Origin of the sequence: Fundidesulfovibrio terrae (genome assembly GCF_022808915.1) — a bacterium.
Classification (GTDB): Bacteria; Desulfobacterota; Desulfovibrionia; order Desulfovibrionales; family Desulfovibrionaceae; genus Fundidesulfovibrio; species Fundidesulfovibrio terrae.
Genome location: NZ_JAKZFS010000002.1, coordinates 397,170 through 512,512, shown reverse-complemented (window position 1 = coordinate 512,512; position 115,343 = coordinate 397,170). Strand labels below are relative to the sequence as shown.

94 protein-coding genes and 1 tRNA gene (2 of these 95 cut by a window edge) are annotated in these 115,343 nt (G+C 64.8%); 68 read left to right on the top strand and 27 right to left on the bottom strand.

The genetic code is table 11. From position 1 onward, the window contains the following. The 21 genes from nuoH to ML540_RS09335 all read left to right on the top strand — a co-directional run. Positions 1 to 626, top strand: partial view of an NADH-quinone oxidoreductase subunit NuoH gene (gene nuoH, locus ML540_RS09435; RefSeq protein WP_243360254.1) — the 3' portion only. The gene continues 367 nt to the left of window position 1, outside the view; only the last 626 of its 993 coding nucleotides appear in the window; the start codon falls outside the window, past its left edge; its stop codon occupies positions 624 to 626. Between the two features lie 2 nt (positions 627 to 628). Then, positions 629 to 1,072 carry a NuoI/complex I 23 kDa subunit family protein gene (locus ML540_RS09430; RefSeq protein ID WP_243360252.1) on the top strand — a complete coding sequence of 148 codons (444 nt, stop codon included), beginning with the start codon at positions 629 to 631 and terminating at the stop codon, positions 1,070 to 1,072. Then, positions 1,069 to 1,593 carry an NADH-quinone oxidoreductase subunit J family protein gene (locus tag ML540_RS09425; protein WP_243360249.1) on the top strand — a complete coding sequence of 175 codons (525 nt, stop codon included), beginning with the start codon at positions 1,069 to 1,071 and terminating at the stop codon, positions 1,591 to 1,593. Before ML540_RS09430 ends, ML540_RS09425 begins: the two co-directional genes overlap by 4 nt. Next, positions 1,590 to 1,916 carry an NADH-quinone oxidoreductase subunit NuoK gene (nuoK, locus tag ML540_RS09420; RefSeq protein ID WP_243360247.1) on the top strand — a complete coding sequence of 109 codons (327 nt, stop codon included), beginning with the start codon at positions 1,590 to 1,592 and terminating at the stop codon, positions 1,914 to 1,916. The genes ML540_RS09425 and nuoK overlap by 4 nt, the downstream gene beginning before the upstream one ends. Positions 1,917 to 1,934: 18 nt before the next feature. Further along, positions 1,935 to 3,431, top strand: coding sequence for a monovalent cation/H+ antiporter subunit D family protein (locus tag ML540_RS09415; protein ID WP_243360245.1), 1,497 nt, complete (start codon positions 1,935 to 1,937; stop codon positions 3,429 to 3,431). Further along, the gene (locus ML540_RS09410) at positions 3,428 to 3,679 is read left to right on the top strand and encodes a hypothetical protein (protein WP_243360242.1); all 252 of its coding nucleotides are present in this window, start codon (positions 3,428 to 3,430) and stop codon (positions 3,677 to 3,679) included. The genes ML540_RS09415 and ML540_RS09410 overlap by 4 nt, the downstream gene beginning before the upstream one ends. After that, positions 3,669 to 5,465 carry a Na(+)/H(+) antiporter subunit D gene (locus tag ML540_RS09405; RefSeq protein WP_243360239.1) on the top strand — a complete coding sequence of 599 codons (1,797 nt, stop codon included), beginning with the start codon at positions 3,669 to 3,671 and terminating at the stop codon, positions 5,463 to 5,465. Before ML540_RS09410 ends, ML540_RS09405 begins: the two co-directional genes overlap by 11 nt. A 23-nt stretch (positions 5,466 to 5,488) precedes the next feature. Then, positions 5,489 to 7,012 carry an NADH-quinone oxidoreductase subunit M gene (locus ML540_RS09400; RefSeq protein ID WP_243360237.1) on the top strand — a complete coding sequence of 508 codons (1,524 nt, stop codon included), beginning with the start codon at positions 5,489 to 5,491 and terminating at the stop codon, positions 7,010 to 7,012. A 36-nt stretch (positions 7,013 to 7,048) separates the two neighbouring features. Further along, positions 7,049 to 8,470 (top strand): NADH-quinone oxidoreductase subunit N, encoded by a 1,422-nt coding sequence (locus tag ML540_RS09395; protein WP_243360235.1) that lies wholly within the window; start codon positions 7,049 to 7,051, stop codon positions 8,468 to 8,470. Between the two features lie 287 nt (positions 8,471 to 8,757). Then, the gene (locus tag ML540_RS09390) at positions 8,758 to 10,464 is read left to right on the top strand and encodes a sigma-54 interaction domain-containing protein (protein ID WP_243360233.1); all 1,707 of its coding nucleotides are present in this window, start codon (positions 8,758 to 8,760) and stop codon (positions 10,462 to 10,464) included. Between the two features lie 418 nt (positions 10,465 to 10,882). Beyond that, on the top strand, positions 10,883 to 12,202 hold the full coding sequence (gene gabT / locus ML540_RS09385; protein WP_243360230.1) for a 4-aminobutyrate--2-oxoglutarate transaminase: 1,320 nt from the start codon (positions 10,883 to 10,885) through the stop codon (positions 12,200 to 12,202). A gap of 69 nt (positions 12,203 to 12,271) precedes the next feature. After that, positions 12,272 to 13,516, top strand: coding sequence for an ABC transporter substrate-binding protein (locus tag ML540_RS09380; RefSeq protein WP_243360228.1), 1,245 nt, complete (start codon positions 12,272 to 12,274; stop codon positions 13,514 to 13,516). Positions 13,517 to 13,582: 66 nt separating this feature from the next. Further along, a complete protein-coding gene (locus tag ML540_RS09375; protein WP_243360226.1) occupies positions 13,583 to 14,467 on the top strand; it encodes a branched-chain amino acid ABC transporter permease in 885 nt (294 codons plus the stop codon). Between the two features lie 11 nt (positions 14,468 to 14,478). Next, positions 14,479 to 15,483 (top strand): branched-chain amino acid ABC transporter permease, encoded by a 1,005-nt coding sequence (locus ML540_RS09370; RefSeq protein WP_243360222.1) that lies wholly within the window; start codon positions 14,479 to 14,481, stop codon positions 15,481 to 15,483. Further along, complete coding sequence (locus ML540_RS09365; protein ID WP_243360220.1) at positions 15,480 to 16,205, top strand: ABC transporter ATP-binding protein; 726 nt, start codon at positions 15,480 to 15,482, stop codon at positions 16,203 to 16,205. Before ML540_RS09370 ends, ML540_RS09365 begins: the two co-directional genes overlap by 4 nt. After that, entirely contained in the window at positions 16,192 to 16,902 is a 711-nt protein-coding gene (locus tag ML540_RS09360; RefSeq protein WP_243360219.1) for an ABC transporter ATP-binding protein, read from the top strand. Before ML540_RS09365 ends, ML540_RS09360 begins: the two co-directional genes overlap by 14 nt. Before the next feature lie 8 nt (positions 16,903 to 16,910). Next, entirely contained in the window at positions 16,911 to 18,677 is a 1,767-nt protein-coding gene (locus tag ML540_RS09355; RefSeq protein WP_243360217.1) for an aldehyde ferredoxin oxidoreductase family protein, read from the top strand. A 98-nt stretch (positions 18,678 to 18,775) separates the two neighbouring features. After that, positions 18,776 to 20,125 (top strand): NADP-specific glutamate dehydrogenase, encoded by a 1,350-nt coding sequence (gene gdhA, locus ML540_RS09350; RefSeq protein ID WP_243360216.1) that lies wholly within the window; start codon positions 18,776 to 18,778, stop codon positions 20,123 to 20,125. 137 nt (positions 20,126 to 20,262) lie between these two features. Next, positions 20,263 to 23,283 (top strand): PEP/pyruvate-binding domain-containing protein, encoded by a 3,021-nt coding sequence (locus tag ML540_RS09345; protein WP_243360215.1) that lies wholly within the window; start codon positions 20,263 to 20,265, stop codon positions 23,281 to 23,283. A gap of 67 nt (positions 23,284 to 23,350) precedes the next feature. Next, complete coding sequence (locus tag ML540_RS09340; RefSeq protein WP_243360214.1) at positions 23,351 to 24,007, top strand: CBS and ACT domain-containing protein; 657 nt, start codon at positions 23,351 to 23,353, stop codon at positions 24,005 to 24,007. Between the two features lie 56 nt (positions 24,008 to 24,063). Continuing rightward, complete coding sequence (locus ML540_RS09335) at positions 24,064 to 25,521, top strand: NAD-dependent succinate-semialdehyde dehydrogenase (RefSeq protein ID WP_243360213.1); 1,458 nt, start codon at positions 24,064 to 24,066, stop codon at positions 25,519 to 25,521. Positions 25,522 to 25,696: 175 nt separating this feature from the next. Here the strand turns inward: ML540_RS09335 and ML540_RS09330 are convergent, their stop codons facing one another. After that, positions 25,697 to 25,918, bottom strand: a complete 222-nt coding sequence (locus ML540_RS09330; protein WP_243360212.1) for an alkylphosphonate utilization protein — start codon at positions 25,916 to 25,918, stop codon at positions 25,697 to 25,699. Between the two features lie 202 nt (positions 25,919 to 26,120). Here ML540_RS09330 and ML540_RS09325 point away from each other — a divergent pair, with 202 nt between their 5' ends. Then, the gene (locus tag ML540_RS09325; RefSeq protein WP_243360211.1) at positions 26,121 to 27,278 is read left to right on the top strand and encodes a DVU_1551 family NTP transferase; all 1,158 of its coding nucleotides are present in this window, start codon (positions 26,121 to 26,123) and stop codon (positions 27,276 to 27,278) included. Further along, the gene (locus tag ML540_RS09320; protein ID WP_243360210.1) at positions 27,275 to 27,985 is read left to right on the top strand and encodes a metallophosphoesterase; all 711 of its coding nucleotides are present in this window, start codon (positions 27,275 to 27,277) and stop codon (positions 27,983 to 27,985) included. The genes ML540_RS09325 and ML540_RS09320 overlap by 4 nt, the downstream gene beginning before the upstream one ends. Positions 27,986 to 28,099: 114 nt before the next feature. On the opposite strand, the gene ML540_RS17815 is transcribed toward ML540_RS09320, so the two are convergent. The 7 genes from ML540_RS17815 to ML540_RS09280 all read right to left on the bottom strand — a co-directional run bounded on the left by ML540_RS17815 (position 28,100) and on the right by ML540_RS09280 (position 38,425). Beyond that, positions 28,100 to 30,697, bottom strand: a complete 2,598-nt coding sequence (locus ML540_RS17815; RefSeq protein WP_279343337.1) for a PEP/pyruvate-binding domain-containing protein — start codon at positions 30,695 to 30,697, stop codon at positions 28,100 to 28,102. Next, positions 30,697 to 33,156 carry a PEP-utilizing enzyme gene (locus ML540_RS09305; RefSeq protein ID WP_243360209.1) on the bottom strand — a complete coding sequence of 820 codons (2,460 nt, stop codon included), beginning with the start codon at positions 33,154 to 33,156 and terminating at the stop codon, positions 30,697 to 30,699. The genes ML540_RS17815 and ML540_RS09305 overlap by 1 nt, the downstream gene beginning before the upstream one ends. A 128-nt stretch (positions 33,157 to 33,284) precedes the next feature. Next, a complete protein-coding gene (locus ML540_RS09300; RefSeq protein WP_243360208.1) occupies positions 33,285 to 33,713 on the bottom strand; it encodes a response regulator in 429 nt (142 codons plus the stop codon). Continuing rightward, positions 33,710 to 36,274, bottom strand: a complete 2,565-nt coding sequence (locus ML540_RS09295; protein ID WP_243360207.1) for a PEP/pyruvate-binding domain-containing protein — start codon at positions 36,272 to 36,274, stop codon at positions 33,710 to 33,712. Before ML540_RS09295 ends, ML540_RS09300 begins: the two co-directional genes overlap by 4 nt. A 6-nt stretch (positions 36,275 to 36,280) precedes the next feature. Further along, positions 36,281 to 37,036 (bottom strand): TIGR02186 family protein, encoded by a 756-nt coding sequence (locus tag ML540_RS09290; RefSeq protein WP_243360206.1) that lies wholly within the window; start codon positions 37,034 to 37,036, stop codon positions 36,281 to 36,283. A 1-nt stretch (position 37,037) separates the two neighbouring features. Next, the gene (locus ML540_RS09285) at positions 37,038 to 37,979 is read right to left on the bottom strand and encodes a sulfite exporter TauE/SafE family protein (RefSeq protein WP_243360205.1); all 942 of its coding nucleotides are present in this window, start codon (positions 37,977 to 37,979) and stop codon (positions 37,038 to 37,040) included. Beyond that, positions 37,976 to 38,425: a universal stress protein gene (locus tag ML540_RS09280; RefSeq protein ID WP_243360204.1), complete on the bottom strand. Its 450-nt coding sequence runs from the start codon at positions 38,423 to 38,425 to the stop codon at positions 37,976 to 37,978. Before ML540_RS09280 ends, ML540_RS09285 begins: the two co-directional genes overlap by 4 nt. Before the next feature lie 207 nt (positions 38,426 to 38,632). Here ML540_RS09280 and ML540_RS09275 point away from each other — a divergent pair, with 207 nt between their 5' ends. From ML540_RS09275 to ML540_RS09220, 12 genes are all read left to right on the top strand, one after another. Then, a complete protein-coding gene (locus tag ML540_RS09275; protein ID WP_243360203.1) occupies positions 38,633 to 40,114 on the top strand; it encodes a sensor histidine kinase in 1,482 nt (493 codons plus the stop codon). Beyond that, on the top strand, positions 40,104 to 41,447 hold the full coding sequence (locus ML540_RS09270) for a sigma-54-dependent transcriptional regulator (protein WP_243360202.1): 1,344 nt from the start codon (positions 40,104 to 40,106) through the stop codon (positions 41,445 to 41,447). Before ML540_RS09275 ends, ML540_RS09270 begins: the two co-directional genes overlap by 11 nt. A 176-nt stretch (positions 41,448 to 41,623) precedes the next feature. Then, positions 41,624 to 42,469: a sigma 54-interacting transcriptional regulator gene (locus ML540_RS09265; protein WP_243360201.1), complete on the top strand. Its 846-nt coding sequence runs from the start codon at positions 41,624 to 41,626 to the stop codon at positions 42,467 to 42,469. 854 nt (positions 42,470 to 43,323) lie between these two features. After that, positions 43,324 to 44,346, top strand: coding sequence for a molybdopterin-binding protein (locus ML540_RS09260; protein ID WP_243360858.1), 1,023 nt, complete (start codon positions 43,324 to 43,326; stop codon positions 44,344 to 44,346). 71 nt (positions 44,347 to 44,417) lie between these two features. Then, positions 44,418 to 47,141, top strand: coding sequence for a molybdopterin-dependent aldehyde oxidoreductase (locus ML540_RS09255; RefSeq protein WP_243360200.1), 2,724 nt, complete (start codon positions 44,418 to 44,420; stop codon positions 47,139 to 47,141). Between the two features lie 93 nt (positions 47,142 to 47,234). Beyond that, positions 47,235 to 49,826 carry a pyridine nucleotide-disulfide oxidoreductase/dicluster-binding protein gene (locus tag ML540_RS09250; protein ID WP_243360199.1) on the top strand — a complete coding sequence of 864 codons (2,592 nt, stop codon included), beginning with the start codon at positions 47,235 to 47,237 and terminating at the stop codon, positions 49,824 to 49,826. Position 49,827: 1 nt separating this feature from the next. Next, a complete protein-coding gene (gene trsM / locus ML540_RS09245) occupies positions 49,828 to 50,511 on the top strand; it encodes a DVU_1556 family methyltransferase (RefSeq protein WP_243360198.1) in 684 nt (227 codons plus the stop codon). After that, the gene (locus tag ML540_RS09240) at positions 50,508 to 50,957 is read left to right on the top strand and encodes a DVU_1555 family C-GCAxxG-C-C protein (RefSeq protein ID WP_243360197.1); all 450 of its coding nucleotides are present in this window, start codon (positions 50,508 to 50,510) and stop codon (positions 50,955 to 50,957) included. The genes trsM and ML540_RS09240 overlap by 4 nt, the downstream gene beginning before the upstream one ends. Positions 50,958 to 50,960: 3 nt before the next feature. After that, positions 50,961 to 52,328 carry a radical SAM (seleno)protein TrsS gene (gene trsS / locus ML540_RS09235; RefSeq protein WP_243360196.1) on the top strand — a complete coding sequence of 456 codons (1,368 nt, stop codon included), beginning with the start codon at positions 50,961 to 50,963 and terminating at the stop codon, positions 52,326 to 52,328. Next, on the top strand, positions 52,328 to 53,386 hold the full coding sequence (locus tag ML540_RS09230) for a DVU_1553 family AMP-dependent CoA ligase (RefSeq protein ID WP_243360195.1): 1,059 nt from the start codon (positions 52,328 to 52,330) through the stop codon (positions 53,384 to 53,386). The genes trsS and ML540_RS09230 overlap by 1 nt, the downstream gene beginning before the upstream one ends. Continuing rightward, on the top strand, positions 53,383 to 54,405 hold the full coding sequence (locus ML540_RS09225; protein WP_243360194.1) for an XdhC family aldehyde oxidoreductase maturation factor: 1,023 nt from the start codon (positions 53,383 to 53,385) through the stop codon (positions 54,403 to 54,405). Before ML540_RS09230 ends, ML540_RS09225 begins: the two co-directional genes overlap by 4 nt. Positions 54,406 to 54,496: 91 nt before the next feature. Continuing rightward, the gene (locus tag ML540_RS09220) at positions 54,497 to 55,126 is read left to right on the top strand and encodes a histidine phosphatase family protein (RefSeq protein ID WP_243360193.1); all 630 of its coding nucleotides are present in this window, start codon (positions 54,497 to 54,499) and stop codon (positions 55,124 to 55,126) included. 79 nt (positions 55,127 to 55,205) lie between these two features. Here ML540_RS09220 and ML540_RS09215 read toward each other — a convergent pair whose 3' ends face one another. The 14 genes from ML540_RS09215 to ML540_RS09150 form a co-directional block, all read right to left on the bottom strand. Then, complete coding sequence (locus ML540_RS09215; RefSeq protein WP_243360192.1) at positions 55,206 to 56,537, bottom strand: sigma-54-dependent transcriptional regulator; 1,332 nt, start codon at positions 56,535 to 56,537, stop codon at positions 55,206 to 55,208. Continuing rightward, complete coding sequence (locus ML540_RS09210) at positions 56,530 to 57,750, bottom strand: two-component system sensor histidine kinase NtrB (protein ID WP_243360191.1); 1,221 nt, start codon at positions 57,748 to 57,750, stop codon at positions 56,530 to 56,532. Before ML540_RS09210 ends, ML540_RS09215 begins: the two co-directional genes overlap by 8 nt. Further along, positions 57,747 to 58,889 (bottom strand): iron-containing alcohol dehydrogenase, encoded by a 1,143-nt coding sequence (locus ML540_RS09205; RefSeq protein ID WP_243360189.1) that lies wholly within the window; start codon positions 58,887 to 58,889, stop codon positions 57,747 to 57,749. Before ML540_RS09205 ends, ML540_RS09210 begins: the two co-directional genes overlap by 4 nt. Before the next feature lie 10 nt (positions 58,890 to 58,899). Further along, complete coding sequence (locus tag ML540_RS09200) at positions 58,900 to 59,736, bottom strand: hypothetical protein (protein ID WP_243360188.1); 837 nt, start codon at positions 59,734 to 59,736, stop codon at positions 58,900 to 58,902. A gap of 47 nt (positions 59,737 to 59,783) precedes the next feature. Further along, on the bottom strand, positions 59,784 to 60,260 hold the full coding sequence (locus ML540_RS09195) for a ferritin-like domain-containing protein (RefSeq protein ID WP_243360187.1): 477 nt from the start codon (positions 60,258 to 60,260) through the stop codon (positions 59,784 to 59,786). Between the two features lie 16 nt (positions 60,261 to 60,276). After that, positions 60,277 to 61,110 carry an FAD/NAD(P)-binding protein gene (locus tag ML540_RS09190; RefSeq protein WP_243360186.1) on the bottom strand — a complete coding sequence of 278 codons (834 nt, stop codon included), beginning with the start codon at positions 61,108 to 61,110 and terminating at the stop codon, positions 60,277 to 60,279. Between the two features lie 4 nt (positions 61,111 to 61,114). Beyond that, entirely contained in the window at positions 61,115 to 62,176 is a 1,062-nt protein-coding gene (locus ML540_RS09185; protein WP_243360185.1) for a 4Fe-4S dicluster domain-containing protein, read from the bottom strand. Beyond that, the gene (locus ML540_RS09180; RefSeq protein WP_243360184.1) at positions 62,176 to 63,135 is read right to left on the bottom strand and encodes a 4Fe-4S dicluster domain-containing protein; all 960 of its coding nucleotides are present in this window, start codon (positions 63,133 to 63,135) and stop codon (positions 62,176 to 62,178) included. The genes ML540_RS09185 and ML540_RS09180 overlap by 1 nt, the downstream gene beginning before the upstream one ends. Further along, entirely contained in the window at positions 63,122 to 63,598 is a 477-nt protein-coding gene (locus ML540_RS09175) for a hydrogenase iron-sulfur subunit (protein ID WP_243360183.1), read from the bottom strand. Before ML540_RS09175 ends, ML540_RS09180 begins: the two co-directional genes overlap by 14 nt. Next, a complete protein-coding gene (locus ML540_RS09170; protein ID WP_243360182.1) occupies positions 63,586 to 65,544 on the bottom strand; it encodes a CoB--CoM heterodisulfide reductase iron-sulfur subunit A family protein in 1,959 nt (652 codons plus the stop codon). Before ML540_RS09170 ends, ML540_RS09175 begins: the two co-directional genes overlap by 13 nt. After that, positions 65,541 to 66,464: a CoB--CoM heterodisulfide reductase iron-sulfur subunit B family protein gene (locus ML540_RS09165; RefSeq protein ID WP_243360180.1), complete on the bottom strand. Its 924-nt coding sequence runs from the start codon at positions 66,462 to 66,464 to the stop codon at positions 65,541 to 65,543. Before ML540_RS09165 ends, ML540_RS09170 begins: the two co-directional genes overlap by 4 nt. Further along, positions 66,461 to 67,024: a 4Fe-4S dicluster domain-containing protein gene (locus ML540_RS09160; RefSeq protein WP_243360178.1), complete on the bottom strand. Its 564-nt coding sequence runs from the start codon at positions 67,022 to 67,024 to the stop codon at positions 66,461 to 66,463. Before ML540_RS09160 ends, ML540_RS09165 begins: the two co-directional genes overlap by 4 nt. A 91-nt stretch (positions 67,025 to 67,115) precedes the next feature. Beyond that, positions 67,116 to 68,297 carry an iron-containing alcohol dehydrogenase gene (locus tag ML540_RS09155; RefSeq protein WP_243360175.1) on the bottom strand — a complete coding sequence of 394 codons (1,182 nt, stop codon included), beginning with the start codon at positions 68,295 to 68,297 and terminating at the stop codon, positions 67,116 to 67,118. Between the two features lie 451 nt (positions 68,298 to 68,748). Then, positions 68,749 to 69,033: an RNA recognition motif domain-containing protein gene (locus ML540_RS09150; protein WP_243360173.1), complete on the bottom strand. Its 285-nt coding sequence runs from the start codon at positions 69,031 to 69,033 to the stop codon at positions 68,749 to 68,751. A 470-nt stretch (positions 69,034 to 69,503) separates the two neighbouring features. Here ML540_RS09150 and ML540_RS09145 point away from each other — a divergent pair, with 470 nt between their 5' ends. The 3 genes from ML540_RS09145 to ML540_RS09135 are packed head-to-tail and all read left to right on the top strand — an operon-like array spanning position 69,504 to position 73,106. Then, positions 69,504 to 70,811, top strand: coding sequence for a hypothetical protein (locus ML540_RS09145; RefSeq protein ID WP_243360171.1), 1,308 nt, complete (start codon positions 69,504 to 69,506; stop codon positions 70,809 to 70,811). Then, a complete protein-coding gene (locus tag ML540_RS09140; RefSeq protein ID WP_243360169.1) occupies positions 70,795 to 71,904 on the top strand; it encodes a pyridoxal phosphate-dependent aminotransferase in 1,110 nt (369 codons plus the stop codon). Before ML540_RS09145 ends, ML540_RS09140 begins: the two co-directional genes overlap by 17 nt. Beyond that, on the top strand, positions 71,901 to 73,106 hold the full coding sequence (locus tag ML540_RS09135) for an MFS transporter (protein ID WP_243360167.1): 1,206 nt from the start codon (positions 71,901 to 71,903) through the stop codon (positions 73,104 to 73,106). Before ML540_RS09140 ends, ML540_RS09135 begins: the two co-directional genes overlap by 4 nt. 109 nt (positions 73,107 to 73,215) lie before the next feature. Here the strand turns inward: ML540_RS09135 and ML540_RS09130 are convergent, their stop codons facing one another. From ML540_RS09130 to ML540_RS09115, 4 genes are read right to left on the bottom strand one after another with little or no spacing between them, the layout of a single operon-like run. Continuing rightward, positions 73,216 to 74,040 carry an FAD binding domain-containing protein gene (locus ML540_RS09130; protein ID WP_243360165.1) on the bottom strand — a complete coding sequence of 275 codons (825 nt, stop codon included), beginning with the start codon at positions 74,038 to 74,040 and terminating at the stop codon, positions 73,216 to 73,218. Then, positions 74,037 to 74,522, bottom strand: a complete 486-nt coding sequence (locus ML540_RS09125) for a (2Fe-2S)-binding protein (protein ID WP_243360163.1) — start codon at positions 74,520 to 74,522, stop codon at positions 74,037 to 74,039. Before ML540_RS09125 ends, ML540_RS09130 begins: the two co-directional genes overlap by 4 nt. Then, the gene (locus ML540_RS09120) at positions 74,519 to 76,801 is read right to left on the bottom strand and encodes a xanthine dehydrogenase family protein molybdopterin-binding subunit (RefSeq protein WP_243360162.1); all 2,283 of its coding nucleotides are present in this window, start codon (positions 76,799 to 76,801) and stop codon (positions 74,519 to 74,521) included. The genes ML540_RS09125 and ML540_RS09120 overlap by 4 nt, the downstream gene beginning before the upstream one ends. A 7-nt stretch (positions 76,802 to 76,808) precedes the next feature. Further along, complete coding sequence (locus ML540_RS09115) at positions 76,809 to 77,939, bottom strand: acyl carrier protein (RefSeq protein WP_243360161.1); 1,131 nt, start codon at positions 77,937 to 77,939, stop codon at positions 76,809 to 76,811. A gap of 430 nt (positions 77,940 to 78,369) precedes the next feature. On the opposite strand from ML540_RS09115, the gene ML540_RS09110 reads away from it, so the two are divergent. The 18 genes from ML540_RS09110 to ML540_RS09025 all read left to right on the top strand — a co-directional run bounded on the left by ML540_RS09110 (position 78,370) and on the right by ML540_RS09025 (position 100,464). Next, positions 78,370 to 79,257, top strand: coding sequence for a prenyltransferase/squalene oxidase repeat-containing protein (locus ML540_RS09110; protein ID WP_243360160.1), 888 nt, complete (start codon positions 78,370 to 78,372; stop codon positions 79,255 to 79,257). After that, a complete protein-coding gene (locus ML540_RS09105; RefSeq protein ID WP_243360159.1) occupies positions 79,244 to 80,224 on the top strand; it encodes a DUF362 domain-containing protein in 981 nt (326 codons plus the stop codon). The genes ML540_RS09110 and ML540_RS09105 overlap by 14 nt, the downstream gene beginning before the upstream one ends. A gap of 478 nt (positions 80,225 to 80,702) precedes the next feature. Next, positions 80,703 to 80,888, top strand: a complete 186-nt coding sequence (locus tag ML540_RS09100; RefSeq protein ID WP_243360158.1) for a Flp family type IVb pilin — start codon at positions 80,703 to 80,705, stop codon at positions 80,886 to 80,888. Between the two features lie 165 nt (positions 80,889 to 81,053). After that, a complete protein-coding gene (locus tag ML540_RS09095) occupies positions 81,054 to 81,557 on the top strand; it encodes an A24 family peptidase (RefSeq protein ID WP_243360157.1) in 504 nt (167 codons plus the stop codon). Positions 81,558 to 81,634: 77 nt separating this feature from the next. Further along, positions 81,635 to 82,504: a Flp pilus assembly protein CpaB gene (cpaB, locus tag ML540_RS09090; protein ID WP_243360156.1), complete on the top strand. Its 870-nt coding sequence runs from the start codon at positions 81,635 to 81,637 to the stop codon at positions 82,502 to 82,504. A gap of 5 nt (positions 82,505 to 82,509) precedes the next feature. After that, a complete protein-coding gene (locus tag ML540_RS09085) occupies positions 82,510 to 84,045 on the top strand; it encodes a type II and III secretion system protein family protein (RefSeq protein WP_243360155.1) in 1,536 nt (511 codons plus the stop codon). Between the two features lie 4 nt (positions 84,046 to 84,049). Beyond that, on the top strand, positions 84,050 to 84,343 hold the full coding sequence (locus ML540_RS09080; protein WP_243360153.1) for a hypothetical protein: 294 nt from the start codon (positions 84,050 to 84,052) through the stop codon (positions 84,341 to 84,343). A gap of 15 nt (positions 84,344 to 84,358) precedes the next feature. Beyond that, on the top strand, positions 84,359 to 84,760 hold the full coding sequence (locus tag ML540_RS09075) for a TadE/TadG family type IV pilus assembly protein (RefSeq protein ID WP_243360151.1): 402 nt from the start codon (positions 84,359 to 84,361) through the stop codon (positions 84,758 to 84,760). Then, positions 84,757 to 85,161: a TadE/TadG family type IV pilus assembly protein gene (locus ML540_RS09070; RefSeq protein ID WP_243360148.1), complete on the top strand. Its 405-nt coding sequence runs from the start codon at positions 84,757 to 84,759 to the stop codon at positions 85,159 to 85,161. The genes ML540_RS09075 and ML540_RS09070 overlap by 4 nt, the downstream gene beginning before the upstream one ends. A gap of 16 nt (positions 85,162 to 85,177) precedes the next feature. Then, the gene (locus tag ML540_RS09065) at positions 85,178 to 86,317 is read left to right on the top strand and encodes a pilus assembly protein TadG-related protein (protein ID WP_243360146.1); all 1,140 of its coding nucleotides are present in this window, start codon (positions 85,178 to 85,180) and stop codon (positions 86,315 to 86,317) included. A 65-nt stretch (positions 86,318 to 86,382) separates the two neighbouring features. Beyond that, positions 86,383 to 87,714: a TadA family conjugal transfer-associated ATPase gene (locus tag ML540_RS09060; RefSeq protein WP_423747888.1), complete on the top strand. Its 1,332-nt coding sequence runs from the start codon at positions 86,383 to 86,385 to the stop codon at positions 87,712 to 87,714. 10 nt (positions 87,715 to 87,724) lie between these two features. Then, the gene (locus tag ML540_RS09055; RefSeq protein WP_243360144.1) at positions 87,725 to 88,690 is read left to right on the top strand and encodes a type II secretion system F family protein; all 966 of its coding nucleotides are present in this window, start codon (positions 87,725 to 87,727) and stop codon (positions 88,688 to 88,690) included. Beyond that, positions 88,683 to 89,639 (top strand): type II secretion system F family protein, encoded by a 957-nt coding sequence (locus ML540_RS17955; RefSeq protein ID WP_243360142.1) that lies wholly within the window; start codon positions 88,683 to 88,685, stop codon positions 89,637 to 89,639. The genes ML540_RS09055 and ML540_RS17955 overlap by 8 nt, the downstream gene beginning before the upstream one ends. Positions 89,640 to 89,652: 13 nt before the next feature. Continuing rightward, positions 89,653 to 90,729: a tetratricopeptide repeat protein gene (locus ML540_RS09045; RefSeq protein WP_243360140.1), complete on the top strand. Its 1,077-nt coding sequence runs from the start codon at positions 89,653 to 89,655 to the stop codon at positions 90,727 to 90,729. Positions 90,730 to 90,855: 126 nt separating this feature from the next. Next, positions 90,856 to 92,472, top strand: coding sequence for an ATP-binding protein (locus ML540_RS09040; protein ID WP_243360138.1), 1,617 nt, complete (start codon positions 90,856 to 90,858; stop codon positions 92,470 to 92,472). A 36-nt stretch (positions 92,473 to 92,508) separates the two neighbouring features. Continuing rightward, complete coding sequence (locus ML540_RS09035) at positions 92,509 to 93,678, top strand: CpaE/TadZ family protein (protein ID WP_243360136.1); 1,170 nt, start codon at positions 92,509 to 92,511, stop codon at positions 93,676 to 93,678. A 1,004-nt stretch (positions 93,679 to 94,682) separates the two neighbouring features. Beyond that, positions 94,683 to 96,725, top strand: coding sequence for a CHASE2 domain-containing protein (locus tag ML540_RS09030; protein WP_341482639.1), 2,043 nt, complete (start codon positions 94,683 to 94,685; stop codon positions 96,723 to 96,725). A 139-nt stretch (positions 96,726 to 96,864) separates the two neighbouring features. Then, positions 96,865 to 100,464, top strand: a complete 3,600-nt coding sequence (locus ML540_RS09025; protein WP_243360134.1) for a tetratricopeptide repeat protein — start codon at positions 96,865 to 96,867, stop codon at positions 100,462 to 100,464. Between the two features lie 176 nt (positions 100,465 to 100,640). Here the strand turns inward: ML540_RS09025 and ML540_RS09020 are convergent. Further along, positions 100,641 to 100,729: transfer RNA gene (locus tag ML540_RS09020), tRNA-Leu, on the bottom strand. Between the two features lie 193 nt (positions 100,730 to 100,922). Between ML540_RS09020 and ML540_RS09015 the strand changes: the two genes are divergently transcribed. From ML540_RS09015 to pheA, 12 genes are all read left to right on the top strand, one after another. Further along, complete coding sequence (locus ML540_RS09015; protein WP_243360133.1) at positions 100,923 to 102,230, top strand: alkaline phosphatase family protein; 1,308 nt, start codon at positions 100,923 to 100,925, stop codon at positions 102,228 to 102,230. Positions 102,231 to 102,309: 79 nt separating this feature from the next. Beyond that, entirely contained in the window at positions 102,310 to 104,511 is a 2,202-nt protein-coding gene (locus tag ML540_RS09010) for an ATP-dependent helicase (protein WP_243360132.1), read from the top strand. Beyond that, entirely contained in the window at positions 104,508 to 106,538 is a 2,031-nt protein-coding gene (locus tag ML540_RS17950) for a SpoIIE family protein phosphatase (protein WP_243360131.1), read from the top strand. The genes ML540_RS09010 and ML540_RS17950 overlap by 4 nt, the downstream gene beginning before the upstream one ends. Beyond that, positions 106,538 to 106,783, top strand: a complete 246-nt coding sequence (locus ML540_RS09000; protein WP_243360130.1) for a hypothetical protein — start codon at positions 106,538 to 106,540, stop codon at positions 106,781 to 106,783. The genes ML540_RS17950 and ML540_RS09000 overlap by 1 nt, the downstream gene beginning before the upstream one ends. Before the next feature lie 75 nt (positions 106,784 to 106,858). Continuing rightward, positions 106,859 to 107,257, top strand: coding sequence for a response regulator (locus tag ML540_RS08995; RefSeq protein WP_243360129.1), 399 nt, complete (start codon positions 106,859 to 106,861; stop codon positions 107,255 to 107,257). A 142-nt stretch (positions 107,258 to 107,399) separates the two neighbouring features. Continuing rightward, the gene (locus tag ML540_RS08990; protein WP_243360128.1) at positions 107,400 to 108,167 is read left to right on the top strand and encodes a M15 family metallopeptidase; all 768 of its coding nucleotides are present in this window, start codon (positions 107,400 to 107,402) and stop codon (positions 108,165 to 108,167) included. Positions 108,168 to 108,375: 208 nt separating this feature from the next. Then, positions 108,376 to 109,077: a CerR family C-terminal domain-containing protein gene (locus ML540_RS08985; RefSeq protein ID WP_243360126.1), complete on the top strand. Its 702-nt coding sequence runs from the start codon at positions 108,376 to 108,378 to the stop codon at positions 109,075 to 109,077. Positions 109,078 to 109,092: 15 nt separating this feature from the next. Further along, the gene (locus tag ML540_RS08980) at positions 109,093 to 110,286 is read left to right on the top strand and encodes an MFS transporter (protein WP_243360123.1); all 1,194 of its coding nucleotides are present in this window, start codon (positions 109,093 to 109,095) and stop codon (positions 110,284 to 110,286) included. Between the two features lie 204 nt (positions 110,287 to 110,490). Then, positions 110,491 to 113,154: an ATP-binding protein gene (locus tag ML540_RS08975; RefSeq protein ID WP_243360121.1), complete on the top strand. Its 2,664-nt coding sequence runs from the start codon at positions 110,491 to 110,493 to the stop codon at positions 113,152 to 113,154. A gap of 347 nt (positions 113,155 to 113,501) precedes the next feature. Next, positions 113,502 to 114,299, top strand: coding sequence for a 2-amino-3,7-dideoxy-D-threo-hept-6-ulosonate synthase (locus ML540_RS08970; RefSeq protein WP_243360119.1), 798 nt, complete (start codon positions 113,502 to 113,504; stop codon positions 114,297 to 114,299). A 9-nt stretch (positions 114,300 to 114,308) separates the two neighbouring features. Beyond that, on the top strand, positions 114,309 to 115,280 hold the full coding sequence (locus ML540_RS08965) for a 3-dehydroquinate synthase II family protein (RefSeq protein ID WP_243360117.1): 972 nt from the start codon (positions 114,309 to 114,311) through the stop codon (positions 115,278 to 115,280). A 3-nt stretch (positions 115,281 to 115,283) separates the two neighbouring features. Continuing rightward, positions 115,284 to 115,343: the 5' end (the start) of a prephenate dehydratase gene (pheA, locus tag ML540_RS08960; RefSeq protein WP_243360116.1), read on the top strand. Its footprint extends 1,077 nt past the window's final position; only the first 60 of its 1,137 coding nucleotides appear in the window; it begins with the start codon at positions 115,284 to 115,286; the stop codon falls past the right edge of the window.

The window sequence follows — 115,343 nt, the reverse complement described above, 5'->3', positions numbered from 1 at the left end:
TGCTGGGCCTCTTGCTCGGCGCGTGGGGCTCGCGCAACAAGTACGCCGTCATCTCGGCGGCGCGCGTGGTGTCGCAGAACGTGGCCTACGAGGTGCCCATGCTGGTGGTCATCGTGACCATGGTCATGGTCACGGGCACCCTGAACATGCACGACATCGTCACCCAGCAGATGGGCGGATTCTGGCAGTGGAACATCTTCCGGCTCGGGGTCAGCCCGCTCATGCCCGTGGCCTTCCTGATCTTCTTCGTGTGCATGCTGGCCGAGACCAACCGCGCCCCCTTCGACATGGCCGAGGCCGAAAGCGAACTCATCGCCGGAGTCTTCACCGAATACTCCGGCATGGGCTTCGGCGTGTTCTTCATGGGCGAGTACGCCAACATCGTGGTGGGCACGAGCATCGCCACGGTGCTCTTCCTGGGCGGCTGGAGCTGCCCCTTCGGCCTCTTCCCCGGGGTCCACTGGTTCCTGATCAAGATGTACCTGCTCATCTTCACGGTCATCTGGATACGCTGGACCTTCCCGAGGACCACCTTCTACGGCCTGCTCAACCTGTCCTGGAAAATACTGGTGCCCGTGTCCTTCTTCAACCTGATCCTCACCAGCGCCCTGCTCAAGGTGTTCTAGCCATGACCCGCTACCTGAAAGAGATCATAAGCGGCACGTGGAGCCTGTTCGTCGGGATGGGCATCACCATCAAGTACTTCTTCCAGCCGGTGGTCACGCTGCAGTACCCCCACGAAGCCGTGCCCATGACGCCCCGCTACCGGGGGCACACCCAGCTCGTGTGGGACGAACGCAAGGGCGGCGACAAGTGCATCGTCTGCAACGCCTGCATGAAGACCTGCCCGTCGGGGTGCATCTCCCTGGCCGGGGAGAAGCTCGAAGGGGCCAAGCAGAAATCGCTGACCAAGTACGAACTCAACTTCACCACCTGCAGCCTGTGCGGCCTGTGCGTGGAGGTCTGCCCCACCGAGGCGCTGGAGTTCTCCAAGGACTACAACATCGCCGGGCGCAGCGAGGACGAGTTCAAGTATGACCTCCTGAAGAGACTGAAGGAGACCCATTCATGACCCCTTCCATCCTGTCGGCCGAAGGGCTCTCGGGCATTGTCTTCCTCTGCTTCCTGGCCGCCACCGTGGCCGGGGCGTTCATCGCCGTGGGCGCGCAGAGGCTCATCCGGAGCGTCGCCGGGCTTGCGCTGAGCTTTTTGGGCGTGGCCGGGCTCTACTACTACCTGGGCAGCCCCTTCGTGGCCCTCATGCAGCTGCTCATCTACGTGGGCGCGGTCTGCGTGACCATCGTCTTCGCCATCATGCTGGCCGAGAACGACGACGGCCCGAACCCCAAGCGCAAGGCCATCCTGAAGATAGCGGGCCTTCCGGCCAGCGTGGTGCTCATCTGGGCGCTGTCCGCCCTGGCCTGCCGCACGGATTGGGTGAAGCTGCCCCAGACCGGCGACGGCTCGCTGGAGGGTGTCGGCCGGGCGCTGCTCACCACGTTCGGGATGAACTTCGAACTCATCTCCCTGGTCCTGTTGGTGGCCATCGTCGGGTCGCTCGTGCTGGCGCGGTCCGGAAGGAGCAAGTCATGAGCATCCTCGCCTTGAGCGGAAGCCTGGAGACCTACCTGGTCGTGGGCGCTTTCCTCTTCGGCATCGGCGTCTACGGCATGGTGCAGCGCCCATCCTTCATCGGCATGCTCATCTGCGCCGAACTGGTGCTAGGCGGGGCCTCGGTCAACTTCATGGCCTTCAACCATTTCCTGGCTCCGGACCAGGCCGTGGGGCAGATATTCACCCTGTTCATCATGGCCATCGCCGCCGCAGAGACGGCCATCGCGCTCTCCATCATCATCGCCGTGTACCGCAACTACAAGTCCATCGAGGCCGAAGACGCCGTGGATCTGAACGGTTAGAGAGAGGAAAAGACAGGCATGGACATCATCGCATCCTCGAAGCCGCTCCTGGCCGTGCTGGCGGCGCTCACGGGATCCATCCTGGTGGCGCTTTCGGGCAAGAAGCCCAACGTGCGCGAGAGCTGGTCCGCCATTGCCGCCGTGACCATGTTCGGGATCATCGCATCCATGATCCCGGATGTGGCCCCCGCGCCGCTGGGACAGGGCAAGACACTCGTGTGCCAGATTTTCAAGGTGCTGCCCGGCCTGTCCGTCACCTTCCGGGCGGACGCCTTCTCCATGATCTTCGCCGTGGCCGCGTCGTTCCTCTGGATCATCGCCGTGTTCTACTCGGCCGGGTACATGAGGGGCCTGCACGAACACGCCCAGACCCGCTTCAACACCTGCTTCGCCCTGGCCCTCTTCGGCGCGGCGGGCGTGGCCTTCGCCGACAACCTCTTCACCATGTACCTCTTCTACGAGATCGTCAGCGTCTGCACCTACCCCCTGGTCGCACACCACCAGGACGAGGAAGGCTACGAGGGCGGCAAGAAGTACATCCTCTACCTGACCACCACCGCCAAGGGCCTGGTGCTCCCGGCCATGATCCTCATCTACGTCATGACCGGTACCCTGGACTTCGCCCACGACATCCACCAGGGCGTCTTCGGCGCGGGCGCCAACGGCACCCTGGTCACGATCCTCTACGTCTGCTGCCTGCTGGGCTTCGCCAAAAACGGCGTCATGCCCTTCCACAACTGGTTGCCCAGCGCCATGGTGGCCCCCACCCCGGTCTCTGCCCTCTTGCACGCGGTGGCAGTGGTCAAGGTGGGCGTGTTCTGCACCACAAGGGTCATGCTCTACGTGTTCGGCGTGGACACCATGCAGGCCCTGAACCTGGGCGTGCCCACCGCCTACTTCGTGTCCTTCACCATACTCACGGCGTCCGTCATCGCCCTTTCCAAGGACAACCTGAAGGCCCGGCTGGCCTACTCCACGGTGAGCCAGCTCTCCTACATCATCCTGGGCGTGTCGCTGCTCACCATCGACGGCATCCAGGGCGGCTTGGTGCACATCGCCAACCACGCCTTCTCCAAGATCACGCTCTTCTTCTGCGCCGGCGCCATCTACGTGGCCACGCACAAGAAATCCATCTCCGAGATGAGCGGGCTCGGGCGAACCATGCCGTTCACCTTCGCGGCCTTCGCCATAGCCTCGCTCAGCATGATCGGAGCGCCTCCGGTGGCGGGCTTCGTCACCAAGTGGAAGCTCCTGGTCGGGGCCATGGAGATGCCCGCGCACTCCATGGGCATCCTGCTCATCCTTCTGGCCAGCACGCTTCTCAACGTGGCCTACTTCGCGCCCGTCACCTACAGGGCCTTCTTCGGCAGGCGTCCGGCTGGCGAGGCGTATGAGGGCATCAAGGAAGCTCCGCTCTCCATGGTCATTCCTATCATGATCGCGGCGGTCATCTCCGTGGTCATCGGCATCTACCCGGATTTCTTCATGACCTTCGTCAAGGCGGTGACAGGATGATAGTCAGGATCATTGAACTGCTGCGCGACAACCTGAAGCGCGTCGTGCATCTCTGCTACGTGGCTTTGGCGCTGCTCGTGGCCTGGGACGTCCTGTTCGTGGACAAGGAACACGCCCACACCTGGTTCGAAAAGCTGCCCGGATTCTGGGCCGTGTTCGGATTCGTGGCCTGCGTGGTGATCATCCTCTTCTCGAAATGGTTCGGCCACCTGGGAATCATGACCCGCGAGGACTACTATGATCGGTAACTTCTGGCTGCATCCGACCGTGATCTACCTGGTCGGGGCCTTCCTCTTGCCGCTGATCCCCCGGGAGCTGAAAAAGCCGTACCTGGTGGTCGTTCCGGTGCTGGCCTTCATGGACGTGCTCTTCATGCAGGGGGCCACCGGCACCCACGGCGTGGTCCACTACATGAACTGGACCCTGACCTTCGGTCGGGTTGACGGCTTGAGCTTGGTGTTCGGCCACATCATGACCCTCATGTGCATCATCGGCACCATCTACGGCCTGCACGTGGAGCAGGACTCCCAGCACATCGCGGCCTGGCTCTACGTGGGCGGATCGCTCGGGGTCATCTTCTGCGGCGACTACCTGGTGCTGTTCCTGTTCTGGGAGATGATGGCCTTCTCGTCGGTGTTCCTGATCTGGTTCAGGGGACGCAAACAGTCGCTGGGGGCGGGCTACCGCTACCTTCTGGTGCACACGGCGGGCGGCCTGTTCCTGCTGGCCGGACTGGTGCTGCGCTACCAGGCCACCGGGGGAGACCTGACCTTCGGGCCCATCGGCGTGGAGCACGCCACCCTGCCCACCTACCTCATCCTGATCGGCTTCATCCTGAACGCCGCCGTGCCCCCCTTCCACGCCTGGCTGCCCGACGCCTACGCGGAAGCCACGGTGAACGGCGCGGTGTTCATGTGCGCCTTCACCACCAAGACCGCCATCTACGCCCTGGCCCGGGCCTTCGCGGGCATGGAGATCTTGGTGCCGCTCGGCGTGTGCATGGCCCTCTACGGCGTCGTCTACGCGGTGCTGGAGAACAACACCCGCAAACTGCTGGCCTACCACATCATCAGCCAGGTGGGATACATGGTGGCGGGCGTGGGCATCGGCACCCAGATGGCCATCAATGGAGCGTGCGCGCACGCCTTCGCCCACATCCTCTACAAGGGACTTCTCTTCATGGGCTGCGGCTCGGTGCTGCACATGACCGGCAAGAGCGACTTCAGCGAGCTGGGCGCGCTCTTCAACAGGATGCCCCGGACCTTCGTGTTCACGCTGATCGGCGGTCTCTCCATATCCGCGTTCCCCCTGTTCAGCGGCTTCGTCAGCAAATCCATGATCGTTGTGGCCGGGTTCGAGGCGCACAGCAACCTGCCCGCGTTCCTGCTGCTGGTGGCCTCGGCCGGTACCTTCCTGCACACCGGCCTCAAGGTTCCCTACTACATCTGGTTCGGCAAGAACAACTGCAGCACGGAAACATGCAAGAAGGCCAAAGACCCGCCCATGAACATGCAATGGGCCATGGCCATCGCCTCTTTCCTGTGCATCTTCATCGGATGCTACACGCCCTACCTCTACGACATGCTGCCGTATCCCGAGGTGGCCCGTGAATACCATCCGTACACGGCCTACCACGTTTCGGAATCCTTGCAGATCCTGCTGTTCACCGCCCTGGGCTTCTTCCTGCTCTTAAAAAAGCTCACGCCCGAGGCCAAGATCAGCCTGGACATGGACTGGTTCTACCGCATGGGCGGCCGGGCCTTCTTGTGGATCGCCAGCAAGCCCATCCAGTGGGCCGACAACTGCGTCAACGAGGCCTACCGAGTCATCGGCCTGATTCCGCTCATGGCTACGGCCAGCTTCTGGTCCTGGTTCGACTGGAACGCCATCGACGGCGTGGTCGACGGCATCGCCAGGACCGTGCGCGGCGTGGGCGGCAAGCTCCGCACCGTGCAGAGCGGCCAGCTGCAGTACAGCATCTTCTACGCCGTGTCCCTCGTGGCCATCGTGCTCGTCATCTACGTGTTTGCCTGATCCAAACGGGAGGGCTTAAGGGAATGGACTTTCTGATACTCAACGACCTGGGGTTCCCCATCCTGAGCGTGCTGATATTCCTGCCGCTCGCCGGGGGGCTCCTCATGCTGTGCATCCCCGGCGACACGGCGGCGAAATACTGGGCCCTTGCGGTGACCCTGGCCACGGCCGCGATCTCCCTGCCGCTGTACTCGCACTTCGACGCCAGCACCGCGCGCTACCAGTTCGGCGAGCACCTGCCCTGGATCAAGGCCCTGGACATCAACTACACCCTGGGCATCGACGGCATCTCGCTCCTCCTGGTGCTCATGACGACGCTGCTCATGCCTTTGTGCGTGCTTGGCTCGTGGAAGTACATCGACAAGCGCGTCAAGGAGTTCATGTTCTGCCTGCTCGTCATGGAGACATCCATGCTGGGCGTGTTCATGGCCCTGGACTTCGTGCTCTTCTACGTGCTCTGGGAGGCCATGCTCATCCCCATGTACCTGCTCATCGCCATCTGGGGCGGGCCGCGCAAGGTATATGCCTCCATCAAGTTCTTCCTGTACACCCTGGCCGGATCGGTGCTCCTTCTGGTCGCCATCATCGGCCTCTACGTCAGCAAGGGCACCTTCTCCATCCCGGCGCTCATGGGCCAGGACTACTCCACCACCTTCCAGATGCTCGTGTTCCTGGCTTTCTTCCTGGCCTTCGCCATCAAGGTGCCCATGTTCCCCTTCCACACCTGGCTGCCCGCAGCCCACGTGGAGGCGCCCACCGCGGGCAGCGTCATCCTGGCCTCGGTGCTCCTGAAAATGGGCACCTATGGCTTCCTGCGCTTCTGCCTGCCCATTACGCCAGAAGCCACCCGGTACTTCCTGCCGTACGTGCTCTGGCTCTCCATCGCGGGCATCCTCTACGGCGGCTTCACAGCCCTGGCCCAGAAGGACATGAAGAAGCTCATCGCCTACTCGAGCGTCGGCCACATGGGCTTCGTGACCCTGGGCATCTTCCTCCTGAACCAGCGGGGCATCGAGGGCGCCATCCTGCAGATGATCAACCACGGCATCACCACGGGCGCGCTGTTCTTCTGCGTGGGCATGATCTACGAGCGCACCCACAGCCGCGAACTGGCCGTGGCCGCCGGAGTCGGCAAATACATGCCCTTCTACGTCACCTACCTGGCCTTCTTCTCGCTCTCGTCGCTGGCCTTCCCGGGCACCAACAGCTTCGTGGGAGAGTTTTTGATCCTGGCGGGCAGCTTCGCCCAGAACAAGATCCTCTCGGCCTGCGCCATCCCCGGGGCCGTGCTGGCCGCGGCCTACATGCTGCGCATGCTCCAGCGGGTCATCTGGGGCGGCACGGACAACCCCGACCAGTCCGCGCTCACCGACCTCAACCTGCGCGAGATCGTGACCCTGGCCCCGCTTCTGATGTTCGTGTTCTGGATCGGGCTCTCGCCCGAGCCCTTCATGGACGTGATGCACGCAAGCGTCACCAACCTGATCAAGCAGACCGGACTGGCGTCGAACGGGGCCGTGACCCTTTCGAGCCTGATGCTTCCGTAGAAATCAACGCACGAGAACCAACGCAAAGGCTACATCATGAAGCTCACGTTGTTCGCCCCGGAACTGTTCCTCCTTGTGGGAAGTCTGGTGCTCTTCCTGGCAGGCTCCTTCGGAGCCTCGGGCCGCAAGGCCCGGGCGATCACCCTGGCCGTGGCCCTCGGCGGCCTGGTGGTCTGCATCTCCAGCCTGCACGCCCAGGGGATGCTGTTTTATGACACGTACAAGGTGGACCTCTTCTCCCAGATGCTCAAGCTGGCCATGACCGCCGGCTTCGCCGCGGTGCTCCTCTTCGGCACGGAACTCAAGGGCGTGGCCGACGACGTGCGGCCGGAATACTACCTGTTCCTGACGCTTTCGACGCTCGGGCTCCTGATGCTGGTGAGCAGCGTGGACCTCCTGACCGTGTTCATCTCGCTCGAACTGTCGTCGTATTCGCTCTACCTGCTGGTTCCCATGCGCGACGACCACTCGGGGCTGCGCATCCAGATGGAATCGGCCATCAAGTACATCCTCTTCGGGGTGGTGGCCACGGGCGTGATGCTCTTCGGCATGAGCTACGTCTTCGGCCTCACCGGCACCACCTTCCTGGCCGCCGCCGTCCCGGCCCTGCACGCCATGCAGTTCTCCCCCGCCGCGGTGATTGCCGTGGCCCTGACCATGGGCGGGTTCTTCTTCAAGCTGGCGGTGTTCCCCTTCCACTTCTGGGCCCCGGACGTGTACCAGGGCGCCTCCAACGAGACCACGGCCTTCATCGCCTCGGTCCCCAAGGTGGCCGCCGTGGCGCTGCTCATCCGCATCGCCATGATGACCCCGTCCGACTCCCACGCCGTGGTCTCTCTTCTGGCCCTGCTCTCGGTGTGCTCCATGTTCTACGGCAACCTGGTGGCCCTGGTGCAGACCGACTTCAAGCGCATGCTGGGCTTCTCCGGCATCGCCCATGCCGGATACGTTCTCCTGGGCATCGTCACCCTGCGCGAGTCCGGCTACGCCATGGCCGTCTATTACATCATCGGTTACCTGGCCATGACCGTGGCCGGGTTCATGGTGGCCTGCAAGGTGTCCAAAAACGGCGAGAACGTCTCCATCGCGGACCTCGGCGGCCTCTACAAGCGCTCGCCGCTCCTGGCCTTCACCCTGGCCGTGAGCATGTTCGGCATGGCGGGCATTCCGCCCTTCGTCGGCTTCATGAGCAAGTTCCTGCTCCTGACCGAGGCGTACAACGCCGGGCTCCTCTGGCTGGTCGTGCTGGCCGCCATCAACACCGCCATCTCCATCTACTACTATCTGTCCGTGGTGCGCGTGACCTACACCAGCGAGGCCGAGGACCCCTCCCTCCTGCACGTGGACGGGGCCACCAAGGCGGTGAGCGTCATCCTGGTGGCCATCATCATCGCCCTGGGCCTGCTCCCGGACACCGTGGTGAAAGTTGCCTCCGAGGCGGTGAAGACGCTGCTGTAGAGCGCAGGGAGGTTAAACGGCCGGAGGAGGAAGATGCCTCCGGCGGCCAAAGGGTTGACTCGTGTCGTCCTGGCCTTCGCCCTGCGGGCTCTGCAAGCAGCGCCCAATTACGCAGGATAGCGGAATTGGCAGTCCCTTTTGGAATTCCGTCTTCTTGGCGCGGTTGATCCCGAGCAGACTTGGCCCTGTGGCGGCAGGCCCGGAATGGCACGCATTTGTGGGTTGCATCTCCTCACTTTTCCAGTCTATTTACATCCATGGCAATCAAGCGCGGACTTGGCCCGACAGTGTCACGGAAACCGGCCTTTCTGGCTGACGACGTGCTGCGCTCCCTTGGCAGGGGCGTCCTGGCCGTGGACTCCGAGGGCCGCGTCGAGTCCGTGAATCCCAGGGCGGAACTGCTGCTCAGGCTCCACGCCGCCCCGGGCGAGGCATTGCCCGAACACCTGCGCGAAATCTCCGAACGCATCCGCGCCTGCCTCGAAGGCCAGGGCCTGCCCCCGGCCATCCTGAACGTGGCGGGGCGGCTCCTCCTGGTGGAAACCGCCCCGGTCAGGCTGCGAGGCAGGACCGCCGGGGTCGCCGTGCTGGTTGACGAACCGCCCCCATCCGCCCTGCCCGCACCCGAAATACCCCTTCGCGCCGTCCTGGACTCCATATCCGAGGGCATCTGGATCTGCGACGGCGAGGGCACCATCCTGGACATCAACCGCGAATCCCAGCGCCTGAACTCCGTGGCGGCCACGGACTACATCGGCCGCAGCATCCGCTGCATCATCGACGAGGGTCTGGTCGACCATTCCGTGACCCTGGACGTGCTGCGCTACAAGCGCCAGTCCAGCATCATCCAGCGCATCACCAAGACCGGCAAGCAGCTCCTGGTGACCGGCTCCCCTGTCTTCGACGAGAGCGGCGCGATCTCCCTGGTGGTCACCAACGAACGCGACGTCACCGAACTGAACGCCCTGCGCGAGGGCCTGCAGAACGCCCGCAAGGTGGAGGAGAAGTACCGCAACGAACTGGCCGAACTCTCCATGCTGGAACTCCGCCAGAAGGATATCGTGGCCGACAGCCCAGCCATGCGCCACTGCCTGCACGCGCTCTTGAAGCTGGCCAACATGGACGCCTCGCGCATCCTGATCCTGGGCGAATCGGGCACGGGCAAGGGGCTCCTGGCCAAGTTCGTGCACCAGAACAGCCCGCGCGCCAAGAAGCCCTTCATCCCCATCAACTGCCCGGCCGTGCCGGAAAACCTCTTCGAGGCCGAACTCTTCGGCTACGAGAAGGGGGCCTTCACCGGCGCGCTCAAGCAGGGCAAGGCCGGGCTCATCGAGCTGGCCAAGGGCGGCACTCTCTTCCTGGATGAGGTTGGCGACATCCCGCTGTCCGTACAGGCCAAGCTGCTCAAGTACCTGGACGACCACGAGCTGCGCCGCCTGGGCGGCTCCGAATCCAAGACGGTGGAGTGCGGCGTGGTGGCCGCCACTAACTGCGACCTGGAGCGCCTGGTGGAGCAGAAACGCTTCCGCAAGGACCTGTTCTTCCGCCTGAACACCTTCATCGTGCGCATCGCCCCCCTGCGCGAGCGCCGTGAGGACATCTTCGGGCTGGCCGAGTTCTACCTGGCGGGCTGCAACAGCCGCTACTCGAAAACCAAGCGCCTCTCGCCCCGGGCCATGCGGCTTCTGGAAGCCTACGACTATCCGGGCAACGTGCGCGAACTGGTGGGCATCATCCAGAAGGCCTTCGTCATGAGCGAGGGCGACGACCTGACCTCGGCCGTGGAGGAAGCCCTGGGCGTTGGCTCGGCCGCCGGGTTGCAGCAGGCGGCGCAGCTGCGCAACCTCACAGAGACCACAGATCTGGCCAGCATTCGGGTGCTCAGGCAGGCCGCCTCGCGCTGCCGCACCACGCGGGAGATGGCCACGTTCCTGGGCGTGAGCCAGTCCACGGTGGTGCGCAAGATGGCCAAGTACGGCATCAAGGCCGACTGATTCAAATCTGAATCAAGCCGTGTTTTCAATAACGAAAGAGTGCGCCATTTTCCGCCACGCCTACCGATCCAACACTGACAGTCCCTCGCGGGCAGGTGGTTTCCACCCGCACCGGTTATTTTCTCCGTCCGAGCTACTTTTCATCATCCGAAGAATTTTTCCTAAATTGTCAATCAAAGTGCGATTCAAAATTGAATCAAACTCAACTATCTATAATAATGATGTTTCCGCTGCCATTTGATTCAGAATAAGATCACGAAACAAATTCACAATAGGACTCAGAACACGCAACACCTCACAATAACATACTTTCTGACGGAACACCTCTCTGGCTTGCTTCTTGCTCAATTCATTGACCTTTTCGTGAAAAGGCAATGCTGAGGCCCAGCCCGAAACCTTCCCGCCAAGAGGAAAAACCGTGGGACAAAAAACTGATTCCGCCGAACTCCAGGCTCTGCGCGACCGCTACGTGCCCAAAGGCCCCTTCAACGCCTCCCGCTACATCGCGGCCAAGGCCGAAGGCGCACTCATCACCGACATCGACGGCCGCGAACTCATCGACTTCGCGGGCGGCATCGGCGTGGTCAACGTGGGCCACTGCCACCCCAAGGTCGTGGCCGCCCTCAAGGACCAGGCCGAAAAGTTCATCCACACCTGCTTCCACATCGTCATGTACGAGCCATACATCAAGCTGGCCGAAAAGCTCTGCCAGCTGGCTCCCGGCGGGTTCGACAAGATGGCCCTCTTCGCCAACTCCGGGGCCGAGGCCGTGGAGAACGCGGTCAAGATCGCGCGTAGCGCCACGGGCCGCCAGGGCGTCATCGTCTTCGACGGCGGCTTCCACGGCCGCACGCTCCTGACCATGACCATGACCAGCAAGGTCAAGCCCTACAAGTTCGGCTTCGGCCCCTTCGCCCCCGAAGTCTACCGCATGCCCTACGCCTACTGCTACCGCTGCCCCATGGGCCGCGACCGGGCCACCTGCGACGCCGCCTGCGCCGACCTGCTGAAGGACTTCTTCATCGGCTACACCGCAGCCGAGAACGTGGCCGCCCTGGTGGTGGAGCCCGTGCTGGGCGAGGGCGGATTCGTGTCCCCGCCCGCCCGCTACTTCGAGAAGTTGCGCGCCATCTGCGCCGACAACGGCATCGTGTTCGTGGCCGACGAAGTGCAGACCGGCTTCGGACGCACCGGTAAATACTTCGCCATGGAGCACCACGGCATCGAAGCTGACCTCACCTGCGTGGCCAAGAGCCTGGGCGGCGGCATGCCCATCTCGGGCGTGGTGGGCCGGCGCGAGATCATGGACGCCCCCCAGGTGGGCGGCACCGGCGGCACCTACGGCGGCAACCCGCTGTCCTGCCGCGCGGCCCTGGCCGTGCTGGAGGCCTTCGAGGAGGACCAGCTCCTGGAAAAGGGCCGCATCCTTGGCGAGACACTGGAGAAGCGCTTCACCGAGTGGATGGGCAAATACGAGATCATCGGCGAGCAGCGCGGTCTCGGGCCCATGCGCGCCCTGGAACTGGTCACCGACCGGGAGAAGAAGACCCCCGCCACCACCCAGGCCAAGGCCCTGGTCAAGTTCTGCGTGGACCGGGGGCTCCTGCTGCTCTCCTGCGGAACACACGGCAACGTCATCAGGACGCTCATGCCCCTGGTGATCACCGGCGATCAGCTCGAACGCGGCCTGGCCATCATGGAGGAGGGCTTCCGTGAGCTCTCCCTGGGCCGCCTGTAGAGAGGTTCGCACAACCGGAATCGAGGTCGAGAAACGTACGCGCACAACCGTCAACGAAGGGAGCGACGCATGAACAAGGTGTCTTTCGGCAAGAAGCTGACCGGACTTATCGCGGCGGCCGTCCTGACCGCAGGCCTCTCGGGCCAGGCCCTGGCCCAGAAGACCATCAAGATCGGCAACGTGGAGCCGATGTCCGGCCCGTCGGCCTCGGTAGGGGTGCAGGGCAAGCAGGCCCGCGAAATGGCCATCGAAGAGATCAACGCCGCGGGCGGCATCAAGTCCCTGGGCGGGGCCAAGCTCGAGCTGGTCTACGCCGACTCCAAGTCCGACCCCACCGTGGGCGTCTCCGAAACCGAGCGCCTGATCAACACGGAAAAGGTCAACATCATGACCGGCTGCTGGAACTCCGCCGTCACCTACCCGGCCACCCAGACCGCCGAACGCTACGGCGTGCCCTTCGTGGTGCCCGTTTCCGTGCGCGACACCATCACCGAGCGCGGCTTCAAGTACGTGTTCCGCGTCGCCGCCAAGGACTCCTGGTGGGTGCGCGACCAGTTCCGCTTCCTGAAGGACATGCAGGAAGAGACCGGCGTGAAGATGAAGACCATCGCCTTCGTCTTCGAAAACGGCGACTGGGGCACCGGCTTCGCCGAGAAGTGGCGCGACCTGGCCAAGAAGGACGGCTACGAGATCGTGCTGGACGAGCCCTATCCCAGCACCGCCACCGACCTGACCCCCGTGGTCACCAAGATCAAGTCCGCCAACCCCGACGTGCTCATGCTGGTGTCCAACGCCGCCGACGCCATCCTCATGACCAACACCCTGGCCGAAATGAAGGTGAAGCCCAAGGTCACCATCGCCAGCGGCGGCGGCCACGCCGACCCCAAGTTCCTTGAGAACACCAACAAGAACGCCCTCAACATGTTCGACGAGGTGGAGTGGAACACCGACGTCAACAAGCCCGGCGCCAAGGAAACCAACGCCAAGTTCAAGGCCAAGTACGGCTACGACCTGGCCGGAGAATCCGTGGACGCCTACGCCGCCATGTACGTCATCGCCGACGCCTTCGAGCGCGCCGCCTCCACCGATCCCAAGAAGGTCCGCGACGCCCTGGCCGCCACCAACCTGACCAAGGGACCGGCCATGATCGTCTCCTACGACGGCGTGGAGTTCGACGAGAGCGGCCAGAACAAGAACGCCGGCATCGTCATCGTTCAGGTGGCCGAGATCGACGGCAAGCTGGACCGCGTCACCGTGTGGCCCAAGGCCGCCCGCCACGCCGGTTACAAGCCTGTGTTCCCCGCCAACAAATAAAGCCCTCTGAACGCCACCCCCCGGGCCGTACAGGCGGCCCGGGGGACAACACACCGGAGACGACGCATGACCGCGGTGATACAGGCGGTGATCAACGGCACCATGATGGGGGCCATGTACGGACTGACGGCGCTGGGCCTCACCCTGATCTTCGGGGTGATGAAAGTGGTGAACTTCGCCCACGGCTCGCTCCTGATGGTGGGCATGTTCACGGCCTACTGGCTGATCAAGCTTACCGGCATCCATCCCTATCTGGCTCTTCTGTTCGTTCCGCCGCTGCTCTTTTTCTTCGGCTACTCCATGCAGAACCTGCTCATCAAACCGGTCTTCAAGGCCGAACAGCAGGTGCGCGAACCCTTGACGGTCATCATCGTCACCACGGGCGTGTGGTACGTCCTGGACAACCTGGCCCTCATGCTCTTCGGCGCGGAATACCGCACCGTGCGCACGGCCATCACCGGAACGTCCTTCTCCCTTGGGGAAATAATCGTCTCCATCCCGAAATTTTCCGGATTCCTGGTGTCGCTGGCCACGGCGGCTGGCCTTTTGCTCTTCATGAAGAAGACCCGCACCGGCAAGGCCCTGCAGGCCACCAGCCTGGACCGCGAGGCCGCCAATCTGATGGGCATCGACCAGTACCGCATCTACAACATGGCCTTCGGCATAGGCACCGCCATCGCGGGCATCGCCGGCTGCGTCATCATCCCCTTCTACTACGTCTACCCCTCCGTGGGCGTGGTCTTCGACATCAGGGCCTTCATCATCGTGGTGCTGGGCGGCCTGGGCTCCATCCAGGGGGCCATGCTCGGCGGGGTGATCATCGGGCTCATCGAGTCGGTGTTCTCCCAATTCATGCCCTCCACCTGGACCGAGGCCATCATCTACGCCATCTTCCTGGTTATCCTCTTCGTCAAACCTTCCGGCTTATTCGGCCATAAACAGGACTGGTAGGAGGCGCGCACGTGAGCCGGAAACAACTCGACACGATACTCCTCTCTCTGGCCGCAGTGGTGAGCTTCACGCTCCCCCTGGTCATCGAGAGCCCGACGTACATGCAGATTCTCATCCTGCTCTTCTTCTACGCCTACCTGACCACGGCCTGGAACCTGGTGGGCGGCTTCGCGGGCGTTTTGCCCATGGGGCACTCGGTGTTCGTGGGCCTTGGGGCGTACACCTCCACAATCATGACCCTGCAATACGGCATCTCCCCCTGGATCGGCATGCTGGTGGGCGGGGTCATCGCCGCCCTCGTGGGCGTGCTCATAGGAAAACCCACCTTCCGCATGCGTGGAGCCTACTTCGCCCTGTGCACCATCGCCTTCGCCGAAGGCATCCGGGTGATGATCGAGAACATCGACTCCCTGGGGCCTTTCAAGCTGAACGGCCCCCGGGGCCTGCTCATCCCCCTCAAGGGCGACTCCTTCTGGAACTACCAGTTCATGCACAAAGAGCCCTACTACTACATCATCCTGACCATGCTGGTGCTGGTGCTGGCGCTCACCTGGTTCATCTCCAGGTCGCGCATGGGCTACTATCTGGCGGCGGGCGGCGAGGAGCCCGAGGCGGCCCAGGCGCTGGGCGTCAACGTGGCCCGCTACAAGCTCATCGCCATGGCCATGAGCTGCTTTCTGACCGCCCTGGCGGGCACCTTCTACGCTCAGCTCATGCTCTACTTCTATCCCAAGGGGCTTCTCGGCCTGGACCTCTCCTTCGAGATCGCCTTCATCGCCCTGATCGGCGGCCGGGGAACCATCGCCGGACCGCTGGTGGGCGCCCTGGCGCTTCGCCCCTTGAACGAGTTCACCCGCATTTACCTGAGCGACCAGCTGCCGGGTCTGCACCTGGTCATCTTCGGCCTGATCCTCATCCTGGTGATGCTCTACCAGCCCAAGGGCCTGACCGCGCCCCTGTCCAGGATCTACGACCGACTGGCCTGCAGGATCATCGGCAAGGGAGTCGCAAAATGAACATCCTCGAAATATCCGGACTCACCAAGCACTTCGGCGGCCTGACCGCCATCCACGACCTGGACCTGCACATCGCCAAGGGCGAAATCCTGGGCCTCATCGGCCCCAACGGCGCGGGCAAGTCCACCATGTTCAACTGCGTGGCCGGGGTGTTCCCGCCCTCTACAGGCGATATCCGCTTCAAGGGCGAGTCCATCGCCGGAAAGAAGCCCTGGGACCTCTGCGCCATGGGCCTGGCGCGCACCTTCCAGATCGTGAAGCCCTTCGGCTCCAAGACCGTGCTCTACAACGTGATGGTGGGGGCCTTCCTGCGCACCGGCTCCACGGCCAAGGCCCGCGAGATCGCCATGGACGTGCTCACCGAGCTGCAGCTCGACCACCGGGCCGACCAGCTCTCCGGCAACCTGACCATCGCCGACCGCAAGCGCCTGGAGATCGCCAAGGCCCTGGCCACCGGGCCGGAACTCCTGCTGTTGGACGAGGTCATGGCCGGGCTTCGACCGACCGAGGTGGACGACATGATCGACATCATCAAGGGCCTGCGCGACCGGGGCGTGACCGTATTCGTCATCGAGCACATCATGCGCGCGGTCATGGCCCTGTCCGACCGCGTGGTGGTCATCCAGTTCGGGGAGAAGATCGCCGAGGGCAAGCCCGAGGACGTCACCCGCGACGAGAACGTCATCAAGGCCTATCTCGGGAGGGAATATGGCGCTGCTTAGCGTGGAGAACATCGACGTCTTCTACGGGGACGTGCAGGTCATAAACGGGCTCTCCCTTGTGGTGAACGAGGGCGAGGTGGTCTCCATCATCGGCGGCAACGGCGCGGGCAAGTCCACTCTCCTGAAGACCATCTCGGGGCTCATGCAGGCGCGCTCGGGCGTCATCACCTTCCGGGGCGAGCACATCGAGGCGCTGCCCCCGGAGAAGATCGTGGAGAAAGGCATCGTCCACGTGCCCGAGGGCCGCAGGCTCTTCTCGCTCATGAGCGTGGCCGACAACCTGGAGATCGGGGCCTACACGAAAAAGGCCTATAAGCTGCGCGGAGAGACCCTGCGCCAAGTGTACGAGCTTCTGCCCAGGCTCATGGAGCGGCGCGAGCAGGTGGCCATGACCCTGTCCGGCGGCGAGCAGCAGATGGTGGCCATCGGACGCGGCCTTATGGCCATGCCCGGGCTTCTCATGCTCGACGAGCCCTCGCTCGGCTTGGCGCCCATCCTGGTGAAGTCCATCTTCGATACGCTGCGCAAAATCGCGGACACCGGCACCACGGTGCTGCTGGTGGAGCAGGACGTGCACCACTCCCTGAGCCTTTCCGACCGGGGCTACGTGCTGGAGCACGGCCGAGTGGCGCTCACGGGCAAGGCCTCCGAACTCATCGACAACCCGCACATCAAATCCGCCTACCTGGGCATGTGAGGCAGAGAATGCACGGCTTCTACGACAGGGTGCTCACCATCGACGTTTCGCGTCGCACCTTTTCCATCGATCTCGTGGTGGACGAAGTGCTGGAAGCCTGCCTGGGCGGCAAGGGCCTGGCCACGCACCTGCTGCTTGAGCGAAATCCCGCCGGGGTGGACCCGCTCTCCCCGGAGAACCGGCTCATCTTCGCCACCGGCCCCCTGTGCGGCGGGTCGGCCTGGGGAGCCAGCCGCTACGGCGTGTACACCAAGTCGCCCCTGACCGGGTTCTACGCAGAGTCATACTCGGGCGGACGCGTGCCAGAGGCCATCGACGCCACGGGATTCGACGCCGTGGTCATTGAAGGGGCTTCGGATACGCCGGTGGCCATCACCGTGCACCCGGAGGGCTGCGAGTTTCACGACGCCACCCCCCTGTGGGGCATGGACGTGTACAAATCCGAAGACGAGGCCCTGGCCCGCTTCGCCCGGCCGGAAGCCCCGGGAAAGCCCGGGGCCGTGGTCATCGGGCCTGCGGGCGAGAACCTGGTGCGCTTCGCCATGATCGCCAACGACAAGTGGCGTTGCGCCGGGCGCGCGGGCACGGGCGCGGTGATGGGGTCGAAGCGGATCAAGGCCATCGTGTTCCAGGGGGACCGCAAGCGCGTGCCTGCCGATCCCAAGGGACTTCGCGAATACGCCACGGCCTTCGCCAAGGCGGGCGTTACGAACAAGGGCGTGCAGGCCTACCGCGCCCAGGGCACCACCATGATGGTGGCCCTCATGAACACGGCCGGGGCCTTCCCGGCCAAGTACTGGACCCAGGGCAGCTGCGAGCACTGGCCCAACCTCTCGGGCGAGCGTTTCCACAAGGAGCACGAGGTCACGCCCCACGCCTGCCTGAAGTGCTTCATGGCCTGCGGGCGCATGGCCACCCTGAAGACCGGGCGTCACACGGGGCTCACCCTGGAAGGCCCCGAGTACGAGACCATCTACGCCTTCGGCGGGCTGTGCATGATCGAGGACATGGGCGAGGTGGTCTATTTGAACGACATCTGCGACCGCCTGGGCATGGACACCATCACCGCCGGCAACCTCTGCGCCTTCGCCATCGAAGCGGCGGCCCGGGGCGCGGTGGACATCGACATCACCTACAACGACGCCGACGCGGCCGCCCGGCTCATCGAGGACATCGCCGCCCAGCGTGGCGTGGGGGCGATTCTGGCCCAGGGCATCATCCCGGCGGCCAGGGCCTGGGGCCTGGAAGAGCTGGCCGTGCACGTGAAGGGAATGGAGCCCGCGGGCTACGACCCGCGCGTGCTCAAGGGCATGGGCCTGGCCTACGCCACCTCGGACCGGGGGGCCTGCCACCTGCGCACCACCTTCTACAAGCCGGAGCTGGCCGGATTCATCCCCGCCGACACCACCCAGGGCAAGGCCGAGATGCTCATCGACTACGAGGACCGGCTGACCATCTTCGACACCCTCATCCTCTGCCGCTTCTTCCGCGACCTCTACACCTGGGAGGAGCTGGAAAAGGTGATCACCCTGGTCACGGGCCTGGACGCCTCGAAAGAGGCCCTCAGGCGGCGCGCCGCCCACGTTGCGGACATGACCCGCACATTCAACCTGCGCGAGGGCCTGACCCCGGCCGACGACCGGCTGCCGGGGCGCCTGCACCGCGAGGCCCTGCCCGACGGCCGGGAACTGAAGGAAGAGGAGCTGTCGTTCATGCTCGGCGAATACTACCGCCTGCGGGGCTGGTCCCCCGAAGGCAGGCCTGCCGGGGCCTGACAACCCCCTCCCGGCGAGACTCCGAAACGGTTTTGCATCATCTTTGCGTTGCATTGGTCCGCATGTAGGCATTCTGAAACATACTACAGGAGGATGAGATGGAAGCGCTGATGGCCCTCGTGAAAGACCAGGACCCGCATGAGAAGGAATTCCATCAGGCGGTCAGTGAAGTTTTCGAGTCCATCAAGCCGCTTCTGGATTCGCGACCAGAATACCGCAAGGCGAAGATACTGGAGCGCCTCGTGGAGCCCGAACGGGTGCTCATGTTCCGCGTGACGTGGGAGGACGACGCAGGGGAAGTCCACGTGAACCGGGGCTACCGCATCCAGATGAACAGCGCCATCGGCCCGTACAAGGGTGGCCTGCGGTTCCACCCTTCCGTGAACCTCGGCATCCTGAAGTTCCTGGCCTTCGAGCAGGTCTTCAAGAACGCCCTGACCACGCTCCCCATGGGCGGCGGCAAGGGCGGGTCCGATTTCGATCCCAAGGGCAAGTCCGATTCCGAGGTCATGCGCTTCTGCCAGGCCTTCATGGCCGAACTCTGGCGGCATGTGGGCCAGTTCACGGACGTGCCCGCCGGCGACATCGGCGTCGGAGCTCGCGAGATCGGCTACCTGTACGGAATGTACAAGAAGCTGGCCAACGAGTTCTCCGGGGTGCTCACGGGCAAGAGCCTGAACTGGGGGGGCAGCCTGATACGCCCGGAAGCCACCGGCTACGGCTGCGTCTATTTCAGCGCCGAGATGCTCGCCGCCAGGAACCAGACCCTGGAGAACAAGGTCTGCCTGGTGTCCGGCTCCGGCAACGTCGCCCAGTACACCGTGGAGAAGCTCCTGGAGCTTGGCGCCAAGCCCGTGACCCTGTCCGACTCGTCCGGCTACATCTACGACGAGGAGGGCATCGACCAGGGCAAGCTCGATTTCGTCAAGCAGCTCAAGAACATCAGGCGCGGGCGCATCGAGGAGTACGCCCTGAAGTATCCTGGGGCGGTCTACACGGCCTGCGAGCAGGGCCGATCCTGCGACCCGCTGTGGAACCACAAGGCAGACTGCGCCTTCCCCTCGGCCACTCAGAACGAGATCAACGGCGCGGACGCCCAGAATCTGATCAACAACGGCGTGAAGGTGGTGGCGGAAGGGGCGAACATGCCCACCACCCCCGCCGGAGTGAACCTCTTTATCCAGGAGAGGATCCTCTACGGTCCGGGCAAGGCGGCCAACGCCGGCGGAGTGTCCGTGTCGGGGCTTGAAATGTCGCAGAACAGCATGCGCTTCTCCTGGCCCCGGGAAGAGGTGGACGACAGGCTGCGCATGATCATGCGCAGCATCCACCGCACCTGCGCCGACGCGGCCCAGGCCGCAGGAGCGCCCGGGAACTACGTCATGGGAGCCAACATCGCCGGATTCAAGAAGGTCGTGGAGGCCATGCTGGACCAGGGACTGCTTTGAGACGGCGCCCGCCCGCGCACGGGCGGGTCCGGCCCGCCTGTGCGCCGGGGTGTGGGACACGTTTTCGCGCCCTGATTGTCTTCGCGGCAGGGTATGGGCTATCCTAACTGCAAACGCCGGCGGGCCACGGACGGGCCATGCCCGGAGCGACCGAGACGGGCGGGATTGGCATGAAACTCATGGAGCGTGAGCTGTCGCGCGTGGCGGTGCTCGACTTCAGGGCCTTCCTGGAGTTGATGGCCAACAAGATACGGGAGATCCTGCTCGTCTCAAGCAGCTACGACGCCTTCATCATCGAGGAAGACGTGACGCTGGCGTCGCGCATCGTCTCGGAGTACAGCGGGCTCAACCTGTCCCAGCCCCCCCGGGTCACCCGAACTTCCTCCGCCCTGCGGGCGCTTGAGCTCTTAGGCGAGAGGAAGTTCGACCTGGTCATCACCATGCCCCACCTGGAGGACATGGACGCTGCGAGCTTCGGGGAGCGCGTCAAGCGCTTGAGCCCCTCCCTGCCCGTCTACCTGCTGGCTCACAGCCTGCGCTCCGTCCAAGCGGCGGACGAGAGCGCCGCCCTGGGGGGCATCGACAAGGTCTTCATCTGGTCCGGCAACGCCGACCTGCTGCTGTCCATCGTCAAGAGCACGGAGGACGTCCTCAACGTTGAGCACGACACCCGGCGCGCCGACGTCTGCGTGCTCATCCTGGTGGAGGATTCCCCGCTCTACTATTCGAGGCTTTTGCCCATCTTCTACAAGCAGATCGTCCGGCAGATACAGAACGTGCTCGAGTGCGGGGTCAACGAGGAGGAACGCCTGCTCATCATGCGCACCCGCCCCAAGATTCTGCTGGCGCGCAATTTCGAGGAGGCCTCCGCGCTCTACGACACGTACAAGTCCAACCTGCTCGGGGTCATATCGGACACGCGCTTCCCCAAGCAGGGCCGGCTGCACGCCAAGGCCGGGGTCGAACTGCTGTCCAGGGTCCGGGCGGAAATGCCCTTCCTGCCGCTTCTGCTCATGAGCTCCGAGACCTCCAACGGCCATGACGCCGAGGCCATCCAGTCGGAATTCCTGGACAAGAATTCTCCGAGACTCGTGAATGACGTGCAGGACTTTTTCCTTGCGCACCTGGGGTTCGGCGAATTCGTGTTCAGGACCCCGGACGGCCACGAGGCTGGCAGGGCCGACAGGCTGCGCACCCTGGAGGAGCGCCTGGCCCAGATGCCGGAGGAGTCCCTTCGCCACCATATCGAAAAGAAGGACTTGGCCAACTGGGTCATGATGCGCTCCGAAATCCCCCTGGCCACCGCCATCCGGGCAATCCGCAGCGACATGTTCGAAAGCGTCCGGGAAATGCGCGAGTATCTCATCTCGCTCATCCACCACGTGCGCAAATGGCGTCAGAAGGGCGTGGTTGCCAGGTTCAACCGCAAGGACTTCAAGCAGGACCTCTTAAGCGTCGCCAAGATCGGAAGCGGGTCGCTCGGCGGCAAGGCGCGGGGACTGGCCTTCATGTCCTCGGTGTTGAGCGAGGACATGAGCCTGGCCGAAAGGTTTCCGGAATGTCCCATCCAGGTGCCGCAGACCCTGGTGCTCGCAACCGACGTCTTCGAGGAGTTCGTGGAAAGAAACGGGCTGCGACGCTTCGCCGGGGAGGGATATGCCGACGCCGAGGTGGCCCGGGCGTTTTTGCGGGCGGAGATGCCCCCAGTCATCGTTTACGACATGGAGAAATACCTGGAGGAGATTCGCTATCCCCTGGCCGTGCGCTCCTCAAGCCTTTTGGAGGACGCCCAGTTCCAGCCCTACGCCGGCCTGTACGACACGCTCATGATCCCCAACGACCATTCCGACCCAGGCGAGCGGCTCAGGCAGCTCCTGGGCGCCATCAAGCTCGTCTACGCGTCGACCTGGTACGCAAGCCCGAAGGCTTTCGCTAAAAGCACCGCCAGCCAGGCCCAGGACGAGGCCATGGCCGTGGCCATCCAGCAGGTCGCGGGCGAGCGCCACGGCGATTTCTACTATCCGGCCATGGCGGGCGTGGCCCTGTCCCACAATTACTATCCCGTCTCGCGCATGCGGCCCGAGGACGGCATCGTGCACATGGTGGTCGGATTCGGCAAGGCGGTTGTCGAGGGAGGGATCTCCTTGCGGTTCTCGCCCAAGCATCCGCAAATATTGCCCCAGCTCGCCTCAGTGGAGGACATGCTCGCCAATACGCAGCGGGATTTCTTCTCCCTGCGTCTCGGCGGGCATGAAGCGCATGCGCCGTCGGAAGCCGGCGCCCACCTCGTGAAAAGGAACATCCACGACGCCCTGGGCGACTACCCCATCATGGCCTGCACCAGTACCTACGATCCGGCCGACAACCGCGTCCGGGATTCGGACGACACGGGCGGAGCGAAGGTCGTGCTTTTCTCCAGGATCATCCAGCACAAGCTCCTGCCACTGCCGGAGATGCTCTCCGGACTGCTTGCGCTCTTCCGCAAGAAGATCGGCTGTGACGTGGAGCTGGAATTCGCGGTGAACCTGGCCCGGGAGAACCCGCGCGCGTGCGGCTTCTATCTCCTCCAGGTGCGGCCCATGGCCACCGAAACCGGCCGTTTCGAGGCCGAAATCACCGAGGAGGAGCGCCAGGGCGCGTTCCTCACCTCCCGGCTGGCCCTGGGCGGCGGCAGGAGGAGCGACATAGCCGACATCGTGTTCGTCAGGCCGGAGGCCTTCGATCCCGCGCAGACGCAGGAGATCGCCGAGGAAATAGGCCAGGTGAATGCCGCGCTCGCACGCGAGGGACGGCCGTACCTGCTCATCGGGCCCGGGCGCTGGGGCTCCTCGGACCGCTGGCTGGGAATACCCGTGCAGTGGCGCCACATCTCCGCGGTGGGGGCCATGGTGGAATGCCGGGGAGCCATGATCAAGGCCGATCCCTCGCAGGGATCGCATTTTTTCCAGAACATCACCTCGCTTGGGATACCCTACGTGACCGTGACCGAAGGCGAGGGCGACGTCCTCGACTGGCGCCGGATCGAGTCCCTGCCGGTTGTGGCCGAGACCGCCCGGCTCAAGCACGTGCGGGCCCCTCGGGGATTGGTCATAAAGATCGACAGCAGGCGTTCGTGTTGCGTGATGACCTTCGGGACGTCTGTGGGGACGCCTGAATGAGCGGAGCAAGCCCAGGAAGAAACGCCGGATGTCCCGGCCCCGAGCACGCCATCAAAAGGAGCGATATATGCTTGTAGGCGACTGGATGCTGAAAAACGTCACCACCGTGACCGAGGACGTCTCCATGGTCAAAGCCGGGCGCATCATGCAGCAGCGCGGCGTCCCCCGCCTGCCCGTGGTGAATCCCGAGGGCCACCTCACCGGCATCGTCAGCGAGCGCGACATCAAGGCCGCCTCGCCCTCCAAGGCCACGTCGCTGGACATCTACGAGATGACGAACCTGCTCTCCGAGATCAAGGTGCGCGACATCATGACCAAGGATCCCTTGCGCATCCGGCCCGGCGACACCGTGGAGCGCGCCGCGGCCATCATGCGCGACAACCAGGTGGGGGGCCTGCCTGTTGTGGACAAGGAGGACCGCGTGGTGGGAATCATCGCCGACACGGACGTCTTCCGGCTCTTCACCATGATCAGCGGCGTGGACCAGGGCGGCGTCCAGATGGCCGCCGTGCTGCCCGTGGAGAAGGGGCACCTCAAGCAGCTCATCGACGACATCCGGGGGCAAGACGCCAAGATCATAAGCATATTCTCCCACCTGGACCAGGCCGACGAGTCCAAGCGCAACGTGTACATCCGCCTGCGCACCATGACCGAGGCCGAGGAGTATCGCCTCAAGGACTATGTACGAGCCAGGCACCAGCTGCTCTACTGGGTCAAGGATTAGACGGGACGCGGGCCGTCCGCCCCTCTTCCCGACGGTTAATACTAAGGAGTGCGCACATGCGACCAGACGATTTCATACTCTGGAAAAACCAGTGCTACATCGACGGCAAGTGGATTCCTGCCCTCGACGGCGAAGTGCTGGACGTGACCAACCCGGCCAGCGGCGAGGTGCTTGGTACCGTGCCCAAATGCGGCACCAAGGAGACCTCGCTGGCCATCTCGGCGGCGGCGCGGTCCATGGCCGCCTGGAAGCTGCTCACCCCGGCCGAACGGGGTGAATACCTGCATAGGCTCCATGCCCTCATCAGGGAGAATCTGGACGAGCTGGCGGCCATCCTCACCCTGGAGCAGGGCAAGCCCCTGGCCGAGTCCAAGGGCGAGATCATGCAGGGGGCGTCCTACTTCCCCTGGTACGCGGGCGAAGCCAGGCGAGCCTATGGCCGCCTCATCCCCGCACCCGGGCCCGGCAGGCGGCCCCTGACCATGCTCCAGCCCGTGGGCGTTACGGGCATCATCACCCCCTGGAACTTCCCCTTCGCCATGATCCCTCGCAAGGCCGCCCCGGCCCTTGCCGCCGGATGTTCCGTGGTGATCAAGCCCGCTTCCCAGACCCCCTACTCCGCCCTGGCCATGGCCGCCCTGGCCCAGGAAGCCGGCATCCCGGCGGGCGTGTTCAACGTCATCACCGGCGACTCGTCCAAGATCGGGGCGGAGCTCACCGGCGACCCGCGCGTGCGCAAGCTCTCCTTCACCGGGTCCACCGCCGTGGGCAAGAAGCTCATGGCCCAGTGCGCCGGGACCGTGAAGCGCCTGTCGCTGGAGCTCGGGGGCAACGCGCCCTTCATCGTGTTCGACGACGCCGACCTGGACCGCGCCGTGGACGGGGCGGTCATCTCCAAGTTCCGCAACTCCGGCCAGACCTGCATCTGCGCCAACCGCATCCTGGTGCAGAAAGGCATCCTCGACGCCTTCACCGCAAAGCTCGCCGCCAAAGTGGAGGCCCTCAGGGTGGGAAGCGGCCTGGACGCGGGCGTCACCCAGGGGCCGCTCATCGACGAATCCGCCGTGAAGCACGTGGAGGCCCTGGTGGCGGAGGCGGTGGACAAGGGCGCGCGCATCATGGTCGGCGGAAAGCGACACGCCCTGGGCGGCCTCTTCTACGAGCCCACGGTACTCGGCTCCGTGACTCCCTCCATGCGGGTCTTCCGCGAGGAGATCTTCGGCCCGGTGGCGCCCATCGTCCCCTTCTCCTCGGAAAAGGAAGCCATCGCCCTGGCCAACGACACAGAGGTGGGACTGGCCTCCTACATGTTCACCAACGACCTGGGGCGCACCTGGCGGGTGAGCGAGGCTTTGGAATACGGCATGGTGGGGGTCAACGAGGTCATCCTGGCCATGGCCGAAGCGCCCTTCGGAGGCATCAAGGAAAGCGGCATGGGCCGCGAGGGCGGAAGCGAAGGCATCCTGGACTACATGGACACCAAGTACGTGCTCATGGGGGGGCTCAACGTCTGATTGCGGGAGCACGCCCCCTGGCTGGATGATCGTCCCTGAATCGTTGCGGCGTTGCGGCGGAGCCAGGCGACGAATTATGTCTTACTTGACATATATCATGACGGGCGACACCGCCCCGGCCCGCCCGCCGCCGAAAGCCTCCGGCGGCGGGCGCACGCCCGGTCCATGCGCGGGCTTACGCCTTTTTCAAAAAGCAGGTCTTGAGCACTAGGCCCTTGACCTTGTCGGCGTTGCACTCGATCTCGCCCTCGTTGTCGGTGAGGCGGATGTTCTTGATGAGCGTGCCGCGCTTGAGCGTGACGGATGAGCCTTTCACTTTGAGATCCTTGATGATCGTGACGCTGTCTCCGTCTTTCAGGAGCGTCCCGTTGCTGTCTTTCACCTTGATTTCATCCATGGATTCGGTCCTTTGTTTGTCTCGGGATGGGAAACGGCGCGAAAAGCCCGCCGTCGTGGGCTGTGTAGCCGGGCGCGGGCCACTGCGCAAGCGGTGGTTCCCCCGAAGGGCTGGACATCGGCGCGCAAACGCCTGAAGAGAAGGACGTGAACAACGTGACTGCACTCGTTCAAAAGAGGACGGCGCGGGGAGGCGCGCGACCGTGCGCGTAGCGGCGCTGGTGCCCGCGGCCGGGCTCTCCTCGCGCATGGACGGCTTCAAGCCGCTCCTGCCGCTTCGCGGCTCCACGGTGCTGGGCTGTGTGACGCGCAGCCTGCGCGAGGCGGGCGTGGAAGACATCCTTGCGGTGGCCGGACACAAGGCCGGGGAGGTCTACGCCGAGGCGGCCCGGCTTCAGATCGGCTGCGTGGTCAACCGCGAGTACGAGCAGGGCATGTTCTCCTCCATCCTGACCGGGATCGCGGCCCTGCCAGGCGGCGTCGACGCCGTATTGGTGCTGCCGGTGGACATCCCCCTGGTGCGCCCCCAGACCATCCGTTCCCTCCTCGACCGGTTCGGAGACCGGCCCATCGCCTACCCCACCTTTCTCGGGGAGCGCGGCCATCCTCCGCTCATCCGGTCGGACTGCCTGCCGTTCATCTCCTCCTGGAAGGAAGACGGCGGCCTGCGCGCTACGCTTTCGGAACTGGAGAAACGCCTGGGGGCGGACGAGACGCCCGTGGCCGACGCCAACATCCTCTTCGACCTGGACACGCCGCAGAACTACCGCGAAGCCCTGCGCCGGGTGCGCCGCAGGGGCCGCCCCACCCCCGGCGAGGCCCAGGCGCTGCTCGAGATACATTGCGTGAACGAACGCGGCCTGGCTCACGCCCACGCCGTGGCCCGCATCGCCCTGGCCCTGGCCACGGCCTTGAACGAGGCGCGCGGCTGGCCCCTGGACATGGACCTGACCCAGGCGGCGGCGCTCCTGCACGACATCGCCAAGAAGCGCAAGAACCACGAGGCCGAGGGCGGGCGCATCCTGGACGCGGCGGGCTTCCCGGACGCGGCGCGCATCGTGGAGGCCCACCGGGACCTCTCAATCCCGGACATCGCCCCCATCACCGAACGCGAGGTGGTCTACCTGGCGGACAAGCTGGTCTGCTGCGACAGCCCGGTGAGCGTGCACAGGCGCTTCCAGGAAAAGCTCGACCGTTTCGGACACGACCCCGAGGCGTTCACGGCCATCAGCGGCCGGCGGGACAGGGCGCTGGCCATGCTCGCGCGCGTAGAGCGCGAATCCGGCCTTGGCATCAAGGCCATCTTGGAACGGGCCGGGCTGTATCATCCTCCGGGCGAGCCCAGCGAAGCGGGCGCATGACCGGCCGTGAACCCGCCACGCAAGGCGACACGTCCATGCACGTTCCGTTGAATACCGGGCGCATCTTCGCCATCGGCGACATCCACGGCCAGTCCGGCGAGCTGGACGCTCTGCTCGCGCGCCTGGACGCCCTGGACCCCGCCGCCGGGCTCGTCTTCATGGGGGACTACATCGACCGGGGCGGGCACACGCGGGAGGTGATCGAGAGGCTTCTCGCGATTCGCCGCACCCGGCCGGACACGGTGTTTCTCATGGGCAACCACGAGGCGGCCCTGCTGCATTTCGCTGCGACGGGGGATCACGAGAGCCTGCGCCTGCTGCGCGCCGTGGGATTCCAGGCCACCCTGGACAGCTACGGGGCAACGGCCGGTTTTCGGGGGCTTGACTTCATGCCGGAAGCCCATGCGGAATTCCTGCACGAACTCTCACCGTGGCATCGGCACGGGAGCTACATCTTCTTCCACGCGCCCATGCCCGCCGGGGCCGCCCCCTCGCAGGCAGACCCGGCCAGGTTGGAAACGATGCTCGGCAATCGGGCGATAGACACGGCGGGCTGGGCGGCAAGCGGCGAAACCCTGGTGTTCGGGCACGTGCCCCTCGAAACTCCGCTCGTGCTCCCAGGGCTCATCGGCATCGACACGGGGGCCGGACGGGGCGGCGTCCTCACGGCGCTGGAACTGCCGGAACTCCGCTTCCACCACGCCTGAGCGCAATCCCCCGGCGCCTCACCCTCAAGCGACACACTCCGCATCGCCCGGTGCGAAGCGATAGAGGATTCCAAAGGAACGAAGTTCCTTTGGCCGCCGGAGGCATCTTCCTCTTTACTCTCCCCCCTTCTCTTCCAACCCCTTCAGCTGATAATCCCCTTCCAGAAACGCCTGGGCAATCCGCGCGGGCATGTCGTCGTCCACCATGGCCGCGTCCAGGAGCCTGCTGAAGCCCAAGAACCGTCCCAGCATCTCCATCTTGGCCCTGATGCTTTCCCTGGACCCCTCCATGAGCACGGCCGTGACCATGTCGCCCTGCCGGTTGGTGTAGAATTCCTCCTGGCGCATGACCATCTCCACGAAGGCAGCCCGGCGTTCGCGCTGGATTCTGGCCGTGCCGCCGCCTTTGAAGCGGAACCGGATGGAATTCTCGCGCGCGTTGGCCCCGCACACGGCGTCGATCATGGCGAAGTGGTAGTCCACGCGGGCATTGAGGTTCAGATAGTCACGGGCCACGAAGGCGTAGTTGGGGTTGCCCACGGGGCGTTCGCTGCGCGCGTCCAGGAGCGAGCGGGACATGAGCCCGCCGACCCCCGGTATGGGCGGCGCGACTCCCCAGCGCAGCCCGGGCACGGCCATGCCCGCGCACAGCGCCTTGAGCGGCTCGCAAAGCACGGCCTCCAGGCCTATTTCGGTGGAGCGCCCGGGCACGAGGCCGCCGCCCATATCGATGATCAGGAAATCGAGGCCGGTTGTGTCCTTGATGCGCCGCACCAGGGCGAAGGCTTCCTCGGCCACGGCGTCTCCGGCCTCGAAAAGGGCGATGACGGCCTTCTCATGGATGAAGCGCACCATGTCGTGCAGGCTCGAGCACTCGAGGATGGAGAAGGTGGGGCCGTAGGCGTCGGTAAGGTTGAGCGGCAGGACGAGGCTGCGCACGGAGGCGGCGGCGTCCGGGGCCTGCGGGGCGGAGCGGCCCGTAACGGCTGAGCGGGCTGAACCGGACGAGGCGTTTCGCCACAGATCGGCGTCGGTTGCGCATACCGCGCCCCGGTCGGCGTCCACCAGCACCCACTGCCCGCTCTCAAGCGCTGTGGTGGCCGTGCCCAGGCCGGTGATCATAGGGATGCCCAGTTCGCGGGACAGGCAGGCCAGGTGGTCCAGGGGGTTGCCCATGTCCACCAGCAGTCCGGCCGCACCCGGCACGAGTGAGGCCGCGTCCACCAGGCTCTGGTGCAGCGTGAGCACCATGGGTCCGGGCACGTGGGCCAGGGCGGCCAGATCCTGCCGGGAGCGGGCGATGGCCACCTGGCCGGCGGCCTTGCCCGGGGACGCCCCGTGCCCGCCCTCCAGGATGACCTGGCCGGACGGTCCGGTATCCGGGCGGACGGTCTGGGAAAGGCGGGCCGGGCGGGCCTGGAGAATCCACAGGGTTCCTCCGGAGTCCACGGCCCATTCGATGTCCTGGGGGCAACCGGCCAGGGCTTCTATGCGCAGGCCGTGGTCGCGCAGCCGGGAGACGTCCTCGAAGGAGAGCACCTGTTCCAGGCTCTGCGAGCCGGGGACATCCTCCAGGCGAAGGCCGCCGTCATGACCCGGGACCTCGCGCACGGTCTTGCCCGCGATCTGAACCGGGGTGTTGTCCGGAGTGGCCGGAAGGAGATCGCGGCTCGGCCGGAAGACGTCCGCCGGGGAACGCCCGGACACGGCCTGGGTGCCGAGCCCATACACGGCCGTGAGCAGCATGCGCCCCGAGGCCGGATCCATGGGGTCGGCGGTGAAGAGCACGCCCGAGGCGCGCGCGTCCACCATGCGCTGGCACAGGACGGCCATGTCCACGGCCTGGAGGGCCATGCCCGCGCGCACCCGGTAGGCCAGGGCGCGGGCCGAGAAGGCGCTGGCCAGGACCTCCTTGAAGGCCTCGATGAAGGCGGCGAAAGACCGCACGTTCAGTACGCTGGCATACTGCCCGGCGAAGGAGTGCACGCCGCCGTCCTCGCCGGAGGCGCTGCTGCGCACGGATATGGCCAGGGGAGCGTCATGGGCCGTGTTCTGCGACAGGTGCTCCCAGGCGGCCGCGAGGTGCGCCGTGAATTCCGGCGAGGGGACCGACGCCTCCACCATGGCCCTGGCCCGTCCGGCCAGGGCGTCCAGGTCCGCGCCGTCGGCGGACGCGTCGCGGGCCAGGGCCTTGAGCCGGTCGTCCAGGCGGGCGTGGCGCAGATAGTCGCGGCAGGCCCGGCGGGTCACGACCACGCCGTCCGGCACGGGCAGGCCCGCGCGGATGAGCGTCCCAAGCGGCTGGGCTTTGCCCCCGGCCTGCTCGCGCTGGTCCGCCGTGACCTCTCGCAGGGGCAGCCAGACGCCGCGCGGCGAGTTCCGGAAGCGATCCAGGGCCTCCTCCAGGGAGCCCTCCAGGATGTCCAGGCGGGAATAGAGCCCGTCGTAGGCGTTCCCGGTCAGGCGGTTCAACCCGTCGGCCAGCTCCAGGACCACGGCGCACAGCTCGGAGAGCCGGGCCTCCAGGCGGGCCTGCTCGTTTTCCACCAGGAGCCTGTCCACGTCGGCCATGGCCTCCAGGGCGCGCTCGTTGTCGGCCAGGAGGATGCGGAACATGTGGTAGCGGGCCTTGATGAAGCGCAGGGCGTCGCCCTTGCGCCGCTCCCGGCTCTCGCGCCAGCGCGCCATGAGCCTCGCGAAAAACCCGGCCATCAGCGCGCCTCCCCGGAGTGGAGGACGTCCAGTCCGCTGGCTTCCAGGAACCTGCGGGTGAAGTGCTCCACATGGACGTCGGAGACGAGCTCCACGTCCAGCTGCCTGGTGTAGGCCGTGAGCGCCCCCAGGAAACGCAGGGTCTCCAGGGCGTCCGGGGCCTCCATGAGCTTTCGCTTGCCCACGACCAGGTCGCCCTTGCGAGTGGCCCTGAAGCCCAGGCGCTCCAGCACGTTCAGGAGCAGCCCTGCGCGGCGCGCCCGGCGCTCGTTGTCGGCGAAGCCTCCGGCGAAGCGGAAATACACGAAGGTGTGCTCGGGGCGCGGCGACACCACCGCGTCCACCACGCTGAAATGGTAGCCCAGGCGCAGGGTGACGTTGGCGTAGTCCCTGGCGGCTATCGCGAGGTTCAGCCCGGCGCTGGCGGGATCGGCGGACAGGGCCTGGGAGGTGCGTCCGATCCCGCCCATGATGTCGCCCAGGGACAGCCGGGCCGGGGCGTCGCGGCGCACGTCCTTCAGCAGGAGCCCCTCCAGGAAGGCGCGTAGGGGCTCGCTTTCGACGTCCGCCAGGGTCACAGGGCCGGAGACGCCCGCGAGACCGCCCCCCACGTCCACGATGCCCAGGGCGAAGGGGGAGTCCTCTTCCAGGCGGCGCGGCTGGCCGAGCCCGTTCTGGCCGGGCGTGCCCATGGACAGGAGCAGGTCCACGGCCTTCTCGTGGGCGAAATGGAGGATGTCGTGGCAGGTGCGGCAATGAGCGGCGTCGAAATCGCGCGATTGCGGGTCCACCAGGTTCAGGGGCCGGATGTGGCGCAGAAGGCGGCGCAGCACGAGGTATTCGGGCTCGGTGCCGGTCTGCGCCCCCTGGAGGGCGGCCTGGCGCAGCAGGGATTCGGCCACGCCCCGGTAGACCGCGCCCTGGTCCGCGTCCACCGTGACCATGGACCCGGCCTCGAGCGCGGCCGCGCCCTTCAAGCCGAACACGGCCGGGACGCGGTTCTCGCGAGCCACGGTGGCCAGGTGGCTGGCCGCGGTGCCCACCTCGGCCAGCAGCGCCCCAAGCCTGGGCACGATGCGCGACAGAGCGGGCGAGGCGGCCCGCGCGACTCCCACCGCGCCCAGGGGCACGGAGTCCGGGAGGGTGTCGTCATCAATGGGGACTACGGGACCGGCCCCCACGCCGCCGCAGGCGATCTGCCCGCCGTCGAGGATGATGTCGCCCTCGTCCGGCAGTTCCAGCTCGTCCTGCCCCTCGGCCCCGATCCACTCCGGATACGGCGTGGTGATGGGCTCGATGGCGGTGATCCGCACTCGCCCACGCGGCGTGAGGACAAATGAAAGCACGCACGGTCCGCCCAAGGCGCGCTCGGCGGCCAGGCCCAGCTCGGCCAGCAGGGCGGTCTGGGCGGGCAAGAGCCACGCCGAGCCGCGCAGCCGCCGCCCCGAGGACACGGACAGGGCGTCGCCGCCAGGTAGGGACGTTCCGGCTTCCTTGGGGGATATCCGGGAGCGCAAGGGGTCATGGGGCGCGCTGCGGGACAGCCAGCAGCGATCCGGCAGTGCGGGCCCAGCCGGGGCGCGGGACGAGAGGAGCATGGACGGAGGAAGATTGGGGTCGAAGGCCAGGGTCTGCAGCGTTCCGATGACCGCGGCTTCAGGCCGGAGGCGGATGCACACGGCCTGGGGCCGGGCGTCCCGGGAAATCCCGGGGCTTCCGGCAAGGCCGCCTGTTCCAGGCGCTCCCGTTCCAGCGGCCGTGCCCGCCTCGCCGGGCGCGTCCGCATCACCGGCGGCGAAGGCCAGAACGGCTTCGCAGGCCGATCCGGGCGAGTCCGCCTGGGCCGTGGCCAGGATTTTTCCAGCCCCTCCGGACCCGGCGTCGACGAGGCTCAGTTCCAGAATCGCCCGTCCCCCAGCGCGGGTGAACAGGTCCCCAACTCCGTGCGCCATCTCGGCCAGTATTTCGTCGCGGGAAGTCCCGGAGAGCCCGGCCATGCCCGTGACCGTCACCGCCAGCCCGTCCGGCGCGGGCAGCCCCATCCGCGCGCCGAGCACTGCCAAGCCCACGTTGCACAGGCCAACCAGGGGCTCCATCTCCCAGCCGATCTCGGAAAAGGGCAGCACGCGCCGTCCGGCCAGCGGCCCCATGCCACCGGACAGGACGTCCTCCAGGGCGTCCTTCACCCGCAGGTAGGCGTCGTACAGGTCCACATAGCCTTCGTCGGCCATGCCGTTCAGATGATAGGCGGTGCGGTGGGTGAGGGAGCAGACGTCGCGCGCGGCGCTTTCCAGGAAGGCCTTGTCGAAAACGTATTCACCGCCAAGGGCGCGGTCCATCTGGGCCATGCGCTCGAGCGCCAGGGTGTTGCACTCCAGGATGCGCTTGAACGTGCGCAGCAGGAACCGGGCGGAACCCGGGCCCGTCGCTTCGTCCTGCCTGCTTCCCGCCTTGCCCATGGCCCTCCCCGGCCTCACTCGGCGCGTCCGAATTTACCGACAACCTCATTCAGGGGATTCCAAAGGGGCCTGCCCTTCGGCCGCCGGAGCCTTCCCTTGCAAAGGCCCCCGCTCCCTTCAGCCTGCTCCTACTTCGCCGTTCCCAGCCCCTTCTCCTTCTCGATGCGCCGGACGCCGTCGAGAATCTCGGCCAGCTTGAAGGGTTTGGCCACGAAGTCGAACACGCCCTTGCGGAAGGATTCCCGGGCGGTCTCCATGGTGGCGAAGCCGGTGATGACGATGACGCCGGTGTCCGGGTACAGGGCCTTGACCTTGCCCAGGAAGGCCAGCCCGTCCAGGCCTTCCATCTTGAGGTCGGTGATGACCACGTCGAAGCGGCGTTGCGTGACGCGCTCCAGGGCTTCGGCGGGGTTGGTGAAAGCCTCCACCTCGTAGCCCGCCTTCTGGAAAAAGGGCCTCAAGCGCTTGCAGACAATGGGCTCGTCGTCGAGCACCAGGATGCTGGTCCTGCCTTTGGCGGCGTCTGCCGCGGCGGCAGGGGAAATGTCGTCGGTCACTCTCGTGCCTCCCTCAATGCACTGATGCGTTGCAGGAATTCCTGGACGTGGCGCTGCCCGGCCTCGTCGGAGTCGAGCATGGCGTCGAGCTGGCGCGTGTAGCCGATCAGCCCGCCCAGCATGAACATCTTGTCGAGCATCGCCCGGGTGGGGTGCTTCTTGACCCGGCCCGTGACCATGTCCCCGGCGGTCTCCACCACGAAATCGAACTGCTCCAGGATGTCAGCCACCAGCGTGGCCCGGCGGGAGCGGCGGGTGAAGTCGGTGACGCCGCCCATGAAGCGGAAGAAGATGACGTTGTCGTTGATGGAACCGCCCAGGTAGGCGTCCACCACGGTGAAATGGTAGCCCAGCCGCAGGTGCAGGTTCAGGTATTCCCGGGAGACCACGGCCAGGTTGCGCCCCATGCGGGTGGGGTGGGACTGGTCGGCGGAGAAGGTGCGGGTGACGCTGGACATGAAGCTGCCCAGGTCCACGGGCACGGGACGGGTCTCCCACATGCCCGCGGCGTTCATGCCGTCCAGGATGGCGCTCAAGGGGCGGCAGCGCACGGCGTCCTCGCCCACCTCGTCGCCCTCGCCCGGCGCAAGCCCGCCGTCCACGTCGATGATGGTCATGCCCAGCGGCAGCTTGGTGGCCAGGCGGCGGGGCGCGCCCTCGGTCAGGTCCTGGTGGGTCTCGGCCAGGGAGATGAGCTTGTCCACGGCGCGCTGGTGCACGTAGCGCGCGATGTCGTGGAAGGTCTTGCAGGACTCGGGGCGGAATTGGTCCGACTTCGGGTCCAGCAGCGTCAGCGGGCTGATGTGGCGCAGCACGCGCTTCAAGGTGCGGTATTCCCAGGACTCCTCGAAGACGTCCTCCTTGGAGAGTTCGTAGCGGCACAGGGCTTCCACGGCCCCGTCGTAGACCACCTTGTGGTCGGCGTCCAAGGTGATCTCCTGGCCCTGGCGCAGCACGCGGGTGGCGTTGCCCGCGCCCACGAGGGTCGGCACCCTGAGCTCCCGGGCGATGGTGGCCATGTGGCCCGTGGCCGAGCCCACGTCGGCGATGATGCCCCGGCACTTGGGCATGATGCGGGCGTAGCGCGGCGAGGAATGACGGGCCACCAGGATGCCCCCGTAGGGGAAGTCCGCGAGGTCCGGGTCGTTGTCCACGATGTGCACCCGGCCCGAGGCCACGCCGCCCATGGCCGTGACCCCCTTGCCGGAGAAGATCACCGGAGCGTCCTTGGCCGCCTCGGCCACGTCCTCGCCCAGGGAGCAGGAGCGCGGCCGGATGGAAAGCGGGCGGGCCTGGAGCACGGTGAGCGTGCCGTCCGGGGTGAAGGCCCACTCCACGTCCAGAGGGCGCTTGAAGAAGCGCTCCAGGTTCATGGCCGTCTCGGCCAGGAGGGCGAGCTGCCCGCGGTCCAGGCAGGCGTTGTCGCGCAGTTCCGCGGGAACGGACTCAGTGCGCGTGCCGCCGGAGGGGTCCAGGCCCAGCCGCGTGGTCTTGGGGCTCACCTCGGAGGAGATGGTCTCGTGGGGTGGCTCGCGGCGCAGGAAATAGGTGTCTGTCTCGGCTGTGCCGTCGACGATGGGCTTGCCCAGGCCCCAGGCGGCGCTCACCACCATGGGCTGGTCATGCTCCTGGAGCGGGGCGTAGGTGTAGAGGCCGCCGCTGGTCCGGGCGTCCACCATGCGCATGACGCCCACGGCCATGGCTGGCTCCTCGCAGGTCGTGTCGTGGTGCATGCGGTAGCGCAGGGCGTCCTCGCAGAAGAGGCTGGCCAGCACCCGGCGGTAGGCGTCCAGGATGTCCGCCGGAGCCACGCCCAGCACGCTCTCGTACATGCCGGCGAAGCTCGATTCGCCGTCCTCGCCCCAGGCGCTGGAACGCACGGCCAGAAGCGCGCCGCCTTCGCCCGCCAGCTTGCGCGCGGCCTGCTCCACGGCCTTGGACAGGCTCCTGGGCAGGGGCATGGACAGGATGGACTGGCGCAGCCGCAGCGACGCCTCCTCCAGGCCCTGGCCCCGGGTGTCGCAGAGGTGCTTGGTGGTCTGGGCGGCCAGCTTGCGCAACCCCGCGCGCTCCATGGCCTCGAAGTAGGCCCCGGCGGTGACGACGAACCCCTCGGGCACGGTGCAGCCCAGGATGTTCCTGATGTCGCCCAGGCTGGCCATCTTGTTGCCGCCCTCGTCGGCCAGGTCGTGGGTCAGCTCGGCCAGGGGCAGGATGTGGTCGGAGCGCGAAAGGGCCCGGCGGCCGGCCAGCTCTTCGCGGATCTGATGCTGTACGCGCTCGAATGCCGTGAACAGGGACACGTTCTTGCGCTGGCACAGAAGGCTCAAATCCGAGACGAGCTTGAAGACCTGGTCGCCGAGCCTCTCGCAGGAGTCGAAGATGTACTGCCGGTCGAAGACGTAGTCGCCCCCGAGCTTGTCGCCCATGTCTCCGATGAGCTCAAGTATCGAGTTGTTGCGCTCCAGGATACTCTTGAATTTCTTGAAGAGCACCGAGAAGGGCACGGGCGGCTTTTTGCGCCACCCGGCGAAGAGGTCCTTGATGCTCGGCAGTTCCATGTGATGCTAGTGCGCCCCTTTGCTCTGGAAGACCAGCCCGATGGCCAGTCCGCCCAGGATGGCTATGATCGAAGCCAAGATGCCATACCACGCCCCGTGGTTGAAAGCCAGATCGGCCATGAGGGCGGGCACCCCGATGAGCCGGGCGTCCACGGGCTTGGCGGACTGGCCCTGGACCACGCCGTCCTTCACCGCGAAGACTTCCACGGAGTAGGTGCCGGGAGACAGGCGCGAGGGGATGGCGAGCACGGCGCTGAACGCCTGCATGCCGTCGTGCTTCTCGCCGAGCTTCACGGCGGAAGACTCCTGGCGGAACAGGCCCTCCTGGCCTTTGAGCAGCAGAAGCTCGGGCAGGAGCGCCTTGCGGTCGGCCGAAGGCGGGTCGATGGAGATGTTGTCGGCCAGACCCTCCAGGCCGAGCTTGGCACCGGCCAGGCCCAGGTCCTTCATGGGGGCCGAGGAGTCGATGAGGCACACCTTGGGCACGTTGCCGAAGTGCAGGGTGTTCATGTTCATCCACAGAAGGCCCAGGGCCTTGCCCTTCTCCTTCATGCGCACGTCCTCGGAGGAGCCGACGAAACGCAGCACCACCTGGGAGCCCTCGGGCACGCGGCCTTCCACCTGCAGTGAGGTCCCGTTGTAGAGGGCGTGGATGTCGATGCTGCCGGGCTGGGCGGTGAAGTCGATGCCCGAGGCCCGGGCGGCCATGGGCGCGAACGCCGCGGCCAAGAGGATGCAGAGAAGAATCGCTGCGCGTTTCATGCTAGTGTCCTCCCACATAGGCCAGCAGCACGTCCGGCCGGGCGATCAGTTCGTAGAGAATCTTGAACATCACCACGAGCACCAGAGAGGCCAGCAGGATCTTCAGCTGCTCGCCGTGGAGCTTCTTGCCGACCTTGGCCCCGATCTGGGCTCCCAGCGACGAGCCGATCAGCAGGATCAACGCCAGGACGAAGTCCACGGTGTGGTTGGACACGGACTGCATCACCGTGACGTTGATGCAGGTGAAGAGGATCTGGAACAGGCTCGTGCCCACCACCACGTGCATGGGCATGCGCAGCAGGTAGACCATGACCGGCACCATGATGAAGCCGCCGCCCACGCCCATGATGGCCGACAGAACGCCCACCAGTCCGCCAAGGAACAACGGCAGCAGCGGCGACATGCGCACGCCCGAGCGCTTGAAATCCATCTGCCAGGGCAGGCTCGCCGTGAACCGGGCGAACGCTCCGGACTTGACGTGCTTCTCGGGCTCGTTTTTCGCCGGGGCCTTGGCCTTGCGCATGGCCTGCAGGCTCTCGATGAACATGTAGCCGCCGACCAGGCCCAGCATCAGCACGTAGGTGACGTTGATGAGGAAGTCCGCATTGCCCATCTGGCGCAGCACCTTGATGATCTCGACTCCCACCGTGCCCCCGAGCACGCCGCCGATCAGCAGGAGAAACCCCATCTTCACGTCCACGTTGCCCAGGCGCAGGTGCGCCAGGGTGCCGGACGTGGAGGCTCCCACGATCTGGTTGGAGTCCGAGGCCGCCGCCACGGTGGGCGGGATGCCCATCATGATGAGGAGCGGGGTCATGAGAAAGCCCCCGCCCACGCCGAAGATGCCCGAAAGCAGGCCGACCGCCCCCCCCAGGCCGAACACGGCCGCGATGTTCACGCTGTTGCCCGCGATGGGCAGGTAAAGTTCCACTGGAATGCTCATGCCCCGTCCTTTTTGCGTTCGTGGTGTCTCTTGGGCGAGACCAGCTCCACGCGGCAGTCCACTCCGTTGAGTATCCTGCCGAGAAGTTCGGACTCGCGCTCCCCGCCCTGGTCGTCCCCTCCGGCGGCGGCAGCCACCAGCAGGGTCGTTTTCAGTTGCCCCGCCGCGTCGATCAGCTCCTGGTCGTAGCGCCCTTCGGCCACGAACAGATCGACGTTGGCCCCAGCCGACTTGGCGGATTCGATCTCCGATTCCACTCTGCGCAGCACGGCCCTGCCCTCGGGCGTGTCCATCCCCGTCGCGCCTCCCGGCCCGTTGCCCCCCTTCGGGGGAAAAACGGTCAGGACAGAGACCCTGGCCTGGATGCGCGGAGCCAGGCACAGGGCCCGGACCAGCGATTCCCAGGAGGGGTGCGACGCGTCGATGCCTACGAGGATACGTTCCATGCTTGGTGTTTCCGCCGCAGAGGCTAAAGCAATGATGGGGCCACAATCGAAATATGCGCTAACATAAGAGAATTACACCATTCTTTTTTCATGGCCCGGCTCCTTGCCGAGCCCTCGTTCCAAATCGAAACATTCTCGCCTCTTTGGCTTGTATCAAATTGGAACATGATCTACGCTCGGGCCGGACGGCAGAAGGAGGGGCACGCCATGAACTCCGTGGAGCGGCTCAAGGTCTTTTTCAATTCCATCAAGGGCAAGATCCTGACCCTTTTCCTGGTGGCCTTCCTGGTGGCCTGCGGGCTCACTGCCCTGAACGTCTGGACGCTGGCCGCGGTGAGCGAAAGGCTCCACCTGAGCGAGCGCTACGACGATCTGTTCAACGCCATCCTGGAAGCCCGCCGCTACGAGAAGAACCTCTTGATCTACGGGGGGGCGGAGAGCCTGCGCGAGGGGCTTCTCTACCTGGACCAGGCAGAGGCGGCCGTGGACAGCCTGGGGGACGACCTCGCCAACCTGGCCGGGCCGAAAGTGCTGGCGGCCTTCCAGAAGACCCTGGCCCAGTACCGCGAGGACCTGTCCTCGCTGGAAGGGGCGGGAGACGTGGCCAAGGACAACGCCCGCTCCACCGGCAAGCTCCTGGTGGGCATGGCCGAACAGCTCAGCCGCACCAAGCGCGACCGCATCAACAAGACCATCTTCGAGGTGTCGCTCCTGCCCTTCGCCTACCTGGGCGTGTTCCTGGTGTTCATGGCCATCCTGGTCAAGGTCATCGCCCAGAGCCTGCTTAAGCCCTTGGGCATGATCGGCCAGATCACCGCGCGGGTGGCCAAGGGCGACTTCAGCCCCGTGGACGGCGGCGGGCAGCACATCGTGGAAATTTCAGGGCTCCTGGACGCCCTGAACCGCATGGCCATGGAACTGACCGCCAACCAGGAGGACCTGCTCCAGGCCCGCAAGATCGCGGCCATCGGCACGCTCACCGCCGGGATCGCCCACGAGATCAACAACCCCCTCAACAACATCGTGCTCTCGGCCGAGACGCTCCTCGAGACCCACGCGGACAACTTGGACGAGGACGGCCAGGAGGCGGCCCGCGACATCCTCTCCCAGGCGGAGCGGGCCGGGGAGATCGTGCGCAACCTGCTGGACTTCTCGCGCACGGAAAAGGCCAAGTTCAGCCCCCTGTCCCCGGATGTGGTGGTGAAGAGCTCGCTGGCCCTGCTCAAGAACCAGATCCTGATCTCGGGCCTGACCATGAACGTGGACGTGCCGCACGGCCTGGACAAGGTGGCCGGAAACCTGCGCCATCTGCAGCAGGTGTTTCTGAACCTCCTGCAGAACGCCGTGCAGGCCACCCCGGCCGGGGGGCGCATCGACGTGTCCGGGCGCGACGCCAGCGACTTCATCTGTTTCATCGTGCGCGACTCCGGCAAGGGCATCGACCCGAAGAACCTGTCGCACATCTTCGAGCCCTTCTTCACCACCAAGGAAGTGGGCAAGGGCACGGGTCTTGGGCTCGCCGTGACCTACTCCATCATCAAGCGCCACGGAGGGCGCATCGAGGTGGAGAGCGAGCCGGGACAGGGCACGGCCTTCTACGTGTTCCTGCCCAAGGCGGCCAAGGCCCCGGGCGCACCCCTCCAGGAGTCCGCCGGTGCGGCGGACGGGGAGGCCGGGCATGACCTGTAGGATCGCCGTGGTGGACGACGAGGCCGTGGCCCGCAAGCGCCTGGGCGACGCGCTTTTCCGCGACGGCTTCGAGGTAGAAACCTTCGAGGACGCGGAATCCTTCCTGGAACGGGGACGGGAGAAACCCTTCGACCTGGCCCTCTTGGACATGGTGCTGCCGGGGATTTCCGGCATGGAGGCCCTGTCGCGCCTCAAGGGTTCCGGAGACGACACCGAAGTCATCCTCGTGACGGGCCACGGCGGACTGGATACGGCCATCGAGGCCATCAAGCTGGGCGCGTTCCATTACGTGGCCAAGCCCGTGAAGCTGGCCGAGGTGCGAAGCCTGGTCAAGAGCGCCTGCGAGAAGGTGTCCATGCGCCGGGAGAACCGGCTTTTGCGCCAGGCCCTGCGCGAGGAGACCGGGCTCGAATCCATGATCGGGGCCAGCGCCTCCATGCGCCAGGTGTTCGAACTCATCCGCAAGATCGCGCCGGTGGGCTGCAACGTGCTGATCCAGGGGGCCAGCGGCACGGGCAAGGCCCTGGTGGCCCGGGCCATCCACAAGCTCTCCCCACGCAAGGACCAGGCTTTCGTGTCCTTCAACTGCGGCGGCTTTACCGAGGAGCTCATCTCAAGCGAACTCTTCGGCTACGAGAAAGGCGCCTTCACCGGGGCCCTGGCCACCCGCATCGGGCTTCTGGAATCCGCCGGGGGCGGCACGGTCTTTCTGGACGAGATCGGCGAGATGCCGCTCGCCATGCAGGTGAAGCTCCTGCACGTCATCCAGGAGCGCAGCATCCTGCGCGTGGGCGGCACCCGGCCCATCGACCTGGACATCCGGGTCATCGCCGCCACCAACCGTGACCTCAAGCAGGAGGTGGCCCAGGGCCTCTTCCGCGAAGACCTCTACTACCGCCTCAATGTGGTGGGCATCCAGTTGCCGCGGCTTGCCGAAAGGCGCGAGGACATCCCGCTGCTCACCCGCCACTTCATGGACAAGTACAGCCTGCTCTTCCACAAGGACGTGCGCGCCGTGCGCCCCCAGGCCCTGCAGATACTCATGAACTACAATTTCCCGGGCAACGTGCGCGAGCTCGAGAACATCATCGAGCGGGCCGTGGCCCTGTGCGAGGGCGAGGCCGTCACCGTGGCCGACCTGCCCCAGGACCTGCGCCAGATGGACTTCGACTCCGTGGAGGGCGAACGCCTCCAGAGCCTGGAGGAGGTGGAGCGCCGCCACATCGCCCGGGTGCTCACGCGCACCGGGCGCAACAAGGGGTTGGCCGCCCAGATCCTGGACATCCCCAGGACCACCCTGTGGCGCAAGCTCAAGCAGTTCAAGCTGGAGTGAGGCCTCCTGCCGGGCGACCCCGGGGCATGTTCCAGATTGAAACACACTCGGCAGGCCCGGAGGGCATCCCAAATCGGGGCGATTAAAAAGAGCACGCAAAAACGAAGGGTTGCAAAACACCCGGACACCCTCGCCCCTCCTGCTTCCCCTGGCATGCATCTTGTTAAAGCCTATGCATGCACGACCACACCCCCGCCCCCCCCGAGCACGACGAGGCCCCCGCTCTGGCAAGCCTGCCAGACTGGTTCGTAAGCCGCGAAGTCATCCCCCTGGACGACCAGGTGGCCCTGGTGGTCTGCCACCAGGCCATGCACGAGATTGTGGGCGTGTGCCGCGACCTCGCCGAATCGCCCGCCCCCGTGCTGCTCACGGGCGAGACCGGGGTGGGCAAGAGCCTGCTGGCCCGGTTCATCCACGCCAGCCGGGACCCGTACGCGCCCTTCGTGTCCGTGACCACCGCCGGGCTCGAGGCCCCGGTGCTCCTGGGCACGCTCTTCGGCGAAGGCCCGGCCCGGAGCGCGGGGCAGCCCCTTGAGGCGCAGGCCGCCGGGGGCACGCTGGTGCTGGAGGAGATGGGGGACATGCCAAGCGGCGTGCAGGAGCGCCTGCTGCGGGCCTGGGACCAGCCGGCGCAGGACTCTCCCGCCCAGTGGATATGCACCACCAACCTGCCCCGGCGCGTTCTCGACGCCCCCGGGACCATGATTCCCGGATTCCTCGATCGCTTCCGGCGCATCCACGTGCCCCCGCTTCGCGAACGCAGGCAGGACATCCCGGCCATCGTGGCCTATTTCTCCCGGCTCAAGTCCTCCCGGGAGGCATCCCTCGAGAGCCTGGAGGACCTGGCCAAGAGGCTCGCCCGCCACGAGTTCCCGGGCAACGTGCGCGAGCTCGAATCCATCGTGTCCCTGGACGCGGGCGGCCTGTCCTGGGAGTGGCGCACCGACGGCCCACACAGCGGCTTCTGCGTGGGAACCTCCGGGAAAAAGGGCCGCAAGGGCGCTCGCAACACCTCCCGCTGAGCGGTCGGAACCCTCGGCCAAGGCACCCTGCCCTTGGGGGGTACACCTGATCCGGCGCGAACAAGACCTGCAGGGACGGGGTGGACAAGCCGGGGTTCGCACCGACGCGGCGCGCGGCGCTCACCAGCGGCGGGAGTTTGCAGCCCTTTCCGCGAAGCCCCCTCGACCCGCTCGCTCACCAAAGACTGTAAATGCAGGATTTATTACCGACATCTTTTTTTAGGCAAGCGTGAGGATTGTGTCTTTTTTACCCATCTGCCCGAAAGGGTGGTTCTTTTTTTCACCCCATTAATAACATCTCTGAATAACTAATCTTTTCGCAAATCCCATTCCTCCGGCGGATTCCGTATCTCCGACGCAGGAAGGCATTTGTCTCTCATTTTTCGCCGCGCCCTACCCCAACGCCTCTCAACGCGCTGAAATATAAGTTATATTTCATTGGCGCACTCTTTGCTGCTTTAATTCAAATGTGCGCTTTATGTTATATTTAACATACTTCATAAATGTTACCGTTACACATTGATGTTGACATGCTAAATCCGTGTAACGCATCGATCACAAAAGGACAGACTCACTTTAATTTGCATTCAATTCCGCATCAGTGAGATTGTATTTATCCTGATCGCAAGAACATTGCAGTCACAACTTGCACAGTCGCTGTAAATACAAAACAAAAAGACATATTTTTAATTTTTAACATTCAGACAAGGTCCCGTCAGCGTCATTAATATGCCAAATTTGATATATGCCAAAACCGACACGAATGATGGGCAGGACGCATCCACCCGGGGATCGGATTCCGTGAAGATTTCAAACCGCCGCCAGGGAGAACCCCCATGCGCATGATGAAAGGAATGAAGGCCATACCGGTGCACGAGGCCGTGGGAACCGTGCTCGGCCACGACATCACCCGCATCGTGCCCGGCCAGGAGAAGGGCACGGCCTACCGCAAGGGCCATGTCATCACCCGTGAGGACATCCCCGGGCTTCTCACCGTGGGCAAGGAGCACATTTTCGTCTTCGACCTGCGCCAGGGCTTCGTGCACGAGGACGACGCGGCCCTGCGCCTGGCCGGGGCGGCCCGCGGCCAGGGGCTCGCCCTGTCCGCGCCCTCCGAGGGCAAGGTGACGCTCACGGCCGCGCACGCGGGCCTTCTCAAGGTGGACGTGGAACGGCTCACCGCCCTCAACTCCATCGAGGACATCGTCTTCGCCACGGCCCACTCCAATCAGCAGGTCCAGGCCGGGCAGCCCGTGGCCGGAACGCGCGTGGTGCCCCTGGTCATCGAGGAGGAGAAACTTGAGCGCGCCGAGCTGGCCCTGGCGGGACGGCCGCTCATCGAGGTCAAGCCCTTCGCGCCCACGCTGGTGGGCATGGTCACCACGGGCAGCGAGGTCTTTTCCGGGCGCATCCGGGACGGCTTCGGCCCGGTGGTGCGCCGCAAGTTCGAGAGCCTCGGCAGCACAGTCTTCCGCCAGGTCATCGTGAACGACGAGATACCCATGTGCGTGGCCGCCATCCGCAAGCTTCTGGCCGAGGGCGCGCAGATGATCGTGGTCACGGGGGGCATGTCCGTGGACCCCGACGACCAGACCCCGGCCAGCATCCGCGAGGCCGGGGGCAAGGTGGTGGGCTACGGTGCGCCCGTGCTGCCCGGGGCGATGTTCCTGCTGGCCATGATCGGCAACGTGCCCGTGCTCGGGCTGCCCGGCTGCGTCATGTACCACAAGGCCAGCATCTTCGACCTCGTCGTGCCCAGGCTTCTGGCAGGCGAGACGGTGAGCGCCCGCGACATCGCGGCTCTCGGGCACGGCGGGCTGTGCATGGCCTGTCCCGAGTGCCGGTATCCCGTATGTCCGTTCGGAAAAGGCCAATGATTCCGGCTGGCATCGCGCCGCCGGACCATCCGTGACCACGACTTCAACCCGATGCGACAAGGAGGCAGGGAATGATCAAGAGGAGCCTTATCATCAACGGCAAACCCCAGACCGTGGTGACGGACCAGGACGAAACCCTGGCCAACGTGCTGCGCAAGCAGCTCAAGCTCACCGGCACCAAGGTGGGCTGCGGCGAGGGCCAGTGCGGCGCGTGCAACGTCATCGTCAGCGGCAAGCTGGTTCGCTCCTGCGTGACCAAGATGAAGCGCGTGGCCGACGGCGCCGACATCTACACCATCGAAGGCCTGGGACAGCCCGGCAACCTCCATCCCCTGCAGCTGGCCTGGATGGTCCACGGCGCGGCGCAGTGCGGCTTCTGCTCGCCCGGCTTCATCGTTTCCGCCAAGGCGCTGCTCGACGCAAACGCCGACCCCACCCGCGAGGAAGTGCGCGAGTGGTTCCAGAAGAACCGCAACGCCTGCCGCTGCACCGGCTACAAGCCCCTGGTGGACGCGGTCATGGACGCGGCCAAGGTGCTGCAGGGCAAGCTGAAGATGTCCGACCTGGCCTACAAGCTGCCCAAGGACGGGCGCATCTGGGGCACCAACTTCCCCCGCCCCAGCGCCGAGGCCAAGGTCACCGGCACCTGCGACTATGGCGCGGACCTGGGCGTGAAGATGCCCGAGAACACCCTGCACATGGCCCTGGTCCAAGCCACGGTGTCCCACGCCAACATCAAGGGCATCGACACCTCCGAGGCCCTCAAGATGCCCGGCGTGCACAGCGTGCTCACCCACAAGGACGTCAAAGGCAAGAACCGCATCACCGGCCTCATCACCTTCCCCACCAACAAGGGTGACGGCTGGGACCGCCCCATCCTCTGCGACGAGAAGGTCTTCCAGTACGGCGACGCCATCGCCATCGTCTGCGCCGACACCGAGCACAATGCCAAGGCGGCCGCCGCCAAGGTCAAGGTGAAGCTGGAAGAGTTGCCCGCGTACATGAGCGCCCCGGCGGCCATGGCCGACGACGCCATCGAGATCCACCCCGGCACGCCCAACATCTACTTCACGCAGAAGATCGTGAAGGGCTCCGACACCAAGCCGGTCTTCGACAAGGCCCCCGTGGTGGTGGAGGACGACTTCTACGTGGGACGCCAGCCCCACCTGCCCATCGAGCCCGACGTCGGCTTCGCCTACGTAAACGACGAGGGCAAGCTGGTGATCCACTCCAAGTCCATCGGCCTGCACCTGCACCTGTACATGATCGCCCCGGGCCTGGGCGTCGAGGCCGATAAGCTGGTCATGATCCAGAACCCGGCCGGCGGCACTTTCGGCTACAAGTTCAGCCCCACCATGGAAGCCCTGGTCGGCGTGGCCGCCCTGGCCACCGGCCGCCCGGTGTTCCTCTGCTACGACTACCACCAGCAGCAGACCTATACCGGCAAGCGCTCGCCGTTCTTCATGAACGTGCGCATGGCCGCCGGCAAGGACGGCAAGCTGCTGGGCATGGAGAGCGACTGGACCGTGGACCACGGCCCCTACTCCGAGTTCGGCGACCTGCTGACCCTTCGCGGCGCGCAGTTCATCGGCGCGGGCTACTCCATCCCGAGCATCCGGGGCGAGGGCCGCACCGTGTGCACCAACCACGCCTGGGGCTCGGCCTTCCGCGGCTACGGCTCGCCCCAGAGCGAGTTCGCCTCGGAAGTGCTCATAGACGAGCTGGCCGAGAAGATCGGCATGGACCCCCTGGAGCTGCGCTACCTCAACTGCTACCGCAAGGGCGACACCACCCCCAATGGCCAGGAGCCCGAGGTCTACAGCCTGCCCGAGATGATCGACAAGCTGCGTCCCAAGTACGAGGCCGCCAAGGCCAAGGCGAAAAAGAACTCCACCGCCGGGACCAAGCGCGGCGTGGGCATCTCGCTTGGCGTGTACGGCGCAGGCCTCGACGGCCCAGACGCCTCCGAGGCGTACGTGGAGCTGGGTCCCGACGGCACCATCACCATCTTCAACACCTGGGAGGACCACGGCCAGGGCGCGGACATGGGCACGCTCGCCACCGCCCACGAAGCCCTGCGCCCCATGGGCATCAGGCCCGACCAGATCAGGCTGGTGATGAACGACACCAGCGTGGCCCCCAACTCCGGCCCGGCGGGCGGCAGCCGCTCCCAGGTGATGGTGGGCAAGGCCATCGTGGCTGGCTGCGAGCTCCTCATGGCGGGCATGCGCAAGGCCGACAAGACCTACCGCACCTACAAGGAGATGGTGGCCGAGAAGATCCCCACCAAGTACACCGGCCAGTGGACCGCCCCGGCCACCCACTGCGACGAAAACGGCGTGGGCAACCCCTTCAGCTGCTATATGTATGGCCTGTTCATGTCCGAAGTAGCCGTCGAGGTGGCCACCGGCAAGGTCACCGTGGAGAAGATGACCCTGGTGGCCGACCTGGGCACCATCTGCAACAAGCTCGTGGTGGACGGCCAGATGTTCGGCGGCATCGCCCAGGGCATCGGCCTGGCCCTCACCGAGGACTTCGAGGACATCAAGAAGCACTCCACCCTGGTGGGCGCGGGCTTCCCCTACGCCTTGCAGATTCCCGACGACATCGAGCTCATGTACGTGGAGACTCCGCGCGCCCACGGTCCGCACGGCGCGTCGGGTTCGGGCGAGCTGCCCCTGACCTGCCCCCACGCGGCGGTCATCAACGCCATCTACGACGCCTGCGGCGTGCGCATCACCAAACTCCCGGCCCTGCCGGAAAAGGTGCTGGCGGGCCTTGCGGCCGCGAAGTAACGTCGAGACGAAAGCGCCCCGAGGCGCAAACCGAATGAACCGCAAAGAGGGAGCGGGCGAAAAACGCCCGCTCCCTCAACCCATGGATGTCACATGGAACAGCAGGATCTGCGCGATTGGGAAAGACGCTGCATCCAGGAGGAGCCGCCCTGGTGCCAGGCGGCCTGCCCCATCCACGTGGACGCGCGCGCCTTCATGGAACGCATGAAGGCCGGAGATTTCGACGCGGCCCGGAAGATTCTCGAAAAGACCATGCCCCTGCCCGCCGTGCTTGGCGCGATCTGCGACCATCCCTGCGAGGACGTGTGCAAGCGGCGCGAGGCCGGCGAGCCGCTGGCCATCGGAGCGCTTGAGCGGGCCTGCGTGCGCCTTTCGCGTCCCGGCCCCAAGCCCCTGGTGCTGCCCGGGAAGGGCAAGATGGCCGGAGTGCTGGGGTCGGACCTCTCCGCCCTGACCTGCGCCTGGGACCTCATCCGCAAGGGCTTCGGCGTCACCATGATTTTCCCCGGCGACGCGCCGGGCGGGCGTCTGCGGGCCATGCCCGAGGATATCCTGCCCCCGGCCGACCTCGAGCGCGAAATCGCCAGGATGTCGGCCATGGGCTTGGAGTTTCGCCCCGGGCAGGAATTTTCGCCCCAGATTTTCGAAGAGGCGCGCCGCGGGTTCGACGCCGTGTTCGTGGAATACGGCGCGCCCTGGTGCCCGGCCCGGCGCGATGACGTGGACCCCCTGACGCTGCGGTGCCCTGACGCGGGCAGGGGCGCGGGACCTTCCCCATCGACAGGCCCCGGGCAGGAAGAAGCCGGGGCATCGGCGGTGTTCTGCGGCGGCTGGCCCGCCCCGGACGGGACGTTTTCGGCCATCTCCGAGGCGGCCGACGGCAGGCGCGCGGCGGCCTCCATGGACCGGCACATGTCCGGGGCGTCGCTCACCGCTTCGCGCGAGAAGGAGGGGCCGGTCGCAACGCGGCTTTTCACCTCGCTCAAAGGGGTGGAGCTAAGCGCCCGGATCGTCCCCGCCGGTGCGGAGGGCCTGTACAGCGCCGGGGAGGCCGCGAGCGAGGCCGCCCGCTGCCTGGACTGCCAGTGCCTGGAGTGCGTCAAGGTCTGCGCCTACCTGGAACACTACAAGGGCTATCCCAAGAAATACGCCCGCCAGATCTACAACAACGCGGCCATCGTCCAGGGCGTGCACCAGGCCAACACCATGATCAACTCGTGCAGCCTGTGCGGGCTGTGCGCCGAGGTCTGCCCGGAGCGCTTCCACATGGGCGATCTGTGCATCACCGCGCGGCGCGACATGGTGGAACGCGCCAAGATGCCCCCGTCCGCCCACGAGTTCGCCCTGGAGGACATGGCCGCGAGCAACAGCGAAGGCTTCGCCCTGGCCAGGAACGCACCGGGCAAGGACGCAAGCGCCTTCCTGTTCTTCCCCGGCTGCCAGCTGGCAGCCTCCCACCCGCACCACGCGGCCTCCGTATACGCCTTCCTGCGGCAGCGCCTGCCGGGCGGGGTGGGACTGATGCTTCGCTGCTGCGGCATTCCGGCCCGGTGGGCAGGGCGCGACGACCTCTTCGATGAGTCCGCCGAACAACTCCGCGCTCTCTGGAAGGGCCTGGGCGCCCCGCGGGTGATCACGGCCTGCTCCTCGTGCCTGGCGGTGTTCCGGGAGCGCCTCCCGGAACTCGCCCCCATGTCCCTCTGGGAAGCCTTCGGGCAGACCGGACTGCCGTCCCCTTCCGGCGCGCGTCCCGCAGGCCCGGTGGCCGTGCACGACCCCTGCACCCTGCGCCACGACGAGCCGGTGCGCCAGGCCGTGCGTCGAGCCCTGCGCCACGCGGATGTCCCCTTCGAGGAACTGGCGCTCTCGGGCCAATTCACCGAGTGCTGCGGCTACGGCGGGCTCATGGGCAACGCCAACCCGGCCATGGCCCGGACCGTGGCCGCGCGCCGGGCCGGGGAGACACCACTGGACGTGGCCGCGTCGTGCTCCATGTGCCGCGACAGGCTGTCCGCCGAGGGCAAACGGGCCTGGCACGTGCTGGACTTCCTCTTTCCCGCTCCGGAAACGGACCCGGCGGCCAAGGGCCCCGGCTTCTCCCAGCGCCACGAGAACCGCGCCCGCCTGAAGGAAGCGCTTTTGCACGAGGTGTGGGGCGAGGAAACCTCGGGCGGACCGGACCGGGTGGCAGTGTCCTACGCGCCGGGCGTACCCGAATTGATGGAGGAACGGCGCATCCTGCGCGAAGACGTTCAGGCCGTGCTGGGCGAGGCCGAGCGCACGGGCCGCATGTTCGTGGAAAAAGCGTCCGGCCGGATGCTGGCCAGCCTCAGGCCCCGGCGTGTGACCTACTGGGTGGAATACCGGCGCGAGAGCGCGGGACTTCTAGTCACGCGGGCCTGGAGCCACCGCATGGAACTCACCGGACCGGCCGGGGATGGAGGCCAGGGGGCGCATTCCGGACAGACCGGCGCGGGCGGCCAGCACGTCTACCTGCCCGGCGACGGCGACTGGTCCTGCTCCTGCGGGACGCAGCTCGTTCCCGGCCCGGTGGTGGCCGGCTATCTGGGCAGCGCCTTCACCATCACCCTGCTCACGTGCCCCGGATGCGGGCTGGTGCTGGCACCGGAGAACCTGGCCCTGGGCAAGATGGCCGAAGTGGAACAGCTGCTGGAGGACAAGTAGCATGGACCCGGTCCCGCTCTTCGAACGCGAAGCCTTCCGCGACGTGGCCGGGCAAGCCCTGCGCCCGGGCGGTACGCGGCTCACCTCCCTGGCCCTGGAGCACTGCCTGCTCGCGCCGGGAGCGCCCGTGGCCGACGTAGGCTGCGGCCGGGGAGCAAGTCTCAAGCTGCTTGCCGGGCAGGGATTTACCCCCATCGGCCTGGACCCGTCGCCGCGCCTTCTGGCCGAGGCCCGCGAACTGGAAGCGTCTGGCCCGGCCGGCGCGCTGGTGCGGGGCACGGCCGAGGCCATCCCCTTGCGCTCGGGAGCGTTCGCGGCCGTGCTGTGCGAATGCGTGCTCACCGTCACCCGCGATCCGCGTCTGGCGCTCGCGGAAATGCGCCGCATTCTCGCTCCCGGCGGACTCCTCCTGCTGACGGACATCTACCTGCGCGACCCCGTGGACGCCCTCGCTCCCAGGGCGGCCGGGTGCGCCTCCGGGGCCGTGTCCCGGCCCGAGATGGAGGACCGCCTGCGCGGCGCGGGTTTTTGCGTGCGCGTCTTCGAGGACCATAGCAGGCTCCTGGCCGAGCTGGCCGGGCGCCTGGTCTTCGCCGGGCTCGACCGGGCGGAGCTGGGCATCGGCTGCTCGGGCGCGGGCCGGCCCGGCTACTATCTGTGCATCGCGACAGCGGAGGACGTATGAGCGGTTATCTCCTGGACATCCTGCCCCTGGCGGCCAAGGGCTACTGCTGCAGCCAGATGCTGGGGCTCCTGGCCCTCCAGGCCCGGGGGGAGGAAAACCCGGGTCTCGTCCGGGCGCTGGGCGGGCTGTGCCACGGCATGGGGCAGTGCGGCAGGACCTGCGGCGTGCTCAGCGGCGGGGCTTGCGTGCTGTCGCTCTACCTGGGCAAGGGTTCGGACGAGGAATCCCCGTCGGACAAGGCCGACCTGGCGGTATCGGAATTCGTGGACTGGTTCACCGAGCGCACCACCCCATACGGCGGAACGGCCTGCGCGGAGATCCTGGGCGAATGCTTCGAGGAGAAGCCGGACCTGAGCCGCTGCGCCGAGCTGATCGGCGAAGCCTGGGCGCAGATCCTGACCATCCTGACCGGCATGGGCGTGGACCCGTCCGAGGCGGGGCGGTAATCCATGTCCGGCGATCATCTGGGCGACACGTCGAGCCTGTGCCCGGTGTGCCTGAAGCGCCTGCCCGCGCGGCGCGTGGGTTCGGGCGGCGTGGTGCGCCTCACCCGCACCTGCCCCGAGCATGGGGAGGCAAGCGTGCCCATCTGGCGCGGCGAGCCTCCCATGGCCTCCTGGCGGCGGGCCAAGACTCCCTCTCCGCCCAATCCGGAGGGGGCCTCCCGGGACGGCTGCCCCTTCGACTGCGGCCTGTGCCCGGACCACGCCCAGCACACTTGCACTGCCCTGGTGGAGATCACCGCGCGTTGCGACCTGGGCTGCCCGGTCTGTTTCGCGTCGTCCGGCCTGAACGGCGGACCGCGGGACCCAAGCCTTGACGACCTCACCCGCATGTTCCGGGACATCCAGGCCAGGGCCGGAGCCTGCAACCTCCAGATTTCCGGGGGAGAGCCCACCGTGCGGGACGACCTGGAGCAGATCGTCTCGGAGGCCGCGCGGGCCGGATTCCCCCTCGTGCAGCTCAACACCAACGGCCTGCGCCTGGGGCGCGAGAAGGGCTTCGCCAGGCGGCAGGCCGAGGCCGGGCTTTCCTCGGTGTTTCTGCAGTTCGACGGCTCGGACCAGGCCTGCATGATCCTGCGCGGCCGCCCTCTCCTGGCCGCGAAGCTCAAAGCCGTGGAGGCCTGCGCCGAGGCCGGGCTCGGCGTGGTGCTGGTGCCGACGCTTGCGCGCGGGGTCAACGACGCCGAGTGCGGCGACATCATCCGCCTGGCGCTGACCCTTGGCCCCATCGTGCGCGGGGTGCACTTCCAGCCCATGGCCGCCTTCGGCCGCCATCCGGGCGGCAATGGCGAACGCGGCCTGCACGGCCCCACCCTGCCCGAGGTGCTCTCGGCCCTGGAATCCCAGACGCAGGGCCTTTTAAGGACATGCGATTTCCATCCCCCCTGCTGCGAGCACGAGCTGTGCTCCTTTTCGGGCACGTTCCTGCGCCGGGAGGGCGGCCTGTCGCCCATGGCCGCCGCCTCCAACTGCTGCGCCCCGGCCCCGCAAGACATCCCCACCGCCCTGGAAGGGGCGGTCAAGTCCCGCGCATTCACCGCCCGGCAGTGGTCCGCGCCTGACGCGCCCCCCCCGCCGGGTCCCATGGCCGACGATTTCGACCGGTTCCTGGCCGAGTCCGGCACCCGCAACCGCTTCACCATCTCCTGCATGGCCTTCCAGGACGCCTGGACCATCGACCTGGAGCGGGCGCGCGGCTGCTGCATCCACGTGGCCGCCCCGGACGGTTCGCTGATTCCCTTCTGCCTGTACAACCTCACCTCGGCCAGCGGCCGCCCGCTGCACCGGGGCGCGCACGGAGGCCCGTCCTGATGCTCATGCGAAGCCCCCTCGACGCCTGGATAGCGCTTTCCACCGGCATCCACGGCCCGGACCCGGCCAAGCTTCGCCGCTGGCAGGCCGAGCGCCTGCGCGCCATGGCCGAATGGGCAAGGCTCAGAAGCCCCTTCTACGCCGAACGCCTGCGCGGACTCGCGGCCAGGCCCGCCACCAACCCGGCCCGGTTCCCCGTCCTGCCCTTCACCACGGCCGAACACCTGCGCGAGCACGGCGAACACATGCTCTGCGTGTCCCAGGGCGAGGTTGACCGCGTGGTCACGCTCTCCACCTCAGGCACCACGGGCAGGCCCAAGCGCCTGTTTTTCACCAGCGAAGACCTGGCCGCCACGCTCGATTTCTTCCGGGTGGGCATGGCATCCTTCACCGGCCCCGGGGACGCGTTGCTGATCCTCCTGCCCGGCCGCCGCGAGGACGGTGCGGCGCTTCTTCTGGCCAGGGCGCTCGGGGACATCGGCGTTCGCCCGGTGCTGGCCCCGCAGCCCTGCCCGCCGCAGGAGGCGATACGGCTCATGAACGAAGAGGCCATCACCTGCCTGGCGGCCATCCCCTCGCAACTGCGCGCGCTGCTTAAACTCTCCCCGGACGGCCGGGACTGGCCGGACCGGCTCGACCGTGCGCTCCTCTCCGGCGAGCCCGTTCCCGGGAGCCTTCGCGAGGCGGCCCAGGCGGCGGGGATCGAAATCTTCGCCCACTACGGGCTCACCGAGACCTGCTTCGGCGGCGGCGTGGAATGCAGCGCCCACCACGGCTACCATCTGCGCGAGGCCGACATCTATGTGGAGATCGCCGACCCGCTCACCGGGGAAGCCGTCGCCGACGGGCGCGAGGGCGAAGTGGTGGTGAGCACGCTGTCGCGCCGGGGCATGCCGCTTCTGCGCTACCGCACCGGGGACGTGGCCCGGATGCTGTCCGGGCCGTGCCCGTGCGGCAGCACGCTCCGCAGACTCGGGCCCATCACCGGGCGCATCGAACGAACCGGGGACGGCTTTCAGGTCGTGGTCCCCGAGAAAGGAACGGCGAACCAGACATGACCGATCTGCTCAGGACTCTCGTTGCTTGGCTTGGGGAGGGGACTCCCGTTGCGGCGGCCACCATCGTCACCCATGAAGGATCGACCCCGCGCGGCGCGGGCAGCAAGATGATCGTGCGGGGCGGCGGGGAGATGCACGGCACGGTGGGGGGCGGCCTCGTGGAAGCCCGGGTGCTTACGGCCGCCTCCCGGGTGCTGGCGGACGGCGTCCCCGGCGTGGTGGACTTCGACTTGACCGGCGAGTTGGCCGCCGGGGCGGACATGGTCTGCGGCGGCAAGCTGCGCGTTTTTCTGGAGCGCATCGACCCGGGGCCGGAGGGCGAGCTGTATGCGCAGCTGCTCGAGCGCCTGGAGCGCGGCGAGCGCTGCCTGATGGCCGTGCCCATGGGAGGCGGAGCGCGCACCCTGGCCCCTGTGCGAGGCCCGTCCCTGGGCGCGGAGCTTCCGGGAGCGCTCCTGGAGAACGCCCGCGCGGCAGGCCGAGACCTGCGCGCGCCCGTGGTGTTCGCGGTCATGGATACGCGGTGGCTCCTGGAGCCCTGGACCGGACCGGCGCCCTTGTACATCGCCGGGGCGGGGCACGTCTCGCGCCCCACGACCCAGGTGGCCGCCCTGGCGGGATTTCGCGTGACCGTCCTGGACGACCGGCCTGAATTCGCCAGCAGCGAGCGTTTCCCCACGGCCCACGAAATATCCGTGCGCGACCTGCGCTCCTGCCTGGAGGGGATGCCCGTGGGGCCGGAGTCCTCGGTGGTCATCGTGACGCGCGGCCACGTCCATGACGCGGACGTGCTGGCCCAGGCCCTGCGCACCCCGGCCGGGTACATCGGCATGATCGGCAGCCGCCGCAAGCGCGACAGCGTCTACGGCCGGCTGCGCGAGAAAGGGTTCACCGACGCCGATTTCCAGCGCGTGCACTGCCCTGTCGGGTTGGACATCGGCGCGGAGACGCCCGAGGAGATCGCCGTGAGCATCGTGGCCGAACTCATCCAGGCTCGCGCAAAGCGGGGGAGCGCGTGAGCGTGCATCTCGCGACGCCGGCGCATTCGAGGCCGGTGAACCTGGCGCACCCCGGCCCAGCCTGGCGGCCAGCCTTGGCCGAGGCCCGCCCGTGAACCTCACCGTCCACCTCATGCGCCACGGCGAGACCGGGCAGGAATCCCCCCGGCGCTTCCTGGGGCAACGCGACGTGCCTCTTTCGGACTCGGGCCGCGCCCAGGCCCTGCTCTGGCGCGAAGCCCTGTCGGGCGTCGACTACGCCGGGGCCTGGTGCTCGGACCTGTCGCGCTGCCGGGAAACGGCGGAGATCGTCCTCGAAGGAAGACCCCTTCAAGCCGTGCCCCTGGCCGGGCTGCGCGAGATAGCACTGGGGGAATGGGACGGGCTCACGGCCGAGGAGGTCAAGGCCCGCTTTCCCGGACAGCACGAGGCGCGGGGGGCGGACATGGCAGGCTTTCGCGTGCCGGGCGGGGAGAGCTTCGAGGATGTGGCGCACAGGGCCTGCTGCGCTTTCGAAGGAATTCTTGCGGAAAACCGGATTGCCGACGGAGCGACCCTCCTGATCGTGGCCCACGCGGGCGTCAACCGGGCCATCCTCTGCCGCCTGTTGGGCATGCCCCTGGCCGGGCTGTTCCGCCTGGGGCAGGACCACGCCTGCCTGAACGTCATCGCCTACCGCAAGGGCGCCCCGGAACTCAGGGCTTTGAACCTGGACGCCTGGCCGCCCGCCCGCACCCTCTGACCCGCAACAGCATCACCGCGAGAGCGCAGGACACGACGGGATTCCTCGAACCCGCGGCGGCGGAACCATTGCGGCCCAGCTACTCCAGCCCGTATTCCAGTATCTTGCGATAAAGGGTCTTGCGGCTGATGCCCAGGGAGTTGGACGCCAGCGACCGGTTGCCGCTGTGGAAGTGAAGCACCCGTTCGATGTGCATGCGCTCCATGCTCTCCAGCGACAGGCCATCCTGGCTTTCCGCGCCCTTGTCCAGAAGTTCGCGCGGCAGGGCGTGCTCGGTGATGAGCCCGTTCTCCGCCAGGATCATGCCCCGCTCGATGACGTTTCTGAGCTCGCGCACGTTGCCCGGCCACGTGTAGCCCAGCAGGCAGCGCATGGCCCCCTCCGTCACCGTGCAGACGGCCTGGCCGGAACTCAGGCGGTTGAGGAAGTATTCCACCAGCAGCGGAATGTCCTCCTTGCGCTCGGCCAGCGAGGGGATGTGGATGTTGAAGACATTGATGCGGTGGAAGAGCGCCTCGTGGAAGCGTCCGGCCTCCACCTCGGCCTGGAGGCTGCGGTTGGTGGCGAAAAGCGGCCGGATGTCGGTATGGCGCTCGTCCTTCTCACCCACCCGGCGGTAGGTCTTGCTCTCGAGCACCCGCAAAAGCGACCCTTGAACCTCCAGGGGCAGCTCCCCGATCTCGTCCAGGAAGAGCGTGCCCTGGTGGGCGAAGGTCATCAGGCCCTCCTGGCTTTCGGAGGCCCCGGTGAACGCCCCCCGGCAGTGGCCGAAAAGCTCGCTGCGCGACAGCTCCTTCTGCAAGGTGGCGCAGTTTTTGATGATGAGCGGCTTGTCCGCGCGCCTGCTGGAGGTGTGGATGGCGTGGGCCACCACGTCCTTGCCCACGCCCGAGTCGCCGGTGATGAGCACCGGCACGTCGGTCGGGGCCACCTTCTCCACCAGGTAGCGAATCTGCTTGACCGCCTGGGACAGGCCCACCAGCATGGGCGGCTTCACGCTCATCTGGGAGTGCTTGAGGCTGCGGTTCTCCCGCTGCAGGCAGACCCTCTGCCAGGCGCGCTCGACGACGATCTCCACCTCGTCGAGCTTGAAGGGCTTGGTCAGGTAGTCGTAGGCCCCGAGCTTCATGGCCTCCACGGCGCTGTCGATGTTGCCGTGCCCGGTGATCATGATCACTTCCACGTCCGGGATGCGCCGGCGGAACTCCACAAGAAGCTCGAGCCCCCCGGCGTCGGGCAGGCGCAGGTCCAGCACGATGATGTCGTACTGGGTCTTGCGGCACATGTCCTTGGCCTGGCGCCCGGAACCAGCCGTGTGGATTATCCTGTGCGGGGCGGCCAGTTCCTTCTTGAACAGCTTGGTCAGGGACTGCTCGTCGTCCACGACCAGTACGGTATATGGGCTACTCATCGGCCGTCTCCGGGTTGGCGGGCAGCCTGACGATGAAGCGCGATCCTTTCTCGTGTTCGCTGTACACGACTATCTCTCCATGGTGCTCCTTGACGATGCCGTAGCACGTCGAGAGACCTATGCCGATGCCCTTGCCCACGGGCTTGGTGGTGAAAAAAGGTTCGAAGAGCTTGTCCAGGTTTTCCTTGGGGATGCCGCAGCCCGTGTCCGACACCACAAGCCCCGCACCCTCCCCGGCCTCGGGGTAGGTTCGGATGGTGATGGTGCCCTTGCCCAGGCCGGTCTGGTCCACGGCGTCGATGGCGTTGATGAGCAGGTTCAGCACCACCTGCTTGAGTTGCGGTTCGTCGCCGTAGATGAGCGGCAGGTCCTCGGCCAGAACCGTGACCATGCTCAGCTGGAGGCTCTTCTGCTTGATGTGGCTGCGCAGGAGCTTGAGGGTGTCCTCCACCACGGCGTTCAGGCTCACGGGCGAGAAGCCCGAGGACACGGGCCGGCTGAAGGTGAGCAGCGTGCGCACGATGTCGCGGCAGCGGTTGCACTCCTTGAGGATGGTGTCCACGTAGTCCTCGATGTCGTCAAGGAGCGGTCCGGGCGTGGCTTCCAGCTTGCCCAGGCGGCGCTTGAGCCCTTCGGCGAAACCGGAGATGGAGGCCAGGGGGTTGTTCACCTCGTGGGCCACGCCCGCGGCCAACATGCCCACGGTGGCCATCTTCTCGGCCTGATAGAATTTGGCCTGGTATTCCTTCTCCATGGTGACGTCGCGCTTGAAGATGAGGATGCGCCGCTCGTCCTTGTCCGGGTCCTGGATGGGCGAGGCCACCATTTCGAACTGGCGGTTTTTCCCGCCCACCTTGAAGATCGCCGTCTCCCGGCAGACATCCCCGGAGACGAAGGACTTGTGGGCCGGGCATTCCGGACAGGGGCGGGATTCGTTGCGAAAGATCTCGTAGCAGTAGCGGCCCTCGGCATCGCTTATGCCCATGACCTCCTCGAAGACGTGGTTCACGGAGATGATGCTCATATCCTCGGAGAGGACCATCATGATGTCCGTGATGCCGTCCAGGATGGCGGCGACCTCTCGGCGGCGCTCCTCGGATTCCAGGCTGGCCTGCTGGAGCTCCTCGATCTTCTGGCGCAGCTCCTGGTAAAAGCCGAGCTTGCAGTGCTCGATGCCGATCAGGTCTTCGACGGAAGGGTTCTGGCGCGTCACCAGGCCTCCTCGCAGATGCCCAGCAGGCTTTCCACGTCCGCGGCACGGGGATTGGTGAGGTTGCAGGCGTCGCCCACGGCGGCCGAGGCCAGGGTCTCCAGGGGAGAGCGGTCCGGCAGGATGTCGCGCAGATGCACCGGGACGCCCAGGTCGGCGAAATATTCGCGCAGGACCTCGATGCCCGCCTCGGCGGCCAGGCGCGAGGGCATGTCCTCGCGGCCCACCACCAGCCTGCCGATGGTGCCCATCTTGTCCGCGCAGGCCGGGGTGTTGAAGCGCATGACCGCGGGCAGCAGAATGGGGTGCACCAGGCCGTGCAGGATGTCGAACATGCCGCCCAGGGAATGGGCCAGGGCGTGCCCGGCCCCGAGCCCGGCGTTGGAGAAGGACATGCCGGCGGCCGTGCTGGCGATGGAAAGCTGCTCAAGGGCGTCGATGTCGCGGTCTTCCACGGCCGGCTTGAGGTTGCGCATGATGAGCTCGATGGCCCGAAGCGCCTGGATCTCCGTGAACGGCGAGGCGATGCGCGACACGTAGGACTCCACCGCGTGGGCAAACGCGTCGATGGCCGAGGCGATGATGAGTTCCTGGCTCTTGGTGAGCAATATGAGCGGATCGATGATGGAGATGTTGGGCACCAGCGAACGGCTGATGATGGACATCTTGAGATGGCGGGCCGTGTCGGTGATGATGCAGAACTGGGACACGTCCGAGCCGCTGCCCGCCGTGGTGGGCAGAAAGATCATGGGCGGCAGCGGCCGTTCGATGCGGTTGGCCCCCTCGTAGTCGGAGATGGCTCCGCCGTTGCCCGCCAGGATGGCGATGCCCTTGGCGGCGTCGATGGGGCTGCCGCCGCCGATGGCGATGATGACGTCCGCGCCGGTCTCCAGATAGAGCTTGGCTCCGGTGGACACCTGGTGGTCGCGGGGGTTGGAGTTCACGTCGCCGTAGTACACCCACTCCAGGCGGTCGGCCTCCAGGATGTCCTTGACCCGTTCGACCCAGCCGGACTTCTCGAGCCCCTCGTCGCTGACCAGAAGAACCCGCTTGGCCCCGAGCCTGCGCGCGCATTGGGCCACGTGCACCATGGAACCGCGGCCGAAGATGATTTCCGGGATGGCGAACTTGGTGGCGTTCATCCTGCGCACCTTACCAGACCAACCTGCATTCGGCCGCCCTCCTCCTGCCCGCACCGGGAAGAATCATGATGCGTCCGTCCGGGCATTGGCTCATGGAATGGATGTACCCTATGTCCACAAGGCTCCTCAAGGCCGGAAGCGCCCGGGCGGCGAAAATCCTCAGGTCGTACCCTTCCCAGCCGCACAGGGAACTCAGCCGCTCCATGGTCAGCAGGCACGCCTCGTCGCCCAGCACCAGAATAAGACCGGCAAGCCATTTGAGAAGGGGCCCCGGACCCACGCCGAAGCGCAACCGCGCAAGCCTGCCCAGGCCCTCGACATCGCGCAGCGCAGCCACCGCCTCGGGAGAGGCCTGGGCCCGGAACACGCCCAGCTCCCGGTCCACCAGCACCGATTCCACCAACTGCGCGCAACAGCCGAAACGGCTGTCGGCCAGTTCGATCCTGGCCGAGGCCAGGCGGAACAGGCTGGACTCCAGCCGCCGCACGGTCACAGGGGAGGGCCTGCGCCCGAGAAGCTGAACGAACTCGCGCAAGGAGCGGCGCACCGGCTTTTCGCGGCGCAGCGTCTTGAGCACGCAGCACAGGAACACGTCCATGTCGAACTGGTCCAGGCTCTCGCCGGTGAACAGCGCCGACCGGCCTCCCGCCACCACGTTCAGCGACACGCGGGACAGGTGGTGGCGCTTTCTGATGGTCCTGGCGGGGAACAGGTTCGACCCCAGAAACAGGGCCGCCCCCGTCCCCAGCAGGGACCCGGGCGCTGGCAGCGCCGGGGCGTCGTGGACCGGGATCGGGGGCGGCGGAAACACTCCGGCCGCGTCGAGCGAGAATTCTTCGAGAAACATGCTCCCTCCTTCACGTCGCACGCGCGCGGATGCATGTCCGGACGAGGCTATTTCTTGAGCAGGGCGGAGAGCTGGCGCAAGTGGCGGCGCTCTTCCTCGAGACACTCCAGTATGAAGGAATGCTCCGACCCGGGGATGAGCTGGAGCATCTCCTGGAAGAAGAGCATGGAGTCCTTCTCCAGGCTCATGGCGCCACGCACGGATTCCTCGAAGAGGCCGGACTTTTCGGCCATCTCCTTGGCAAACCCGGGCGAAAAGAGCGCGTGGGAGTCGAGCAGCGCGCCGAGATAGGCGCTGTACTCCTCCATGGTGCTCCAGGCAGGCAGCTCGGCCGCGCCCAGGCGCTTGGCCATGGCCGCGAAGAGCTCCTCGTGGCGGCGCTCCTCCCCGGCCAGGTTCTCGAAGAACCGTTTGATCTCGGGCTTCTCGGCCACCTGGGCCATGCGCCGATAAAGCGCCTGCCCCCGCCGTTCCATTTCCACCGCCGCGCCCACCACGTCGGCCGCGCTGAAGAATTCAGCCATTGTGCTCTCCGGACGTTTACAGTTCGTTGGGAAGCGCCTTGAGCTCGGCATAGGTGAACACCGGGCCGTCCACGCACACGTACTTCTCGCCGATATTGCACCGGCCGCACAACCCTATTCCGCATTTCATGCGTTTTTCCAGGGTGGTCACGATCTGTTCGTCCGCGAAACCCAGCTCTTTGAGAGCCTGGAGGGTGAACTTGATCATGATGGGCGGCCCGCAGGTCACGGCCACGGAGTTTTCCGCCGAGGGAGCCATCTCGCGCAGCACGTTGGGGATGAGCCCCACCCTGTGCTCCCAGCCTGGAGCCTCGCGGTCGATGGTCAGCACCGTGTTCATGTCCTTGCGCGAGAGCCATTCCGGCAGCTCGGACTTGAAGGCCATGTCCTCGGGACTGCGCGCGCCGTACAGGAGTGATATGGAGCCGTAGTCGGCGCGGTTGTCCAACATGAAGAGCATGAGCGTGCGCAGCGGGGCCATGCCGATGCCGCCGCCGATGAACACGATGTCCTTGCCCTTCATGGACTCGTACGGGAAGTGGTTGCCCAGCGGCGCGCGCACACCCACCTTGTCGCCCGCGTCCAGGCCGTGAAGCCGCGAGGTGACCTCGCCCGCGCGCATGACGCTGAACTGCAGGTAATCCATGCGCGTCGGGGGCGAGTTGATGACGAAGGTGGACTCGCCCACCCCGAAGGCCGAGAGCTGGCCCACCTGGCCGGGCTTGAAGGTGAAGGCCTTCATGCGCGCCTCGTTGTCCAGGCGCACGCGGAAGGTCTTGATGGTGGGGGTCTCCTGCACGGTCTCCAGGATGGTGGCCATGTCCGGCAGGTAGGGATTCAAACTGGTCATGGGATCACTCCTGGGGCTTGGCGGTGGCGCGTTCCATGGCGGCCAGCACGATCTCGCGGATGTCCACCCCGGCGGGGCAGCTCCGGATGCACCGGCCGCAGCCGCAGCAGGCGACTACCCCGCCGTGGATGCCCGGATAGTAGGAGAACTTGTGCCCTACCCGGTTCTTCAGGCGGTGGGCCTTGGTGGGCCTGGGGTTGTGTCCGCTGGCCTCCAGTGTGAACTGGAAGGACATGCAGTTGTCCCAGGAGCGCAGGCGCGTGCCGCCGTTGCCCTGGGCCTCGTCGGTGATGTTGAAGCAATAGCAGGTGGGGCACAGGTAGGTGCAGGCCCCGCAGCTGATGCACTTGGCGGACATCCGGTTCCAGAAGTCCATGTCGTCGAAGGCCGCGAGCAGGGCTTCGCGGGCAGGAGACACGTCCTGGGCGGTGTCCAGGGATTCCATGGCCTTGGCGCGCACGGCCTTGGCCTCGCCAGCGTGCTTGCCCGCAGGAGCCATAAGCGGCGAGGCGAGCAGCGCCGCGCCCTTCTCGGTCACGGCCTCGGCCACGTAGCCGCCGGGAACCGGTGTGAGCAGCACGTCCGAGCCCTGCGGATCGGCCGGGCCGGATCCCACCCAGTGGCAGAAGCAGGCGCTTCCGGCCTCCCGGCAGGCCAGGGTCACGAAGGCCGTGGCCGCGCGGCGAGCCGCGTAATAGGGATCGCGCATGCCCTCCGCGTCGAACACCCGGTCGTACACGGTGAATCCGCGCGCCCCGCAGGGCCTGGCCCCGAACACCACCGCGCCGCAGGCGGGCGTGACTTCCTCCACGGACATGCCGGTCTTGGAGATATCTTCCGCATCCTTGACGTACGTGTAGCGAAGGAGCTCCTCGCAGGCCGGGAACACCACGGACTTGGGCGGAGCCGTCGCGTCCCTGGACAGCTCCAGGGGCACGTTGGGGTCGTAGGGGCCGAAGACCACGGCGTCTCCCTCGCGCCTGGGCACGATGAGTTCGCCCGAAGAGGCAAGCTCGGCGAGCCATGCCTCAAGCGACGATTCGGGCAGGAATTTGGCCGTTTCCATCACCACCCCCGTTCGTTGATTTTGGCCTCTTCCACCTGGAAGGTGAACAGCGGAGGCACGGCCTGGGGATCGACCCCGGCCTGGTAGTCGAAGAGGTCCTTCACCACGGCGTTCAGCTTGCGGCGGAGCGCCAGAATGGGGATGTCCACGGGGCAGGAGCGCTGGCATTCGCCGCACTCGGTGCAGCGTCCGGCCAGGTGCAGGGCGTGGATCATCTGGAACATGAGCTTCTCCCGGGTGCTGTCCTCCTGGGTGAGCCAGTGGGGATCACGGGTCTGGGCGATGCAGTGGTCGCGGCAGACGCACATGGGGCAGGCGTTCCTGCAGGCGTAGCAGCGGATGCAGCGCTCCATGACCTTGGCCCAGTGCGCGAACAGCTCGGCCGGGGCCATGGCCTCGAGCGCCGCCAACTGCTCGGCGGCCGGGTCGCGGCCCATGGCCGGCGGCAGGGGCTCGCCCGCGAAGTGGTCCGAGACCAGCGCGTTGGGATATTGGCAGGACAGGCACTTGTCGGCGGCCACCTCCTCCCAGGGGATTTCAACCATGCCTTCCGGGGTGGTGACGCTAAGCGTCCCGCCTGCGCGGACGGCGGCGTTCACCAGGGCGATGTCGCCCACCTTGCGGGCAACCTTGGTCAGGTCCACCACGCCCTCGCATGGCATGCCGAAGACCACCACGTCCTCGCGCTTCACCAGCTTCTCCTGGAGGAGCTGCACCACGGACCGGCTGTCGCAGCCCTTGACCACCACGCCGACCTTCTTTCCCTTGAAACCGGTGAGGTAGGTGGCCGGGTTGCCCACATTGAACGGCCCCCAGGTCAGCCTGTCCACATCCTCGGGCGAGCGCATGAAAAGCGGCGTGCCGTGAAGCGGGCTCCAGCCGCGCTCCCAGCCGATGACGCAGTCCAGGCCCGGCAACGCGTCCTTGATTTTGGCTTTGATGTCTTCAAGCGACTGCACGGTCGCCTCCTTTGAGCGAGGGGAGTCCCTGGCAGGCCCCCAGGACGTCCTTCACGGGCGTGGGCCCGAGGGCGTGGATCTGGTTGGTGAAGGTGGTGACCACATGCTGCCAGCGCTGCCCTTCCGAGGCCGACACCCAGGTGTATTCGAAGCGCCCCGGCTCGATGCCCAGGATCGGCAGCATGCCCTTGAGCACCTCCAGCCTGCGCCGGGCGTAGAAGTTGCCGCTGGCGTAATGGCAGTCGCGGGGATGGCACCCCGAGACCAGCACGCCGTCGGCCCCGCCCAGGAGCGCCTTGACGATGAACAGCGGATCGATGCGCCCCGAGCACGGCACCCGGATGATGCGCAGGTCCGTGGGCTGGGTGAAGCGTCCCACCCCGGCCGTGTCCGCGCCGCCGTAGGAGCACCAGTTGCACAGGAATCCGACGATGCGCAGTTCCTTGCCTGCTAGAACCGGCATAACGCTTCCACCTCCGCGAGAATCTGGTTGTCGGTGAAGTGCTCGAGCTGCACGGCCCCCTGCGGGCAGGTCACGGCGCAGATGCCGCAGCCCTGGCAGACCGTCTCGATGACCTCGGCCTTTTCCTGGCCCCGGAAGTCGATCATGTGGATGGCCCCGAACGGGCAGGTGCTCACGCACTTGCCGCAGCCGACGCAGCGGGCCAGGTTCACCTGGGATATCTGGGGATCGCTCTCGAGCTTCTGCTTGGAGAAGAGCCCCAGCACCTTGGCGGCCGCCGCGCTGCCCTGCCCCACCGAGGACGGGATGTCCTTGGGGCCCTGGGCGCATCCGGCCAGGTAGACTCCGGCCGTGTTGGTCTCCACGGGCCTGAGCTTGGGGTGGCTCTCCATGAAGTAGCCGTACTTGTCGTAGGAGATGCGCAGCTTCTCGGCCAGCTGGGGCGAGCCCGTGGCGGCTTCCGCGCCCACGGCCAGCACCACCAGGTCCGCCTCGACCTCCACCTGGGTGCCCATGAGGGTGTCCGCCCCGCGCACCAGCAGCTTGTCGTTCTTGGGCACGATCATGGACACGCGCCCGCGCACGTAGCGCGCGCCGTACTCTTCCATGGCCCGGCGGGTGAACTCGTCGTACATCTTTCCGGGAGCGCGGATGTCCATGTAGAACACGTAGGACTGGCTGTCCGGGATGTGGTCCTTGGTGAGGATGGCCTGCTTGGCCGTGTACATGCAGCAGAATCCGGAACAGTACGGGCGGTCCACCGACTTATCGCGCGAGCCCACGCACTGGATGAACACCACGTTCTTGGGCTCCTTGCCGTCGGAGGGGCGCTTGATGTGCCCGCCCGTGGGGCCGGAGGCAGAGAGCAGGCGCTCGTACTGCAGCGAGGTGATCACGTCGGGGTAGCGCCCGCCGCCGTATTCGCCGTACTTGGAGTGGTCGAAGAGGTCGAAGCCAGTGGCGGCCACGATGGCCCCGATCTTCTCCTCCACGATCTCGTCGGCCATCTTGTAGTCGATGGCCCCGGTGGGGCACATCTTGGCGCACACGCCGCACTTGCCCTTGATGAACTGGCGGCAGAACTGCGGGTCGATGACCGCCTTCTTGGGGATGGCCTGGGGGAACGGGATGTTGATGGCCGGAGCCCCGCCGAGCCCTTCGTTGAATCGGTCCAGGGACTTCTTGCTGGGGCATTTCTCCATGCAGGCCCCGCAGCCCGTGCACTTGGACCAGTCCACGTAGCTGGCCTTCTTGCGCACCTTCACGTCGAAGTTGCCCACGTAGCCCGAGATTTCCTCGACCTCGGAGTAGGCGTAGAGGGTGATGTTGGGGTGCTGGGCCACGTCCACCATCTTTGGCCCCAGGATGCAGCTGGAGCAGTCCACGGTGGGAAAGGTCTTGTCCAGCTTGGACATCTTGCCGCCGATGGAGGAGGTCCTCTCCACGAGGACCACCTCCATCCCCCCGTCGGCACAGTCCAGCGCGGCCTGGATTCCGGCCACGCCGCCGCCGATCACCAATACCCGCCTGGTGATGTCGAAACTTTTGGGAGTGAGCGGCCGGTTGCGGCGAAGCTTCTCCACCGCGATGCGGACGAGGTCCGCGGCCTTGTTGGTGTTGGCCTCGCGGTCCTTGCCGATCCAGGAGACGTGCTCACGGATGTTGGCCATCTCCAGCATGTAGCGGTTCAGGCCCGCGCGCTCCACGGCCCGGCGGAAGGTGGGCTCGTGCATGCGCGGCGTGCAGGAGGCCACGACCACGCCGGTGAGCCCCTTGGTGCGCACGGCCTCGATGATGGCTTCCTGGCCGGGCTCGGAGCAGGAGTACATCACGTCCTCGGCGTAGGCGACCTCGGGAAAGTCCATGGAGGCCCTGGCCACGGCGGCCGTGTCCACAGTCCCCTCGATGTTGCTGCCGCAGTGGCAGACGAATACGCCGATCTTCATGCCTGCCCCCCGGATGTCGCTTTGCGCCCCTCGGGCTTGCTCGCGGGCGAGCCTATGAGGCTCAGGGCCCGAGCGGGGCTCACGCAGATCTTGTCGAACCCGAGCTCAGCCTCGGCCACGCCCATGGCCAGACCCATGAGCTGGGTGAAATAGAACACCGGCATTTCGAAATGCGTCCCGACCGCCCGGGATGCCTGCTCCTGCCGGAGGTCCAGGTTCATCTGGCACAGGGGGCAGGCCGTGACCATGGCGTCCGCGCCCAGTTCGCGGGCGGTCTCAAGAAGCCGCCCCGAGAGCTTGGCCACCACGTCCTTGCGGGGCACCCCGAAGGAGGCGCCGCAGCACTCCACCTTAAGCGGGAAGGGGACCACCTCGGCCCCCATGGCCTCGAGGATGCGGTCCATGGCCACGGGGTTCTCGTGGTCGTCGAAGCGCATGAGCTCCGGGGGCCGGTTCATGATGCAGCCGTAGTACGGCGCGACCTTGAGGCCCGTGAGCGGCTTCACGGTGGACGCGGCGATCATCTCCAGCCCGACGTCCTCGATGAGCGCCTGCAGAAGCGACTTGGCCTGCACCGTCCCCTTGAAGGGAGTGTCCAGCAGGGCGTTCACTTCGGCGCTGAAGGCGGCGTCCTCCATGCGGTGGCACGCCGTGCGCAGGTTGGTCAGGCAACTGGGGCACGGCGTCACCACCGTGTCGAGTCCCATGGACTCGACCAGGGCCAGGTTGCGCGCGGACAGGGCCGCCGAGAGCACGTGGTCCACGGTGTGGGCCGGGGTGGAACCGCAGCAGCTCCAGTCGGGCACGTCGGAAATCTTCATGAACAGCGCCCGGCAGACCGCCCGGGAGGAGCTGTCGTATTCGATGGACGTGCCCAGGCCCGAGCAGCCGGGGTAATATGCGTAGGTGGCTTCGGTCATGAACGGCCTCCACGCGCTTCGAAACGCTTGAATATCTTTTCCATCTCTTCCCTGCCCTGGATGGGATGGGGTTTGAGCTTGAGCTTGCCCTTGGGCAGGATGCGCGGGGCCAGGTCCATGTCGGTCCAGACACGCCCGGTCTTGGTCACGTAGCTGGCCAGGAGCCCAGCCTCGAACACCCGGCCGTGCCTGCGCACGGACTCCAGGAAGGTGTCCCAGAACACCTTCACCGGCCGCCTTGCCGCGAAGCCCTGGCGCCGCGACATATGGCGCAGCACGTCCATCACCCGGGCCACGTCGATCTCGTTGGGGCAGCGGGTGGTGCAGGACTCGCACGTGGCGCACAGCCACAGGGACGCGCATTCCAGCACCCTGCGCTTCTGGCCGGCCTGCACCAGGCGCATGATCTGGCTCACCGGGATGTCGTAGACGAAGGTGTAGGGGCATCCGGCCGTGCAGTTGCCGCACTGGTAGCACAGGCTCATGTTCTGCCCGCTCTCCTGCTGGACCTGCTCCACGAAGCCCGCGTCGTAGGACGCGTTCAAGTTCACTCCATCCATAAGTATGCTTTCCGTGGCTTGAGGGTGTCGCCCGCAAGGCCCGGGGAGTCCTGCGTCTCCCCGGGCCGCGCGAAGCGGTGTGGCGTGTTTACTACAGGGCCGCGGTGTAGATGGCGGTAACGTCCTTGTCCGACGGGCAGCGGGGGTTGGTCAGGCCGCAGGCGTCCTTCTGGGCGTTCTTGGTCATGGTCTCGATGTCCTTGGCCTTGACGTCCTTGCCGTAACGCTTGCCGAGCTCCACCAGACCGGCCGGGATGCCCACGTCGGAGGACAGTTCCCTGATGGCGTCCAGGGCCTTTTCGGCGGCCTTGCGCGGGGACAGCCCTTCGATGTTCTCGCCCATGATCTGGGCCATCTTGGCGAAACGCTCCACCTTGGCGATCAGGTTGAATTTCTCGACATGGGGAAGCAGGATGGCGTTGCACTCGCCGTGGGGCAGGTCGTAGAAGCCGCCCAGCTGGTGAGCCATGGCGTGCACGTGGCCGAGGCTGGCGTTGTTGAAGGCCATGCCGGCCAGGTACTGGGCGAAGCACATGTCTTCGCGGGCGGACAGGTCCTTGCCGTTGGCCACGGCCTTGCGCAGGGACTTGAAGATCAGCTCGATGGCCTTCTCGGCGGCCGAGTCGGTCATGGGGGTGGCGATGGTGGAAACGTAGGCTTCCACGGCGTGGGTCAGGGCGTCCATGCCGGTGGCCGCGGTAAGCGACGGGGGCATGCCGACCATCAGCATGGGATCGTCGATGGCCATGTTGGGGGTGACGCGCCAGTCCACGATGGCCATCTTCACGTGGCGGGACAGGTCGGTGATGATGCAGAAGCGGGTCATTTCGGAGGCGGTGCCCGCGGTGGTGTTCACGGCCAGGTAGGGAGGCATGGGCTTGGTGGACTTGTCCACGCCCTCGAAGTCGTGGATCTTGCCGCCGTTGGCGACCACGAGGCCGATGCCCTTGCCGCAGTCGTGGGAAGAACCGCCGCCCAGGGTGATCAGGCTGTCGCACTTGTTCTTCTTGTAGACTTCGACGCCGGAGTGAACGTTCTCGTCCGTGGGGTTGGGGATGGTGTCGTCGTAGACCACGTAGGACATCTTGGCCGCGTCGAGCAGGTCGGTGATCTGCTTGCAGATGCCCGCCTTCACGATACCCTTGTCAGTGACGATGAGGGGCTTGGAACCGCCGAGGGCCTTGATCTTCTCAGGGATGGCCTTGGAGGCGCCGATGCCGATCAGGGTAACGCTAGGGATGAAGAAACCGTAGACTTGTTCGATCACAGCCATGACTTTCATCTCCTTGGGTTGGGGTTGGTTGTGTTCGCGCAGGGCGTTGCGCGTGCTTTCCCTCTCCAAGGCAACTTTCAGGCCAACTTTTTTGTTCTTTGAATTCAGTACGCTGGACTGATGAAGGCGATTCGTGGCCTCTGGGAGGACGCAACTTGTCTTGTCCGCAGGAGCCGGGCCAGGACTTCCCGGAACTTCCCCGGGACGAAGGTGCAAAATTAAGCCAATTATTATGAAGGAATAGACTCGAGTGGGTCAAAATGACATACCCCGCAGACGAGGTGTGACAATTTGGCTCAGTATACCGGAGCGGGAGAGAAAAGGAGTCTTGAATTCGTTTGGAAGAGTGATCGCGCCAAAGAGAACGTACGATGCGGAAAATGAAAAAGGGCCAGGAGATTGTCCTGGCCCTTCACTTATAACGGGCTGCGCCCGTTAAGAATTCTTGATACTACCAGCGGCGGTCTCCGCCACGGCCGCCGCCGGAGCGGGACCTTTCCTCGGCTTCGTTGACCTTCAGAGTGCGGCCGCCGAAGTCCTTGCCGTCCATGCCCTGGATGGCCGCCTTGGCGCCTTCGTCGTCCATCTCCACGAAGCCGAAACCGCGGAGGCGGCCGGTTTCGCGATCGGTGATGAGGCTGACGCTGATGACTTCGCCGAAGGTGGCGAACTGGTTACGGATGTCGTCTTCGGTGGAATTGAAGGAAAGATTTCCAACATAGAGTTTCTTAGACATGGGCTGTTGCTCCCTTTTTTGGCACTGTTTTTTTCGCATCGCTTGGAGCTGCACATCGGAAAAGCCCAAGATCCAAAAAATTCATGCTCGTTGTTCGACTCGACCGTACACTTATATGCACACGTTCAGAAAAATGTAAAGGCAAATCTCAAAATAAATTTCATGTCACGGATGCTGCGCGTCCTGATTCCTGCGTTCGTGGCGAGTCGCACCGTCCCGGCACAGAATTATCCGCCACCCCAATGATCCAGTTGCCGTCGTCCGAAATCAAAGTCCGCATCCCGTGAATAGCATACCGGAGGCGGCCTGATCCAGAAATCTCTTTCGGTCGCGCGCGGCCTCGGCAGTTTGCCTGAACGGCCTGATCGGGCTATGCTTTTTGCCGACGGCGCACACCCACCGCTTACGCGCCGCAACAGCCCCACGCGCATGGGCATGGGGCTGTCAACGGCGGTGGAACGGCGGTCGTGATGGACACCATCCTCTCATTGGAAACACCACCCGACATCGGGTACGCCCGCGTCCTGACCACCGCGGCCGAGGCCCTGGCCCGGTCGCGCGGGCTGGCGGCGCGCGAGCAGATGCGCTTCCAGCTGGCGGTGGAGGAGTTCTTCACCTATCTCGCCCAGGTGGTCCCCGAACACGGCCCCATCCGGACAGTGCTCACGGGCAAGCCCTACCAAGTGTGCGCCTCCATCCGCTTCCAGGCATCCGGCCTGTGCCTTGGCGCGCTCAACGCGGGCTGCACGGCCGTTCCGGCCGGAGACGGCGAGACCGGGCACCCCTTGAGCCTCATGCTGGCCGGGCGCGTGGCGGACCGCTTCCGCATCGACCGGGACGGCGGCGACGCCTTCATCCTGCACGCCGAAGTGGACAAGGCCTACCCTCCAGCCGAAGCGCCGGGCCAGTGCGTGGCCATCCGCCCCCCCTACCGGGCGGGCCTGGAGAGCGACCCGAGCCTGCTCATGCACGCGGCCGCCCTGGCCGCGTCCCGCTATCCGGCCTGGCATTGCCCGGCCAGCTTCCAGACGCCGGGAAAATTCGCCGACATGAGCGGAGCGGGCCGTTTTTTCAGCATCATCGCCCAGGACGCCGCGTCCCATCCGGCCGGGATCCTGTGCTGGGCCAGGTCCGGCGACAAGGGGCTGGCCTTTTCCGGCCCGTTCGTTTTCGCCCCGCCCGAGGATGCGGCCCAGGTGGCCCGGCTGCTCACGGACGCCTTCCTGGCGGCCGTGGCCCGCGAGAAAGTGGAGATCGTCTTCAGCGAACGCGCCACTCCCGACGCCCCGGACGGCTACTTCGAGTCCCTGGGTTCCCTGACCCTGCACGGCCAGGAGGGTCCGAGCGAGCAGCCCGTGCTCTACCGGCACCTGCGCGAGGACGCCGGCGAGACGGTCTGGGCCGCCCCCGAACTGGAGGGATACCTGCGCGGCGCGTACGACCGGCTGGCCATGTGCCGCGACATCCTCACGGCCCATCCCCCCGCCGCTTTCGAGCGCAAGCGCTCGCTCCTCTCCACGACGCTGGACAAGAACAAGGGGCTGGCGGTGCTCCGGCCCCTGCTGGACGGGGAGGACGCATCCGCCAATCTCGCCGCCCACGTCCAGGCGCTGTCGGAAAAGGGCGTCCCCAACGTCTTGCTCTACCTCGACCTCTCCCGCGCCTGGGAGGCGGCCCTGGCCGGACCGGCCATGGAGGCCGGTTTCAGGCCCAGGCTCGTCCTGCCCTTCGCGGGCCGCTCCGACGTTCTGGTGTTTCAGCATGCCCAGTCTGACTGACCTCGCCCCGCCCCACGTCCTGAACTTCGAGAGCTACGTCCCCAGCCGCCCGGACGAAGTTCTCATGCGCCAGTACGGCGTGGACAGGCTCCTGCGCCTGAACAACAACGAGAACGCCCTGGGCCCGCCCCCGGCCGCCCGGGAGGTGCTCGACGCCTTCCCGCCCGTGCGCGGCGCGGTCTACCCCAGCGGCGACTGCTTCTTCCTGCGCGAGGCCCTCGGCCGGGCCTTCGGCAAGGACCCGGAGCGTTTCCTGGTGGGCAACGGCTCCTGCGAGGTGATCACCTCGGTCATCAAGGCGTTCTGCCAGCCGGGCGATTCCATCGTCACGGCGGACAAGACCTTCGCCGTGTACGAGTGGGTGGCCGCCTTCTCCGGCATCGACGCCCGGCTGGTCCCGCTCAAGGTCTACGCCCAAGACCCGGACGCCATGCTGGACGCCGTGACGGAGAGGACCAAGATCGTCTTCGTGTGCAATCCCAACAACCCCACGGGCACGTGGTGGGACAAGGCCACCTTGGAGCGCTTCCTGGCCGGGATCGGCGGCCGGACCGTGGTGGTGCTGGACGAAGCCTACCGCGAATTCGTGGACTCGCCGGACTTCCCGGACGGCATGGAGGTGATGGAGCGCCACCCCAACGTGCTGGTGTTCCGCACCTTCTCCAAGATGTACGGGCTCGCCGCACTGCGCGTGGGCTACCTCTGCGGCGGGCAGGAGGCAGTGGACATCGTCCGGCGCACGCACCTGGTCTATTCGGTCAACACGCCGGGACAGATGGCCGCCAGAGCCGCCCTGGAGGACGGCAGCGGCCACCTGGAGGCCACGAGGCGCATGGTCGTCCAGGCGCGCGGATACCTGCGCTCCGTGTTCGACTCCCTGGGCATCGAGCACGTCTCGGGCGAGGGCAACTACATCATGGCCCGCGTGCCGGTTCCGGACACCCTGCTCTACCGCCTGCTGATGCGCCAAGGGGTGATGATCCGCACCATGACGGGCTTCCGCTTCCCCAACTGGATCAGGGTCACGCTCGCTCAAGAGCCCGCCATGGAAGCGTTCTCCATGGCCTTCCGCAAGGCGCTGGACGGCCGATGAGCGCTCCCGACGCGCGGGCGCCGGAGCGCTTGTTCACCTACGATTTCACGGTGCTCACCCTGGCGGCGGCCTTCGGGTTCTGCAACATCGCCGTCTTCTACGGGCTGGCCAGCCACCTGGAGCGCATCGGCATAGACCCCGCATGGCGCGGGGCGGTGATCGCCGCCGAACCCCTGGCGGCCTTCCTGGCCCGGCCTTTCCTCAGCGTCCGGCTCACCCCGCGCCACGCCCTGGCCGTGGCCCGCATTTCCCTGGCGGGCATGGGCCTCGCCCTGCCGTGCTACATGTTCGCCCTCGACGTCCCGGCCCTTTTCGCCGTGCGCATCTTCCACGGCCTGACCTTCGTCTGCCTGGTGAGCGCGGTCATGGTGCTGCTCACCCAAGTGGTGCCGCCCAAGCTGGCCGGTCGGGCGTTCGGTTATTTCTCCCTCGCGTCACTGGTACCCTACGCCATCATGCCGCCCTTGACGGAATGGTTGATCACGAGAGTGGGGGATGAGGCCCATGCATACGCCTGGACCGCCCTCCTGACCCTGCCGGCGCTGGCGCTCATGGCGCCGTTGGGCGCGCGCCTTGGCTCCGGCGCGTTTTCCGTCGACGAAAGGCGGCCTCCCTCCCTGCGCGACATCAGGGAGAACCTGGGCCAGGCCCCGGTGCTCCTGCTGCTCGGGGCCAACCTGCTCGTTTTCGCGGGCTCCACCCAGGTGTTCTTCTTCATCAAGCCCTACGCCCTCTCCCTGGGGCTGGCCGAGCCGGGGCTCTTCTTCACCGTGTCCACGGCAGCCTCCATCGCGGTGCGGCTCGTGGCCGGGCCGTTCTACGACCGGCTGCCCAGGCGTTGCGCGGCCATGCTGGCCCTTCTGGCCCTGGGCGGCTGCATGGGCCTGTTCGCGTTCGCACGGGAAGCCGCGCCCTTCTTCGCCCTGGCCGGAGTCTACGGACTCTGCCTGGGCGTGGTCATGCCCCTCGTCAACGCCTCCATGTTCCTGGAGTCCCCGCCGCGCCTTCGGGGCATGAACATGAACCTGATGCTCTTCATGATGGACGCCGGGTACACGCTGGGTCCCGTGGCGGGCGGAGCGCTGGTGGCGGGCGGGGGAGGATTCGCGGCCCTGTTCGCGGTCAGCGCGGGGTGCGCCTGCGCGGGCGCGGGGATGCTCGCGCCGTTGGCGGCCAGGGAGTGGAGGGAGAGGAACGACTAGGAAGAGGACTTTCCCCCAAAGAGGATGGTGACATCCGGAGGGGCAGTCATGTCGAATGCCTCCGGCGACCAAAGGGCTGCACCCCTTGGAATCCCGTTTTGGGGCTGGATTACTGCGCCAGGCGCAAGAGCAGGTTCCCGGCCACGTCCCGGCGATAGGCCGCCGTGGCCCGCAGGTCGTCGATGGGTGAGATTTCGCCCCGGAGAGCTTCCCCGGCGGCCAGCAGGGATTCACGGTCCAGGCGTCGCCCGGCAAGAAGGGCTTCGGCACGCGGACAGCGGGCCACCGTGGGGCCGACGCTGCCAAACGCCAGACGCGCCTGCGTGACAACTCCCTGAGAATCCGTGGCGATCACGGCGGCGAGGCTGACCACCGAGATGGCCAGGGCCTTGCGCCGCCCCACCTTCTCGAAATGCTGGAGCGCTCCGGCGTCCGGCAGCGGCGCCAGCACGGCCGCGACGATCTCGCCCGGCTGAAGCCCGGTGCGCCCCGGCCCGAGGATGAACCCGGCCAGGGGGACGCGCCGGGTTCCCTGCCTTGAGGCGAGCTCCACCACGGCGTCCAGGGCGTAGAGCGGCGCGAGGGTGTCCCCCGCAGGCGAAGCGGTGACGATGTTTCCCCCGAGCGTTCCCATGTTGCGGACTAGCGGCGAGCCGAGCACGGAAAGCGCCCGCGCCAGCACGGGCAGCCTTCCGGCCACCAGGGGATGGCGCAGGAGCCGAGAGTGGGTCTCGCACGCGCCCAGGCGCAGGAACCCGTCCTCTTCGCGGACGCCGCACAGGCTCTCGATCCGCTCCAGGCAGGCCACGAAAGCGGGAGCCCGCCCACGGCGACGCGCCAGCAGGTCCGTGCCCCCGGCCATGGCCACGGCCCCGTCATCGAGAAGAGGCCACAGCTGCTCGAGGCTCTTCGGGCAACAAACGCCGCCGCTCATGAATCCCCCCCGCGCATGGCCTCGGCCGCGTCCATCACCGCATCCACGATCTTGACGTACCCTGTGCAGCGGCAGAGGTTGCCGGACACGGCCTCGCGCACCTCGCACCGGTCCGGCGAGGGGTTGCGGGCCAAAAGCTCCGAGGCGGCCACGGTCATTCCCGGCGTGCAGTACCCGCACTGCACGGCCCCGCTCGCCGCGAACGCGGCCTGGATGGGATGGGGGTTCTCGCAAGTGCCGAGCCCTTCCGCCGTGACCACCTCGCGGCCTTCCAGCTGCGCCGCCAGCATCAGGCAGGAGAGCCTGGCCACGCCGTCGACCAGTATGGCGCACGCGCCGCACTCGCCCGAACCGCAGCCCTCCTTGGCCGCCGGCAGGCCCAGGTCCTCGCGCAGGAGGTCCAGGACCCGCCTGCCGGGGCTTGTTTCGATGCTTACCTGCGCCCCGTTCAAGGTGAACGTCACGGTGATGTCCTCTCTCATGCTTTTTCGCCCCGGAGCGCCCGCAGCACGTCCTCTGGCTCCACGGGGACGCGGCGGACAGCGAGTCCCACGGCGTCCTGCAGGGCCTGGGCCACGGCCGGAGCGGGCCCGTGGACGCCGACCTCCCCCATGCCCTTGAGGCCGTGCGGGCCGGTGGGTTCGTCTCCGTCCACGGCAAGGCATTCCAGGCCCGGCAGGTCCAGGGACGTGGGGATGAGGTAGGTGTCCAAGCCCCCGGCCAGGATGCGCCCGCCGTCCACGGCCAGGTTCTCCAGCAGGGCGAACCCCGCGCCCTGGGCCGCCGCGCCCTGAATCTGGCGCTCCACGCCCAGCGCGTCGAACACCCGCCCGCACTCCACGGCCGTGACGCAGCTTTTGAGTTCCACCTGCCCGGTCAGCTCGTCGGCCTCCACGGCGCAGACGCAGGCCCCATGCGAAAAGTAGCGGTGCGGGAAGCCGAGCCGGAACTCCTTGCCCGTGTCCGGCGGATTCTCCACCACGGGCATCGCGAATTGGTCCACGCAGATGCGATCGTCGCGGCTGAGCATGGCCCCGATCATGGACAGAGGCACGGACCTGCCCGTGGCCTCGTCCACCACGGCCCCCGGCGCAAGGCGCAGGCGGTCCGGCTCGTCCGCCAGCAAAAACAGCGCGGCCCGCGCCTTGAGCTTCGCGTGCATGGCCTCGCAGGCTTTGAGCAGGGCGTTGCCGTAGGTGTAGGTGGTGCGGCTGGCGGACGACGATCCGGCGGGCAGGCACAACCGGGTGTCCGGCTGGACCAGCTCGAACACGGCCGGGTCCTGGTTCAGGGCCGTGGCGGCCATCCTGACGAACGCGGCCGCGTTGCCCTGCCCCATGTCCGGAACGGAGTTGAATATCCTGAACGTGCCGGCCCGCGTCAGCTCGAGCTTGGCCGCCGCCGAGTCGGGCAGGCCGCGGCCGTAGCCCATGGCGTTGAGCGATGCCGCTATCCCCACACCCCGGTGCTTGAAGGCCGGCGCCCCGGCCTTCCAGGCGGCGCGTTCCGCCCAGGCTGGATGGGCCATCACCGCCTCCAGGCATTGCGTAACGCCCGAGGGGGATTCCACGGCCACCCCCGCGCAGTTCGCATCACCCATGCGCAGGGCGTTCTTCAGGCGAAGCTCGCCCGGGTCCATGCCAAGCCGCGCGGCTAGGGCGTCCATGCTGCGCTCGATGGCGAAGCTCGCCTGGACCACCCCGAAGCCCCGGAAGGCTCCGCCCACGGGGTTGTTGGTGTAGGCGCAGAACCCCTCGATGCGGGTGTGCGGGATGCTGTACGGCCCTCCGGCGTGCTCCAGGGCCAGGGCCATGATCTCGACCGTCAGATGGGCGTATGGGCCGGAGTCGAAATGCATGGAGCAGTCCAGAGCCTTGAGCTCGCCGTCCCGCGCTGCCCCGAGCCGCACGCGCATGCGCGCGGCGTGGCGCTTGTACCCGGCCAGGAAAGTCTCCTCGCGGCTCCAGCACATCTTCACCCAGCGCCCGCCGCAGTGCAGCGCGGCCAGGGCCAGCAGGCACTGCACGGTGGCCCCGTCCTTGCCGCCGAAACCGCCGCCCAGGTAGGGCGCGCGCACGCGGATGCGCATGGGGTCCAGGCCCAGGGCGTGGCCGATCTCGAAGCGGTCGCGGAAGGGAGCCTGGGTGGAGACCACCATTTCGACGCCGCCGCCCGGAGTCGTCCTGGCCGTTCCGTTGGGCGGTTCCAGAAAGGCGTGCTCCTGCATGGGGGTCTCGTACCGCCCTTCGACCACCACGTCGCACCCGGCGAAGGCCCCCGGCGCGTCGCCCTTCTCCACCAGCCCCCGGGACAGCAGGTTGCCGCCCTCCCGGCCGGGGTGGACCAGGGGGGCTCCGGGCTTAAGGGCCAGCTCCGGGTCAAAGACTCCCGGCAGCGGTTCAAGCTCGATGCGGATGCGCGACAGGGCCCGGGCCAGGGCCTCCCGGCTCTCGGCCACCACCAGGGCCACCGCGTCCCCGGCGTGGCGCACGGTGTCCGTGGCCAGCACGGGCTGGTCCTTGTGGATGATGCCCTGGAGGTTGGAGCCGGGCACGTCCGCCCCTGTGAGGACGGCAGTCACGCCTTCGACGGCCCGGGCCTCGGCCGTGTGCACGGCCTTGATCCTGGCGTGGGGCTCGCCCGCCCGCCTGGCCCCGGCCCAGAGGCAGCCGGGCGGGCTGAAATCCGTGCTGAAGCGTTCGGCCCCCACGGCCTTGGACAGGGAGTCCCGATGCGGGATGCTGGATGGCGCCAGGGTCATCGCCGCCTCAGGCCAGGGAGCGCGCGCGGTCCCAGTCCGCGCGGATAAAGGCGAAGAGGGCCTTGGCCCTGTCCGAATGCAGGTTGACCGCTTCGAACTCCGGCGCAACGTAGAGCTTCTGCATGAGAAGCCCGTCCGGGCCGAACCAGAGCGGGACGAGCCCCCCCAGGATGAACCCGCGTGCGCGCAGGGCGTCCACCGCGAAGACCGCCCCAGGCTCGCCCGCGTTGACGAAAACCTGGACTACGGCCAGGCCGCGGCGTTTCGCGCTTTCGTCCAGTTCGAGCACCCGCGCGGGAAAATCGGCTCCCACTTTCAGGGACTGCACCCGCTCCACCGAGGCGAAGTCGAAGGTGCGGGAGTCGAGCGAGCTTTCTGCGGCCAGGGGTGCATCCTGGCTGCTGAAGCTGATCTCCCGGTCCAGGGAAAAGCCGTCCAGGATCAGCTCCATCTCCCGGCGGTAGCATTCGGGCAGGTTCAGCGGCATGCGCCGGTCGCGGTCCACCCGGGCCCCTATCAGGCAGCTCACCCGCTGGGCTCCGGCTCCTTCCTTCTCGTAGGCCCCGGCGGGCATCAGGGACACCTCCAGGCCGCACTCCGAGTACCCCTGCTTGTCGACGAGCTTCTGGGTGATCGTGTGCGTGCACACCGCCTCGCCGAAGAAGCCCTGGGCCTGGGTCATGGTGTGCGAGAGGCGGTCCATCTCCCGGGTGATCTTGGCGGCCATGAGCGTGTTGCGGTACTCGGCGGCGACCAGCAGCTGCCCGAATTCGTAGAGGGCCTTGTTGGGGGGTGAGCTCTGGTAATAGGCGCCCTGCCCGGCCACGGCCCCGGATTCCAGCCGGGCCACCACCGTGAGCAGGCTGCCGTCACTGTTGAGCTGTTCGATGCGCGCGGGGATGTAATAGTCCTCCACGGGGTAGCGATCCCCGTACACGGAGTAGAACAGCTGGGCCACGCCCTGCCCGTCCCCGGGCCTGAGCGGACCCACCTGGTACTTGGCGTCCGGCTCGACCTCCCGCCAGCCCCGGAGTATCCGGGCGATGGCCTCGCTCTTCCCGTGTTCCCCGCCGGCCACGGCCTGGCCGGCGTCCGGCTCCTCGGGCAGTTCACGCAGCGCATCCTTCGTCACGTTCATAGGGGGCTCCCCTGGTACAGGCTTCAACTTTCCCGCGGCACGAACCGCCGCACCGTGCCGGTGGCCGTCTTCGGGAGTTCGGACAGGCATTCGAAGCGCGCAGGGCGGATGACGGATGATTTGACGCCAATCATCTTGAATTAGCTTAGGATAGTTGTCCTGAGCCGTCAAATGCGCCACGGCAGGCCTGCCTGTTCCTGTCGTGGGCGTCACACCCGCCTGCCCGGATACTCCTGTTCCAGGAATCGCTCTCCGGGGGGAACCCGTATATTCCCATCCCCGATAAATACATATCTTTCGTGCGAGTAATAGTGATCGCTCCCGTTTGCAGTCCTGTCTTTTCCTTGCGGCAACGGCTGCGTGAAGAACGACATCCACCTTGTCCGACCGGGGCGCTGTTTTGAGTAGCGACACTCCAGATGTGAATGCCATGGCCGCAACGATACGCTCGCGGGCCTTGCCCGAGGGCGGCTTCGCCCTGACCGGGTGCAACGATTTCCGGGTGGACGCGACTGCCTGGGCGGTTGCCGCCCTGTCCGCCGTCTCCCCGGAGGATCCCCTGCTGCCCGCAGCCCGCGCGCGCCTGGCCGCGAACCAGACGCCGGAAGGCTGCGTGCCCATCCTGCCCGAAGCCTCCGACGCCATCTGGCCGACCCCCCTGGCCGTCTTCGCCTGGCTGGCGGCGCCCGGCTTCGCTGGAAACGTGCGGTCGGCCGCGACGTTCCTCCTGAAAACCGAGGGGCACCGGTTTCCCCTGCCGAAGAACGCCCCGTTCACACACGACACGAACCTCCAGGGCTGGCCCTGGAACCTTAAGACCAGCGCCTGGGTCGAGCCCACCGCCCTGGCCATCCTGGCGCTCGTCGCGTCCGGCCACGGCGCGCACCCCCGGGTGGCGGAAGGCAGGCGGCTGCTGCTTGACCGCCAGATTCCGTCTGGCGGCTGGAACTACGGGAACGTCACGGTGTACGGGCAGGAGCTCCACCCCAATCCGGAGTGCACGGGCCTGGCCCTGGCGGCCCTGTCCGAAGCGTGCGCCGAGGGCGTCGTCACGGCCAGCCTCGGCTGGCTCAAAGAGCGGACCCAAGCCCTGGACACCCCCCTGGCGCTGTCCTGGAGCCTTCTTGGGCTGAGCGCCTGGGGCCGGCGTCCGGCCGGAACCTGGGGGCTGATCTCCAGGTGCCTGGACCGGCAGGAACGCCTTGGACCCTACGAGACGTGGCACTTCGCGCTGCTGCTCCTGGCCGGTCTCGCCGAGGAAGGGCTGGCGAAGCATCTGGCGACGCGAGCTGGGGAGGCCGCCCATGGACAGGCGTGACTTCATCAAGCTGACCGCAGCGGGCATTGCCGTCGCCGCCGGGGCCTACCTCGTCCTTGACCGCGAATCCCATGTCGAGACCCCGGTTTTCGTGGGCAAGGCCGCAAGCTACGGGGCGGACATCGCGGGCCTTCTCAAGAGCGCCCTCGCAGAACTGCGCTTCGACGCCTCGCGGATCGCCGGGAAAACCGTCCTGCTCAAGCCGAACCTGGTCGAGCCCCGTGCCGGAGCCGGGCACATCAACACCCACCCCGCCGTTGTCCGCGCCGCGGCCGAGACCTTCTTCTCCCTCGGGGCCGGGCGGGTCATCGTGGGTGAGGCGGCCGGGCACCTCTGCGACTCTTACGAGGTCCTCGAGCTTTCCGGAATGGGCGACGCCCTGGCCGAAGACCGCATCCCCTTCGTGGATTTCAACGCCGGACCGGTGACTGCCGTGCCCAACGCTGGCGGCCTCACGTCGCTCAAGCGGCTCTTCCTTCCGAACGCCCTTCTGGCCGCCGACCTCATCGTCTCGGTGGCCAAGATGAAAACCCACCACTGGGCCGGGGTGACGCTCTCCATGAAGAACCTCTTCGGGGTCATGCCCGGCACGATCTACGGCTGGCCCAAGAACGTGCTCCACATGCAGGGCATCCCGCGCTCCATCGTGGACATCAACGCCACGGTAAAGCCGCACCTGGCCATCGTGGACGGCATTGTCGGCATGGAAGGCGACGGCCCCATCATGGGGACCCCGAAAGCCTGCGGCGTGATCGTGGTGGGGGAGTGCCTGCCGTCGGTGGACGCCACCTGCGCCAGGATCATGGGCGCGGACCCGTGGAAGATACCCTTCCTGAAATTGGCCAAGCGCCTCGGGCCATTGTCGGAAACGCACATCCGCCAGCGCGGGGAGAGTGTCGCGGACGTGGGATCGGAGTTTACATTTCTGGATTTCATAGAGGCGCAGCGGATCAGGAGCGGTGGGTAAACGTCGATCGTCCCGGGACGGTGTCAGGTGACAACTATCACCGCATGCATTACAAATATCAATACTCACGCCAGGAATCCATATACTATATTCGAATTTATGTCCTTGCAATCCGATCGACAAACAACTTAACGAACCATGCCCCAAGATTATTTCGAATATTGAACGCACTTTCCCGTTTAAGACATATTTAAAAATTATGCATACCGCATCATAGCCTTCACAGTGACTTCAACTCCATTCCATACCAATAGCGTATGAACTGATTTTGCACAGTCAGATTTTTCCATACACACATCACGAATGCTTGCTCCGTCATTATTATGCTCCCCCTGACACACGTGTACACAGAAATAACAATTTCGTGGTTTCCTACCTGTACATCAACAGTGAAATATATAGAGTGAAGCCAGACCAGAATTTGCGGCCTCGGTTCTGGCAATAAATTATGCCCAAATTTGGGCGGGAGGTTGACAACATGTTGAATCTGATGAAAAGGTTTGTAAAGGAAGAGGACGGGGCGACGATGGTTGAATATGGTCTGATGGTGGCTCTGATTGCTGCCGTGTGCATCCTGGCTGTAACCGGCATAGGCACGAGTCTCCAAGGCGTATTCGAAAACGTCCAGACTTCGCTTGAAGCTGTCCCCGGCGGCGGTTCCTGATCCTGATTTAAGAATGTACCATACTGTTCAGCAAACTTGGCGGGTTGGACGTCCCGCCAGGTTTGTTCAGCGCGATGACCGATTGAGTTATTCAGCATTCAGAGGCTGCTTCGCCGTGTTCGGCGGTCGTATTGCGCAACGATTGAAGGACTGAAGGACATCGCCGTGGAGCTTTCGGCAGAAGAGCTCATCATTACGTCCACACTGACGGCGATCATGATCGCCGCAGCCGCGTTCGACCTGCGGCGCTACCGCATCCCCAACGCCCTCACCGCCTCGGGTGTCCTCATCATGCTGGGGCTCAACTATCTTTCCGGCTCCTTCGACGGCCTCACCGCCTCCCTGCTCGGCCTTGCCTGCGCCTTCGCCGCCCACTTCCTGCTTTTCGCCTGGGGAATCCTCGGCGCGGGCGACGTGAAACTGTTCTGCGTGGTGGGGGCGGCCCTGGGGGCAGGGGCCATGCTCACCGTGTGGCTTTTCGTCGCCCTGGCGGGCGGCGTGCAGGCCGGGTGGATCATAGCCCGGGCGGCCCTGGCCAGACGCCGCGCCGGGGCGGACGAGGCGCTGCTCGCCGGGCGCAAGGCCTGCTACGGCGTGGCCATAGCGGCCGGAACCCTCGGCACGCTGGGCTGGCGCGCCCTGGGGCACGATTACATTCGCGTTTTCTGACCAGAGGCCGGAACCGATCCGGCCCGAGGTCGCAGGATGGCGCTCGCGGCCGCAACGTCTAACACACGGGACCTGACATGAACCGAGGACGCATCCTGCTCAACGCCGCCGTGGCCTTGGTGGTATCCCTGGCGGCCGGGTTCTTTGTCCTGCTCTGGCTGCACGGCAAGAAAGCCGGTCCGGCCCAGGCGCCGCCGGAAAAACCCCAATCGAGCATCGTGGTTTCCGGGTCGGACCTGTCCAGAGGGACCAAGCTGGACCCGGCCAACCTCAAGACGGCCCCCTACTTCGTCGAAGCCGTGCCCCAGGGCAGCTTCACCGACGTCAAGGACCTGGAAGGGCGCGTGCTCATGGTGCCGCTCGGCGGCAACGAACCCGTCACGGAGGCGAAGCTCTTCCCCAAAGGGATGACCGGCGGGCTGGAGGCCATGATCAGTCCCGGCATGCGCGCGGTGGCGGTCAAGGGCAACAAGGTGATGGGCATGGGCGGGCTCGTCCTTCCCGGAGCCAGGGTCGACGTGCTCATGACAGTGGATTCCTCCGCGAACCCCGACAAGGAGGAAGGGAGGGCCGAGAGCAAGGTCAGCAAGGTGGTGCTGGAGGACGTCAAGGTGCTGGCCACCGGCGCGGAATCCGAAAAGAAACCCAGCGCCAAGGGGCAGCAGCTGGAGGAGGCCTCCTACGAGAACTACACCCTGGAGGTGTCGCCCGAGGACGGCGAGAAACTGGCTCTGGCCTCCCACCAGGGGCAATTGAATTTCGCCTTGCGCAATCCGCTGGACAAGGCAGTGGTCAACACCCAGGGCGCCAACGTGGCGACCAACCTGGCGTCCTTCAAGGAAAACGCGGGCAAAGGCGGGAAGAGCGAACGGATGGTGGAGACGATCCGAGGAACCACCGTGGAAAAACAGGCCGTGGAAGGCCCTACCCCTCTGAAAAAGCAGTGAACCACATGCAGCGCACATTCCACAAAAGACTCGTCGTTACGGCCCTTTTCCTCTTCATCGCGTGCCTGAGCACCCGCTCCGACGCCTTTGGCGCGGAGGTCCGGGGCCAGGGCGCGCAGCGCATCCGCATCACCACCGGCAAGTCGGCCATCGTCCGGTGCCCGGCGGACATCGCCCGCGTCTCGGTGGCGGACCCCAACGTGGCCGACTACGTGCTCATCCCGCCCAACCAGCTTTACGTGGCCGCCAAGAACACCGGCGTCACCAACCTGACCCTGTGGGACGCCAACAACCAGGTGCGGGGCCTCTACGACGTGGAAGTCTCGCCGGACATCCAGCGCCTGAAGATGCTCATAGCCGAGGTCGTTCCCGAAGAGTCCGGCATCGAGGTGCGCGCGGCCAACGACGCCATCGCCCTGTCCGGCACGGTCAAGAACGAGCTGAACGTGCAGCGGGTGCTGACCATGGCCGCTGCCCACGGCAAGGTGCTCAACCTCATGCAGGTGGGCGGGGTGCAGCAGGTGATGCTCGAAGTGCGCGTGGCGGAGATGCAGCGCGCGCTCATCAAGCGCATGGGCATCAACATAAACGCCATCTCCAACGGAGACTTCTTCTACACCTTCCTGGGCGGCCTCACCAGCCTGTCGAGCCTGCAGAACCTTCTCTACGAGACGTCCAAGGGCGTGAACAACCCGTCCCGCTTCGACCCCCAAACGACCTTAGCCGTCGACCCGAAAGTCCAGGGCATCCTTAACCTGAACACCGTCATGGGCGGGCGGCCCGTGACCTGGACCGGCTTCATCGACATCCTCAAGGACAGCGGCCTGGTCAAGATCCTGGCCGAGCCCACCCTGGTGTGCCTCAACGGGCAGACGGCCGAATTCCTGGCCGGCGGCGAGATTCCGGTGCCGATCCCCCAGGCCCTGGGCACGGTCACCGTCGAATGGAAGAAGTTCGGCGTGGAGCTGAGCTTCACCCCCCACGTGCTCTCCGGCGACAAGATCAGCATGAAGGTGCAGCCCTCCGTCTCGGACCTGGACTACACGCGGGCCATCCAGATCGGGTCCACCCAGGTTCCGTCCATCCTCAAGCGGAGCACGTCCACGGTGGTGGAGCTGGGCGACGGCCAGAGCTTCGCCATCGCCGGGCTCCTGCGCGAGGACGCCAGGGACACCTCCAAGAAATTCCCGGGCGTGGGCGACGTGCCGGTCCTGGGCAGCTTGTTCAAGAGCTCAGAGTACCAGAAGAACCAGACCGAACTGGTCATCATCATCACCCCCCGGCTGGCCAAGCCGCTCGACGCGAAGAACCTGAAGCTCCCCACCGACGGCTTCCCCAAGGAACCCGACGACCTGGAGTTCTACCTGGGCATCGACCGCAACAAGCTCAAGCGCAGCGCCCCGGCGAACCAGGGCGGCCCCATGGGCGTCACCAAGGACTCCCTCGACGGCGAGTTCGGCCAGACGATCACCCCGCCCCCCGTGGCGTCACCGGCTTCGACCGGCAACGTCTCCGGCAACACGAGCAAACAGGGGAGTTGACGCCATGAGACACGCACTTGCCTTGCTGTCCCTTGTCCTGACCGCGGCGCTGGCCACGGCCTGCGCCGACACGGACCGCTATTCCCAATGGAAATGCGGTGAGAGCGTGAAGGCCACCATGCAGTCGCAAGTCCTCAACCCGGAAGCCGGGGGCGACCAGCCCGTGGCCGGCATGGACGGCGTCGTGGCCGAACGGGCCATCGAGCGCTACGAGAAGCGCGGCGAAGCGAAAAATGGCCAGGGCGTGATGGAGAAGATGGTCGATCTGTACGGGGGGAAGCAGCAGGAGTCGAAGTGACCTGAGGGCGCGACCATGAAGACGCATGAAGCAAAACGAAAAAACATGGGCGGTGCGACGATAGTTGAATTCGCCCTGGTTCTGCTGCCGCTTCTTCTGATGCTGATGGGTTGCATCGAGTTCGGCAGGTACTTCTGGGCCCAGCACGTGCTGAGCTCCGCCGCGGCCGAGGGAGCCCGCATGGCCATACTGACCGACGCCACCGACGCCCAGGTGAACGACCGCATCGTCCAGACCGTGAGCGACGGAGGGATTTCGGCCGTTCCGACGTATTCCTTCACGGCCCGCACTCCGGGTGAGGCCATCACGGTCACGGTGAGCGTTCCCTACAACGTGATCGCCCTGGGCGGATTCGTTCCGGCCATGCTGGGAATCACCCAGGTGACAGGGACGTCGGTCATGGTGGGACAGCAATGAAACCGCGCACCCCCTCCGACGCCGGCGAAAACGGGACCGCCCTGCTGGAATTCGTCGTGATGGCCCTCTTCATCCTGGGACCGTTGACAGCCATGATCATCGACTTCGGCCAGATACTCAACGTCAACAACGTCATCACACGCGCCGCCGAGGAAGGCGCCCTGGCCGCGGGCAACGCCAAGCCGCCAGGTCCTGTCGTCAGCTCGGCGATCTCCGGCGCCAAACTTGACGCAGCCAAGGCGACAACCACGGTGTCCGCCGGTGCGGTGGGCGGAGCCCAGGGATCACTGGTGTCGGTAACGGTGGCGTACGACCTTTCCGGCCTGTGCTTCTTCCCCTGGCCGGACTTCATTCTTTCCCTCACCTCCGTCACGGCCACCTCCACGGTTCGCCACTTCTAGGAGGTCAGCAGCCACAATGAAGAAGCAACCATCTTCCGCGAAGCAGAACGGGACGGTCTCCGTGCTCGTGGCCCTGGCGCTTATCGTGCTCGCCGGATTTGGCGCCTTCGCCGTGGACCTGGGCTACCTGAAGTGGAAACGCGGCCAGATGCAGGCCGCCGCCGACGCAGCCGCGCTGGCCGGTGCGATGGCCAAGGTCTCTTTCGGCACGGACACCGCGAAAATCGTGTCCGAGGCCGTGACGTACGGACGGGCCAACGTGGTGGCAACGGACAATCCCGTCCTGGCCGTGCGCGATGAGGACGTGACCATCAACACTACCGGCCTCGGCTATGTGGAAGTGACGGCGGGGCTTACCACCGGCCGGGGCAACCCGGTCAGCCTCTTCCTCGGGCCGATTCTCGGCAGGAACCTGGCGGACGTGTCCGCCACTGCCAGGGCGTCGATCTGGTGCGCCACAAGTTCACATTGCATTAAGCCCTGGGCAATTCCCACCAAATTCACCTGGACCGATTACCCAGACAAGAAAGGCAAATACAACGGACTGCTTGATGTTGACAGTCCTTCTGAGATGGCCACGGTTGCCATAACAGAACCCGGTTATACATCAGCGGATGTCGGCACACTGCTCACCATCAAAACCGGAAGCCCAAGCTCGAACACCACCTTGGTTCCCGGGCAGTACAACCCGATCCTCTTCCCTGGCGATCACGGAGGCGACGACTACAGAGCTGACATTGAGGGTTGCAAGAACAATAACATTGATGTCGGCAGCAACGACGTAGTCTCCCTTACGGCGAAACCCGGCGAGATGGTCGGCCCCACCAAGCAAGGTGTGACGTACCTCATCGACCAAGATCCTACGGCATATTGGGATGCGGCAAACAACGTAATAGCAGGCAGCAAATTTAGTGATCCGCTGGCCAGCCCGCGCGTCGCCATCATCGCATTCTACGATCCGAGATCCCCACCGACTTCAGGACTCAGTTCCGTTAAAGTCTATCAGCTGGGTGCGATGTTCATCAAGGAGATTGACGGTAGCGGCAACGTGACAGGATACTTCATGAACGCCCTGGCAGAATCGCCCACCCGCGACCCCGGGGGCACGTGTGGAACCCTGTTCGGCGTGAGCCTCGTCAGGGATTCCAGCCGCTAGGACGCAACGAAAAGCAAAAGAGAAGAGCAAGCAACCACATGGCCTTCATCAATACGCACAATCCCATGTCCCCGGCCGGAGGGATTTCGCCGCATTCCGATGCTGCAAAGAATGCCGAGACGTATCATGACATCAAGATGCGTATCCATGACCGCCTCATTGAGCTCATGGATCTGACGCGTCTGGAATCCATGCCGCGAGAGCTGTTCAAGAGCGAAGTAGCGAAGCTCTCAGAAAAGCTCCTCAACGAAGAGTTCCGGGACGTCCCCCTCAACCAGGGCGAGCGGGACCGGCTCGTGCGGGAAATCCACGACGAAATGAGGGGGCACGGTCCGCTGGAGCCGTTTTTGCGCGACCCCACCGTCAACGACATCCTCGTGAACACCTTCGACCACATCTACGTGGAGCGCAGCGGGAAGCTCGAACTGACGGAAGCCCGTTTCAAGGACAACGCGCACCTCAAAAAGATCATCGACCGGATCGTGAACAGGATGGGACGGCGCGTGGACGAAACAACGCCCATGGTTGACGCCCGCCTGCCTGACGGTTCGCGCGTCAACGCCATCATTCCGCCCTTGTCCATCGACGGCCCGGTGTTGTCCATCCGCAAATTCTCCAAGGAGCCGCTGGAACTCACGGACTTGATCAAATACAAGTCCATGCCCGTGGAATTCGGCGACGTACTGCAAAGCATCGTCCGGGGAAGACAGAACATCCTTATTTCCGGAGGCACCGGCAGCGGAAAGACGACACTGCTCAACTGCCTGTCGCGATTCATTCCCAACGATGAACGCATCGTCACCATCGAGGACGCGGCCGAACTGCAACTGAAGCAGGAACACGTGGTCCGCCTGGAAACGCGCCCCCCCAACCTCGAAGGCAAGGGCGAGGTCACTCAACGTGATCTCGTCAAGAACTCCCTGCGCATGCGCCCGGACAGGATCATCATCGGCGAGGTGCGCGGCGCCGAAGCCCTCGACATGTTGCAGGCCATGAACACGGGCCATGACGGGTCCCTCGCCACAATCCACTCCAACAGTCCGCGCGACGCCCTCATGCGCCTGGAGACGATGATGTACATGGCCGGTTTCAATATGACCCCGGCATCACTTAAGCGTTACATCAGCTCGGCCATCGACATTGTGGTCCAGATTGCCCGCCTCTCGGACGGCACCCGCAAGATGCTCAGCTTTCAAGAAATCACCGGCATGGAGGGAGAGGTCATCACCATGCAGGAAATTTTCGCTTTCGAGCAGCACGGCCTGACCACAGACGGCAAAGTGCGCGGCAGGTTCGTATCCAGGGGGATCAGGCCGAGATTCTCCGAACGTCTTGAAGCCAAAGGCATCAAGATGCCGGGCAACCTCTTCGTTCAGCGCACGATGCTGGATATTTAAGGAACGTGCCATGCCGGTCTGGCTTTATCTGGTGATACTCGGGGCCTGCACCATCCTGGGCTTTTCTGTCTTTCAGATCGTCTCAGCCCTGCAAGACAGCGAAAGGGAGGCCCTCCGCAACCGGCTGGCCGCCCTCGGCAGGTCCTCGACGACCGACGGACCGGAAAGCTATCTCAGAGGAGGACGGCCAAGCCACGCCCCCTGGCTGAAGCTGATCTTGTTCCGTAAAAGCTGGAACGACACGCTCTGGTGGATGTTGCGCCAGGCGAACCTGGATATATCCCTGGGATCGTTCGTGCTCGTTTCGGTCCTGTTGGCCTTGCTTGGAGGGGGAGCTGCGAGGCTCCTGGGGTGGGGGATCATCCTGCAGGTTGTCCTCTTCATAGCATTCTTGCTCGTCCCGATAGGATGGGTCCGAATAAAAATCCGCAAGCGCCTGACTCTCTTCGAGGAACAATTGCCCGAGGCACTGGACCTCATCGGGCGTTCGCTCAAGGCCGGCCATACCTTCACAAGCGGTATGACCCTGGTCTCCCAGGAGTTCGCAGACCCTATTCGGGAAGAGTTCCGTTTGACGATCGAGGAGATCAATTTCGGCGGCCATATCAATGATGCCTTGGACAGTCTGGCGGAACGCGTCCCTTCTCCGGACGTGGTGTTTTTCGTGGCCGCCGTGAAGATTCAAAGCGAGACAGGCGGCAAACTGACGGAGATTATGGACTCAATCTCATATTTGATTCGCGAAAGAGCAAAACTCAAAGGAAAAGTCGCGGCCCTTTCCGCTGAAGGAAGATACTCTGGTCTCGTCATGTTCCTGCTGCCGCCTGTGATGATGGGCGTAATCAAATTTCTGAACCCGAAGTACATGGCTGTGCTGTTTGACACGACTGCTGGCAATTACATACTATATGCCTCCGGAACAATGCTTGCCATCGGAATTCTCGTAATTCAAAGGATGGTGAACATCCGTGTATGATAATATTACTCTAAAAGATCTACTTTTTTCTGCAGCAGCAACACTTGTCGTGCTTACGACATTTGTCCTGCTATTCATCATGATGCAGAAAGAAAACAGGCGTCGCCTGATCAACGAAAGACTCAAAAAGCATTCTACGATTGATATATCAAATAATTTGTTTGAGACTACACCTGTTTCAGCTGCTCAGCTTGTAACACACACCATTAGCAGGGTGGGCACCTCTCTCAAATTGATAGATGACGACACGACATCGGAAACAGAACAAAAATTCGTTCGCGCCGGATTTCGCAAATCCAGTGCACGAGCGACCTTTCTTGGAGGCAGGCTTGGATTGTTCGTTCTTGGGCTATCCCTGGCCTTTGTTATTCACACGACAATCCTGACATCTCCAAAGCTACATATAACCATCCTGCTATACTTGTCTCTTGCAGGCATAGGTTATTACTTGCCGGTTTTCATACTGGATTACATGGTTCGAAACAGGCAAAGGCAAATCCTGAAATCCCTTCCGGATGCACTCGACATGCTCATCATCTGCATCGAGTCTGGAATGGGATTTGATCAGGCCATATACAGAATAAGCGAGGAAATTAAAACCGGCCACCCCGCCTTGGGCGAAGAATTCAAGCTCATGCTACTTGAGCTTCGAGCAGGAAAGGGAAGAACGGATGCCTTAAAAAGCCTGTCGAACCGCGTAGGCATTCTTGAAGTGAACAACTTGGCAACATTGATAATCCAATCGGACATCTTCGGCACGAGCATAGCCCAGTCACTGCGGATTTATTCTGATGTCATGAGGACGCAACGCTTCCAAAAAGCGGAAGAAATAGCCATGAAACTTCCTGTCAAACTACTATTCCCGCTGGTACTATTTATTCTTCCTCCGCTGTTCATGATCATCATGGGCCCGGCGGTTATTCAAATTTCACGTGTATTTGGAAAGTAAGGAACAGCAGAACATGACCACATGGTTTTTCCTGCCGTCAAGAGGATTTACCAAGGCTTTATTTGCTTTGGGAGTACTGACCTTACTGAGTGTTTCGCAAGGATGCTCAAAATTCTCGAGCAAAGCTGAGGGAGACAAAGCAAAATCCGGATCAGGGAATCAAGCTTCATCCCAACTTGTTAGTCAGGCAGAACAAGCGGCAAAAAACAATGAAATAGACCGAGCCTTCGAACTATACGACCAAGCCGTCAAAGCGGGCTACCCAGCAGTGACAGCAGAGATACAGAAAGGCAAGGTGCTTCTGGGTACGGGATCATACGCAAAAGCAGCGAAAAGGTTCGACGAAGCACTTAAAATCGACCCTGGCAATCGTGATGCTGCGGTATTTTGCGGATATGCACTGTATATGGCAGGAGATTTCGGCCCGGCGGAGAACAGGCTTGTCGACTTGGTCTCAAAAGACCCCAAGCAATATTACGCAAAATATCTCCTTGGCGCCACATACAATAAAGTTGGAAAACCTGATCTAGCGGCCAAGGAATTTCAGGATGTCATTTCACAAAGGGGAGAGAACCAAAACATTCTCAATAACCTTGGTATTTCCTATTTCATGCTCGGACAGTACGAGAACGCCAGAGATTCTTTCCTGAAGTCTTTAAAAATTGGCCAATCGAAACGAACCCAAAACAACCTTGCGCTAACTCTATGCCGCCTTAAGCGCTACGAAGAAGCCTTCAAATTATTCAAATCCAGTGGCGGAGACGCATTTGCGTATAATAATGTCGGATGCTGCTACATAGATGCAGGAGACAATCAAAAGGCAATGGAACTCTTCAACAAGGCTATCAACACAAGCCCGACGATATACAAACCTGCCCACGACAACATCATCAGGTATGGATCGGCGCAACAGGAGACACCATCCGTCAGACCTGACACGATCACCCCCCCCAACGGCAACCCAGCGCCCGCCGCTGACGGGGGAGTGAGGAGCGAGACAACTAAACCACCCGTCAGGACGCCAACAAACGTCGGCATTCCCTCCTCTGCTTCTCAGGACAAAACTCCAATCCCGCTCACCAACCCGTGACATTGAATTCGCCTACACAGACCACCATGCAAGACATGCGCAGCAACCCAACACAAGCACATTAGACATAATTCACCATGGAAATCTTCAACCTTACCGACACACGAAGCAAACCATATTCTACCAATGAATAGCCTCACCAATCAAGACGCACTTCACGGGACAGTTCTTGGCCAAGTGATCTCCGTCTCAAACTCGTCAGTCATCGGCCTGTTTATCCAAGCAAACGAAAACGATACGGCCCCCAAAATTCAGGTCGGAGACCTCGTCAAGATTGAGACAACTGACTCGACAATATACGGCATGATAAATGAGTGCTCAACAATAACTCAAAATCCCCCCAGCCCCGACCAACATCAAGTTCACTTTAATATCGATTTATTTGGTGAGATAGCAAGATCTGCAACTGGAAAATTGCGATTCAAAAGAGGTATCGCATCATACCCGTCACTTGGACAAAGCATTAAGACAGTTTCCGAGGAGAATTTTCGTGAAATTTATACGATGCCGTATCGCAAATCGGTCAAGATAGGAACACTACACCAGAATCAAAACGTCTCCGTGGGCGTTGACGTCGACGACTTGATTAGCAAACATTTTGCCATATTAGGGTCGACTGGGTCCGGGAAATCATGCTCTTTGGCAGTACTTTTAAACGCAATCCTTCAGCGTTACCCTCATGGGCATGTGATACTCATTGACCCTCACAATGAGTACAAAATGGCTTTTGGACATCACTCGGAATACATTGATGTTAGTTCAATAGAACTACCATATTGGCTGTTAAACTTTCATGAGCTAACAAAGGTCATTTGCCAAGGAGATGCATCACAATACCAGACACAGTCAGACATATTACTAAGATGTGTAACTGTTGCAAAAGCTGACCATCTAACATCAATCGAGGCAACACAAAACATTACCATTGACAGCCCTTCTCCATACCGCATGAGTCGAGTTCGAGAACTGATCTGTGAAGAGATGGGAAAATTGGACAAACAAGGAAACACGTTGCCCTACCAGGCAATTCTTACACGCATTGACCAGCTCCAACACGACAAACGATTCGGATTCATGTTCGCAGACTTTGTCGTTCGCGACATTTTCCCAGACATACTTGCAAAGATCCTACGCATCCCCACAAACGGCAAACCCATCACGATCCTGAACCTCTCCGGCACTCCTGGAGAAATCATCAATATCATTGTTTCGCTTATCGCTCGCATAGTATTTGACTTTGCGGTCTGGAGCCACAACGAGACATCTCCTCCAATCCTATTCGTTTGCGAGGAAGCTCACCGCTACATACCCAGCAAGGACGAAACCGCCACGCTCCCGGCCAGCCACGCTATCGCACGCATTGCCCAAGAGGGACGTAAGTACGGCGTCGGCCTGGGACTCGTCACTCAGCGCCCCTCGGATATTTCCGAACGCATTCTCTCTCAGTGCAACACCCTGATATGCCTACGCCTAACAACATCCTCCGATCAAGACTTCATCAGCCACGCCCTTCCAGAAAATTGCCTGAGCATATTTAAAGCGCTACCCTCTCTGCGGACAAGGGACGCAATCATCGTGGGAGATGCCGTTTCCACCCCTATGCGGATTCGTATCGACATGCTTGAACCTGAACACATGCCCCGCAGACAGTCTCTCGCAGCTTCTTCCCTATGGGAAAGCGACACGTACGATTCTTCGCTCATTACAAATGCGGTCAAGCGTTGGCGCGGCAACGCACAATAAGTATTGCATTAAAATGTCAACTTCACCGGAGAACTTATGGACAATAAAATGAAAGTTTGCATTGAAGTTGAAGATGCAGCTGCGTCAAGAATTATATACGATTCAATTTCCAGTCGTTCTGAATTTTCGCTGATCACCACATTTCCGTATTATGCCGACATATACATCATTGAAGTTGTCGATGACTTCGGCAATGCTCTTATTAAAATTCGCAACTTTCTCGATATAAATCCAGCGCTTGAAATTCTTGTCATCTCTACCGAAGCGAACCATTCACGCATCCTGGAATTTGTTAACACAGGCGTCCGTGGCTACTTCCTTCTCCCTCTATCCATCAACAAATTTGAAGCATCAATCGAAACATTTGCGAAGAGATACTACAAGGAACGCTATCGCAACGATGTACATTGTAGAACAATATCTTTTCTTGGAGCAAAAGGAGGCACCGGCAACACCTCGATATGCGTGAACACCGCGCTATCGATACAGACAAATAATGACCCAACATTACTGATGGACCTTCACCAGCCACATGGTGATGCACACGTCATCCTTGACGTTGATCCTATGCACACCATGGGCTACCTTGTACGCGAAGTTCATCGCCTTGATGCTTCTTTGCTTACGGATGTCGCCGCAAAACATAAGACCGGCCTGAACGTTCTACCCCCAATTTCGCACCACAACGAGATCCCTCTCGCTTCTGTCGAAGCCATGTCTTCCATTCTTGAAGTTGCAAAAAGCATCTACCAGTATATCGTTATTGACCACGGCTCAGGACTAAACGAGATTGACCTCGCATACTTAAACACTTCTGAATACATCGCAATAACCTGCCAACCAGACATCCTTTCCCTGCGCAACGCCAAGCTTTATGTTGGATTTTTAAGAGACTACAATGAAAACTTTATGTCAAAAATACGAATCATTGTGAATCGGTTCGATTCAACCTCAAAACTCACCATCGAAGATATAAGCAAATTTCTTGCCATTGATGTATTTCACACTATACCAAACGACTACAAAAGGATCAGCTCATGCTGCCATAGCGGAGCACTTCTTCACGAAAATCATCCTGATGCAAAAATTACCAAAAGTTTTAGCGATTTATCCTCAAAAATTACTCGGAAACAAGATTCAAACAATGTAAAGCAACAGCCAAAACCACGGTCTTTCTTGCGGAACTTATTCCAGTCACGTGGATGACCGCATGTTTTGTCTCTCTACATGAGACAAGCATTCGGAACAGAGAATAAGCCAATCGTGTGATTCCAGTGATCTGCATGTCTTATTTCGAGCCAGTTGAAATCTGAAAAATGATTCCTGACGTCACAAAAGGTGCAAGGCGTTTGGCACATCATTCAGAATTGCAAAAGGTGAACATCCTGTGCGAGACCGACCGTGATCCAACGGCCGAACTGGGCAAATGGCACGGCTCTGGTGCTTGCGATTACGCATGTCGGCCACGCGCTATCGGTATGAACGCTTATGGCGCGATGAATCGCCGCCAACTTGAACAAAAAATGCCTGGAGGTTCAGCCGATTCCACCTGCCTTCATTCTCAAGGCAAGGGTATAGGGGGAGGAACTTCGCAACGCGCCCTTTAACCCACCCGAGGGGCGAGCGCATGCAAATCAGATAACGACTTGAAACATTTGGTGCCGAGGCCGGACTCGAACCGGCACGCCCCTTTCGGATCAAGGGATTTTACGTCTCTTTCAATGCTCAACGATATCAGGTGGATTTTTTTGATCTTCCAATGTTGCCATGTGTATAGGTGTTCACTGGTTTGCTCCAGTATTCACCAGCTTGCACTCACAGTGGAGCAAAATTGGAGCAAAATCCCTCTCCCTCTGGTGATCATCAGCACATTCAGCTAGGCGCTTTCAAGGGTGCTAACCTGACCAGCCTCTGAAAACCTCCTTCTCACTCTCTTTCTAGCCGAGTTGATTTTCAGTGAATTGGCTTGTTAAGCTTTTGGTGGCGTTCATAACGGTCCGAGTGCCCTTCGGATATGACATTGGATCACACGGGTATTTACTTCCCGACGGGAGCTGCTTCCCCCCAAAAGACAATGTTTTTCGGCCGACCACCAGGACTAGCCATGAAACTCACGGCAATCCATACTTGACCCTCCCCTCTCCCCTGTGCTTTTATATTTATTGAAAAATCTGTTACATGCTGTCTCTACATCCAGGCGTTGCCCTCCCATGCCCAGGAAGGAGATGGACACAATGCCTCCCGGCCCCTTCGGCTCACCTGGCCCCCTGACGTCCGGGACTAAGCGGAGCACATATGTCATCCCACTTTTAGCTGGAGTCTTGCTCGCGGTAGTGGCCGTGCTGTTCTGCGCTAGTCCCCCAAGGAGGCAACTGGAAAGCCAGCTTTTCGACGCTTTCTTTCTCCTGCGCGGCCCACGGCCAGCTCCGGCTGATCTCGTCATCGTGGCCATCGATGAGCCCTCCATCAAGGAACTAGGCTTGGCCTGGCCCTGGCCGCGCCGGGTTCACGCGGAACTCCTTCGCCGGCTCTCCCGGGCCGGGGCAGGGCTTGTGATGCTAGATGTGGTATTTGCAGAACCGTCCCCTCCAGAGGACGATCAAGCCCTGGAGGATGCGATTCGCGACAACGGTCGGGTGATTCTGGCTTCCACCCTGGACAGAGTGGAGGATCCCGCCTTCAGCCGCCTGATGCTGGTGGAACCCCTCCCCCGCTTCAGAAACGCAACCTTGGACACGGGCCTCGCCATGCTCACCCCCGATCCGGACGGAACGATCCGCAGCTTCGTCACCCGTCTCTCTGGACAGCCAACGCTACCCTCAGCGGCCCTTGCCCATCTTCAGACTGGTCCAACTTCCATCCCGCAGGGCGGACTCGTAAACCACTTGGGGCCTCCCCGCACCATCCGTACGATTTCTTACACCCAGGTACTTGACGATGCCCATCCCCTCCCCCCGCACATCCTGCAAGGAAAAATCGTCTTGGTGGGCCGATCCCTGGCAGCGCAACCCGATCTTGCAGGACAGGCCGATTCCTTCCGCACCCCCTTCAGCCATGACACCGGTTTAAACACCTCGGGTGTGGAACTGCACGCCACCATACTCTCTTCGTTGCTTTCCGGGCGCACCGGAACGCTTGCCCCCCGCTGGAGCGAAGTGGTTGCGGCATTCCTCCTCCTACCTTGCGCGGCCCTACTGCTAGCGCGAATGAGACCTCTGGCCGGATTTCTGACCTCGGCGGCCATGGCCGCCGGAGTCGTGGGGTTCTCCTACGTCCTGTTCGCGGCGTTCCTCGTGTGGTTTCCCGCATTGTTTTTGTCGGTCGGAGTGCTGGCCGCCGAGGGATTCCTCCTTCTTGACGGATACATGAGAACATCGCGGGAGAGACGGCGCATCCGTCTGGCGTTCTCTCGCTACGTTTCTCCGGCTGTGGTTGACATGCTCCTGGCCAGACCAGAACTCCTGGAGCCTGGGGGCGAGGAAGTTGAGGCCACGGTGCTCTTTTCCGACCTGGCGGGGTTCACTTCATTCTCCGAGCTCATGGCCCCGGGCGAATTGATGACAGTTCTCTCCGAGTACTTCACCCCCATGACCGCAATCATCAAGGAAAACTCCGGCACCCTGGATAAATTCATCGGCGACGCCATCATGGCCTTCTGGGGCGCCCCCCTGCGCGACAACCTGCATGCGCCCCATGCCTGCCGCGCGGCCTTGGGCATGGAAAGGGCTTTGAAGGACCTGCGCGACCAGTGGGAAGCCCAGGGTGTCCCTGGCTTATACGCACGCATTGGCATTCATTCAGGGAAGGTTGTGGCCGGGAATGTAGGTTCACGAGAGCAAGTCAACTACACCTGCCTGGGAGACACCGTGAACCTGGCCTCGCGCCTGGAATCCGTGAACAAACTCTATGGCACGGGGATTCTGGTCAGCGGCGAAACCCGGACGCTTCTTGGCTCTGAATTCATACTGCGCCCAGTAGATGCAATCCGGGTGAAGGGTCGGGCCAAGCCGGTGGAAATTTTCGAACTGGTGGGTCTGAGCGAACCCCAGCCACAGTGGGCCGTGATTTACGAAAAAGGGCTTCAGGCCTACAGGACCCAGGATTTCGGCCGGGCCCAGATATTGTTCGCCCAGGTTCTCGAGCAAAAAACCAAGGATGGACCATCCACGGTCATGCTCGACCGGTGCAGAAGTTTCGCCCTGACTCCCCCCGGCCCCGAATGGGACGCAGTTCATGTGATGGAGTCCAAATAGTCAGTTGATGAAGGCCAGTGTTCTCGAGGGCTGTTGCCTCCCAATGTCTTGGCAAATGTGTAGTTCGTTGAAACCATCATGATCGTCAGGGGCTGTAGCGGGCTGTACCAAAGGCATACTCCAATGCACGGAGGCTTGCATGAATCCGAAGGGCTGGTACTGCTTGGTTGTTCTTACGCTCATGTTATGGGCTTCTTCGGCCTGGGCAATCCAAGACCCGGCCGGACGGCTGGTGTTTGCGGAAGGCCAAGTGTCGGTGTCGGCCGGGGCCGGAGCATGGGCACCCGCAGCCATAGGGCGCGACTTGGCGCCGGGTGATTCGGTGCGCACCGGGCCTGGGGCGCGGGCCGCCATCCTGTGCGCTGACGAGACCCAGATCAGGCTGGGCGAGAACACCCTCATCACCCTCAAGGCCGTGGCCGCCTCCACCCGCCTGGGTTTCGCCAAGACTTCGGCGCAGGCAGCCCCTCAGCAGAGCGCCTACGGCCTGGAAAGCGGCGAGGCCTGGCTCCGCAACAACAACGAAGCCTCCAAGTTCCAGCTGACCACTCCGGCCCTCACCGCCGCGGTTCGCGGCACCGAGTTCACGGCCTCCGTGGACCGCTCCGGCTTCACCAGCATCGCCCTGCTGGACGGCAGGCTTCTGCTCTCCAACCCCCAGGGTTCGCTCGACTTGGACCGGGGGGAGGTGGGGCAGGCCAGGCCGGGCCAGGCCCCCACCAAGCAGGTACTGGTGAACCCGGAGGACGCCGTGCAGTGGGTGCTCTACTACCCCACGGCCATCAGCTGGCGCGACGTGAAGCTGGAGAACCTGGCCGGCCCGCCCCTGACCCCGGCCGAGGCGGCCCTGGACGCGGGCGACACGGGCGCGGCCCTGTCCCTGGCCCAGGACCGGGGCGACCAGACCGCGCTGGGCTGGGTAGCGCTCAGGCAGTACCATCCCGAGGAGGCCCTGCAGGCCTTCGTCCAGGCTCCCCCATCGGCCAGGACCTCGGTCGGGCGCTGGCTGGCCATGACCCAGGCCGGGCAGGCCTCGGAGGCCTGGGAAGCCTGCCGGGCCGAGATGGGAAGATTCCAGGCCACGCCCGAGTTTCTGGGAACCGCCGCCTATCTGGCCCTGGGCGCGGGCCAGCCGGCCCAGTCCCGGGCGCTTCTGGAAAAGGCCCTGGCCAAGTCCCCCTCCAACGCCTTCTGCCGCTCGCTCCTGGCCCAGATCGACCTGGCCCAGAACCGCAAGGACTTGGCACTTGACCAGGCGGCCAAGGCCGCTGCGGACAACCCGGACTCCCCCACCGCTCGGGTTAGCATGGCCCTGGTCCAGCTTTCGCGTTTTGACCTCGCGGCGGCCAAGGCGTCGCTTAATAAGGCCTTGGCCCTGGACCCCAGCTGCGTGACGGCCTACGTGTACACTGCCCTCATCGAACTGGGCCAGGACGCGCCGGACAAGGCCTGGGCCACTGTGGAGAAAGCTTTAAAGCTGGCCCCCGGAGAAGCCTCGGTCCTGTCCCTGGGGGGATTCGCCAAGCTTGGTATGCGCCGCTTTGAAGAGGCCCAAGACCTCTTCGCCCGGGCCGTCAAGGCCGATCCCGGCCTGCCCGAGCCCAGGCTCGGTCTGGGCATTGTGTGCTACACCCGCAACCAGCGCTTTCAGGGCCTCTCGGAAATGCTCTCGGCCACGCTCCTGGACCCCAGGGTGTCTCTGTATCAGACCAGCCTGGGCAAAGCCTATTACTCCTCCAGAGACTTTGACCGGGCCATGCAGACATACGATCAGGCTGCCCGCCTGGACCCGGCCGATCCCACGCCGCATCTCTACAAGGGTATCGCCCTAACTGACCTCTACCAGCCAGGCGACGCCGTGGTCGAACTCAACCGTTCCATCGAGCTCAACGACAACCGGGCCATGTTCCGGTCCAGGCTGCTTTTAGACCGCGACTTGGCCGTGCGCAACTTCGACCTGGCCAAAGCATACAACCTACTCGGCCTCGGGGAGTGGGCTTTCGCCAAGGCCGTGACCGCCATCAAGAAGGACCCCTTCGACTCCTCGGCCCACCTCTTTTTGAGCAGCGCCTTCGCCAACACCCGCCAGCGGGTGTCCGCTTCCTCCTCGGAACTTCTGCTCTACAGGCTCCTCTCCCCGGCCAACCAGAGCACCTTCACCCTCTACAACGACTACACCCCCATGTTCGAGGCGCCCTATGTCCGGATCCAGTTCAGCGGAGGCGTCGGGGCCTGGGCCAACGGCAAGTCCACTGTGGAATCGAGCGCAGAGGTGTACGGCGGGGTGCCCGGGGTGGCCGGGGACGCCTTCGCGTCCTTCAACCAGGACAACGGCATGCGCAAGATCAACGGCCTGAGCCGCACCGGCTTCGCCGTCGGCCAGCTTAAGTGGGAGCCCACCTTCAAGGATTCCCTATTCGCGGCCGCCACCTTCTCCAGGACCCACTCCGGGGACACCTCCAACCAGAATGCCTGGGAGTACGTGCCCTCGCCCTGGCAGACCGACGATTTCGCCACTACCCTCCTAGAAGGCGGGTACGTGCGCCGGCAGAGCCCGGGCTGGACCACCATCCTCTATGGGGCCTACAAATACAACGCCTGGACCTTCTCGGACCGCATCTACACCCCGGCCGACCTCAATTTCGGCAACCTGACCTTGGACGACGTAGACCTTCGGTTTCGCGACACGCCGCGTGAAATGGGGAATTTTCAGGCTCAGCAGCAGATGACCATGGACAATCATTCTCTCTTGGTGGGAGGGGACGTCTTCACTTCCATGCTCCGTTACCGCAGCAATCTGAATCTTTACGTCCCCTTGTTACCCTCAATCTCCAAGACCGCCACTCTGCGCAACGACCACTGGGAGCGCTCTCTGACCATCTATGTCGTGGACTACTGGCGGCTTCGCAAAAATCTGATCCTGGAACTCGGGCTCTCCGGAGAGTTCGGTGTCACTCCGCGCTTTGGATTTGTGTCCAATATCGAGGAATCGCTTCTGGGATTTCGGTTCGGCGTGAACTGGGAAGCCACGAGCAAAGACGTGATTCGAATGGCCGTGCAGCGCTACCTCAACAACCACATGGCGTTGCAGCCCATGATCCAGCCCGCCGAGGTGGCCGGGTTCCCGACCAGGGTGAATGCTGACGACGGTTCTCAGGTTGTCGAGATGGGGATGTCCTGGGAACGCCAGTGGAACGAAGCCACTTTTAGCATTTTGCGAGCGGACTTCCACCACATTGAGAACCCCCAGTTCGACCCCCTGCAAAGTTATGACCGCAAGACCTGGTACATCACCGACCGCTATCTGCTATCAGGTTCGTTCAACCGGGTGCTGACTCCGTATCTGGGCCTGAACCTGCTGGCTGGAGTGAAGTGGCTGGAACCAGGGAATGTGGAGATACGGACCAACCCCGAAACCCATTATACGGAATTCAGCGCGGGCGGAGGGCTGACCTTTTTGTACAAGAACGGGTTGGGTGCCACGGTGTCCGGACTGGTGGTGAAGCAGGCCTTCGCCGAGAGCCGGGCCCGCGACCTGCTGGGACGCCACCGCGACGAGACCCCATTTGGACTCCTCAACGCCTCGGTTTCCTACAAATTCCCCGGCAAGCGCGGGTTCGTGTCGCTGGAGGGAAGCAACCTGTTCGATGTCAAATTCTCCTACCAGCGCGAGCCCGTGGCCCTGGACTCATTCGTGCCATATAGGCGCATCATGTTCAGGCTGGGGTTGTATTTTTAGCTGAGACAGCAGTGGCTGAACGGTACAGTGTCAAACAAAGACTTTGATATTCGGTCTTTCAGTCTGGTAAGGTGCTCTTGAGAAGTTAAATCTTACTCGCCTATCGAAAATATCACTCGATAGTATAAGCATCCTTGCTTATACCTAAGCAACAACAATACAGATTCTTTATTTTGTGGTGCCCGAGGCCGGACTCGAACCGGCACGACCCTTTCGAGTCAAGGGATTTTAAGTCCCTGGTGTCTACCAATTCCACCACTCGGGCATGAGGGAGGACCGCACTTCTAGCCTTGGCGCGGGAGCGCGTCAATCAGGGGCTTCACTTGGATCGAATGGATCGAAATCTCACAGCCGGCGTGCTCCGCTTGGCACGGCCGAGCCCCGCTTGAATGCCGGCCCTGCTCCCCGCCCACAATCTCACCCTTGGCCCCCCGGCCCTGTCCTGCTATGAACCCGCCATGCACGATCAACACAACGGCCGCAACCGACTGGTGGTCCTGGGCCTGGACGGCCTGCCCTTTTCCCTGGCCCAGTCGCTCTGCCAAGGCGGCAAGCTGCCCAATCTGGCCCACATCACCCTCTCGGCCAACGCACGCGCCGTCCGGGCCGAGCTTCCCGAACTCTCGCCCGTGAACTGGGCCTCCTTCGTCACCGGAAAGAACCCCGGAGGCCACGGCGTGTTCGGTTTCTCGCGCATCGACCCGGCTACGTACACCCTTTCGCTCACGGACTCCTCGGCCATCCAGGCCCCCACCATCTTCGAGCGACTGGGTGAAAAGGGACTGACCGCCAAGGTCGTCAACCTGCCCGGAGCCTATCCCGCACGCCCCATGTCCGGCATGCTGGTGGCCGGATTCGTGGCCCACGACCTGCAAAAGGCCGTGCATCCGCCCTTCCTGGCCTCCATCCTGGCAGGCGAGGGCTACGTGCTGGAGGCCGATACCACGCGCGGCGTTTCCGATCCGGACTACCTGCTCTCCCAGGTGCGGGCCACCCTACGTTCCCGCGCCAAGGCCCTGGACCTCTTCTGGCCGGACCTCTCCTGGGACATGTTCATGCTGGTGCTCACCGAGACCGACCGCATCTTCCATTTCTTCTACCCGGCCGTTGCCAACCCGCAGCACGCCCTGCACGGGGCCTTCATGGAGTTCATGGCCGAGTGGGACCGCTTCATCGGGGTCTTCCTGGACCGCTACGACGCCCTCGCGGGCCCCAAGCGCCTCATCGTGCTGGCCGACCACGGCTTCACCGAGTGCAAGACCGAAGTGGACCTCAACGTCTGGCTCATGAAGCAGGGCATCCTGAAGCTCAGGCAACGCGGAGCCAACGAATTCGACAGCCAGGCCATCGCCCCCCACGAGACCGCCGCCTTCGCCCTGGACCCGGGGCGCATCTACATCAACGTCAAGGAGCGCTTCGCGCGCGGGGTGTTCCACCAGTACATCGGCGACAAGCTGCGCAGCGAACTCAAGGCGGCGTTGCTGGAACTCTCCCACGAGGGACACCTCATCATGGCCGCCGTGCACGAACCCCAGGACATCTACTCCGGCCAGTTCATCCACAAGGCCCCGGACCTCATATGCGAGCCGCGCCCCGGCATCTCGCTCACCGGCAAGTTCGACCGCCTGGAGACCTGCGGCCTGCACGGCCGCTTCGGCTGCCACACAGCGGGCGACGCCTTCTTCTACGATTCGCAAGGCTCCGCCCCGGCGTCCGTCAGCGCCGCCGGACGTGAACTGTTCGTCCATTTCGGCCTGGAGCCCTGAATGGGAGTCCTGAGGGCCAAGCCCTTTGGCCGCCGGAGGCCCCAACAACGACCCAACATGCATATCGCGACACGAAACCATGCCCATTGATTTCAAGAGCCAGTTGAACCCCGCCCAGCTCGAGGCCGTGATGACCACGGACGGCCCGGTTTTGGTCATCGCCGGAGCGGGATCGGGCAAGACGCGCACCCTGGTGCACCGCCTGGCCAGGCTCGTGAGCCTGGGCGTTGAGCCCTCCTCCATCCTTCTGCTCACCTTCACCCGCAAGGCCGCCCAGGAGATGCTCCACCGGGCCGAGAAGCTTCTGGGCATGGCCCTGGGCGGGGTGCAGGGCGGCACGTTCCACGCCTTCTCCTTTGCCACGCTCAGGCGCCACCCTCAGGCAGCCGGATACCCCGGCACGCTGACCATCATGGACCGGGGCGACGCCGAGGAGGTCATGGGCCACGTCATTTCCGACCTGGGGGCGGGCAAGGGCGACAAGAGCTTCCCCAAGAAGGGCTTCGTGCTGGAACTCGTCAGCAAGTCGCGCAACAAGGAACTCTCGGTCCACGAGGTGCTCTCGCGCGAGTCCTACCAGCTATTGCCCCATGCCCAGGCCCTGGAGGAAATCGCTGACGAGTACCGCATCTACAAGGAAAACCACGGCCTGCTCGACTACGACGACATGCTCTTCACCCTGGAGCGGGCCCTGGTGCGGAACCCCGACCTTTTGGAGCAGCTGCGCGCCCGCCACCGCTACATCATGGTGGACGAATACCAGGACACCAACCTGGTCCAGGCGAGGCTGGTGAAGCTCCTGGCGGGCGAAGCGGGCAACGTCATGGCCGTGGGCGACGACGCCCAGTCCATCTACGCCTTCCGGGGTGCCAACGTGGAGAACATCCTCTCGTTCCCCCGCATCTTCGAGGGTACGCGCATCGTGCGCCTGGAGCAGAACTACCGTTCCACCCAGCCCATCCTGGACCTGACCAACGACATCCTGCGCCACGCCAAGGACCGCTTCGACAAAAACCTCTTCTCCGAGCGCCTGGACGGACCCAAGCCCGAGATCGTCAAGGCGTACTCCGACCAGACCCAGGCCCGCCTGGCGGTGGAGAAGATCCGCGAGTTCAGGCGCACCTACCTGCCCTGCGAGATCGCCGTGCTGTTCCGGGCCGGATACCAGTCCTACGGGCTTGAACTGGCGCTCAACAAGGAGGGCTTCGCCTTCCAGAAGTTCGGCGGCCTGCGCTTCTCCGAGGCGGCCCACGTCAAGGACGCCGTGGCCTACCTGCGCGTGGTGCACAACCCGCGCGACGTGGTGGCCTTCAAGCGTGTGCTGACCCTGGTGCCCAAGGTGGGCGAGAAGACGGCCCTCAAGATCGCGGCCGCTGTGCGCGACGGCGACCACGGCTTCATCGAGGCCCAACGCAAGAAGAACGCCGGACTGCACGCCCTGTTCGCCTTCCTGGAGGAACTCCGATCCGATCCGGGGGGACCGGCGGCCCTGCTCGAGCGGGCCGTGGTCTTCTACACCCCCACGCTCACCGCCGTGCACCCCGAGGACTATCCCCGCCGCCTGGCCGGGCTCGAACAGCTGGGGCAGATCGCCGCGTCCTACGCGCACCTGGAGGCGTTTCTGGCCGACCTGGCCCTGGAAAACCCCGAGGAGGAACGCAAGGGCGTGCGCGAGGACGCTGTGGTGCTCTCCACCGTGCACTCGGCCAAAGGCCTGGAATGGCCCGCCGTCATCATCCTGGACATGGTGGACGACCGTTTCCCCTCCCGGCACGCCCTGGCCCGGCCCGAAGACCTCGAAGAGGAGCGGCGGCTTCTCTACGTGGCCTGCACCCGCGCCAAGGACCACCTGACCCTCTTCGTGCCCGGCACCGTCTACAACCGGGCCGGCGGCGGCTCCCAGCCGGCCATGCCCAGCCTCTTCGTGCGCGAGCTGCCCCGCGAACTCTACACCGAGCTGCGCGAGACCTTTTCCGGCGCCCTGGCCCGGCCCGGCGCGGCGGACGACGCTCTTCAGATGTCCTCCACTTCGGCTTCCTTTTCCGCCGCCCGCCGCGAGGCTCTGGCCGAGACCACCCGCCCCCTGTCCGAACCTCTCGCCCCGCCGCAGTTCACTTCCTCCCCCGAGGCCTCCGGCAACGGCTCCCTGGGCTTCTGCCGCCACCGCATCTTCGGCCGGGGCAAGATCGTGGCCCGCCTGGGCGACGGCAAGTCCCGGGTGAACTTCCCGGGTTTCGGCATGAAGGTCATCCTGGACGAATACCTGGAGATGGAGCCGTGAGCGTCCGGGCCAAGCTGTTCCTCCTGCTGCTGGCCCTTTCCGTGCTCCCCGTGCTTTTGCTGCGCCTGAACGCCCAGCACACCCGCGAGGAGCTGGCCGAGGACCTCGTCCACCGCACCCAGCACATGCTGGTGGCCAAAGCCAAGGCCCACATGCGCCTCATGGTGGAGGACCACGCCGAGCTGTGGCGGCGCGAGGGCCTGCTCCTCGAACAGACGCTCAAGATCCAGGCCCTGGAAGTGGAGAAGGCCATCGCCCGCAAGACGCCGTTGGAGCTCACCGGGGCCTACGTCTTTGCCGCACCGCTCTCGGAGATCAAGATCCAGGGACAGATCACGGTCTATGAGGACGGCACGGCGGCCTCCACGGGACCGTCTTCCGGAGGGGGCTCTTCGGGATCGGGCGGACCGGCTTCCGGCGGACAGCCCCGCATGCCCCGGCGTTTCGACGGGCGCGAGTCCTTGTGGTACCGCCTGGCCATGCGCGAGAAGGGCATGGTCTGGACCGCTCCGGTTATCGACCCAGTGACCAAACGGGTGGGCATCACCCTGTCCACCCCCGTGAACGACCCCTCGGGAAAGCCCGTGGGCGTCACGGCCCTCAACGCTCCGCTGTCCGTGGGCGGCCCGGCCAGGGAGCATTCCCTGGCCGTTTCCGAACGGATGAAGACCTACATGGTGGACTACCGTGATCCCGACTGCGCCACCAAGGGGCTGCGCATCATCGGACAGGCAGGGGCGGAGGAAGAGGTTGAGGACGGCACGCGAGGCCCGGGTTCGGCCCACCATCTGGGCATGATGGGGCTTTCCACTCCGCGCAGGCTTGCCCCCGACGACATGTCCGAGCTTGCCCTGGTGCTTGAGGACCTGGGCAAGGGGATGAGCGAGGTCCGTCAAGCGGAGATCGGGAACAAGGATTACATCTGGGCCTACGCGCCCTCGGGCGTGCGCGGCCTGGCCCTGGTGCTGGTGGCCCCCAAGAGCGACGTCACCGCCGACGCGACCCTGGCGTCCACATACATCGAAACCCGTTTCGCCGAACAATGGCGGGAAACCCTGTCCATCTTCGCGGCCGGAATCGCCATCGTCACCATGGCCTCTTGGCTCTTGTCGCGCTCGCTGACACGTCCTGTCATGGATCTTTCGCGGGCGGCGTCACGCCTGGGCGAGGGCGACTTCGAGGCCCGCGTGGAGCCCTCCGGCGGACGCGAGATGGAGGAACTGGGCCGGGTGTTCAACTCCATGGCTCCCAAGCTCAAGGACTTCACCCGCCTCACCGCCGCCATGGCCCTGGCCAGCGAGGTCCACCGCCGCCTGATTCCGGCGGGGCTGCCCGCCATAGCGGGCATGGACATGGCCGCCGCCAGCGTCTCCTGCGAGGAGGTGGGAGGAGACTCCTTCGATGTGATCCCCGCCGCCCACGGCGAACCGGAAATCACGGCCATGCTGGTGGGCGACGTCTCCGGCCACGGCCTGGACGCTGCCCTGCTCATGGCCACGGCCCGGGCCTTCCTGCGCATGGGCGCGGGCCAGCCCGGCGACGCCTCGGACGTGGTCGCGGCCGTCAACCGCCTGCTGTGCCTGGACACGGGCGGGTCCGGCCGGTTCATGACCCTTTTCTACCTGGAAGCCGCCCCCGGCCGGGGCCGCATGCGCTGGGTCCGGGCCGGGCACGATCCGGCCATCCTCTACTCCCCGGCCCGCGACGCCTTCGAGGAACTGGGCGGTTCGGGCATTCCCCTGGGCGTGGTGGAGGACCGGCGTTTCGAGACTTCATCGCGCGCCTGGCTCGCCCCCGGGGAGGTGCTGCTCATCGGCTCCGACGGGCTGTGGGAGGCGCGCGGCCCGGACGGGTCCATGTTCGGCAAGGAGCGCGTGCGCGAGGTGCTGCGCCGTTCATCCGGGCTTGCCGCCAAAGAGGTGCTGGACGCGCTGTTTCAGGCGCTGGACCAGTTCAAACAGGGCCTGCCTGCCGAGGACGACGTGACTCTCCTCGTGCTCAAGGCCGCCCCCAAGGAGGATGCCTGATGGCCGCCACGGAAAAGGATGCCAAATTCCTGTTCTGCCCGCTCCTCACCACCCCCGACGGCAAGATGCGTTTCTGCCAGGGCGCGCAATGCATGATGTGGCGCTGGGCGGGCGACGAAGAAGGGGAGGCTGCCCCGGGCTTCTGCGGCCTGGCCAGCGCCCCCGTGGCCGCATCGCGCCTGGCGCGGGCTGGGGGCTTTCTCGCGGCCGCCCCCAAGAAGGATCCGGACAACCCCTTCGGATAGTCCGGCCGGGGCAGGCGGCCCAGCTTTGACACCTTCGCCCCGAAATTGTATGAGCGCGCGGCCGGAGAGTCCCCCATGCGCGTGCTCATAATTGACGATGACCCAATCAATCTTCTGTTCCTTTCGGAAATCCTCGGTCCGTTCGCCGAGGTGGACTCGGTTTCGTCCGGCCAGGACGGCGTGGACTCCTTCGAGCGCGCCCTGGCCGAGGGCAACCGTTACGACGCCGTGCTCGTGGACATCCGCATGCCCGGCATGGACGGCCACCAGACCCTGCAGAAGATCCGGGGCATCGAACGCGACGCAGGGCTCAGGACCGAATCGGAAACCGCCGCAATCATGGTCTCGGCCATGAACGACGCCCAGAACGTCAACCGGGCCTTCTTCCAGGGCGGGGCCATCAGCTTTCTTTCCAAGCCGGTGGACCCGGACCTGCTCCTTGGCGAGCTTCGCAAGTTCGGCCTGCTCGGCTGACGCCTCCCTGTCCCTGCGCTTCCCCATGCGCATATCCGGCCGGGACCGGAAAAGAACGGTTTCGGTCCAGGCGGATGTTGCACCGGCCCGGCGATGGCTGTAGGGTCCCGGCCGAAACCGCCGCATTCTTCCGGGAGGCACCATGCGCCTGAAGATGCTCATCGCCCTGATCCTGCTCGTTCTGACCCCGGCCCTCGCGGCCAGGGAATTCGGAGTCCTGCCCCGGGGATTCGTCTCCCTGCGCGAGGTGGCCCCGGAGATCGTCCAGGACATGCGCTACCACGGTTGGCACAATTTCCTGGGCCGTCCCGTGAAGGGGTACGACGCCCCGGAATGCATCCTTACCATCGACACCGCCAAGGCCCTCAAGGCCGTGCAGGACGAGCTCAGCGCCTCCGGGCTCGGGCTCAAGGTCTACGACTGCTACCGCCCCAAAAGAGCCGTGGAGGACTTCTGGGTCTGGAGCAAGAATCCCGACGACCAGCAGGCCAAGGCCGAATTCTACCCCAACGTGGACAAGAAGGACTTCTTCGACCTGGGCTACGTGGCCAAGAAATCCGGCCATTCGCGCGGCTCCACCGTGGACCTGACCATCGTGAACCTGCCCTACAAAGAGGGCGAGGCCTTCACCCCGGGACAGGAGCTCGTCCCCTGCACCGCTTCCTTTGACTGGCGCTTCAAGGACGGCTCCCTGGACATGGGCACCGGCTTCGACTGCATGGACGAGCTCTCCCACTCCCTCTCCACGGCCATCCCCATGGTGGCCCAGGAGAACCGCATGCTCCTGCGCAAGATCATGGAAAAGCACGGTTTCTCTCCCTACGAGCAGGAGTGGTGGCACTTCACCCTCAAGAAAGAACCCTTCCCGGACACGTATTTCGATTTCCCGGTGTCGAGCGCCCGGCAGTAGCCGGGGAGGACCTGCGCGGGTGCGGCGGAGAGGAAGCCTCCGGCGGCCAAAGGGGCGAGCCCCTTTGGAATCCCGCTTGGGGTGGAGGATCGCGCGCGAGGGGAACTGCTGGTTTGACGCCGTATTTTCAATCAAATGATTGACTAATTTTATTCCCATGCCTATCCCTCTGCCTGCGACGAAACGCAACGCAGAGGAGTGACCATCCATGCCTTTATCCCAGCCGGATCAACAGGACCGGCGCCTCGAGCGGGGCCAGCGCACCCGGGGCCGCCTCGTGGAGGCCGGGCTCAAGCTCTTCGCCCTGAAAGGGTTCGAGGCCGTCTCCATCCGGGAGCTGGCAGCGGAAGGCGAGGCCAACGCCGCAGCCATCAGCTTCCATTTCGGGGGCAAGGCCGGGCTCTACGCAGCCGTGGTGGATCACGTGACCGCCCATCTCGCCGGAGTGTACCGCCAGGCCCTGGAACCGGCCGCGTCCCTGACCGGGGACGTCCCTCCGGACGAGGCGGCCTCGGCCGTGCGCGCCATGGTGGCCCGCCTGATCGAGGCGCTCTTGACCACTCCCCGGTCGCGCTGGACGAGCCTTCTTCTGCAGCGGGAATTCATCGACCCCACTCGAGCCTTCGAGCGCATCTTCAGCCAGGCCCTCGAGCCCGCCCTGGACGCCTTCGCCCGGGCGGTGGAGGCGGCCGGAGGCGCGACGCGCGGCAGCCTGGACAACAAGGCCCTGGCCTTCGGGATCTTCGTGCTGGCCAGCGCCTACTCCCGCAGCCGGGCTACCTTCCTGAAGTGGTCCGGACGCCTCGAATACGCGCCCGGCGACACGCGGGAACTCGGCCGCATCGTCTCGGATTTCGTCCTCGGCGGCCTGGCCGGGTCCACCCGCCCGGGCACGCCGCACACACTGTAACCACCGGTTCAGCACATGACCTCGCACCCCCGGCAGCAGCGCCTGTTCTCGTTTGATTTCATCGCGCTGTGCCTGCTCATCTTCTTCACCTACTGCAACACCACCGTCTTCTACAGCCTGGACGTCTACCTGGGCCAGCTCGGCATCGGGCAGCAGTGGCGAGGATTTCTCATCGGCAGTTCGGCCCTGGCGACCATCGCCTCCTACCTGCTCGGGAGCGCCCGCATGACCGTGAGGAGCGCCGTGCCCTGCGCCTGCGCCGGAGCGCTCGTCTTCCTGGCCTGCGGCGCGGGATACCTCTACGCCCGCTCCCCCCAGGAGCTCCTGGCCCTGCGCCTGGCCAACGGGGTGGGATTCTACCTGCTCTCGGCCTCGGTCATGACCCAGCTGGTGCGCATCATCCCGCCCGAACGCAGCGGCCAGGCCTTCGGGCTCTATTCGGTGGCCATCCTGCTGCCCTATTCGGTGGTCCCGGCCGTGTTCGACGCCCTGGCGGGCGAGAGCGGCTCCCTGGCCCACGGCTACATGGTCATGTCCCTGTTCCTGGTCCCGGCCCTGGCGCTCATCCTCTTCATGCACGTGAAAAGGGGCAGGGACCAGGCGGAGGCCGTCCACTCCGCGCCCATGAACTTCCGCGACATGTGGGCCAACGCCGCCAGGCCCCCCGTTGCCCTGCTGCTTGGCATCATGACCCTCTACATCACCACCTTCTCGTCGGTGTTCTTCATGGCCAAGGGATTCTTCCAGGCGCGCGGCTTCGAGCACGTGGGCATGTTCTTCACCATCCAGATGCTGTGCATGATCGTGGTGCGGCTTCTGGGCAACCACCTGTTCGACCGGGTGCGCAAGGTCGGCCTGATACGGGCAAGCTTCGCGCTCACGGCCGCAAGCTGCGTCCTGGCCGCCCTGGCCCGGGACCTCCCCACGGTGTACGCCTCCGCCCTGGTCATGGGCCTGGGCATGGGGGTGGGCACCCCGGCCATGAGCTCGCTGGTCTTCAGCATCTCCGAGCCCAGGTTCAAGGCAGTCAACTCCAACCTGGCCACCATGGCCCAGCAGCTGGGCGGATTCTTCGGCCCCATGCTGGGGGCCGTGGCCGTGCACCATTTCGGCTACACCGGCTTTCTCGCGCTCGGGGCGGCGTCCTGCGTGCTGGCCCTGGCGCTGTGCGAGGTGTTCGCCCGCAAGCGGATGGACCGCCGGCCCTGACCGCGCGGTCTCTCCGCGCCATGCGGGTTGGACCGGCGCTCCGGAAAATTTGCATATCCGTTGCGCCCGGGCCTGGGGGATGATAGGAAATGATGCCGTCCTTGGCTTTGAACACAAGGCAGGTGTTTCGTCGAACAAGAGCCGCCAGAGAAGTTCCCGGCGACCTTCAGGCGCGGCCCCCGGGCCGCGCCATGAGGAGTGGATGTGGGACGAATCGATGCAGCACAGGCTTCCGTCTTGCGACTGTTTTTCGCGGTCCTGATTCCCTTCGCGGCCTTCGCGGTGCAATGGACGTTCTGGGCAGCCATCAAGCCGTACGTGTGGTTCCTGTTCTTTCCCGCCGTCTTCTTCAGTTCCTGGGTCGGTGGACTGCGGGGAGGCCTTGCGGCCACGGCGGTATCGGCCCTGCTGGTGCTGTATTTCTTCATCCCGTCGGAGCATTCGTTCGTTCCCTCCGATCCCGTAAGCTACATCTCCATCGCCATCTTCCTGGGCCTCGGCGTTCTCTTCAGCATCTCCCACGAACGGCTGCGCCTGGCCAACAAACGCGCTTCGGACGCCCTGGAGGCCACCAGGCGGGGCAACACCCGCCTGCAGGAGGCCAACGACAAGATCACCCAGCTTTACCAGCGCACCAGGGAACTCGACGAACTCAAGACGCAGTTGTACGCTAACATAAGCCATGAACTGCGCACCCCCCTGACCCTCATCCTGGGGCCCCTGGAGAAGATGCTCGAGGCCCCGGACCTCCCCGCGCGATTGACCCGCGACCTGGACGTCATGCAGCGCAACGCCCGCCTCCTCTACCGCCACGTCACCGACCTCCTGGACGTGGCCAAGCTCGAGGCCGGGCGCATGTCCATGCGCTACGCCGAGCTGGACCTGGCGTCCCTGACCCGGCTCACGGCGTCGCTTTTCGAATCGCACACCATGAACACTCGCGTGTCCTTCACCCTGGAGCTTCCCCGGACGCTCACAGCCCAGGTCGACTCGGAGAAGGTGCAGCGCATACTGGTCAACCTGCTGTCCAACGCCTTCAAGTTCATCCCTCCCGACGGCAAGGTGGAGCTCTCACTGGCCAGGGAGGACGGACACGCCGTCTTCCGGGTGCGCGACAACGGCCCCGGCGTTCCCGAGGCCATGCGCGCAAGCGTGTTCGAGCGGTTCAGGCAACTGGACGGCGGTCCTGGCCGAAAACGCGGCGGCACGGGGCTCGGATTGGCCATCGTCAAGGAATTCGCCGAGCTTCATGGCGGCTCGGCCGATGTCGCCCCGGCCGAGGGCGGCGGAGCCCTGTTCACCGTCAGGCTTCCCTTGGCCGCTCCGGCCGGTGCGGTGGTGGACGCACGCCCGGTCTACCTCGACAGCAAGCTCGCGCAAGAGGCGCCTGGGAGCGCCGAAGCAGCCGACGCCGCCCCGCGGGACGGCCTTGGCTCACTCGAGCCCGGCGCGGGGCGCGACGGGCTGGTGCTCGTGGTCGAGGACAACCCGGACATGAACGGGTTCATCACCCGGACGCTCGCCTCCAGTTGGAGGGTCATCAGCGCCTTCGACGGCCGGGACGGCCTGGAAAAGGCCCTGCGCTACCGTCCGGACCTGATCGTGAGCGACGTCATGATGCCCGTCCTCACCGGCGAAGGCATGGTTCGCGAGCTCAGGCGCCGCCCCGAGATGGTCGACGTGCCCATCATCATGCTCACAGCCAAGGCCGACGAAGCCCTGCGACTGTCCCTGCTCAAGGAAGGCGTGCAGGACTACATCACCAAACCGTTCTCCAGCGAAGTGCTGCTGGCGCGGGTGGACGGCTGCATGAAGGAGCGGCGCAGGCATGCGGCCGAACTGACGGAGACCCGGAAGCGGTTCCAGGCCACCTTCGAGCTGGCCGCCGTGGGCATGGCCCAGGTGAGCGTCGAAGGGCGCTGGATACTGGTCAACCAGAAGCTGTGCGACATCGTGGGGTACTCTCGGGAAGAAATGTTCGGGATGACCTTCCAGGACATCACGCACCCCGACGACCTGGCTTCCGACCTGGACATGGTGGGCAAGGTCATATCCGGAGAGATCAAGACCTACTCCCGGGAAAAACGCTACATCCGCAAGGACAAGAGTTCCGTCTGGACCAACCTCACCGTGGCCCTGGTGCGCGACGCCTCGGGAGCGCCGGGCTATTTCATTTCCGTGATCGAGGATATCCAGGCCCGCAAGGACGCGCAGGAGGCCGTCAACGATTCCCTGCGGGAAAAGGACGTGCTGCTCAAGGAAATCCACCACCGGGTCAAGAACAACCTCCAGATCATAACGAGCCTCATAAGCCTGCAGTGCGCTGGAATCTCCAATCCCGGCGAGCTCGAACGGGCCGAGCGGCTGGAGTGGCGCATCAGGTCCATGGCGCTCATCCACGAGCAGCTCTACGGCGCCGCCGACAACTTCGCCTCCATCGACATGGCGGAATACATCGAAAACCTAGCCGGAAAACTGGCTGCGTCGTTCTCCGGGCGCAACGGGAAAGTGCGGCTGCACATCAACGCCGCCCCCACCTTGCTCGGCATCGACAAGGCCGTGCCCTGCGGCCTGCTGGTGAACGAACTGATCACCAACGCCTTCAAGCACGCCTTCGACGCCAGCCGGGGAGGAAACCTGAACATCTCCCTGCACAAAAACGGCAGCGAGGCGCAGCTCACGATTAGCGACGACGGGCCGGGGTTTCCGGAAGGATTCGACATCCGGGATTCTCCCTCCCTCGGCGCCCAGCTGGTAAGCGAGCTGGCGCGCCAGTTGGGAGGAACGCTGCGGACGGACAACGCTCCGGGCGCGGAAATCGAGGTGCGCTTTCCCCTGGGGAAAGCGCGCCGCGAAAGCATGCTCTGAGCCGTGGCGCGGCAGCCGGCGTCCCGAAACGGGTCGGCGGCGGAAGCCGGGGGGGACGAGGCGTTTTTCCGATTTTGCACAAATTGAGCCTTGACAGCTCAGCGGCAGGGCGCGTACCTACTCTGCCCATGCAGACCCCGAACCTTACCTCTGGCTTCTACTTTTGGTTTTACTTTTGGTTTAGCCGCGCCAGCGGTATCGGGAGAGGTGCACGTTAACCTGACAAGTTGACCGAAACCACACCGAGGGCCGCTGGCGATAAGCCGGCGGCCCTCTTCGTTTACCAAAGGTCCGCCGGTCAGAAGAACGCAGGATCCGGCCCCGGCGCAAACCGCAGGAGAGTTCACATGCTCATCGGAAAAGCCGTCAGACTCGAACGCATCTTCAACCGCAACAACAACCGCACCATCATCGTGCCCATGGACCACGGCGTGACGGTGGGCCCCATCGACGGCCTCATCGACATGCGCGAGACCATCAATCAGGTGGCCGAGGGCGGGGCCAACGCGGTGCTCATGCACAAAGGCCTGGTGCGCTGCTCCCACCGCAAGCGCGGCCGCGACGTGGGCCTGATCATCCATCTCTCCGCCTCCACCACCATCTCGCCCTTCCCCAACGCCAAGACCCTCGTGGGCACCGTTGAAGACGCCCTGAAGCTCGGCGCCGACGGCGTGTCCCTTCACATCAACCTGGGCGACGAAACCGAGCGCCACATGCTGGAAGACTTCGGCCACGTCACCTCCACGGCCAACGAATGGGGCGTTCCGGTGCTGGCCATGGTCTACGCGCGCGGCCCCAAGGTGAAGAACGAATACGACCCCGACGTGGTGGCCCACTGCGCCCGCGTGGGCCTGGAACTGGGAGCGGACGTGGTCAAGGTGCCCTACACCGGCGACATCGAAACCTTCGCCAAGGTCTGCGACGCCTGCTGCATCCCGGTGGTCATCGCGGGCGGCCCCAAGCTCTCCAACGTGCGCGACCTCATCACCATGGCCCACGACTCCGTCCAGGCGGGCGGCTCCGGCCTGTCCATCGGACGCAACATCTTCCAGTTCGCCCAGCCCTCCCGCCTGGTGCAGGCCCTGCACGGCGTGGTGCATCTCAACTGGGAAGTGGAACAGGCCATGGAACTGCTCAAGGACTAGGTGGATACAGTGAAACAGGTTTGGTTCAACGCAATACCCTTCGACAAGAAGCTGGTCACCCTGGCCCTGGAGTCCGGCGTGGACGCCGTGATCACCGACGAGAAGCACGCCGAGGCCGTGCGCGCCCTGGGCCGGGTGGAAGTGCTCACCCCGGGCGACGTGGTCCGGGTGGAACTCAACTCCAAGGCCGACGAGGAGACCGCCACGGCAGCCCTCAAGGCGGGCGTCAAGACCGTGCTGGGCCTGGGCTGGGAGATCATCCCGGTGGAGAACATCCTGGCCCAGTCCACCGGCCTTGGCGTCGAAGTGGCGGACCTCGACCAGGCCCGCCTGGCCGCAGGCATCCTGGAGCGCGGCGTGGACGTCATCGTGGTACTGCCCCAGGCGGCCGGGGACCTGAAAAAGATCGTGGCCGAGGTGAAGCTCTCCCAGGGCAAGGTGGCCCTGCAAAAGGGAGTGGTCACCTCCATCAAGTCCGCCGGGCTGGGGCACAGGGTGTGCGTGGACACCATGAGCATGCTCAAAAAGACCCAAGGCATGCTGGTGGGCAACTCCAGCGCCTTCACCTTCCTGGTGCACGCCGAGACCGAGTCCAACCCCTACGTGGCCGCGCGGCCCTTCCGGGTGAACGCCGGAGCCGTGCACGCCTACGCGGTGATGCCCGGCGACAAGACCAACTACCTGGAAGAACTGGCCTCGGGCGACGAGGTGCTGGTGGTGTCCGCCTCGGGGGACACTTCGCTGGCCACCATCGGCCGGGTGAAGGTGGAGATACGGCCCATGCTGCTAGTCACGGCCAAGGTGGGCGACACGGAAGGCGCGGTGTTCCTGCAGAACGCCGAGACCATCCGCCTGACCCGCCCGGACGGCGAGCCGGTCAGCGTGGTGAGCCTCAAGGTGGGCGACGAGGTGCTGTGCAAGGTGGACCAGGCCGGGCGCCACTTCGGCATGCGCATCAGCGAAGAGATCAAGGAAGGCTAGGCCATGGCTCTCGAAAAAGACGATCCCGCGCGCGACATGCCCCTCGACGACGTCCGTGAGGCT

Coding starts and splice junctions, on each gene's coding strand:
- ML540_RS09330 (WP_243360212.1), bottom strand. CDS start 25,918: ATGGATGAAATCAAGGTGAAAGACAGCAACGGGACGCTCCTGAAAGAC.
- ML540_RS09240 (WP_243360197.1), top strand. CDS start 50,508: ATGAGCGGTTATCTCCTGGACATCCTGCCCCTGGCGGCCAAGGGCTAC.
- ML540_RS09215 (WP_243360192.1), bottom strand. CDS start 56,537: ATGAGTAGCCCATATACCGTACTGGTCGTGGACGACGAGCAGTCCCTG.
- ML540_RS09170 (WP_243360182.1), bottom strand. CDS start 65,544: ATGAAGATCGGCGTATTCGTCTGCCACTGCGGCAGCAACATCGAGGGG.
- ML540_RS09365 (WP_243360220.1), top strand. CDS start 15,480: ATGAACATCCTCGAAATATCCGGACTCACCAAGCACTTCGGCGGCCTG.
- ML540_RS17815 (WP_279343337.1), bottom strand. CDS start 30,697: ATGGCCGGGTTTTTCGCGAGGCTCATGGCGCGCTGGCGCGAGAGCCGG.
- ML540_RS09335 (WP_243360213.1), top strand. CDS start 24,064: ATGCGACCAGACGATTTCATACTCTGGAAAAACCAGTGCTACATCGAC.
- ML540_RS09105 (WP_243360159.1), top strand. CDS start 79,244: ATGGACAGGCGTGACTTCATCAAGCTGACCGCAGCGGGCATTGCCGTC.
- trsS (WP_243360196.1), top strand. CDS start 50,961: ATGTCCGGCGATCATCTGGGCGACACGTCGAGCCTGTGCCCGGTGTGC.
- ML540_RS09265 (WP_243360201.1), top strand. CDS start 41,624: ATGCACGACCACACCCCCGCCCCCCCCGAGCACGACGAGGCCCCCGCT.
- ML540_RS09225 (WP_243360194.1), top strand. CDS start 53,383: ATGACCGATCTGCTCAGGACTCTCGTTGCTTGGCTTGGGGAGGGGACT.
- ML540_RS09055 (WP_243360144.1), top strand. CDS start 87,725: ATGCCGGTCTGGCTTTATCTGGTGATACTCGGGGCCTGCACCATCCTG.
- ML540_RS09100 (WP_243360158.1), top strand. CDS start 80,703: ATGTTGAATCTGATGAAAAGGTTTGTAAAGGAAGAGGACGGGGCGACG.
- ML540_RS09320 (WP_243360210.1), top strand. CDS start 27,275: ATGACCGGCCGTGAACCCGCCACGCAAGGCGACACGTCCATGCACGTT.
- ML540_RS09085 (WP_243360155.1), top strand. CDS start 82,510: ATGCAGCGCACATTCCACAAAAGACTCGTCGTTACGGCCCTTTTCCTC.
- ML540_RS09205 (WP_243360189.1), bottom strand. CDS start 58,889: ATGAACGCCACCAAGTTCGCCATCCCGGAAATCATCTTCGGCCGCGGT.
- ML540_RS09425 (WP_243360249.1), top strand. CDS start 1,069: ATGACCCCTTCCATCCTGTCGGCCGAAGGGCTCTCGGGCATTGTCTTC.
- ML540_RS09275 (WP_243360203.1), top strand. CDS start 38,633: ATGAACTCCGTGGAGCGGCTCAAGGTCTTTTTCAATTCCATCAAGGGC.
- ML540_RS09135 (WP_243360167.1), top strand. CDS start 71,901: ATGAGCGCTCCCGACGCGCGGGCGCCGGAGCGCTTGTTCACCTACGAT.
- ML540_RS09145 (WP_243360171.1), top strand. CDS start 69,504: ATGGACACCATCCTCTCATTGGAAACACCACCCGACATCGGGTACGCC.
- ML540_RS08970 (WP_243360119.1), top strand. CDS start 113,502: ATGCTCATCGGAAAAGCCGTCAGACTCGAACGCATCTTCAACCGCAAC.
- cpaB (WP_243360156.1), top strand. CDS start 81,635: ATGAACCGAGGACGCATCCTGCTCAACGCCGCCGTGGCCTTGGTGGTA.
- ML540_RS09340 (WP_243360214.1), top strand. CDS start 23,351: ATGCTTGTAGGCGACTGGATGCTGAAAAACGTCACCACCGTGACCGAG.
- ML540_RS09280 (WP_243360204.1), bottom strand. CDS start 38,425: ATGGAACGTATCCTCGTAGGCATCGACGCGTCGCACCCCTCCTGGGAA.
- ML540_RS09295 (WP_243360207.1), bottom strand. CDS start 36,274: ATGGAACTGCCGAGCATCAAGGACCTCTTCGCCGGGTGGCGCAAAAAG.
- ML540_RS09405 (WP_243360239.1), top strand. CDS start 3,669: ATGATCGGTAACTTCTGGCTGCATCCGACCGTGATCTACCTGGTCGGG.
- ML540_RS09200 (WP_243360188.1), bottom strand. CDS start 59,736: ATGTTTCTCGAAGAATTCTCGCTCGACGCGGCCGGAGTGTTTCCGCCG.
- ML540_RS09305 (WP_243360209.1), bottom strand. CDS start 33,156: ATGGGCAAGGCGGGAAGCAGGCAGGACGAAGCGACGGGCCCGGGTTCC.
- ML540_RS09250 (WP_243360199.1), top strand. CDS start 47,235: ATGGAACAGCAGGATCTGCGCGATTGGGAAAGACGCTGCATCCAGGAG.
- ML540_RS09015 (WP_243360133.1), top strand. CDS start 100,923: ATGCACGATCAACACAACGGCCGCAACCGACTGGTGGTCCTGGGCCTG.
- ML540_RS09395 (WP_243360235.1), top strand. CDS start 7,049: ATGAAGCTCACGTTGTTCGCCCCGGAACTGTTCCTCCTTGTGGGAAGT.
- ML540_RS09380 (WP_243360228.1), top strand. CDS start 12,272: ATGAACAAGGTGTCTTTCGGCAAGAAGCTGACCGGACTTATCGCGGCG.
- ML540_RS08990 (WP_243360128.1), top strand. CDS start 107,400: ATGCGCCTGAAGATGCTCATCGCCCTGATCCTGCTCGTTCTGACCCCG.
- ML540_RS09290 (WP_243360206.1), bottom strand. CDS start 37,036: ATGAAACGCGCAGCGATTCTTCTCTGCATCCTCTTGGCCGCGGCGTTC.
- ML540_RS09035 (WP_243360136.1), top strand. CDS start 92,509: ATGGACAATAAAATGAAAGTTTGCATTGAAGTTGAAGATGCAGCTGCG.
- ML540_RS09175 (WP_243360183.1), bottom strand. CDS start 63,598: ATGCCGGTTCTAGCAGGCAAGGAACTGCGCATCGTCGGATTCCTGTGC.
- ML540_RS09080 (WP_243360153.1), top strand. CDS start 84,050: ATGAGACACGCACTTGCCTTGCTGTCCCTTGTCCTGACCGCGGCGCTG.
- ML540_RS09150 (WP_243360173.1), bottom strand. CDS start 69,033: ATGTCTAAGAAACTCTATGTTGGAAATCTTTCCTTCAATTCCACCGAA.
- ML540_RS08995 (WP_243360129.1), top strand. CDS start 106,859: ATGCGCGTGCTCATAATTGACGATGACCCAATCAATCTTCTGTTCCTT.
- ML540_RS09160 (WP_243360178.1), bottom strand. CDS start 67,024: ATGGATGGAGTGAACTTGAACGCGTCCTACGACGCGGGCTTCGTGGAG.
- ML540_RS09185 (WP_243360185.1), bottom strand. CDS start 62,176: ATGGAAACGGCCAAATTCCTGCCCGAATCGTCGCTTGAGGCATGGCTC.
- ML540_RS09260 (WP_243360858.1), top strand. CDS start 43,324: ATGAAGGCCATACCGGTGCACGAGGCCGTGGGAACCGTGCTCGGCCAC.
- ML540_RS09400 (WP_243360237.1), top strand. CDS start 5,489: ATGGACTTTCTGATACTCAACGACCTGGGGTTCCCCATCCTGAGCGTG.
- ML540_RS09140 (WP_243360169.1), top strand. CDS start 70,795: ATGCCCAGTCTGACTGACCTCGCCCCGCCCCACGTCCTGAACTTCGAG.
- ML540_RS09075 (WP_243360151.1), top strand. CDS start 84,359: ATGAAGACGCATGAAGCAAAACGAAAAAACATGGGCGGTGCGACGATA.
- ML540_RS09375 (WP_243360226.1), top strand. CDS start 13,583: ATGACCGCGGTGATACAGGCGGTGATCAACGGCACCATGATGGGGGCC.
- ML540_RS09010 (WP_243360132.1), top strand. CDS start 102,310: ATGCCCATTGATTTCAAGAGCCAGTTGAACCCCGCCCAGCTCGAGGCC.
- ML540_RS09345 (WP_243360215.1), top strand. CDS start 20,263: ATGCCCGGAGCGACCGAGACGGGCGGGATTGGCATGAAACTCATGGAG.
- ML540_RS09045 (WP_243360140.1), top strand. CDS start 89,653: ATGACCACATGGTTTTTCCTGCCGTCAAGAGGATTTACCAAGGCTTTA.
- ML540_RS09255 (WP_243360200.1), top strand. CDS start 44,418: ATGATCAAGAGGAGCCTTATCATCAACGGCAAACCCCAGACCGTGGTG.
- ML540_RS09195 (WP_243360187.1), bottom strand. CDS start 60,260: ATGGCTGAATTCTTCAGCGCGGCCGACGTGGTGGGCGCGGCGGTGGAA.
- ML540_RS09115 (WP_243360161.1), bottom strand. CDS start 77,939: ATGAACGTGACGAAGGATGCGCTGCGTGAACTGCCCGAGGAGCCGGAC.
- ML540_RS09040 (WP_243360138.1), top strand. CDS start 90,856: ATGAATAGCCTCACCAATCAAGACGCACTTCACGGGACAGTTCTTGGC.
- ML540_RS09285 (WP_243360205.1), bottom strand. CDS start 37,979: ATGAGCATTCCAGTGGAACTTTACCTGCCCATCGCGGGCAACAGCGTG.
- ML540_RS09415 (WP_243360245.1), top strand. CDS start 1,935: ATGGACATCATCGCATCCTCGAAGCCGCTCCTGGCCGTGCTGGCGGCG.
- ML540_RS09430 (WP_243360252.1), top strand. CDS start 629: ATGACCCGCTACCTGAAAGAGATCATAAGCGGCACGTGGAGCCTGTTC.
- ML540_RS09030 (WP_341482639.1), top strand. CDS start 94,683: ATGCCCAGGAAGGAGATGGACACAATGCCTCCCGGCCCCTTCGGCTCA.
- ML540_RS09000 (WP_243360130.1), top strand. CDS start 106,538: ATGGCCGCCACGGAAAAGGATGCCAAATTCCTGTTCTGCCCGCTCCTC.
- ML540_RS09120 (WP_243360162.1), bottom strand. CDS start 76,801: ATGACCCTGGCGCCATCCAGCATCCCGCATCGGGACTCCCTGTCCAAG.
- ML540_RS09060 (WP_423747888.1), top strand. CDS start 86,383: ATGTCCCCGGCCGGAGGGATTTCGCCGCATTCCGATGCTGCAAAGAAT.
- nuoK (WP_243360247.1), top strand. CDS start 1,590: ATGAGCATCCTCGCCTTGAGCGGAAGCCTGGAGACCTACCTGGTCGTG.
- trsM (WP_243360198.1), top strand. CDS start 49,828: ATGGACCCGGTCCCGCTCTTCGAACGCGAAGCCTTCCGCGACGTGGCC.
- ML540_RS09070 (WP_243360148.1), top strand. CDS start 84,757: ATGAAACCGCGCACCCCCTCCGACGCCGGCGAAAACGGGACCGCCCTG.
- ML540_RS09190 (WP_243360186.1), bottom strand. CDS start 61,110: ATGACCAGTTTGAATCCCTACCTGCCGGACATGGCCACCATCCTGGAG.
- ML540_RS09125 (WP_243360163.1), bottom strand. CDS start 74,522: ATGAGAGAGGACATCACCGTGACGTTCACCTTGAACGGGGCGCAGGTA.
- gdhA (WP_243360216.1), top strand. CDS start 18,776: ATGGAAGCGCTGATGGCCCTCGTGAAAGACCAGGACCCGCATGAGAAG.
- ML540_RS09155 (WP_243360175.1), bottom strand. CDS start 68,297: ATGGCTGTGATCGAACAAGTCTACGGTTTCTTCATCCCTAGCGTTACC.
- ML540_RS09110 (WP_243360160.1), top strand. CDS start 78,370: ATGGCCGCAACGATACGCTCGCGGGCCTTGCCCGAGGGCGGCTTCGCC.
- ML540_RS09230 (WP_243360195.1), top strand. CDS start 52,328: ATGCTCATGCGAAGCCCCCTCGACGCCTGGATAGCGCTTTCCACCGGC.
- ML540_RS08985 (WP_243360126.1), top strand. CDS start 108,376: ATGCCTTTATCCCAGCCGGATCAACAGGACCGGCGCCTCGAGCGGGGC.
- ML540_RS09165 (WP_243360180.1), bottom strand. CDS start 66,464: ATGACCGAAGCCACCTACGCATATTACCCCGGCTGCTCGGGCCTGGGC.
- ML540_RS09410 (WP_243360242.1), top strand. CDS start 3,428: ATGATAGTCAGGATCATTGAACTGCTGCGCGACAACCTGAAGCGCGTC.
- ML540_RS09270 (WP_243360202.1), top strand. CDS start 40,104: ATGACCTGTAGGATCGCCGTGGTGGACGACGAGGCCGTGGCCCGCAAG.
- ML540_RS09130 (WP_243360165.1), bottom strand. CDS start 74,040: ATGAGCGGCGGCGTTTGTTGCCCGAAGAGCCTCGAGCAGCTGTGGCCT.
- ML540_RS08980 (WP_243360123.1), top strand. CDS start 109,093: ATGACCTCGCACCCCCGGCAGCAGCGCCTGTTCTCGTTTGATTTCATC.
- ML540_RS09360 (WP_243360219.1), top strand. CDS start 16,192: ATGGCGCTGCTTAGCGTGGAGAACATCGACGTCTTCTACGGGGACGTG.
- ML540_RS09025 (WP_243360134.1), top strand. CDS start 96,865: ATGAATCCGAAGGGCTGGTACTGCTTGGTTGTTCTTACGCTCATGTTA.
- ML540_RS09355 (WP_243360217.1), top strand. CDS start 16,911: ATGCACGGCTTCTACGACAGGGTGCTCACCATCGACGTTTCGCGTCGC.
- ML540_RS09065 (WP_243360146.1), top strand. CDS start 85,178: ATGAAGAAGCAACCATCTTCCGCGAAGCAGAACGGGACGGTCTCCGTG.